General features: G+C 65.1%; 117 protein-coding genes and 6 pseudogenes (2 of these 123 only partly in view). 82 read left to right on the top strand and 41 right to left on the bottom strand.

From position 1 onward, the window contains the following. The 4 genes in view from INQ48_35915 to INQ48_35930 are tightly spaced (at most 32 nt apart) and all read right to left on the bottom strand, a layout consistent with a single transcriptional unit that may run on beyond the window. On the bottom strand, positions 1-1,795 hold the 5' portion of the coding sequence (locus INQ48_35915; GenBank protein QRF62872.1) for a VirB4 family type IV secretion/conjugal transfer ATPase. 713 nt of this gene lie to the left of the window's left edge; only the first 1,795 of its 2,508 coding nucleotides appear in the window; its start codon is at positions 1,793-1,795; the stop codon falls past the left edge of the window. After that, on the bottom strand, positions 1,786-2,175 hold the full coding sequence (locus INQ48_35920) for a type IV secretion system protein VirB3 (protein ID QRF62873.1): 390 nt from the start codon (positions 2,173-2,175) through the stop codon (positions 1,786-1,788). The genes INQ48_35915 and INQ48_35920 overlap by 10 nt, the downstream gene beginning before the upstream one ends. A 9-nt stretch (positions 2,176-2,184) precedes the next feature. Beyond that, the gene (locus tag INQ48_35925; GenBank protein ID QRF63111.1) at positions 2,185-2,484 is read right to left on the bottom strand and encodes a TrbC/VirB2 family protein; all 300 of its coding nucleotides are present in this window, start codon (positions 2,482-2,484) and stop codon (positions 2,185-2,187) included. 32 nt (positions 2,485-2,516) lie between these two features. Next, positions 2,517-2,948 (bottom strand): hypothetical protein, encoded by a 432-nt coding sequence (locus INQ48_35930; protein ID QRF62874.1) that lies wholly within the window; start codon positions 2,946-2,948, stop codon positions 2,517-2,519. 499 nt (positions 2,949-3,447) lie between these two features. On the opposite strand from INQ48_35930, the gene INQ48_35935 reads away from it, so the two are divergent. Together INQ48_35935 and INQ48_35940 are read left to right on the top strand one after the other, a co-directional pair. Next, a complete protein-coding gene (locus tag INQ48_35935; protein ID QRF63112.1) occupies positions 3,448-4,236 on the top strand; it encodes a ParA family protein in 789 nt (262 codons plus the stop codon). Then, positions 4,233-5,141, top strand: coding sequence for a ParB/RepB/Spo0J family partition protein (locus tag INQ48_35940; protein QRF62875.1), 909 nt, complete (start codon positions 4,233-4,235; stop codon positions 5,139-5,141). The genes INQ48_35935 and INQ48_35940 overlap by 4 nt, the downstream gene beginning before the upstream one ends. Before the next feature lie 314 nt (positions 5,142-5,455). Here the strand turns inward: INQ48_35940 and INQ48_35945 are convergent, their stop codons facing one another. The 3 genes from INQ48_35945 to INQ48_35955 all read right to left on the bottom strand — a co-directional run bounded on the left by INQ48_35945 (position 5,456) and on the right by INQ48_35955 (position 7,124). Next, positions 5,456-5,788 (bottom strand): hypothetical protein, encoded by a 333-nt coding sequence (locus INQ48_35945; protein ID QRF62876.1) that lies wholly within the window; start codon positions 5,786-5,788, stop codon positions 5,456-5,458. A 190-nt stretch (positions 5,789-5,978) separates the two neighbouring features. Further along, positions 5,979-6,371: a hypothetical protein gene (locus tag INQ48_35950; GenBank protein ID QRF62877.1), complete on the bottom strand. Its 393-nt coding sequence runs from the start codon at positions 6,369-6,371 to the stop codon at positions 5,979-5,981. 264 nt (positions 6,372-6,635) lie between these two features. Then, positions 6,636-7,124 (bottom strand): hemerythrin domain-containing protein, encoded by a 489-nt coding sequence (locus INQ48_35955; GenBank protein QRF62878.1) that lies wholly within the window; start codon positions 7,122-7,124, stop codon positions 6,636-6,638. Between the two features lie 339 nt (positions 7,125-7,463). Here INQ48_35955 and INQ48_35960 point away from each other — a divergent pair, with 339 nt between their 5' ends. Beyond that, positions 7,464-7,787, top strand: a complete 324-nt coding sequence (locus tag INQ48_35960) for a hypothetical protein (GenBank protein ID QRF62879.1) — start codon at positions 7,464-7,466, stop codon at positions 7,785-7,787. A gap of 479 nt (positions 7,788-8,266) precedes the next feature. Here INQ48_35960 and INQ48_35965 read toward each other — a convergent pair whose 3' ends face one another. The 3 genes from INQ48_35965 to INQ48_35975 all read right to left on the bottom strand — a co-directional run bounded on the left by INQ48_35965 (position 8,267) and on the right by INQ48_35975 (position 10,267). Continuing rightward, positions 8,267-9,133: an alpha/beta hydrolase gene (locus tag INQ48_35965; GenBank protein QRF62880.1), complete on the bottom strand. Its 867-nt coding sequence runs from the start codon at positions 9,131-9,133 to the stop codon at positions 8,267-8,269. A 95-nt stretch (positions 9,134-9,228) separates the two neighbouring features. Next, on the bottom strand, positions 9,229-9,477 hold the full coding sequence (locus INQ48_35970; GenBank protein QRF62881.1) for a GlsB/YeaQ/YmgE family stress response membrane protein: 249 nt from the start codon (positions 9,475-9,477) through the stop codon (positions 9,229-9,231). A gap of 337 nt (positions 9,478-9,814) precedes the next feature. After that, positions 9,815-10,267, bottom strand: a complete 453-nt coding sequence (locus INQ48_35975; protein ID QRF62882.1) for a YXWGXW repeat-containing protein — start codon at positions 10,265-10,267, stop codon at positions 9,815-9,817. 239 nt (positions 10,268-10,506) lie between these two features. Between INQ48_35975 and imuA the strand changes: the two are divergent. Continuing rightward, positions 10,507-11,370 (top strand): annotated as a pseudogene (imuA, locus tag INQ48_35980) (translesion DNA synthesis-associated protein ImuA). Positions 11,371-11,508: 138 nt separating this feature from the next. Continuing rightward, positions 11,509-11,916 (top strand): hypothetical protein, encoded by a 408-nt coding sequence (locus INQ48_35985; GenBank protein ID QRF62883.1) that lies wholly within the window; start codon positions 11,509-11,511, stop codon positions 11,914-11,916. Positions 11,917-12,894: 978 nt separating this feature from the next. Here INQ48_35985 and INQ48_35990 read toward each other — a convergent pair. Both INQ48_35990 and INQ48_35995 read right to left on the bottom strand, forming a co-directional pair. Further along, the gene (locus tag INQ48_35990; protein ID QRF62884.1) at positions 12,895-14,034 is read right to left on the bottom strand and encodes a sensor domain-containing diguanylate cyclase; all 1,140 of its coding nucleotides are present in this window, start codon (positions 14,032-14,034) and stop codon (positions 12,895-12,897) included. A gap of 804 nt (positions 14,035-14,838) precedes the next feature. Beyond that, positions 14,839-15,339 carry a response regulator transcription factor gene (locus INQ48_35995; GenBank protein QRF62885.1) on the bottom strand — a complete coding sequence of 167 codons (501 nt, stop codon included), beginning with the start codon at positions 15,337-15,339 and terminating at the stop codon, positions 14,839-14,841. 483 nt (positions 15,340-15,822) lie between these two features. Here INQ48_35995 and INQ48_36000 point away from each other — a divergent pair, with 483 nt between their 5' ends. From INQ48_36000 to INQ48_36015, 4 genes and pseudogenes are all read left to right on the top strand, one after another. After that, positions 15,823-16,515 carry a hypothetical protein gene (locus INQ48_36000; GenBank protein ID QRF62886.1) on the top strand — a complete coding sequence of 231 codons (693 nt, stop codon included), beginning with the start codon at positions 15,823-15,825 and terminating at the stop codon, positions 16,513-16,515. Positions 16,516-16,582: 67 nt separating this feature from the next. Then, positions 16,583-17,185, top strand: a pseudogene (locus INQ48_36005) (hypothetical protein). A 293-nt stretch (positions 17,186-17,478) separates the two neighbouring features. Continuing rightward, a complete protein-coding gene (locus tag INQ48_36010; GenBank protein ID QRF62887.1) occupies positions 17,479-17,823 on the top strand; it encodes a hypothetical protein in 345 nt (114 codons plus the stop codon). A gap of 206 nt (positions 17,824-18,029) precedes the next feature. After that, positions 18,030-18,719: a response regulator transcription factor gene (locus INQ48_36015; protein ID QRF63113.1), complete on the top strand. Its 690-nt coding sequence runs from the start codon at positions 18,030-18,032 to the stop codon at positions 18,717-18,719. A gap of 280 nt (positions 18,720-18,999) precedes the next feature. On the opposite strand, the gene INQ48_36020 is transcribed toward INQ48_36015, so the two are convergent. After that, the gene (locus tag INQ48_36020) at positions 19,000-19,443 is read right to left on the bottom strand and encodes a universal stress protein (GenBank protein ID QRF62888.1); all 444 of its coding nucleotides are present in this window, start codon (positions 19,441-19,443) and stop codon (positions 19,000-19,002) included. Between the two features lie 105 nt (positions 19,444-19,548). Between INQ48_36020 and INQ48_36025 the strand changes: the two genes are divergently transcribed. From INQ48_36025 to INQ48_36075, 11 genes are all read left to right on the top strand, one after another. Beyond that, positions 19,549-21,873, top strand: coding sequence for a cation-translocating P-type ATPase (locus INQ48_36025; protein ID QRF62889.1), 2,325 nt, complete (start codon positions 19,549-19,551; stop codon positions 21,871-21,873). After that, entirely contained in the window at positions 21,873-22,010 is a 138-nt protein-coding gene (ccoS, locus tag INQ48_36030; protein QRF62890.1) for a cbb3-type cytochrome oxidase assembly protein CcoS, read from the top strand. Before INQ48_36025 ends, ccoS begins: the two co-directional genes overlap by 1 nt. Positions 22,011-22,075: 65 nt before the next feature. Beyond that, positions 22,076-23,515, top strand: a complete 1,440-nt coding sequence (gene ccoN, locus INQ48_36035; GenBank protein ID QRF63114.1) for a cytochrome-c oxidase, cbb3-type subunit I — start codon at positions 22,076-22,078, stop codon at positions 23,513-23,515. 9 nt (positions 23,516-23,524) lie between these two features. After that, on the top strand, positions 23,525-24,166 hold the full coding sequence (ccoO, locus tag INQ48_36040) for a cytochrome-c oxidase, cbb3-type subunit II (protein ID QRF62891.1): 642 nt from the start codon (positions 23,525-23,527) through the stop codon (positions 24,164-24,166). A gap of 26 nt (positions 24,167-24,192) precedes the next feature. Beyond that, positions 24,193-24,330, top strand: a complete 138-nt coding sequence (locus INQ48_36045) for a CcoQ/FixQ family Cbb3-type cytochrome c oxidase assembly chaperone (GenBank protein QRF63115.1) — start codon at positions 24,193-24,195, stop codon at positions 24,328-24,330. 13 nt (positions 24,331-24,343) lie between these two features. Further along, positions 24,344-25,267 carry a cytochrome-c oxidase, cbb3-type subunit III gene (gene ccoP / locus INQ48_36050; GenBank protein ID QRF62892.1) on the top strand — a complete coding sequence of 308 codons (924 nt, stop codon included), beginning with the start codon at positions 24,344-24,346 and terminating at the stop codon, positions 25,265-25,267. Positions 25,268-25,284: 17 nt separating this feature from the next. Next, positions 25,285-26,697 (top strand): cytochrome c oxidase accessory protein CcoG, encoded by a 1,413-nt coding sequence (ccoG, locus tag INQ48_36055; protein ID QRF62893.1) that lies wholly within the window; start codon positions 25,285-25,287, stop codon positions 26,695-26,697. A 9-nt stretch (positions 26,698-26,706) separates the two neighbouring features. Beyond that, complete coding sequence (locus INQ48_36060) at positions 26,707-27,015, top strand: FixH family protein (protein QRF62894.1); 309 nt, start codon at positions 26,707-26,709, stop codon at positions 27,013-27,015. After that, positions 27,012-27,278: a hypothetical protein gene (locus tag INQ48_36065; protein QRF62895.1), complete on the top strand. Its 267-nt coding sequence runs from the start codon at positions 27,012-27,014 to the stop codon at positions 27,276-27,278. The genes INQ48_36060 and INQ48_36065 overlap by 4 nt, the downstream gene beginning before the upstream one ends. Further along, positions 27,275-28,681 carry an oxygen-independent coproporphyrinogen III oxidase gene (gene hemN / locus INQ48_36070; protein ID QRF62896.1) on the top strand — a complete coding sequence of 469 codons (1,407 nt, stop codon included), beginning with the start codon at positions 27,275-27,277 and terminating at the stop codon, positions 28,679-28,681. Before INQ48_36065 ends, hemN begins: the two co-directional genes overlap by 4 nt. A 2-nt stretch (positions 28,682-28,683) precedes the next feature. Beyond that, positions 28,684-29,388: a sulfite exporter TauE/SafE family protein gene (locus INQ48_36075; GenBank protein ID QRF62897.1), complete on the top strand. Its 705-nt coding sequence runs from the start codon at positions 28,684-28,686 to the stop codon at positions 29,386-29,388. Here the strand turns inward: INQ48_36075 and INQ48_36080 are convergent. The 3 genes from INQ48_36080 to INQ48_36090 form a co-directional block, all read right to left on the bottom strand. Further along, on the bottom strand, positions 29,357-29,623 hold the full coding sequence (locus INQ48_36080; protein QRF62898.1) for a hypothetical protein: 267 nt from the start codon (positions 29,621-29,623) through the stop codon (positions 29,357-29,359). The genes INQ48_36075 and INQ48_36080 overlap by 32 nt on opposite strands. A gap of 170 nt (positions 29,624-29,793) precedes the next feature. Beyond that, positions 29,794-29,988, bottom strand: a complete 195-nt coding sequence (locus tag INQ48_36085) for a DUF2892 domain-containing protein (GenBank protein ID QRF63116.1) — start codon at positions 29,986-29,988, stop codon at positions 29,794-29,796. A 95-nt stretch (positions 29,989-30,083) separates the two neighbouring features. Further along, on the bottom strand, positions 30,084-31,664 hold the full coding sequence (locus tag INQ48_36090) for an oleate hydratase (protein QRF62899.1): 1,581 nt from the start codon (positions 31,662-31,664) through the stop codon (positions 30,084-30,086). A 249-nt stretch (positions 31,665-31,913) separates the two neighbouring features. Between INQ48_36090 and INQ48_36095 the strand changes: the two genes are divergently transcribed. Together INQ48_36095 and INQ48_36100 are read left to right on the top strand one after the other, a co-directional pair. Then, positions 31,914-32,738, top strand: a complete 825-nt coding sequence (locus tag INQ48_36095; protein ID QRF62900.1) for a universal stress protein — start codon at positions 31,914-31,916, stop codon at positions 32,736-32,738. 8 nt (positions 32,739-32,746) lie between these two features. Continuing rightward, entirely contained in the window at positions 32,747-34,099 is a 1,353-nt protein-coding gene (locus tag INQ48_36100; GenBank protein QRF62901.1) for an MBL fold metallo-hydrolase, read from the top strand. Positions 34,100-34,121: 22 nt separating this feature from the next. On the opposite strand, the gene INQ48_36105 is transcribed toward INQ48_36100, so the two are convergent. The 4 genes from INQ48_36105 to INQ48_36120 form a co-directional block, all read right to left on the bottom strand. Further along, positions 34,122-35,111, bottom strand: a complete 990-nt coding sequence (locus INQ48_36105) for a zinc-dependent alcohol dehydrogenase family protein (GenBank protein QRF63117.1) — start codon at positions 35,109-35,111, stop codon at positions 34,122-34,124. Between the two features lie 106 nt (positions 35,112-35,217). Then, complete coding sequence (gene phbB / locus INQ48_36110) at positions 35,218-35,937, bottom strand: acetoacetyl-CoA reductase (protein ID QRF62902.1); 720 nt, start codon at positions 35,935-35,937, stop codon at positions 35,218-35,220. A gap of 2 nt (positions 35,938-35,939) precedes the next feature. Beyond that, complete coding sequence (locus INQ48_36115) at positions 35,940-36,593, bottom strand: BON domain-containing protein (GenBank protein ID QRF62903.1); 654 nt, start codon at positions 36,591-36,593, stop codon at positions 35,940-35,942. 139 nt (positions 36,594-36,732) lie between these two features. Continuing rightward, on the bottom strand, positions 36,733-37,239 hold the full coding sequence (locus INQ48_36120) for an ornithine carbamoyltransferase (protein QRF62904.1): 507 nt from the start codon (positions 37,237-37,239) through the stop codon (positions 36,733-36,735). Positions 37,240-37,475: 236 nt separating this feature from the next. On the opposite strand from INQ48_36120, the gene INQ48_36125 reads away from it, so the two are divergent. Then, positions 37,476-38,243, top strand: coding sequence for a Crp/Fnr family transcriptional regulator (locus tag INQ48_36125; GenBank protein QRF62905.1), 768 nt, complete (start codon positions 37,476-37,478; stop codon positions 38,241-38,243). Positions 38,244-38,264: 21 nt separating this feature from the next. Here INQ48_36125 and INQ48_36130 read toward each other — a convergent pair whose 3' ends face one another. From INQ48_36130 to INQ48_36140, 3 genes are all read right to left on the bottom strand, one after another. Then, the gene (locus tag INQ48_36130) at positions 38,265-40,382 is read right to left on the bottom strand and encodes a PAS domain S-box protein (protein QRF62906.1); all 2,118 of its coding nucleotides are present in this window, start codon (positions 40,380-40,382) and stop codon (positions 38,265-38,267) included. Beyond that, entirely contained in the window at positions 40,375-41,103 is a 729-nt protein-coding gene (locus INQ48_36135) for a response regulator transcription factor (GenBank protein ID QRF62907.1), read from the bottom strand. Before INQ48_36135 ends, INQ48_36130 begins: the two co-directional genes overlap by 8 nt. 105 nt (positions 41,104-41,208) lie before the next feature. Then, positions 41,209-43,578, bottom strand: a complete 2,370-nt coding sequence (locus INQ48_36140; GenBank protein QRF62908.1) for a phosphoketolase family protein — start codon at positions 43,576-43,578, stop codon at positions 41,209-41,211. Between the two features lie 195 nt (positions 43,579-43,773). On the opposite strand from INQ48_36140, the gene INQ48_36145 reads away from it, so the two are divergent. Both INQ48_36145 and INQ48_36150 read left to right on the top strand, forming a co-directional pair. Further along, positions 43,774-44,187 carry a hypothetical protein gene (locus INQ48_36145; protein QRF62909.1) on the top strand — a complete coding sequence of 138 codons (414 nt, stop codon included), beginning with the start codon at positions 43,774-43,776 and terminating at the stop codon, positions 44,185-44,187. Then, a pseudogene (locus INQ48_36150) lies at positions 44,184-44,883 on the top strand (universal stress protein). Before INQ48_36145 ends, INQ48_36150 begins: the two are co-directional and overlap by 4 nt. 9 nt (positions 44,884-44,892) lie before the next feature. Here the strand turns inward: INQ48_36150 and INQ48_36155 are convergent. The 5 genes and pseudogenes from INQ48_36155 to INQ48_36175 all read right to left on the bottom strand — a co-directional run bounded on the left by INQ48_36155 (position 44,893) and on the right by INQ48_36175 (position 47,222). After that, positions 44,893-45,198, bottom strand: a complete 306-nt coding sequence (locus INQ48_36155) for a response regulator transcription factor (protein ID QRF62910.1) — start codon at positions 45,196-45,198, stop codon at positions 44,893-44,895. Between the two features lie 64 nt (positions 45,199-45,262). Next, a pseudogene (locus tag INQ48_36160) lies at positions 45,263-45,757 on the bottom strand (response regulator). Positions 45,758-45,818: 61 nt separating this feature from the next. Continuing rightward, on the bottom strand, positions 45,819-46,064 hold the full coding sequence (locus tag INQ48_36165) for a BON domain-containing protein (protein QRF62911.1): 246 nt from the start codon (positions 46,062-46,064) through the stop codon (positions 45,819-45,821). Positions 46,065-46,095: 31 nt separating this feature from the next. Further along, positions 46,096-46,701: a hypothetical protein gene (locus INQ48_36170; protein QRF62912.1), complete on the bottom strand. Its 606-nt coding sequence runs from the start codon at positions 46,699-46,701 to the stop codon at positions 46,096-46,098. Between the two features lie 62 nt (positions 46,702-46,763). Next, entirely contained in the window at positions 46,764-47,222 is a 459-nt protein-coding gene (locus INQ48_36175; GenBank protein QRF62913.1) for a universal stress protein, read from the bottom strand. A 308-nt stretch (positions 47,223-47,530) separates the two neighbouring features. On the opposite strand from INQ48_36175, the pseudogene INQ48_36180 reads away from it, so the two are divergent. Continuing rightward, a pseudogene (locus tag INQ48_36180) lies at positions 47,531-47,737 on the top strand (ABC transporter ATP-binding protein). 299 nt (positions 47,738-48,036) lie between these two features. Continuing rightward, a complete protein-coding gene (locus INQ48_36185; protein QRF63118.1) occupies positions 48,037-48,495 on the top strand; it encodes a universal stress protein in 459 nt (152 codons plus the stop codon). 167 nt (positions 48,496-48,662) lie between these two features. On the opposite strand, the gene INQ48_36190 is transcribed toward INQ48_36185, so the two are convergent. Further along, positions 48,663-49,079: a YeeE/YedE family protein gene (locus INQ48_36190; protein QRF62914.1), complete on the bottom strand. Its 417-nt coding sequence runs from the start codon at positions 49,077-49,079 to the stop codon at positions 48,663-48,665. A 52-nt stretch (positions 49,080-49,131) separates the two neighbouring features. Between INQ48_36190 and INQ48_36195 the strand changes: the two genes are divergently transcribed. The 15 genes and pseudogenes from INQ48_36195 to INQ48_36265 all read left to right on the top strand — a co-directional run bounded on the left by INQ48_36195 (position 49,132) and on the right by INQ48_36265 (position 63,567). Further along, complete coding sequence (locus tag INQ48_36195; protein ID QRF62915.1) at positions 49,132-49,509, top strand: cytochrome c; 378 nt, start codon at positions 49,132-49,134, stop codon at positions 49,507-49,509. Between the two features lie 239 nt (positions 49,510-49,748). After that, positions 49,749-50,933, top strand: a complete 1,185-nt coding sequence (locus INQ48_36200; protein QRF62916.1) for a fatty acid desaturase — start codon at positions 49,749-49,751, stop codon at positions 50,931-50,933. Between the two features lie 25 nt (positions 50,934-50,958). Further along, positions 50,959-51,348, top strand: a pseudogene (locus INQ48_36205) (hypothetical protein). 117 nt (positions 51,349-51,465) lie between these two features. Further along, entirely contained in the window at positions 51,466-51,855 is a 390-nt protein-coding gene (locus INQ48_36210; GenBank protein ID QRF62917.1) for a hypothetical protein, read from the top strand. Between the two features lie 319 nt (positions 51,856-52,174). Then, positions 52,175-52,903 carry an NAD(P)H-dependent oxidoreductase gene (locus tag INQ48_36215; GenBank protein QRF63119.1) on the top strand — a complete coding sequence of 243 codons (729 nt, stop codon included), beginning with the start codon at positions 52,175-52,177 and terminating at the stop codon, positions 52,901-52,903. Continuing rightward, positions 52,842-53,879 (top strand): zinc-dependent alcohol dehydrogenase family protein, encoded by a 1,038-nt coding sequence (locus INQ48_36220; protein QRF62918.1) that lies wholly within the window; start codon positions 52,842-52,844, stop codon positions 53,877-53,879. Before INQ48_36215 ends, INQ48_36220 begins: the two co-directional genes overlap by 62 nt. 65 nt (positions 53,880-53,944) lie before the next feature. Beyond that, positions 53,945-54,325, top strand: a complete 381-nt coding sequence (locus INQ48_36225) for a hypothetical protein (protein ID QRF62919.1) — start codon at positions 53,945-53,947, stop codon at positions 54,323-54,325. An 8-nt stretch (positions 54,326-54,333) separates the two neighbouring features. Further along, positions 54,334-55,020, top strand: coding sequence for a PRC-barrel domain-containing protein (locus INQ48_36230; protein QRF62920.1), 687 nt, complete (start codon positions 54,334-54,336; stop codon positions 55,018-55,020). Positions 55,021-55,072: 52 nt separating this feature from the next. After that, positions 55,073-55,294 (top strand): hypothetical protein, encoded by a 222-nt coding sequence (locus INQ48_36235; GenBank protein QRF62921.1) that lies wholly within the window; start codon positions 55,073-55,075, stop codon positions 55,292-55,294. Between the two features lie 28 nt (positions 55,295-55,322). Continuing rightward, a complete protein-coding gene (locus INQ48_36240; protein ID QRF63120.1) occupies positions 55,323-56,546 on the top strand; it encodes a class I SAM-dependent methyltransferase in 1,224 nt (407 codons plus the stop codon). Continuing rightward, the gene (locus INQ48_36245) at positions 56,530-57,897 is read left to right on the top strand and encodes an FAD-binding oxidoreductase (GenBank protein QRF62922.1); all 1,368 of its coding nucleotides are present in this window, start codon (positions 56,530-56,532) and stop codon (positions 57,895-57,897) included. Before INQ48_36240 ends, INQ48_36245 begins: the two co-directional genes overlap by 17 nt. A gap of 133 nt (positions 57,898-58,030) precedes the next feature. Beyond that, on the top strand, positions 58,031-58,873 hold the full coding sequence (locus INQ48_36250; GenBank protein QRF62923.1) for a universal stress protein: 843 nt from the start codon (positions 58,031-58,033) through the stop codon (positions 58,871-58,873). A gap of 1 nt (position 58,874) precedes the next feature. After that, positions 58,875-59,459 carry an exopolysaccharide biosynthesis protein gene (locus tag INQ48_36255; protein ID QRF62924.1) on the top strand — a complete coding sequence of 195 codons (585 nt, stop codon included), beginning with the start codon at positions 58,875-58,877 and terminating at the stop codon, positions 59,457-59,459. A gap of 63 nt (positions 59,460-59,522) precedes the next feature. Further along, positions 59,523-62,015: a cation-translocating P-type ATPase gene (locus tag INQ48_36260; protein QRF62925.1), complete on the top strand. Its 2,493-nt coding sequence runs from the start codon at positions 59,523-59,525 to the stop codon at positions 62,013-62,015. Between the two features lie 22 nt (positions 62,016-62,037). Beyond that, on the top strand, positions 62,038-63,567 hold the full coding sequence (locus INQ48_36265; GenBank protein ID QRF63121.1) for an AAA family ATPase: 1,530 nt from the start codon (positions 62,038-62,040) through the stop codon (positions 63,565-63,567). Between the two features lie 5 nt (positions 63,568-63,572). On the opposite strand, the gene INQ48_36270 is transcribed toward INQ48_36265, so the two are convergent. Continuing rightward, positions 63,573-64,079 carry a universal stress protein gene (locus tag INQ48_36270; protein ID QRF62926.1) on the bottom strand — a complete coding sequence of 169 codons (507 nt, stop codon included), beginning with the start codon at positions 64,077-64,079 and terminating at the stop codon, positions 63,573-63,575. A gap of 166 nt (positions 64,080-64,245) precedes the next feature. On the opposite strand from INQ48_36270, the gene INQ48_36275 reads away from it, so the two are divergent. Beyond that, positions 64,246-64,830: a hemerythrin domain-containing protein gene (locus INQ48_36275; GenBank protein ID QRF62927.1), complete on the top strand. Its 585-nt coding sequence runs from the start codon at positions 64,246-64,248 to the stop codon at positions 64,828-64,830. 12 nt (positions 64,831-64,842) lie between these two features. Here the strand turns inward: INQ48_36275 and INQ48_36280 are convergent, their stop codons facing one another. Beyond that, a complete protein-coding gene (locus tag INQ48_36280) occupies positions 64,843-66,507 on the bottom strand; it encodes a polyhydroxyalkanoic acid synthase (protein ID QRF62928.1) in 1,665 nt (554 codons plus the stop codon). 158 nt (positions 66,508-66,665) lie between these two features. On the opposite strand from INQ48_36280, the gene INQ48_36285 reads away from it, so the two are divergent. Then, positions 66,666-67,133 carry a hypothetical protein gene (locus INQ48_36285; protein ID QRF62929.1) on the top strand — a complete coding sequence of 156 codons (468 nt, stop codon included), beginning with the start codon at positions 66,666-66,668 and terminating at the stop codon, positions 67,131-67,133. Positions 67,134-67,148: 15 nt separating this feature from the next. Here INQ48_36285 and INQ48_36290 read toward each other — a convergent pair whose 3' ends face one another. The 3 genes from INQ48_36290 to INQ48_36300 form a co-directional block, all read right to left on the bottom strand. Continuing rightward, positions 67,149-67,523, bottom strand: a complete 375-nt coding sequence (locus INQ48_36290; protein QRF62930.1) for a TraR/DksA C4-type zinc finger protein — start codon at positions 67,521-67,523, stop codon at positions 67,149-67,151. Positions 67,524-67,584: 61 nt separating this feature from the next. Further along, positions 67,585-69,045: a trypsin-like peptidase domain-containing protein gene (locus INQ48_36295; GenBank protein QRF62931.1), complete on the bottom strand. Its 1,461-nt coding sequence runs from the start codon at positions 69,043-69,045 to the stop codon at positions 67,585-67,587. A gap of 46 nt (positions 69,046-69,091) precedes the next feature. Continuing rightward, positions 69,092-69,631 carry a flavodoxin gene (locus tag INQ48_36300; protein ID QRF62932.1) on the bottom strand — a complete coding sequence of 180 codons (540 nt, stop codon included), beginning with the start codon at positions 69,629-69,631 and terminating at the stop codon, positions 69,092-69,094. A gap of 202 nt (positions 69,632-69,833) precedes the next feature. Between INQ48_36300 and INQ48_36305 the strand changes: the two genes are divergently transcribed. The 10 genes from INQ48_36305 to INQ48_36350 all read left to right on the top strand — a co-directional run bounded on the left by INQ48_36305 (position 69,834) and on the right by INQ48_36350 (position 77,274). After that, positions 69,834-70,256: a universal stress protein gene (locus INQ48_36305; protein QRF62933.1), complete on the top strand. Its 423-nt coding sequence runs from the start codon at positions 69,834-69,836 to the stop codon at positions 70,254-70,256. After that, entirely contained in the window at positions 70,257-71,687 is a 1,431-nt protein-coding gene (locus INQ48_36310) for a trypsin-like peptidase domain-containing protein (protein ID QRF62934.1), read from the top strand. After that, a complete protein-coding gene (locus INQ48_36315; protein QRF62935.1) occupies positions 71,684-72,175 on the top strand; it encodes an NUDIX hydrolase in 492 nt (163 codons plus the stop codon). The genes INQ48_36310 and INQ48_36315 overlap by 4 nt, the downstream gene beginning before the upstream one ends. Positions 72,176-72,274: 99 nt before the next feature. Further along, positions 72,275-72,430, top strand: a complete 156-nt coding sequence (locus INQ48_36320) for a hypothetical protein (protein QRF62936.1) — start codon at positions 72,275-72,277, stop codon at positions 72,428-72,430. Continuing rightward, positions 72,427-72,732 carry a high-potential iron-sulfur protein gene (locus tag INQ48_36325; protein QRF62937.1) on the top strand — a complete coding sequence of 102 codons (306 nt, stop codon included), beginning with the start codon at positions 72,427-72,429 and terminating at the stop codon, positions 72,730-72,732. Before INQ48_36320 ends, INQ48_36325 begins: the two co-directional genes overlap by 4 nt. Before the next feature lie 151 nt (positions 72,733-72,883). Continuing rightward, the gene (locus INQ48_36330; protein QRF62938.1) at positions 72,884-73,534 is read left to right on the top strand and encodes a thermostable hemolysin; all 651 of its coding nucleotides are present in this window, start codon (positions 72,884-72,886) and stop codon (positions 73,532-73,534) included. Next, positions 73,531-75,000: an AMP-binding protein gene (locus tag INQ48_36335; GenBank protein QRF62939.1), complete on the top strand. Its 1,470-nt coding sequence runs from the start codon at positions 73,531-73,533 to the stop codon at positions 74,998-75,000. The genes INQ48_36330 and INQ48_36335 overlap by 4 nt, the downstream gene beginning before the upstream one ends. After that, complete coding sequence (locus INQ48_36340; protein ID QRF62940.1) at positions 74,997-75,686, top strand: iron-containing redox enzyme family protein; 690 nt, start codon at positions 74,997-74,999, stop codon at positions 75,684-75,686. Before INQ48_36335 ends, INQ48_36340 begins: the two co-directional genes overlap by 4 nt. Beyond that, the gene (locus tag INQ48_36345; GenBank protein ID QRF62941.1) at positions 75,683-76,564 is read left to right on the top strand and encodes an SDR family oxidoreductase; all 882 of its coding nucleotides are present in this window, start codon (positions 75,683-75,685) and stop codon (positions 76,562-76,564) included. Before INQ48_36340 ends, INQ48_36345 begins: the two co-directional genes overlap by 4 nt. Positions 76,565-76,623: 59 nt before the next feature. Beyond that, positions 76,624-77,274: a hypothetical protein gene (locus tag INQ48_36350; GenBank protein ID QRF63122.1), complete on the top strand. Its 651-nt coding sequence runs from the start codon at positions 76,624-76,626 to the stop codon at positions 77,272-77,274. A gap of 22 nt (positions 77,275-77,296) precedes the next feature. On the opposite strand, the gene INQ48_36355 is transcribed toward INQ48_36350, so the two are convergent. The 6 genes from INQ48_36355 to INQ48_36380 all read right to left on the bottom strand — a co-directional run bounded on the left by INQ48_36355 (position 77,297) and on the right by INQ48_36380 (position 83,001). Then, the gene (locus tag INQ48_36355; GenBank protein QRF62942.1) at positions 77,297-78,652 is read right to left on the bottom strand and encodes a sensor histidine kinase N-terminal domain-containing protein; all 1,356 of its coding nucleotides are present in this window, start codon (positions 78,650-78,652) and stop codon (positions 77,297-77,299) included. Then, the gene (locus INQ48_36360; GenBank protein QRF62943.1) at positions 78,649-79,323 is read right to left on the bottom strand and encodes a response regulator; all 675 of its coding nucleotides are present in this window, start codon (positions 79,321-79,323) and stop codon (positions 78,649-78,651) included. Before INQ48_36360 ends, INQ48_36355 begins: the two co-directional genes overlap by 4 nt. Positions 79,324-79,388: 65 nt before the next feature. Beyond that, positions 79,389-80,093, bottom strand: coding sequence for a VIT family protein (locus tag INQ48_36365; GenBank protein QRF62944.1), 705 nt, complete (start codon positions 80,091-80,093; stop codon positions 79,389-79,391). Further along, positions 80,090-80,338, bottom strand: a complete 249-nt coding sequence (locus tag INQ48_36370) for a hypothetical protein (protein QRF62945.1) — start codon at positions 80,336-80,338, stop codon at positions 80,090-80,092. Before INQ48_36370 ends, INQ48_36365 begins: the two co-directional genes overlap by 4 nt. A gap of 934 nt (positions 80,339-81,272) precedes the next feature. Next, on the bottom strand, positions 81,273-81,707 hold the full coding sequence (locus INQ48_36375; GenBank protein ID QRF62946.1) for a helix-turn-helix transcriptional regulator: 435 nt from the start codon (positions 81,705-81,707) through the stop codon (positions 81,273-81,275). Then, a complete protein-coding gene (locus INQ48_36380; protein QRF62947.1) occupies positions 81,634-83,001 on the bottom strand; it encodes a HipA domain-containing protein in 1,368 nt (455 codons plus the stop codon). The genes INQ48_36375 and INQ48_36380 overlap by 74 nt, the downstream gene beginning before the upstream one ends. Before the next feature lie 464 nt (positions 83,002-83,465). Here INQ48_36380 and INQ48_36385 point away from each other — a divergent pair, with 464 nt between their 5' ends. The 3 genes from INQ48_36385 to INQ48_36395 all read left to right on the top strand — a co-directional run bounded on the left by INQ48_36385 (position 83,466) and on the right by INQ48_36395 (position 84,454). Then, on the top strand, positions 83,466-83,669 hold the full coding sequence (locus INQ48_36385; GenBank protein QRF63123.1) for a type II toxin-antitoxin system VapB family antitoxin: 204 nt from the start codon (positions 83,466-83,468) through the stop codon (positions 83,667-83,669). Further along, positions 83,666-84,046, top strand: a complete 381-nt coding sequence (locus INQ48_36390) for a VapC toxin family PIN domain ribonuclease (GenBank protein QRF62948.1) — start codon at positions 83,666-83,668, stop codon at positions 84,044-84,046. Before INQ48_36385 ends, INQ48_36390 begins: the two co-directional genes overlap by 4 nt. Before the next feature lie 72 nt (positions 84,047-84,118). Then, positions 84,119-84,454, top strand: coding sequence for a hypothetical protein (locus INQ48_36395; protein ID QRF62949.1), 336 nt, complete (start codon positions 84,119-84,121; stop codon positions 84,452-84,454). A 451-nt stretch (positions 84,455-84,905) separates the two neighbouring features. On the opposite strand, the gene INQ48_36400 is transcribed toward INQ48_36395, so the two are convergent. Beyond that, entirely contained in the window at positions 84,906-85,793 is an 888-nt protein-coding gene (locus INQ48_36400; protein QRF62950.1) for a LysR family transcriptional regulator, read from the bottom strand. A 201-nt stretch (positions 85,794-85,994) separates the two neighbouring features. On the opposite strand from INQ48_36400, the gene INQ48_36405 reads away from it, so the two are divergent. The 25 genes from INQ48_36405 to INQ48_36525 form a co-directional block, all read left to right on the top strand. Then, entirely contained in the window at positions 85,995-87,056 is a 1,062-nt protein-coding gene (locus tag INQ48_36405) for an aldo/keto reductase (protein QRF63124.1), read from the top strand. A 435-nt stretch (positions 87,057-87,491) separates the two neighbouring features. After that, on the top strand, positions 87,492-88,955 hold the full coding sequence (locus INQ48_36410) for an aldehyde dehydrogenase (GenBank protein ID QRF62951.1): 1,464 nt from the start codon (positions 87,492-87,494) through the stop codon (positions 88,953-88,955). Positions 88,956-88,962: 7 nt separating this feature from the next. Beyond that, a complete protein-coding gene (locus INQ48_36415; protein ID QRF62952.1) occupies positions 88,963-89,787 on the top strand; it encodes an ABC transporter ATP-binding protein in 825 nt (274 codons plus the stop codon). Continuing rightward, positions 89,784-90,575 (top strand): ABC transporter ATP-binding protein, encoded by a 792-nt coding sequence (locus INQ48_36420; protein QRF62953.1) that lies wholly within the window; start codon positions 89,784-89,786, stop codon positions 90,573-90,575. Before INQ48_36415 ends, INQ48_36420 begins: the two co-directional genes overlap by 4 nt. Before the next feature lie 18 nt (positions 90,576-90,593). Further along, on the top strand, positions 90,594-91,490 hold the full coding sequence (locus tag INQ48_36425; protein ID QRF62954.1) for a branched-chain amino acid ABC transporter permease: 897 nt from the start codon (positions 90,594-90,596) through the stop codon (positions 91,488-91,490). Between the two features lies 1 nt (position 91,491). Continuing rightward, a complete protein-coding gene (locus tag INQ48_36430; GenBank protein ID QRF62955.1) occupies positions 91,492-92,622 on the top strand; it encodes a branched-chain amino acid ABC transporter permease in 1,131 nt (376 codons plus the stop codon). A gap of 37 nt (positions 92,623-92,659) precedes the next feature. Continuing rightward, positions 92,660-93,904 (top strand): ABC transporter substrate-binding protein, encoded by a 1,245-nt coding sequence (locus INQ48_36435; protein ID QRF62956.1) that lies wholly within the window; start codon positions 92,660-92,662, stop codon positions 93,902-93,904. 7 nt (positions 93,905-93,911) lie between these two features. Beyond that, positions 93,912-94,541: an SRPBCC family protein gene (locus tag INQ48_36440; GenBank protein ID QRF62957.1), complete on the top strand. Its 630-nt coding sequence runs from the start codon at positions 93,912-93,914 to the stop codon at positions 94,539-94,541. Positions 94,542-94,577: 36 nt separating this feature from the next. Beyond that, the gene (locus tag INQ48_36445; GenBank protein ID QRF62958.1) at positions 94,578-94,985 is read left to right on the top strand and encodes an OB-fold domain-containing protein; all 408 of its coding nucleotides are present in this window, start codon (positions 94,578-94,580) and stop codon (positions 94,983-94,985) included. Beyond that, positions 94,982-96,136, top strand: coding sequence for a thiolase family protein (locus INQ48_36450; protein ID QRF62959.1), 1,155 nt, complete (start codon positions 94,982-94,984; stop codon positions 96,134-96,136). The genes INQ48_36445 and INQ48_36450 overlap by 4 nt, the downstream gene beginning before the upstream one ends. Before the next feature lie 41 nt (positions 96,137-96,177). Further along, positions 96,178-97,062 (top strand): xanthine dehydrogenase family protein subunit M, encoded by an 885-nt coding sequence (locus INQ48_36455; GenBank protein ID QRF62960.1) that lies wholly within the window; start codon positions 96,178-96,180, stop codon positions 97,060-97,062. Then, positions 97,059-97,565, top strand: a complete 507-nt coding sequence (locus INQ48_36460) for a (2Fe-2S)-binding protein (protein QRF62961.1) — start codon at positions 97,059-97,061, stop codon at positions 97,563-97,565. Before INQ48_36455 ends, INQ48_36460 begins: the two co-directional genes overlap by 4 nt. Positions 97,566-97,576: 11 nt before the next feature. Then, positions 97,577-99,955, top strand: a complete 2,379-nt coding sequence (locus INQ48_36465) for a xanthine dehydrogenase family protein (protein ID QRF62962.1) — start codon at positions 97,577-97,579, stop codon at positions 99,953-99,955. Further along, positions 99,952-100,812 (top strand): IclR family transcriptional regulator, encoded by an 861-nt coding sequence (locus INQ48_36470; GenBank protein QRF62963.1) that lies wholly within the window; start codon positions 99,952-99,954, stop codon positions 100,810-100,812. Before INQ48_36465 ends, INQ48_36470 begins: the two co-directional genes overlap by 4 nt. Beyond that, the gene (locus INQ48_36475) at positions 100,809-102,002 is read left to right on the top strand and encodes a CoA transferase (protein ID QRF62964.1); all 1,194 of its coding nucleotides are present in this window, start codon (positions 100,809-100,811) and stop codon (positions 102,000-102,002) included. Before INQ48_36470 ends, INQ48_36475 begins: the two co-directional genes overlap by 4 nt. Further along, on the top strand, positions 101,980-103,629 hold the full coding sequence (locus INQ48_36480; protein QRF62965.1) for a GMC family oxidoreductase N-terminal domain-containing protein: 1,650 nt from the start codon (positions 101,980-101,982) through the stop codon (positions 103,627-103,629). The genes INQ48_36475 and INQ48_36480 overlap by 23 nt, the downstream gene beginning before the upstream one ends. Beyond that, positions 103,630-104,379, top strand: coding sequence for an enoyl-CoA hydratase/isomerase family protein (locus INQ48_36485; protein QRF62966.1), 750 nt, complete (start codon positions 103,630-103,632; stop codon positions 104,377-104,379). A 15-nt stretch (positions 104,380-104,394) separates the two neighbouring features. After that, on the top strand, positions 104,395-105,192 hold the full coding sequence (locus INQ48_36490) for an alpha/beta fold hydrolase (protein ID QRF62967.1): 798 nt from the start codon (positions 104,395-104,397) through the stop codon (positions 105,190-105,192). Between the two features lie 605 nt (positions 105,193-105,797). Then, entirely contained in the window at positions 105,798-106,811 is a 1,014-nt protein-coding gene (locus INQ48_36495; protein ID QRF62968.1) for an NADP-dependent oxidoreductase, read from the top strand. Then, complete coding sequence (locus tag INQ48_36500) at positions 106,811-107,854, top strand: zinc-dependent alcohol dehydrogenase family protein (protein ID QRF62969.1); 1,044 nt, start codon at positions 106,811-106,813, stop codon at positions 107,852-107,854. The genes INQ48_36495 and INQ48_36500 overlap by 1 nt, the downstream gene beginning before the upstream one ends. Before the next feature lie 50 nt (positions 107,855-107,904). Beyond that, on the top strand, positions 107,905-108,843 hold the full coding sequence (locus tag INQ48_36505; GenBank protein ID QRF62970.1) for an ABC transporter substrate-binding protein: 939 nt from the start codon (positions 107,905-107,907) through the stop codon (positions 108,841-108,843). Next, the gene (locus tag INQ48_36510; GenBank protein ID QRF62971.1) at positions 108,833-109,618 is read left to right on the top strand and encodes an ABC transporter ATP-binding protein; all 786 of its coding nucleotides are present in this window, start codon (positions 108,833-108,835) and stop codon (positions 109,616-109,618) included. The genes INQ48_36505 and INQ48_36510 overlap by 11 nt, the downstream gene beginning before the upstream one ends. Next, the gene (locus tag INQ48_36515) at positions 109,615-110,385 is read left to right on the top strand and encodes an ABC transporter permease subunit (protein QRF62972.1); all 771 of its coding nucleotides are present in this window, start codon (positions 109,615-109,617) and stop codon (positions 110,383-110,385) included. Before INQ48_36510 ends, INQ48_36515 begins: the two co-directional genes overlap by 4 nt. Next, positions 110,382-111,131: an ABC transporter permease gene (locus INQ48_36520; GenBank protein QRF62973.1), complete on the top strand. Its 750-nt coding sequence runs from the start codon at positions 110,382-110,384 to the stop codon at positions 111,129-111,131. Before INQ48_36515 ends, INQ48_36520 begins: the two co-directional genes overlap by 4 nt. Positions 111,132-111,135: 4 nt before the next feature. Further along, positions 111,136-111,324, top strand: the 5' end (the start) of a protein-coding gene (locus tag INQ48_36525; protein ID QRF62974.1) for an NIPSNAP family protein. Its footprint extends 480 nt past the window's final position; 189 of the gene's 669 nt are visible here — the first part of the coding sequence; the start codon lies at positions 111,136-111,138; its stop codon lies off the right edge, out of view.

Raw genomic sequence — 111,324 nt, forward strand, 5'->3', positions numbered from 1 at the left:
GCAGCCGCGCGTGCACTCCCTCTGGGTCGGTGACGTCCAGGAAAGCCAGCAGACGCGACAAGCGCCTGTAGGGTGGAGCGAGTGCGAGGGTCCCGTGCAGGGCCTGATCCAGGTCGTCTTCCTGTCGCACGCTCAGGAGCTCGTGGGGCGAGCGCATCACGAGGCGGCGCAGCCATTGCCGCAGGAACTCAAGGTTTGTGGGTACCCCGGCGTCGAGCTGCAGCGGATTGCAGCCGGTGGGACTTCCGTTCTTCAACGGAAGGTACTGGCCTCCCAATGCCCGCACGAGGATGTGGAGGCCCTCGTCCTTGTCGAAGATGATCTGGGTGGCGTCCAGACGGTTGCAGATCGCGACGATGCAAAACCCGAGAAAGGTCGTCTTGCCCGTACCAACGGGCCCGACGCCGGTGACATGGCCCACATCGCGACGGCTGCCACCATCGGGGCTGCGCGGATCGCTCGCATGCAATGAGAAGTAGTAGGGCGAGCCTGCGCGTGTCGTGAGCATCGCCAGCGCATCGCCCCAAAAGTTTCCGCGCGCGCGACCCGTCGGGAAGTTATGAAAAGGCGACATGGCCGCGAAGTTGCGGCTGGTGATTGGCGCCTTGCGCGTGCGGTAGCCGAAGTTACCCGGCAACTGCGCCCAGAACGCCGCCTCGAGTGCCAGATCCTCGCGTGCGACAACCATCCCGGTGTCGCCGAGCAGGTAGCGGGCCCGCGCAATGTGGTCGTTGAGTTGCTTGAGCCGCGGCACGCCCTCGACAGCGCCCGCGCCTTCCTCGGCATGGGCGAGCACATGCAGGCTGAAGTGATGATCGCCGACGACGAAACGGTTGCTGACCAGGTCATCCAGCGCGTCTGCGAGTTCGTCGGCCTGCGAGACGGCCAGATCGCCTGCGGCCGCCATGCGGTTGTGCTGCCGACGCATCATGTCCACCGCGGTGCCTTTGGCCAGGAACGTGAAGCTCTGCGCGAGGATGAACGGAAAGTCGGCCGTGAGGAGGCCGCTGAACATGCCGGGCGCCGTGGGCGTCGGGTACTCCTTGATGCCGAGGAAGGCACCGATGCGACTTTGCGTCCCCGAGCGGTACTCCATGGCTTCGTTGCCGAAGAAGGGGCGGGATGTGGCAAGTACCTCGTTGAGCGGAGACCGTGGCAGCGGCATGCGCTGCCATTCCCCATTGATCAGCATTGCGAAAAACTCGAGCAGCGAGGAGAACGGTTTTTGTGTGCCTATCGGTCGGTAGATGCCCAGTGACTCGGGGTCGTAGCGCTCCAGTGAGGCCAGTAACTCCTGGCGAAGCTTGGTGCATGTGTCCAGGGAGTCCTTGAGCTCTGCCAAGGCGCCCTGTGCGTCGGTTCGCTTGAGGAAGGCCAGCGCCGCGTTGCCGACACGGGTGGACTGGGGACGGTAGACGACGGACAGATAGAGCTCGTTGACCATGAGCCGCTCCTCGGCCATCTTGCGGCGGTAGCGCTGCTCGAGCTCATCGGAAAAGCCGGGGACGGTGCGCCCGGCGGGGTAGCCTGTCTCTCGCCTGCGTACGACGTGGGTCCACAGCGCCAGATGTGGTGATGCGATGTTGCGCAGCAGCACGTTCAGGCGTTCATGCCAGTTGTTGAGGTCCTCGTCGTCCGCGCTCTCGAAGCTTGCGCCCCCCAGGCGCAGGGTCTGGACATAGTCTCCTGAGCGCAGGCGAACCACATGGGCATCGACGTGCGAGGAGAAGGGGATCATCGAGGCCGCGCTCGCTTCGCGGCGCAATGTCGATTCAGAACGGGTGGTCAATCGCACAGCGCACCCTCCACGGCGATCAGCACCTGCACGTGTCGGTCCCGGCGGCGGCCGCGGGCACCGGGCAGGCTCAGAGCGAGCGGGCTGTAGGAGTTGGCGCGCCAGAAGCGCAGGTTTCCGTTGAGCGCCGCTGGCAAGCGCGTGCGGCCCCACAACTGCAGCAGGTCGAAGAAACGTGGCTCGTAGAGGCATACGAGGTAGAGCACGCCATGGATCGGGACGAAGGCGAGCAGCCAGGCGAGGTTCTTCGTGACGATGAAGGATTCGATGGTCACGACGATGTTGAACATCATGGCGGAGTAGGTCACGCCCCAGACCATGGAGGGCCGGGTCATGCCGACAAAAAGAGGGTCCGCCGTGATGCCGTGGTTGCGATGCATGGCCGCCCCTCAGACGCCGAAGAGGCCACGGATCCACGAGACGATCTGCGGGCCGCCGAACACCAGCACCGTGCCGATCACCACCGCCACCAGCCACCACCAGCTCAGCCGCCCGAACCAGGCCATCGCACCCGAGACCATCACCGCGACGGCCGCAATGGGTGTCAGGATCGCAACGAGTTGCTGCTGCGCGGCGTTGGCGCCGGTTGCAAACGGGCTGCCCGCATGCGCCATGAGGGGCCACAGCACAAACAGAGCGGCGGCGAGCAGGACGCGCAGGGCAAGCGTTGGCGCTCTTGAATGGCGCATCGCCGGACGGTGGATATCACGAGTGTTGAAGTTCATGTGCCACTTTCTTTGTTTCTCACGCTGGGCGGAACAGGGGACAGAGATCCCGCGGGCGGTGGCGCCGATGCGTCCGCGCTGCCGATGCGTTGCTGATACACGTCCCACCAGCGCGCGGGTGCTGCCGCATCCGAGCGGCGCGTGGTGGGCTTGGTGTCGGTCGACGGTGCACCGTCCGCGTTGCGCCGCCGTGGCGCCGACGGGCCTTCTTGAGAGACTGCTGCGAGCTCTCGCTCAAGTGCGACGAGGTCTCCGAGCGCGCGTGCGCGCTCGAGTTCGACGTCCGCCGCGCCCTCGGCATCCGCGGCTTTGAGGCGTGCCGCGTGACGGCGAGCCAGAACCTCGATGGACGCTTTGGTGTTCTGGAGCTCCTGCCTGAGGATGGCGACGCGCTCGCTGTCGCGTGATGCCTGCACGACGGGCAGCACGACGGGCTCGGCGCTGGCGGATAGGCAAGCCAGTGCAGCGAGGATTGTTCCCAGGAGCGTCTTCAGGAGCGCTCCTGGAAACATCCGAAGGCGCTTTCCTTGGCGCGTTCCTTGGCGCGTTCCTTGGCGCTTTCCTTGGCACGTTCCCTGGGGCGTTTCTGGCCATGCCGTCAAGCGCGGTGCCGAAGATGCCTTCGCTACGCGCGTATTGCATCGCATGCAACGCTGGATGGGCCGTTGCACCCCAGAAGGAGGGTTCGAGAAGTTGGTGGAGATTTGCATCCGGTGCAATGTCTGTGCGCGAGGGCTACCACGCCACTATCAGTTCGGGTAGTCATCGGCCGGGCACCTCTGGTCTCCAATGCGCACCTTTGCCGGCAGGCGTTCTCGACGCCGTCGACCGGCGTCGACGCACGGGTCCTTTCAGGCCGGCGAACTGCTCCGCACGCTGCGGTGGCTGCACGCTTGCGTCGAACAAACCTTCGACCAAGGGGATGGCATGGGCAAGGTGGTGGTCTTCAGCAATCAGAAGGGCGGGGTAGGGAAGACCACGCTCGCGGTGCTTTACGCGTTCTGGCAACGCGAAAAGCACGGCAGATCCGTGTGCCTCATCGACCTTGACACGCAAGGCAACGCCTCCAAGACCCTGCGTGCACATGCCCAGGGTGTGGGCGCAGCCAGGCTTTTCGCGCAAGAGACCGAGGTGAAGGATCAGCTCGCAGGAGAAGGCCGGCTTGCATTGGCGCCGGCCTCGAAGAACCTTGCAGACGTCGAACTCGCCAAGGCGGAGGTTGCCATCCCGGTGTTTCGCCGGAACGTCGAGGCTCTGAGCTCGCTGTTTGACGTGGTGGTCATCGACACGCCACCCGCGCTCGGCTTGCGAATGAGCGCCTCACTGATCGCCGCCACCGATGTGGTCTGTCCGATCGAGTTGGAGGAGTACAGCATCGATGGCGTGACCGACATGCTCAAGACGGTCTTCGGTGTGCGGCAGCGCTACAACCCTCAGCTGCGCCTCGCCGGCATCGTGCTCAATCGCTTCAACCCTCACTCCGTGCGGCAAAAGGCAGCGATGCGGCAACTCGTCCAAAGCTTTGCCGAATACATCGTTCCCGCACACATCTCGACGCGCTCGGCCATTCCGGAAGCGTTGTCGCAGGGTGTGTCGGTCTGGGCGCTGGCCAAGGGCTCAGCACGTGACGCGTGCTTGGAGGTAAGGGAGGTCTTCGAGCTGCTAGAGCGTCGCATGGACGCGCAAGACATGGCATCTTCGGGCATGCCATCATGAAGGACATCAAGCCACTCGACCTCAGCGGGCTCCACAAGTTTCGGGCTTCCGAGCTTCTCGATTCAGCTGGCATTGCAAGTGCGCTGCAAGCGCCCCTGGAGATCGCGCTCGCGTTGATCGATCCCGATCCCGACCAGCCGCGTCGTCGCGTTGGCGAGCAGGCTCTGGTCGAGCTGAGCGAATCGATTCGTGTGCACGGGGTGCTCGAGCCGGTATCCGTGCGAGCGAACCGGGCTGCAGCTGGACGCTATCTGATCAACCGCGGCGAGCGGCGCGTGCGTGCCGCTCGACAGGCAGGCTTGATCACGGTGCCCGCCTTTCTGGACGATCGAGCGGACCCCTTCGCTCAGGCGGTGGAGAATCTGCATCGCGAGGACATGTCCCCACTGGACCTTGCGCTGTTTGTCCAACTGCGCGAGGCCGAGGGAATGTCGCGCGCGGACATCGCTCGCAGGCTGGCCAAGTCCCGATCTTTCGTCACGGAGGCGGCCGCGTTGAACGATATGCCGCCGCCGCTCAGGCAAGCGATCGACGAAGGGCGCATCGGCCTTGACCTTCGTGGCCTCTACCGACTTGTGACGGCCTGGCGCCGCGCGCCAGAAACGGTGGCGGCCGCCTTTGAGCGAGACGCTCCGACCACCCGCGCGGAGGTTGAAGCGATGCTGGCCACGCAGGAAGCGCCAGGGCCTGCTCCGACGGAGAAGGTCGAGCGCTCTGTTGCCCGGGCGACAGCGACGCGCAGCGCGGGCCGTACGGTGCTGGTGGTTGAACACGGCGGGCGCCGGGGGACATTGCGCATCAAGGCCCACGACGCCGACAAGGGCGAGGTGCGCTTTGCCGACGGTAGTCATGCGGCGCTGCCACTGAGTGAGCTGCGCTTGGTGTGCTGGGCGGCGCAGGAGTAGTGATCGCATCGCAGCGGCTGATTGGCATTCCATCCGGCGCCGGCCGAAGCAAGCAATTTTCCTGGGAGCGGGAGCGCTCGACCTCCGAGCAGTCGCGCCCCCCTCAGAACGTTTGCGTGCCTTGGACACCCAACGAGCAATGAGGCGTCCTCAGCGAAGGGGCACCGACTGCTTGAGTGCACAGGCAATCCACGCGTTGCCATCAGATGATCCGGCACTTGCAGGCGCCGAGCCGCCGTCCTCTCTTGCGAGCGGAGGCCCTTCGCGGCTATCGCCCGCCATCTTTAAGCTGCCGGCGCGGCGGTGCAGGCGGCTCAGCCTTGGGGCTCAGCCCTGGATTTCTTTCGTTCGATGGGCGTCGGATTTCGCCCCCTGTAGCGTTCCCACCAGTACAGGCCTGGAAGGGCGATGGCATGAGCGGCGGCGCAGGCGAAGCCGATGACCATGACGATGACGGCTAGAAATGGGAACACCGCGATTCCGATGAAGGTTCTGAGCACACTCATAGGTGGAGAAAGGCGCAAAGTTTCTCTTGAGCCGAGGCCGATTCCGTAGGACGCTTCCGCTGCACTTGCGGCAAGGACGTCGATGCTGGAACTTCTTGGCGCGGCGGGCCAGCAGTTGGCGACTCTGACATCGGGCTTCAAGAGCCAAGCGGTGCGGTTCGGCCGCTAGCCGCATGACTCATTTTGACGACGGGCAGACGCTTGCTTTTGCGGGGCTCGGTGGCTTGTCCGCACTGTCGTGCGGCGGGTGGCCCGGCGCAGGGGGGCGTGCGGCGGCACTCGCCGATTTGCTGGAACGGGTGGCCGGACGCCACCGACGGTCCAGCGGGCATCAGTGCCGCTGGTTGAAGCTTGCGGTGCTGTCTTTTGCCTTGGACCACGGCGCAGGTCGATGCGATCTCGGATGGACGCGAAGCCTAGATGCATAGTCGACCAGCGCTTTGTCGACCGCATCCTTGGGAAGCAACTGCACCTTTGCGCAGTTTCCACACTGGTAGGCCTCTAACCACGGGAACACTCGCATCCAGGGACGGCGCTCTACGCTCTTCAAATGGACGATGCTGCAGGAGCAGCTGTTGAGAACTGTCATGCTTAATCCGAGGGTATGGGTGGAGCCATCGATTGTCGCATTTGAACGGGGAATTGCATACCATCCGCCGATTTCTTGGGCGAAGGGTCGTGTTTGTGACTGCTCGGTTATATTTTGTACGTAGAGTATCGGCATGCGCCGAGTGCGTTGTTGCGTGAGACGGCGCTCCTGCGGCGGGGAGCTTTCAGGCGATCGAGTGAGGATGCTTCGACGCCTGGAGCGTGGAGCCTGGACGACTTGTGGCCTCGGTGGAGGGGCGCGCATTCAGGCGAGTGCGTCTCGCGGTGCGTCAACATGCTCAGCGACGCAGCCCCGCAGGCTTGCTGGATTGTTTAGTGGCCCATGCATGGCTCAAAAGAAAGCCCGCCGAAAGGCGGGCTCTTGGGGGCGCGACGAAGCTCATGCGCCGGCCATCACCTCGGCCATCAATTCTTCCTTGCGCGCCATCAACTGCTCGCGCATGGCCACGAGGTCCAGACCCTTGGCGGCACGGGCCTTCGGGAACATCTCGTTGCGCTCTTCCTTCACGTGGTGGTCGATGTACTCGCCGAGCACCTTCACCTTGGCATCGAACATCTCGTCGATGTCCTCGGCTTCCTGGATCTGAGCGATGAGATCCTTGGCGCTCGCGTGTTCGACCTCAGCCTCGTCCAGCAAGTCGGTCTCCTTGATGGCCTCCCGCACCGCGGGGTAGAAGATTTCTTCCTCGAGCTGGGTGTGTACTGTGAGTTCTGCGCAGATCTGCTGCACAAGCTCGCGCTTTTGTGCGGTTGCGCGGGCCGACTTCGAGCTGGCGAGTTCGTCGTAGGCGGTGAACATCTTCTTGACGTTCTTGTGGTCGGTGTCCAGCAGGCTGCAGGCATCGGGCTGGGAACGCTTCGTGGTCATGGCATAGCTCCTGTGATATGGGTCATGGGGAGCTCAAGATCGGATCCTCGTCTCGATAGGGCCGTAGGCGATAGGCGCATCGCTTCGCCAGAATTCTCGACAGCCCGCCAAACGCTATAGCAGTTAGAAAGGCCCGATTCGTTGGTGCGACAAGCACATCGGATCCCGAGAGCACTTGCGTTCGGCCAAGATGCGCTGCGCCAGGCGTGCGTGGGCACCGCTGCAACGGCGAATGAGGCTGAGCGGGGTGATTGCGGATCGGCTCTTGAAGTTTTTCGCGGCTGCCGCTAAGTTGAACCCGTCGAAGTTTGGGTCAACGAAAAGGAGGCTTGTTTCACCATGAACTTGCTTCAACAGATCGCGACTTCCCGTCTGCCGATGCCGATCTATCGAAACGAAGAGCTCGATCAACTCCGCATCTTGCGGGCTGCCGGCCTTGTCGTTGCGGTCCTTCCCGATCGTTCGGATTCGCCAGGCCGTTCCGGTGAGGGCGTCGCAGCGCAGGTGCTGGCCGTGACGCAGAAGGGTCGTGAGGAATTGGCTCGATTTGAGTATCCCGGCGCTCGGGCGCCGCTTTGGCGACAGCGCATGCCCCGCATCTTCACGCGGCACCGCACGACGCCGCCGTCCTCGAGCACCTCTTCGTCCGCACGCATGCAGTAGCGCAGCGCCCGACCTGCTGCCTTTCTCGGCCGCAAGGGGAACTGCCTAGGGCGGAGTCAGCGTGCTTTGGTCATGGGCGGTCCCCTTGGGGTGCGAACCCGTGTAGCGGGGGCGATCCGCGATCTGCCTGCGGCGCTCGAGGAAGATGGGTTTGAGAGCTTTCGGCCCGCTGGCGAGGAGGTTTGTCCGGCAGCGACTTGTTCGAACCGAACGCGCCCCGCAGACACGGAAGGCAGTGCGGTCAGCGCATGAGGAGGCCGCTCAGGCGAGGGTGATCAGGCATCGCCGTTTGAAGGCTCCGGAAACCGTCGAGCGCGACAGAAAGCAGGTTGATCAGCTGCGCGGGCGAAGGGCTTTCGTCCCTGCGGATGCTGCGCTGGCGGTCATTGAGACACGCGGTGAAGGGTGGGTCTGTGCAGCAACGCTGCCGAAGCGGGCAACGACGTGTATCCCGGGCGGGTGGCTGGCGTCGCGCGCTGTCAGCTCGCCGGAGAAAGAAATTCGATGAGCGCCGCATTCACTCGCGCGGGCTCCTCGTGATGGAGCCAGTGTGTGGCCTTCGCGAGCCGAACGATGTCCGCGTCTCGGCAAAACGGCAAAGCTGCGGCGGCAAGCCCCGCCTCAAGCGCGGCATCCGCTTCGCCCCAGATGATGCGCACCTTCGCGTCGATCAAGCCTTGCTGCGGCCGCGCGAGTGGCAACGCGCGATACCACCGCAGCATCGCGGCGACCGCTCCCGGCTGCGCCCAAGCCTCGCGATAAGCGCGCAGTTCGGCATCCTTGAAGGTGTGGGGTCGCGCACTGCGCGTGAGTGCCGCCTCCAGCAACGCGAAGTTCCTAGCGGCAAGCGCTGCCTCCGCAACAAAGGGCACTTGGAAAAAACCGATGTAGCTGCTGCGCAGTATCTGAAGGGGATGACTGAGCGTGTACAAGAACATGCTCGCCGGGTGAGGCGCGTTGAGGATGACGAGACGATCGACGGCCGTCTTATCGCGAGCGGCCAGATGCCAAGCCACCATACCGCCCCAATCGTGGCCCACCAGACTGAACCGGGGCGCCTGGAGGTGCTGGGCAAGTTCGCGAATGTCGTCGGCCAGGGTGTCGAGAACGTAGGCGGAGATCGAACCGGGTTTGTCCGAACTCCCGTACCCACGCTGATCAGGAATAGCGACGCGAAAGCCTGCGTCGACCAAGGGCTCGATCTGCTTGCGCCAAGCACCCCAATATTCCGGGAAACCATGCAGCAGGATGACCAGAGGGGCTTCCTCGCTTCCCGCGAGTGCCACGTGCAAGGCGATGCCGTTCACGTGGATGGTGCGATGCGTGGGAGTGGCTAGGCTCGACATGGTTCGTTTCGATCGGCAAGGCAGGGTGCGGGTGTTTCAAGCCGGCCTGCCCTGCCTGCCTTTATGTGTGCGCCTGCTGCGCGTATTGCTTCGGTTCAGGATCGCTTGCGAACGGCGCCGTAGATGGCCAGCACGATCACTGCACCGACGACGGAGGCCACGAAGCCTGCTCCAGCGCCCGCTTCATACCATCCCAGAGCGCGTCCGAGATATGTCGCGAGCAGGGCGCCGACGATGCCCAGAACGGTGGTCCAGATGAAACCAAGAGCTTGACGCCCAGGCATGACAGCACGCGCAACCAGGCCTGCGACGAAGCCGATCAAAATGGTCCAGAGGAGTGACATAAGCAGTTCGATTTTGTGGAGGAATAACAAGCGCGCGGTTCAATCGCGCCCATGTGATCGCTGCTATGCCCAGGGCCTACGCAGAGCCCGGAGCGATGCCCCGGGGACCCGGGGACTATTGCCGCGACGAGAGCAACGTTGGGGCCAGCCGGCGGACTTGCTTGTAGGCGCGATCCGAGAAGCGGGTCGGATGTCAAATCTCCTGCCCAAGCATCTGGCTGGCAGACCCTGAGACGGCTGCCAAGGGTTCGCGTTCTCTACGGTTTGTCGACGCCGCGACGCGGTGCTCGATTCGGCATCAGCAGGCATATTGCCGGCATGCGCCCACAGGCCCTGCTCAGCAACGGCCCTTCTTGGCTTGTCCCGGCGGGCAGTGGTGCGGCCCGTGTTCATGGTGGCGATGAGCGTCCGAATCGCGACGACGCTCGTGCCTCTCACGATGCTCATGACTCTCGCGCCAGCCTTCACGCCGTCGCCAATTCCCTTCGGTCCAGCGCCAGCCTCCCCGGTCCTCGATCCAGCGACCCGGTGCGTAGTCATAACCTGCGCGGGCCTTGGCCCACCGACCTGGACGCCAGACGTAGTCGTGACCATTCCAGGCCCACCGTCCCGGTACCCAGACAAAGCCGCCTCGTGGCGCAGGAGGCGCTTCATAGCGCGGCGCAGGCGGCGCCGTGATGACCAGACCAGGTACGTTGATGTTGACGGAGACCTGTGCGGTCGCAGCTGGACTGATGCCGAGGAGGGACAGGGCGCCTGCCAGGGCAAGTGCATCGAGATGGAGTTTCATGGGCTCAGCGGTCCTCGTTGGTGGGTCTTCGTTTTAACGCCAGCCCCGTGCACGTGGTTGTCGCCACGCGGGCAGGGCGGTGCGCAGCCTCCCAATGTAGCCCGATGATCCCTTGCGACACAGGACACCCTCGGGCACGTATGCCTTCGCCCGAAAATCCCGGGTAATTTGTAAACATTCTTGCTAAGCGGGCAGAGGCTCAAGGATTCTGTATTTTCATACAGTATATGGAGCCCAGCATGGCCGCCTCCCTGTCGTGGGTGGGTGGCGACGACCCACCGCCCGCCGCACTCCCCTTCCCCCTGCCCGCGTCGCCTTCGCCTGCTTCTCGCGACCCGCAAAAAGGCCCTTTGATGCTTCCCCATGCGGTGGAATCCGCGCTCTGGCGGGGAGACGCCCTGGGCAGCCCGGTGACGCGTGTTCTCAGCAGCGGCTTCAAGGCACTGGATGCGCAGCTGCCGGGCGGCGGGTGGCCCTGCGATTCGTTGACCGAGGTGCTCCAGGTGCAACCGACCGTCCTCGAGTGGCGTCTTCTGGCACCCGCGATGCGCTCCCTGGTTGCGCAAGACAAGCAGATCGTGGTGGTCGGGCCGCCCAAGGCCCCGCATATTCCAGGACTTGTCCATCTGGGGCTCGACGAACGGCATCTGGTGTGGATCCACGCGGACAAGCCGGTCGAGCGGTTGTGGGCCATCTAACAACTGCGCAAGGCCAACGCCGCAGGCATGGTCCTGGGCTGGGTGCCGCAGGCGCGTCAGGAACAGATCCGGCGGCCGCAGGTGTGCGCCCAGAGCTGCGACGCTCCGGTAATCCTTTTTCGCCCGGCTGCGGCCGAGCATGAGGCCTCGGCCGCGCCTCTGCGTCTGCAGGCGCGTTTCGGCATCGACTGGGAGCTGCGGTTGCACCTGATCAAGCGCAAGGGGCCGTCGCACGATACGGAACTGAGCCTGCCCTCGATCCCCGGTGACCTGGGGGGAATCCTCACGCCTCGCCTGAAACGCCCGAGCCGCCTGATCGCGGCGCGCCATTCCAGACGTTCCTCCCATGCTGTGGGCAGCGCTTCTCCCGGACAACCTGCCGGACGGTCCGAAGCCGCGCCCTGAGGCGCTCGACGGTCTGGCGGCCTGGTGCCTGCAGTTCACACCGCGCGTTGCCGTCCTCGACGCGCTTCTGACCTGTCCCGGCGGGGTCATGGAATTCGGGAAAAAAGCCTGCGCCTGTTCGGCGGAAAGCGCAGGCTCGTGGAGCGGGTGCGCGAGGAATGCGTGGATCTTGGCGTACGGCAGCTGGCTTGGGCCACCACCAGCCGGGCGGCGCTCGCGCTCGCGCGAGCAGGCCTGTCCAACGGCTTCGCGAAGCGCTTGGCGCAACTGTTGGACGCGTTGCCGCTGGAGACGCACACGCAGGTCGCCGCGCACCAAGCCACACTGGAACGCCTGGGTTGCCAGACCTTGGGACAGGTCAGAGCATTGCCGCGCGGCGGCCTGAGCAGGAGCTTCGACACCCAGTTGCTCAGCAACCTCGATCAGGCGTACGGCTTGCGTTCCGACGCGCATGCCTGGGCGCGGTGGGGCGAAACTTTCCATGCGAAGCTCGAGCTGATGGCGCGGCAGATGGCCGGGTGGCTTCTGGTACGGCGCTCGGCGTGACCGCTTTCACGCTGCGCTGGTGCCATGACGCCATGCGCTCCAAGGCGGCAGGCGATAGCGGCGAAATGACGGTGTGCACGGCCCCCGCCACGCGCGATGCCGAGCACCTGATGCGGCTTCTGGCCGAGCATCTGGCCAAAGGCCGAGCTGCTGGCACCGGTGAGGGACCTCGAGCTGGTCGCCGCCGCGGTGCATCCGCTGGAGGAACAGAGCCTCTCGATGCTGCCCGACAAAGCTGTCGAGCGAGCGCCTGGCGCCCGAGCTCGAGCGCATCGCCGCGCGCCTGGGTCCGGACCGCGCGTTGCGCCCGGTCCTCCTCGATGACCACCGGATGGAATGGATGTGTCGTTGGCGCCCGGCGCCCGAGCCCGCGCCACGCATCCGATGCAGGCCGCCCGACGTGCCGCAGCCGACCTTCGCGCTGTCCCAACCACTGCGTCTGGCGGTTCAGGACAACCGGCCGATCTACCAGAGGGTGCAGCACCTGCTGGCCGGGGCACACCGTGTGGAGGGCGGCTGGTGGGACCGCACCTCCTGCGTGGAGTCGAGTAACCACGACGGCGCCTCCGCGGCCGACGCTGGGCCAGAGACGAGTGCAGCCTGGCGGGCGTGGTTCGTGCCCATGTGGCTGCCAAGGAGCACGACCTGAAGCTGCTGATCGGCAGCCAGTTTTGGATCGACGTGTACGCACGGCGCTGACGGTGATGATCGCGCAGACGATCTCTCAATGCTGAGAACGATGTCTTTTGCAGTTTTTACCAAACGAGGGGGCTGGGCTCGGCATTGTTGATATCGAGGTACCCCCGGGATGGTCTGCGCGATTCATCGCCGGAATGACGCGTACTCCCGACGAATGTAGCGCGGCGCAGTCGTCGCAAACGAGCACTTGCCCTGGTTGGGTGCGGAGCGGCCGTTGTTTCGTCAATGGTCGATGGCTGAGCGGTCCGCCGCGGCGCACGCCGCTTGACGCCAAACCGATCAGGACCACCCGTCAAACTGCCGCACGCAGTTGCGGCCGTCACGCTTGGCGACATACAGCGCGCGATCGGCGCGCGTGAGCATCACGTTGGGAGAGCCTTCTGCGTCAGCCGTCGCGGTCGCCACGCCGACGCTGGCGGTCACATGAGCGGCGGGCCACGCCGCGTCCTCGATGGCGCGGCGCACCTGCTCGGCGCGTGCCCGCGCCGTCTCGGCGTCCACGCCCGGCATCACTGCGCAGAATTCCTCGCCCCCGAAACGCGCGACAAGACCATCATTGCCGATCTGGTCGCGGATGATCGCCGCGGCCTGCACCAGCACCCGATCTCCGACTGGATGGCCGTGTGCGTCGTTGATGCGCTTGAAGTGATCCAGGTCGATCATCAGCAGGCTCAGCGGCGAACGCTCGCGTGCATGCAGATCCCAGGCCGCATGCAGTCTCCGATCCAGGCTTCGCCGGTTCCAAAGCGACGTCAGCGGATCGGTCATGCTCTCGAGCTCCAGCCCGGCCATGGCCTGGCGCAGTTCGAGTTGTGCGACCACCTGCCGGGCCAGCGACTGCAGCGCCTTGCGTTCGGCGGCCGACAGGATACGCGGCTCGCGATCGATCACGCAGACGGTGCCGATCGGCAGGCCGTCGGCCGTTACCAGCGGTGCCCCGGCGTAGAAGCGGATACCCGGTTCGCCCGTCACGAGCGGATTGCCGGCGAAGCGCGGGTCAAGGTGGGCATCTTGCACTTCGAACACGAGATCCGGCTGCAGGATGGCGTGGGCGCAAAACGCGAGCTCGCGCGGCGTCTCGCTCGCGTCCAGTCCCACGCGCGACTTGAACCACTGGCGGTCCTGGTCGATGAGCGAGATGAGGGCGATCGGCGCCTTGCAGACGGCCGACGCCAGTGTCGTCACGTCGTCGTAGGCTTGCTCTGCGGTGGTATCGAGCACCTGGTAGCGGTGCAGCGCCGCGAGGCGTTGATCTTCGTTGAAGGGTTTGGCGGCGCCGGTCGTCGGCGGGGCGGTGACCGTGCTGGAGCCCGGGTAGTCCGGAGCAGCGGCTTCAGTGTGATTCAAGATCGATTCCTCATTGCTGGGCGCGCTGGAGCATACGTCCCCGGTTGATGACTCGCATCGTACAAGCGCCATCGAGCAACCTCAAAACGATACGGCTCCATCGCCGACTCGCTATCGCAGCCGCGTCAGGCCGAGCAACATGGCGCTCGGGGTCTGTGGTGCCGCCGGCCACGGTAGGAAGCGGATTGAGGCCCCAAACGAACTCAGGAGCAGTCGTCGCGGCAGGCAATGAACGACCTCGCGCGTCGGAAGTCTGCATTTGATCCTGCCCTTACGTTCGTCTGCATAGACGGCGTTTTGATTTGATCGATTGACTTGCAGGTGCAGTTTGCTGATGGGTCAAACGAAGTGCTGCCGCTTAGCGAGTTGCGGCTGGTGTGCTGGGCCGTGCAGGAGCAGTGAATCTCAAGCTGCGCGACAAGCGTTAGATCCCAGGCAACGAGAAAGCGAGACATGTAGAGCGGTGCGTTCTAGACGTTGAAGGACGCTGAGCGCAGTGTCGCCTGCCCCTGAGGTCAAGTGGCGCGTGCGCAGAACGCGCGCAGACAATTCTTCGCGTGAGCCTGCATCGTTGATCTCACTCAGTGCGCTCGATGGAATGGCGCTGCGTTGCCATTTGCGGCGAAGCGGTTGATGACGCGGGAACTCCTGCCACCTGCATTGCCAGTAGGTTGAATTTATGTTCCTCGCCCGTTCGCTCTGCCTTTTCGTGCGCGAACGGCGCGTGCGGTAGGTAGCGTCGATCGGGGGATGCGGTCAAAACGGGCGTAGGCGATCGTGCAGTTCGTCTCGGTGGCCGTAGCAAACGCTGTTAGACGGGAGCGCACCACTTAGGCTCGGATTCGGACTGCGCATTTTCGAAGCGCGCAACGAGCGTCAGGTTTTTCCGCCTAGTGCAACTCCCAGCAACTGCCGTGTCACTGAAGGCGAAATTGCTGCGCCTCCGTTTGCCACTTGCAGCACGGCGTCAGCAATATCTCTGAACCACGAGCTCTTTGTCAGGTAGCCAGTTGCGCCCAGGCGCATCGCTCGCAACGCGTCCTCCGGTTCCTCGCTAGAAGACATCGCGATGATTTCGGCGATTGGTCGCCGAGCGCGTGTGGCGGCAATGAGTTCCAGGCCTTGCTCTCCATCGAAATCAATATCTGCCACGAGGACGTCAAAGCTTGCAGTACCGATGAACCTACGAGCTTCGCGCGTGCTGCCAGTCTGGGCTGTGAGCAGAACGCGCGGGTCTGCAAGCAGCTCTTGCGCCAGTACTTGGCGCAAACCGGGTTCGTCAACGACCAACAAGACACGTACGGGTTCCGTAGCCTGAACGCGTCCGAATTCCGGCCAAAGCCGATGCTTGGCGTCGCGAGGCGTCTGCGGAGTCATGGCGTAGCGACTTGAGCCAAAGCCGCTGCGCAAGGTGCGTCGGCGCCTGGAGCGAGAGTCATGTTCACCTCATCGCGAGAAGTTCTAAAAACCCGATTGCTTGCCAGCAACTTAGAACAACGGCGACATACTTTGAATACAGAAGTACAAATATTTCAGTTGTTGCAAATTGGTACATGGCATCTCGAAACCTCGCACGCCGGAGGAGGCTTGGCCGTTTTTTCTTGTGTCCAGAGGGTTCGTCGCGTGTCATTTGGCGCTTGATGGGCTGGCTTTCGTAGTGCCCTGTTACGGCGATTTGCGGCAACGCCCAAGCTCCCGAAACTGGCCCCGACAGAACGATGAAGGCTCGGGTGCCGCAAAAAGGGACACGGTTTATCCAGCGTTCTGGCAAGGGACCGACGCGGTGGAATAGGCCATCGCGGCGCGCTCCCGATCCGTACTCGGCGGCTCCGAGCGTATTCCGGACTAAGGAGAATCCTCATGAAGAAGACTGTGATTGCAGCGGGCGTGATCTTTCTGGCGAGTGTTGCCTCTGCCACCGTGGGCAGCTCCGCCATTGCGGCGACCTCCACCAACACCAACGCCTCGAGCGCAACGACTGCCGGCGCAAGCAGCTCGGGCAACGGCGCGGCCCTGAGTTCGAATTCCGCGAGCTCCGGTGCGGGCGCTACCGCCACCGGTTCCAGCGCGAGCGGCGGCAACATGTTCGGCAGCGGTGGCATTGCCGTCGTGGGAGGGAAGGCCCAGACCACCGGGTCGGTTAGCAGCCTGGCCGCCACAACCGGCAACGGTGCGGCGCTCGGCACGGCGCAGGCGACCGCTGGCGCGGGCTCCGCCGCCAGCGCGGGCTTCAGCGTCAACAACTCGCATCCCGTGAGCGGCGGCGCAGCGGGCGGGGCCAGCTCCTCGACCAACAACCAAGCAGCCACCGCGGCTGGACCCGGCGGTGGTCTCGCCATCGTGACGAACACCTCGGGCACCACCTCGAACTACGGAGCGAGCGCAGTGGCCACGTCGGGCTTGACCAACAACACCAGCACCACGGCGAATGCGACTTCGATGGGCGGCTCCTCGGGCCTGGTGAACGTGCACTTCGGTAACGCCGGCACGTTCACCAACGGTGGCGGCACGTCCGGCAGCGCCGGCGCGTCCTCGGGCGCAGTCGCACCGTAAGGGCGCGCCAACCGTGGCAATTTGGGGAGGGTGCTCGCGCCTTCCCCACTCAAATCGGCGGTTCCCCATGAAAAAAGCATTTCTTCTGGCCTTGATTCCAGCGGCCATGGGTGCCACGGCACAGACGGCCAACAACAGCTCAACCAGTTCGGCGACCACCAACGCGCAGGGCAACACCCAGGCAGTGGTGTTCAACAGTTCGGCGCCTTCGGAGACGAACGCGCGGATGACGTCGACTTCGACGAATACACAGAACGTGGTCAGCAGCGGCACCACGCGGACGATCGTCGACAACCAGGGCAGTTACACGGTGCGAAACGTGCCCTCCGTCAACGGTCCCAACCTGACGACAAGCAATGACACCTGTATGGGAAGTACCAGTGCCAGCGCCAACGGGGCGGGCGTGGGGCTGAGCTTCGGGACCACCTGGACAGACGAGCACTGCAAGCGGTTGAAGATGAGCCGCGAACTCTGGAACAAGGGCATGAGGGCCGCCTCCCTCGCGATGGACTGCATGGATCCGTCGGCCATGGCGGCGCTCGAGATGACCGGAACCCGCTGCCCGCAATCGATGACGGCGGCCGAACGTGTCTCGGCGTTTGGACCGCAGGCCTCGCCGCTCGGTGCGGCGCCAGCGCTGCCTGTGGCTGCTGCGCCCGCGCAAGCGCCACTGACGACCTTTGCGGCGCAAGTGTCGTCAGGGTCGGAACAAACCACATCCTCGGTTCAGCCTGCGCATGCTGGGCAGGGCGGGCAGGGCGGGCAGGGCGGGCAGGGCGGGCAGGCGGCGACCATTCCAGCGTCGGGGTCGCAGGTACCCGGCGAAACGCCCGACCTCGTCCTCACGCTCGCAAAGGCGATGCCGGTGGCCCGCAACGATTTGACTGTCAATGCGCTCGACGAGCCCGCGCTTTTGGGTCTCACGCGGGCGACCGCCGATCGTACGGCCGTGGAGCTGCCGCGATGAATGCCGGTCCCCTCGCCATCGCCATCGTCCTCGCCGTAGCGATCGCAGCTGGTTACGCGAAAGCCGCGCCTCGTGAGCCACAGCCTGGCACCGATTTGGAGGTCGAACGCATGCTTCTGGGAAGCGGCCTGCAGAACGCGAGTGGCAGCGAGCCCGCTCAGCCGGTCGGCGACTACGGTGTCTGGCACGTGCCGCAATTCATGCCGGGCTATCCGACCTCAGCAACCCTGTGGCCGCGGGTCATCGAAGTGCGTTGCATCGAGCGTCAGTGTGAGGGCTATGCGCTCCCACCCGAGCTGGGTCGCACTGAGTATCTGTTTGTGCGTCCAACACCCAAATAGGGGGCCAGCACAAGAGGTGGTGTGCTTAGGCTTTTTGGCGTATTTGAGTGACAGACCAGTATCTAAGACCAAAAATGAATATATCTATAACGCACTTAGACGGGGAATTGCACGTGCCTGTCAACGACCGCCTTTCGCTCGAGTCCTATCCGGGCAGCCCGCGGGGCCAAAAAACTGAAGCTGTGCCTGTCTCTCCAGTGTTTTGGATGTGGCCAGACTTCCTGAGTGGGCAGCTCGAGCGACCGGTGCGGGTCCTATTGGTGGACGACAACCATGCTCGCCGCTTGGTGTCCAAGGACCTCGCGCTTGATCAGAGAATCCTCGTGGCCGGGGAGACCGGAAGCCTGTCTGAGGCACGGCGTTTGCTGTCGCAGCATGAATTTGACGTGTTGATTCTCGACATTCGGCTAGACGGTGGGAGTGGGTTCGAGCTCATCGAGCATGCCAAGCGGCGCTCACGAACCTTGGAGGTGATCGTCAACTCCTCGCTGGAGGACGAGCACCATATCCTTCACGCTTTCGAGCTTGGCGCATCCGGCTATCTTGTCAAGAACTCCTGGCAGCACCACTTCGCGCAAGCCGTGCTTCAGGTTGTCAATGGGGGTGCCGCGATCTCGCCCTGTCTGGCCAGGCGGCTATTGCTCAAGCTCGCGGACGAGCACCATCCGCCGTTGATGAAGCCGCGCGTTGCGCAGGCGATCGAAGAACCCTTGTCTGCGCGTGAATGTGAGGTGCTTCGTTTGGTGGCAGCAGGGAATGTGACCCACGAAATTGCTCAAGCTCTGTCAATCAGTGGCCAGACTGTCTGCGCACACATAAAGAGCATCTACCGGAAACTGCGGGTCCACACCCGTGCTCATGCTGTGGTCGAGGCATCGAGCCGAGGGTTACTTTAAAGAGCTTGCTGCGAGTTCGCAGGACAAGCCGCACGCGGTGTGCTCCGCGATGAAACCGGGGTGCAGGAAGCGCGGAATATCGTGAGGGGGAACAGGGTTCGCTGTTTCTGTAGTGACGTTCCGTTCACGCGCGACTTGGCGCGCGGTTGCGGCGCGCCCAAGCGGAGAAGTACGCGAAGGTACATACCTCCCAGCGTTTGAGCCGTTTTACCGCATGGAATTGCTCTGAAGCACTCCCTCCACGAGCCTCAGTCTGCAGACCGCCTTGGTGGATGCGCCGTCAGCGCAGTACGAGTACCGGCACGGTCGTCTGAGTCAAGACGTGTTGAGTCTCGCTTCCGAGCAGCAGGCGCTGCAAACCCCTGCGCCCGTGCGACGCCATGACAATCAAGTCGCTGCGGTGCTTGCGCGCGGTAGCGATGATGGATTCCGCGACCAGATCCGAGTTCATCGTGACTGTCTTGGCGACCACGCCTTTGTCGCATGCTTGACTGGCGATGGAATCCAGCATTCCCTGTGCTTTTTCCGCCCACTGCCTCTCGATCCTGCCAATTTCTTCCGCCGAAAAAGTGGCCGCGCCCTCAAGAAAGCTTTGCGGATAGCGGGGAATGACATGCAGTACGACGAGATCGGCATCGCATTGTGCCGCCATCTCAACGGCGCGTGACACGGCCTTCTTCGATAAGGGAGAGCCGTCGGTCGCGACAAGTATGCGTTGGAACACGATAGATGCAAAAGGGAGAGTTGCACTCGAGCCTAGGGGGCACTTCTCGCACACGGCTTGATCCAGATCAACTCGCACGCATTGCAGAGCCTCTAGTCTTGAATGATGCAAGCCAGCATCGCCTCTTTGCCCATCAACTCCGAGGTCTTGATCAAGACCTCTCAGGCATGGGAGGCGCTTGACGATCAGCAGGAATGGACCGAATTCAGCGACAGGGTTGCGATCGATCCGAAGGACGATCGCTGGACCTCACAAGTCATGGTCGGCGGCATGCGTTGCACCGCGTGTGGATTCAGCGTCGAAGCCGTGCTTCGTGCACTACCGGGCGTGCTCGAAGCCCAGGTCAATCCGGCCAGCCGGAGAGCGCGCATCGTATGGGTGTCTACCGTTACCAAACCTTCTGTTTGGTTCGAGGCTTGCGCCGCGGCCGGCTATCCATTGCTGCCAGCAAGCCCAACATCGGTACACGGTGAGAATGCGCGTGAACTGCGCAACGCCCTGTGGCGGTGGCTGGTATCGGGCTTGTGCATGATGCAAGTCATGATGTATGCCTACCCGGCATACATCGCGAGGCCCGGCGAGATGTCATCGGACGCGCTGGAACTGCTGCGCTGGGCATCCTGGGTTCTCACGCTACCCGTGATGCTTTTCTGCTGCGGTCCGTTTTTTCGCAGTGCCTGGCGCGACGTGCGAGCGGGGCGGATCAGCATGGAGCTCCCAGTCGCCTTTGGCGTGGCAATCACATTCGCCGTCAGCACGGCCGCGACTTTTGACCCGAATGGCTCCTGGGGCCAGGAAGTCTATTTCGATTCGCTGACGATGTTTGTCTTCTTCCTTCTCACAGGCCGTTGGCTCGAGGCGAAGCTAAAGACGCGGACTGCCGGCTCGCTCGACGCGCTGTTGCACCGATTGCCGGACAGCGTTGAACGCTTGAGCGGCGATGAGCGATGGCAGCGTGTGTCACCTCGACGACTTGTGGTAGGCGATATCGTGCGAGTGTGGCCCGGCGAAGCCTTTCCGGCCGATGGCCTGCTGGTCGACGGCGACACCAGCGCAGATGAGGCGTTGCTTTCCGGCGAGTCGCATCCGGTTCCACGCGGGCGCGGAGACCGCGTGCTTGCGGGCAGTCATAACATTTCTGCGCCAGTGAAAATGCGTGTGGAGCGTGTGGGAGCTGAAACGCGCTTTGCAAACATCGTGCGGCTTATGGAACGTGCGGCGCTTGAGAAGCCGCGGCTCGCTCGCTTGGCCGATCGATTCGCATATCCGTTTTTGTGGGGGGTACTGGTATCAGCCGTTGTCGCTGCCGCGTTGTGGTGGTCCGATGGTCCAGGCAAGGCATTGATGGTGGCTGTATCCGTGTTGGTCGTCACCTGTCCGTGCGCATTGTCCCTTGCCACGCCCGCGGCCATGTTGGCAAGCGCGGGTGCCTTGGCGCGTGCTGGAGTACTGACGGCCAACCTGCAATCCCTGGAGACGTTGGCGAGCGTAGACACTGTCGTTTTCGACAAGACCGGCACACTGACCACCGACACGCCTCGGTTGGAGCGTGTGTACTGTCGCCAAGGGCTTCTCCCTGGCGACGCGCTAGAGATTGGCGCGGCCCTGGGTAGCCTTTCTCTGCATCCCGCCGCTAGGGCCTTGGTAAATGCATGGTCAGCTCAGTTCCGAAATCCACCGCAGTGGGAGCTGTCCGGAACGCTCGAGATGGCGGGGCAGGGTGTGCAAGCCAGTCGTCGGCGCGCGAACTCAAATTTTTCTTCAAATCGTGAGATCAAGACACGGCTCGGATCGGCGACGTTTTGCACCGTGCAGCCGCTGCAGATCGATGGAATGCAGATCCATCTGACTGATGACCAAGGGTGGATGGCAAGCTTCGTTCTGTCCGAGAACCTGCGCGCTGATGCAGCGCAAGCCGTCGCTGCCTTGAAGCGCCAGGGCATTTCGGTACGCATGCTGTCGGGAGATCAGGACGCTTCCGCGCGAAGGGCGGCAGCGCGTGCGGGTATCGCAGCGGTGCAAGGTGAATGTACGCCGGAAGAAAAGCTCAATGTCCTCTGGCGTCTACAGGCCGAGGGCAGGCGCGTGGCCATGATCGGTGACGGCTTGAACGACGGACCGAGCCTCGCTCGAGCCGATGCGTCGTTCGCGTTTGGTGAGTCGGTTCCGATGTCGCGTGCAAAAGCCGACTTCGTCGTCCTGGGCGATGAGCTGATCAAGATCCCCGACGCGATCGCACAAGCGCGACGCACGCTGCAAGTGATCAGGCAGAACCTGGCCTGGGCGGCAGGGTACAACGCCATTTGCGTTCCCGTCGCGATCGGGGGTTGGCTCCCGGCGTGGCTTGCAGGACTTGGCATGGCAGCGAGCTCCCTTGCAGTGCTGCTGAACGCCTCAAGACTCGCACTAGCGCGTCAAGCGAAGGCCTGATGGAAATTCTTTTCCTCCTCATCCCGCTGTCAGTCGTGCTGGTGCTCGCGATTCTCGGTGGGCTATGGTGGGCTATCGAGCGTGGCCAGTTTGACGATGTCGACGCAGAGGGTGAACGCATCCTGCACGTCGATTGATTTGGATCAAGCCTCGAAGGCGGCCCCGCGCGGAAACTGCCCGCAACTCAATCAAGGGCACGATGATGCAAGCACCGATAACACCCGCCGTGGAATACGACGACACAGTCGTGCGGCAATTTGCGCTGATGTCCGTGGTGTGGGGCGTGGTCGGCATGCTGGTGGGCGTGGTCATTGCCTCACAGCTGACATGGCCCGAACTCAATCTTGGCGTTCCATGGCTCAGCTACGGGCGCTTGCGACCATTGCACACCAACGCAGTTATCTTCGCGTTCGGTGGCTGCGCGCTGATGGCCACAAGCTTCCACGTGGTCCAGCGCACCTGCCAGGTGCGGCTCTTCGCACCCAAGCTCGCGTCCTTCGTCTTCTGGGGCTGGCAGGCGGTGATCTTGGCTGCCGCCATCAGCCTGCCCATGGGCTACACCAGCGGCAAGGAATACGCCGAGCTGGAGTGGCCGATCGACCTGCTGATCGCGTTGGTCTGGATAGCCTACGCCGTCGTGTTCTTCGGCACCATCGGCATGCGCAAGGTGCGCCACATCTACGTGGCCAACTGGTTCTTCGGCTCTTTCATCATTGCGGTGGCGTTGCTGCACATTGTCAACAGCGCTGAGATTCCGGCGGGCTGGATGAAGAGCTACTCAGCCTACGCCGGAGTGCAAGACGCGATGGTGCAGTGGTGGTACGGCCATAACGCCGTCGGCTTCTTCCTCACGGCGGGCTTTCTCGGGATGATGTACTACTACATCCCAAAGCAGGCAGGCAGGCCGGTGTATTCGTACCGGCTGTCCATCGTGCACTTCTGGGCACTGATCTTCACCTACATGTGGGCGGGCCCGCACCACCTGCACTACACAGCACTGCCCGACTGGACCCAGTCGCTCGGCATGGTGTTCTCTTTGATCCTGCTGGCGCCGAGCTGGGGCGGCATGATCAACGGAGTGATGACGCTCTCGGGCGCCTGGCACAAGTTGCGCACCGACCCGATCCTGCGCTTCCTCATCGTGGCGCTGTCGTTCTACGGCATGTCGACTTTCGAGGGGCCGATGATGTCCATCAAGACCGTCAACGCCCTGAGCCACTACACCGACTGGACCGTCGGCCATGTGCACTCCGGCGCGCTCGGCTGGGTGGGCTTCATCACCATGGGCTCGCTCTACTACCTGATCCCACGCATGTACGGCCGTACCGCCATGTACAGCACGAAGGCCATCGAGGCGCATTTCTGGATCGCCACCGTCGGCATCGTGCTGTACATCGCGGCGATGTGGATCGCCGGCGTGATGCAGGGCCTGATGTGGCGCTCCATCAACCCCGACGGCACGCTCACCTACACCTTCGTGGAGAGCGTGAAGGCCACCTTCCCGTTCTACCTGGTGCGCGTGATCGGCGGCGTTCTCTACCTCAGCGGGATGCTGCTGATGGCCTGGAACGTCTGGATGACCGTCATCTCCGGCCTCGCGGTGCGCGCCGAGATCCCGCCCCCCGCCATGGCCCATGCCTGAGGACGCACGATGAACCAGAAAACCTCCGGCTCGAGCTCCAGCTCCAGCGGCTTCACGCACGAGAAGATCGAGACCAACAACCTGCTGATGATCGTGCTGATCCTCGTCGTGGTGGCCGTGGGCGGCCTCGTAGAGATCGTGCCGCTGTTCTTCCAGAAGTCGACCACCGAAGCGGTGCAGGGCATCAAGCCACTCACGCCGCTGCAGCTCGCCGGGCGCGACGTCTACCTGCGGGAGGGTTGCTACAACTGCCACTCGCAGATGATCCGCCCCTTCCGCTCGGAGACGCTGCGCTACGGCCACTACTCGGTGGCGGGTGAGTTCGTCTACGACCACCCGTTCCAGTGGGGCAGCAAGCGCACCGGGCCTGACCTGCACCGCGTGGGTGGCAAGTACAGCGACGAGTGGCACCGCATCCACCTGAACAACCCGCGCGACGTCGTGCCCGAGTCGAACATGCCGGCCTACAGCTGGCTGGAGAAGACCCCTGTCGACGCCGAGGCGCTGCCGGCCCACATGCGCGCGCTGCGGCGCGTCGGCGTGCCATACACCGATGAGCAGATCACCGGAGCTACGGCAGAAGTCCGAGGCAAGACGGAGATGGAAGCCACGGTGGCCTACCTGCAGTCGCTGGGCCTGGCCCTCAAGTAAGCAAGGCGGCAAAGGAACCAACCATGATCGACCTCACAACACTGCGGATCACCGCCACAGTCGTCTGCTTCGCGCTCTTCGTCGGCATCGTGATCTGGGCGTACTCGCGTCGCAACGCGTCGCGCTTCCAGGAAGCGGCCCGGCTGCCCTTCGAGCAGGACTGAAGGGAGAAGCACGATGAGCGATTTCATCAACCGTTTCTGGTCGGACTACGTGGCGGTGGTCTCGCTGCTGAGCATCCTCGGCTGCGTGATTCTGCTGTGGCTCACAGCCCGCAAGCGCATCGCGGCCAGTGCCGACAACACCACCGGCCACGTGTGGGACGAAGACCTGCGCGAGGCCAACAATCCGCTGCCCATGTGGTGGGTCGGCCTGTTCGTGCTGACCATCGTCTTCGGACTGGGCTACCTCGCGGTCTTTCCGGGCCTGGGGAGTTTTCGCGGCCAGTCTGATTGGAGTTCGCGCGGCGAGTACGAGGGGGAGTTGGCAAGGGCCATGCAGGAGCTCGCGCCTGTCTACGCAAGATACGCCACCATGCCCGTCGAAGAGGTCGCGAAGGACCCGCAGGCCAAGGCCATCGGCGAGCGGCTCTTCATGAACAACTGCGCCCAGTGCCACGGCTCCGACGCGCGTGGCAGCAAGGGCTTTCCCAACCTCACCGACAAGGACTGGCTGCACGGCGGCACGCCGGAGAAGATTGTCGAGAGCATCACCAAGGGCCGCGTCGGCATGATGCCGCCGATGGCCGCAGCCGTCGGCACCACCGACGACGTGAAGAACGTCGCCAACTACGTGCTGAGCCTGGCAGGCGAACCTCACGATTCGGTGCGCGCCGGCCTCGGAAAGTCGAAGTTCACGGCCTGTGCGGCCTGCCACGGCATCGGTGGCGTTGGCAATCAGGCTTTGGGCGCCCCCAATCTCAGCGACAAGGTGTGGCTTCACGGCTACGGCGAGTCCGCGATCATCCAGATGATCAACACGGGCAAGCAAAACGAGATGCCAGCGCAGGAAGGTCGCCTCACGGAAGCGCAGATCCGGATGCTCGCCTCGTACGTCTGGGGGTTCTCCAACAACATTAGCACGGCCGCAACCACGCCCTGAAACCTGAGATCGGCGCAATGACCCGGAAGATCGTTCCCATAGTCAGCGCAGGTAGCGAGGAGGTCGGCCTTTACGAGGCCACGAAAAAGATCTACCCCCGCAGCGTGCGCGGCCTGTTCGCGCGCTGGCGCTGGGCCATGGTCTTTCTCACCCAGCTGCTGTTCTACGGCCTGCCGTGGGTGGAGTGGGGTGGGCGGCAGATGGTGCTGTTCGACTTGGCCGCACGTCGCTTCTACATCTTCGGGCTGGTGCTGTACCCGCAGGATCTGATCTATCTCTCGGGCCTGCTGGTCATCAGCGCGCTGTCGCTCTTCCTGTTTACTGCGGTGGCCGGGCGGCTGTGGTGCGGCTACGTCTGCCCGCAGACGGTCTACACCGAGATCTTCATGTGGGTCGAGCACAAGATCGAGGGCAACCGCACCGCACGCATGCGGCTGGACGCCGAACCGATGTCGCTCGAGAAGCTGGTGAAGAAGTGGTTCAAGCACATCGTCTGGATCGGCATCGCGCTGTGGACTGGCTTTACCTTCGTGGGTTACTTCACGCCTATCCGCGAACTGGGCATGGCGTTCCTGCAGACGCAGATGGGCTCATGGGAGGTGTTCTGGGTCTTCTTCTACGGCTTCGCCACCTATGGCAATGCCGGCTTCATGCGCGAGCAGGTCTGCAAGTACATGTGCCCCTATGCGCGCTTCCAGAGCGCCATGTTCGATCGCGACACGCTCATCGTCACCTACGACGCCGGACGCGGCGAGCCGCGCGCGCCTCGCCGCAAGGGCCACGACCCGCGCATGCTGGCGCTGGGCGACTGCATCGACTGCGGCCTGTGCGTGCGGGTGTGCCCGACCGGCATCGACATCCGCCAGGGCCTGCAGTACGAATGCATCGGCTGCGGACTTTGCGTGGATGCCTGCGACACCGTCATGCAGAAGATGGCCTACCCGCCACGGCTGATCCGCTACGACACGCAGAACGGCATGGACGCCGGCTGGTCGCGCCGGCAATTGTTGTGGCGTGTGCTCCGGCCACGCGTGCTGGTCTACACGACGATCCTGGCGGCACTTGTGATCGGACTGCTGGCCAGCCTTGTCGTGCGTACGCCATTCAAGGTCGACGTGGTGCGCGACCGCGCCTCGCTGGCCCGCATTGCCGAGGGCGGGCGGCTCGAAAACGTCTACCGGCTCCAGATCATGAACGCCACCGAGAAGCCGCGGCACTACCGCATCGCCGCCGACGGGCTGGATGGCCTCGGCGTCTCGCCCGACGAGCCGGTGACGGTCGATGCGGCCGAGTCGCGCTGGGTTGCGGTGCGGTTGCAGGTCCCATACGGCACTGTGCCCGCCGGTTCGCAAACGGTGCATTTCCGCATCCGCGACGAGGACAGCGGAATGCAGGTTTCGGAAAAGGCGGCCTTCCTGGTGCCGCGCTGAAAGATTGAAATGAACACGGCAACGACAACGACGACAGCCACGGCGAACGAACAGGCAGCAGAGGCCTGGTGGCGCTATCCACTGCTCTGGATGGTGATCGGCGGTCCGGTGGCCGTGATGGTCGCGAGCTTTGCAACCTTCTGGCTGGCCTGGCGCAGCCCGGACGCACTGGTGTCCGAGGATTACTACCGCGAAGGCGTCGAGATCAACAAGACCCTGGCTGCGAAGAAGCTCCTGCCCGCGCTGGCTGGCCGCAACCATGCGATGACGCCGGCGGACGACCTGCCGGCCCCTTCGCCCCAGAAGGTCGCGCCATGAACGGGCTGCGCCAGCTCGCTGGCGTCCTGTGGCCATCCTTCCTGGTGGCCTGCTGCATGGAGGTGCTGGTGTTCGCGCTCGTCGATCCGGTCAACACGTTCTGCGGCGCCGACGCGCTGCGCATGTCGCGTCAGGGCATCTACACGGCGGCTTTCTTCGTTTTCTGGCTGATGGCCGCGGCCTCTAGCGCTTGCACGGCACTGCTCGCCAGGCCGTCCGTTGCGGACCTTTCCGACGCCCCCCTGCAGACACCCTCGCAATGACTCATGCCGCTCTCGCTCCTGTCCCCGGACAGACCCCGCTTCCCATCGATCTGCTGCGGCAGTTCGACGTTCCCGGGCCGCGCTACACCTCCTATCCCACCGCCGACCGCTTCGTCGAGGCATTCGGAGCCGACGATTACGCGCGGGCGCTGTGCCGCCGGCGCGAGGCGGGCGCGGGCGCGCCGCCGCTGTCGCTCTATGTCCACATCCCGTTCTGCGAGTCGCTGTGCTATTACTGCGCCTGCAACAAGATCGTCACCCGTCACCGCGAGCGCGGCCGGCAGTATCTTGCTTATCTGAGGCGCGAGGTGGAGCTCCAGGCAGCGCAGTTGGGGCGCGGCGCCACCGTTGGCCATCTGCATCTCGGCGGCGGCTCTCCCACCTTCCTGGATGACTCCGAACTCGGCGAGCTTATGGCGATGCTGCACCGCTCCTTCGCCTTCGTGCCGGGCGGCGAGCGCTCCATAGAGATCGATCCGCGCACGGTCGACGTGCAGCGCCTCGCGAACCTGGCCGCATTGGGCTTCAACCGCCTGAGTTTCGGCGTGCAGGACTTCGACCCCGCCGTGCAGCAGGCCGTGCATCGCATCCAGCCGGCGCAGCAGGTCTTTGCGCTGATGGATGCGGCGCGCGCGCTCGGCTTCGAATCGATCAACGTGGACCTGATCTATGGCCTGCCACGGCAGAACGACGCCTCCTTCGAGCGCACGCTGGCGCAGCTGCGGGAGCTGCGGCCTGACCGGGTCGCGCTCTACGCCTATGCGCACCTGCCCGAGCGCTTCAAGCCGCAGCGTCGCATCGCGGCCGAGGAACTTCCGGACGCCGCCGCGCGGGTGCGCATGCTCGCGAGCGCGATCGCGCGGCTCACCGAGGCCGGCTATGTCTACATCGGCATGGACCATTTCGCACTGCCTGACGACCCGCTCGCGATCGCCAAGAGGGAAGGGCGGCTGCAGCGTGACTTCCAGGGCTATGGAACCCGGCCCGAGGGCGACCTGATCGCACTCGGTGTATCGGGCATCGGCCGTGTCGGCTCGACGTACAGCCAGAACGCCAAGAGCCTCGACGAATACTGCGACCTGCTCGACCAGGGGCGCCTTCCCGTGATGCGGGGCCTTGCGCTGTCGCGCGACGACTTGCTCCGGCGCGAGGTCATCATGGCGCTGATGTGCCGCGGCAGGCTCGACTTTAACGCCATGGGCGATGCGTTCGCCATCGACTTCCGGCGCTACTTCGCTGTCGAGTTCGCGGCGCTCGGGCCGCTGGTCGCCAACGGCCTGGTGCGGTTGAGCGATCACGACCTCGTCGTCACCGAGCAGGGCTGGTTCCTGGTGCGCGCGGTCGCCATGGCGTTCGACCTGTACTGCCGCGCGAACCGCACGCGCTTTTCCCGCGTGGTCTGACCATGCTGCTCGCGCTCGCCGGTGCCGCGCTTCTCATGGGCCTTGCCGGCGGGCCGCATTGCGTTGCGATGTGCGGTGCCGCTTCATCGGCGGTGATCCGGATCTTGCCACTCGCGACGGTGGGGCAGCAGGGTGCGATGCCAGCGCTCACGGCACCCGGCGCCTTCCATCTGGGACGTATCTCGAGCTACGCGGCGGCGGGTGCCATCGCTGCCGCCAGCGTCGACAGCCTGGCGCTGGCCAGCACCCACGTTGCTGCGCTGCGGCCGCTGTGGGTGCTACTGCACGTGTTCGTGTTCACGTGGGGCGCGATGCTGGCCGTCACGGGGCGGCAGCCGCTGTGGGCACAGCGCATCGGCCGCTCGCTCGAATCGCGCCTTCGACCCCGTGCCGGCGGCACGTGGCTGGGCGTGCTCGCGACCGGGCTGCTGTGGGTTGCGCTGCCCTGCGGGCTGCTCTATTCGGCTCTGATGCTGGCGGGGCTGGCCAACGGGCCGTTGCAAGGTGCGACGCTGATGGCGCTGTTCGCGATAGGCAGCGGCGTTTCGCTGGTTGCCGGGCCATGGCTCTGGCAGCGTTTGCGTCTGGCCAGTCTCGGAGGGCGCCAGGCCTGGGGGGCGAGGGCGGCCGGCGTGCTGCTGACCGCCGCGGCGGCGCATGCCCTGTGGTCGGATCTCATTCGCCAGATCGACGCTTGGTGCCGATGAACTGCGATGGCTCCTCCGGGGGAGCATCGGCGGCAAGGGTCTTCCTTCCTGCAGGCGTGATGCCGACCACGGTGGCTGCATCCTGGCGCAGGCGGTCATCGAAGTCCGCGCGGGCGGGAGGGATCAGCGCCTCGACCTGGCCGGCGGCTTCGAGGATTCGCAGCCTGTCGATCATCGCGGGATCGGCCTCCGCGCAAGGCAGCTGCGCAGTGGCGAGTCTGCGGAGCAGGTTCATGCACATCGATCCATCTCCGAGAAGCTCAGTCCAGAGTGATCCACTTGATGAAAAGCTGGAACACGAGCCACAGAACGGCGATGCCGAGCACCGCGCACAGCACGATGAACAACAGCAGATAGACAGACATCCGATTCCTCATGACGCGGCGATGCAGGCGCATCCAACGCTCAGCGCTCGTTGTGGGAGAAGGTGCTGACGCCGAAGAGGGTGTAGGCCGGGCAATTGCCCACCACACCCGCCAGCAGCGGCACCACGCCGATGTAGCCCCAGAACCCGATGAGTCCCTTGGCTGCAAGCACGATCAGCAGCAAGCCCGCGCAGACGCGAAGCAGGCGGTCAAGGATTCCGACATTCTTCGACAGGAAAAGCATGTGACTTTCTCCTTTGAGCGGATGGAGAAGAATCTTGCTCGCCCGACCGAAGGCAGAGGTTGAGGTGGATCAAACCCCGGATCGAGTCAACCGATCAGTGTGCCCAGGCTCGCGAGCGCGACCTTCGGATCGGCGATGCCGTGGTAGATAGGCGGCACCTCGAGGTCTAGGCCCATGAGTCCGTAGACCCCATGCATTGCGCCGCGCACCGAGTATTCGACCGTGAAGACGACGTCCTCGGGGATCTCCACATACTGGCCCAGCAGGGCGAAGTTCTTCGCTCCGGCCGGGATGACAGGTGGTCGGTCCGATGCGCTGCGGCATGCGAACTCGCTGGTGATGTAGGGCATCATCACGGGCACCACGGTCGTGGTGCGTCGTACCTCCTCGAGGATGTCCTCGAAGCCAAGGTGATGCATCAGCTCCGTGAGAATTTCCTGGCCGCTGGCCTGGGCCATCGTCCTGTCGACGTGGTTGCCCTGGATGTCGACGAGCAGTCCATAGCCCCATAGCGTGTAGATGCCCTCGGGCTGGTCCTCGAAGTGCGGCGCGTGCGGCACCACGATCGACATCAGCCAGCTCGAATCCTTGAAGGTCATGAGTCCGCCGGTGCCGGGCGGATTGCCAGAGAACGCCTGGATGCGTCGGATCAGCAACGGGTTGCGCATCGTGAGCGTGAACGACTCCCACTTGCTCTCGTCCACGTTGCCGCAGAAGGTCTCCGGCCGGCCGAGGCCCGGCGCCTTGCGCGCCATGCTGCGCCACAGAGTCCAGGCCCCGTCTCTCCGGTCGCGCACGAGTTCAGGCGCCTGCTGGTCGGTGCCGTTGCGTGAATCGGCGGTCATGGAGCCGATGGTTACGAAGGCACATTCTTCCGCGCCGATGCGATACGTCAGTGGCTGGCCGTCCTTCACGCAGTGCAGGGTCTCGAGCCGCAGGCCGTCGGAGCTGCTGGCAAAGTCCGCATCTATCACGCGTATGCCGTACTCGATCCGCACCCCGCGATCCAGCAACCAGGTCACCATCGGACGCACGATGGAGTCGTACTGGTTGAACTCTGTGCGCCGCACGCCTCCCAGTGTGTGGATGCGCGGCAACTCCTGCAGGAAGCGCAGCATGTAGCGCTTCAGCTCGACCGCGCTGTGCCAGTTCTGAAACGCGAATGTCGTGCGCCACATGGCCCAGAAATGGGTGTCGAGGAAGTGCGCGGAAAAGCATTCCTCGATGCGCCTGGTGCCCAATGCGCGTTCCGGCATGGCGAGCAGGCGCATCAGTTCCACGCGGTCCTGGAAGTTGAAGCCCAGGTCGCTGGCGTCGAGGATGCGGCGATTCCGGTCGATCAGACGGGCGTGCGCGTCGGAGCGCCACATCGCATTGAAGGCCTGGATCTCGTCGCGCACCGTGCGGCCCGTTGAGCTGAGCGCAGGAATGCTCTGCAGTACGTTCCAGAGACAGGTATATGTCTCGTCGGTGAACATGCGTCCTCCGCGTGTCACATAGCCTTGAGCGGCATTGCCGGTGCCATCGAGCGCGCCGCCTGGTGTCTGCGCTTCTTCGAGAATTCGGATGCGCGATCCGGGCATTCCGGCGTCACGGATCAGCAGCACGGCAGCGGACAGGGCGCCGATGCCGCTGCCGACGATGCAGGCTTGTTGGAAAGATGTCATGGTGCAGTGCCCTTGGTAAGCGGGTGAATGAGGCCGAGCCACGCGGCGTCGGATGCGGATGTGCCATGACGGCATGAGCAGTGGTACGAGATCCGAGACTAGGCACGTACCACCGGCACGACCTTGCGCCGGATCAAGCCTCGGCACCACCGGAGTCAAGGCTCGCGGGTGGTTGATGCAGCGCAAGGCTGCACGCGACGAGGGGGCCTAAGGTCACCGCACCACATCCCGCCAACCCAAGGAGCCCTCATGCAGACCCCGAAATCCATCCTGCTTCACCTCGACGGTTCGGTCCGCACGGCGGAGCGCATCAAGCTGGCCCGCCAGCTCGCCGAGACTTTCGATGCCGAAGTGACCGCCCAGCCGTGCACCCTGTCCGCGCTCATGCGCTACCCCTATGCGATCGAGGCCGCGGCGGAAGCGGTCGCGATCATGCAGGAGATCGACAAGGACGCGCGCGACAAGATGCACGCCACCTTCATGACGCACAGCGAGGGCTCCCAGCGCCTGCATTGGGTCGAGCCGGAAAACGACGGCCCATGGGGATTCGGGCGGCGAGCCCTCTATGCCGATCTGTTGATCCTCGGCCAGCGCGACCGCAACGACCCGATGGACGGCGAACTGCCCGGCGATTTCCTGCCCAGCGTGCTGGTGCAGAGCGGCCGGCCAGCACTGGTGCTGCCATATGCAGGCTCCATCGGACCCATCGGCCGCAACGTGCTGGTGGCCTGGAAGGAAACCCGCGAATCCGCGCGTGCGGTGACCGCCGCGCTGCCGTGGCTGCGCCAGGCGGCGCATGTGCATGCCGTGGCCTACGGCGTGGGCGCGGAGACGGCACTGCAGAGCCTGCAGAACTACCTGCGGGCGCAGGGCGTCCAAAACATGGCCCTGCACCCCGCGGGGGACAACGACGACGATGTCGGCAACAAGCTGCTGTCCCTTGCCTCCGACCTGAGTTCCGACCTGCTGGTGATGGGCTGCTACGGCCACAGCAGGGCGCGCGAGTGGGTGATGGGTGGTGCCACGCTGTCCATGCTCCAGTGGATGACGCTGCCTGTGCTGATGTCGCACTGAGGCGCACCGTGCGCATCGACTTCCTCGGCGGCACCGGTACCGTCACCGGCTCGAAATACCTGCTGACGCACGAAGGCCGGCGGCTGCTGGTCGATTGCGGGCTCTTCCAGGGGTTGAAGCAACTGCGCCTGCGCAACTGGGACGTACTGCCGGTCGACCCCGCCGGCATCGATGCCGTGCTTCTGACGCATGCGCACATGGACCACAGCGGCTTCGTGCCGCGCCTGGTGCAGCTCGGCTTCAAGGGCAAGGTGTACTGCAGCGCGGCCACCCGCGAACTCTGCGAACTGCTGCTGCCCGACTCGGGCCGCCTCCAGGAAGAAGACGCCGACTTCGCCAACCGCCACGGGCATTCGAAGCACAAGCCGGCGTTGCCGCTGTGTACCGAGCAGGACGCGCGCGCGGCCCTCAGGCGCTTCGACGTTGTCCCGTTCGGCCAGGAATGCTCCCCGTGGCCGGGTTGGTCCTGGCAGCTCCGCAGGGCAGGGCACATCCTCGGTGCCGGCAGCCTGCGAGTGGGCTGGGAAACATCGAGCATCCAGTTCTCGGGCGACCTGGGGCGCAGCGATGACCTGCTGATGCGTCCGCCCGAGGCCGTCGAGCCGGCGGACTACGTGGTGATGGAATCGACCTACGGTGACCGCACGCACCCCGCCATGGACACGCTGGCCGAGCTGGCAGGAGTGATCAACCGCACGGCCGCGCGCGGCGGCATCGTGGTGATGCCGGCCTTCGCGGTGGGGCGCGCGCAGACGCTGCTGCATTGCATCCAACTGCTCAAGCAGGCGCGCCGCATTCCCGACATGCCTGTCTACCTGAACAGCCCAATGGCAGCGGACGCCACGCGCATCTACCGCAAGCACATGGACGAGCACCGGCTGAGCGCCGAACAGTGCGCCGCGATGCAGGGACAGACCATCATCGTCAACACGATCGAGGAATCGCGGCGGCTGAACACGCTGGACTTTCCTTCGATCATCGTGTCGGCCAGCGGCATGGCGACGGGCGGGCGGGTACTGCATCACCTGAAGGCCTACGCGCCCGATCCCAGGAACACGATCCTGTTCACCGGTTTCCAGGCTGCTGGTACGCGCGGGGCAGCCATGGTGGCCGGCGCCGACGCGGTCAAGATCCACGGCGCCTACGTGCCGGTGCGCGCCGAGGTCGCAAGCCTCGAGACCCTGTCTGCCCATGCCGACCGCGACGGCCTGATCGCCTGGCTCGATGCCCAGCGTGCACCACGCCGGGTGTTCGTGACCCATGGAGAGCCGGTGGCTGCCGATGCCCTGCGACTGGCCATCGAGGAGCGACATGGCTGGCCGTGCATCGTGCCCGAATACCGGGCGTCGCACGAACTCTGAAGCCCGCCGTGTGCTGGCTTCGTCAGGGCACGAGCACCGCGGCGCCCTCGATGCGACCAGCGCGCAGGTCGGCCAGTGCTTCGTTGGCCTGGGCGAGTGGATAGGTCTTCGCGTGCACCTGCAGCGGATGCTCCCGTACGAAATCGAGAAACTCCTTCGCATCGGCACGCGTGAGGTTCGCCACCGAAACCAGACCCCGCTCTTCCCAGAGCAGCCGGTAGGGAAATGCGGGGATGTTGCTCATCTGGATGCCGCCGCACACCACGCGGCCACCCTTGCGCACGACGCGCAGCGCGGCCGGTACCAGTTCGCCGGCGGGCGCGAAGATGATGGCTGCGTCCAGCGGCTGCGGCGGTCGCTCGTTCGAGCCGCCGGCCCACGCTGCGCCGAGGCTGCGTGCGAACGCCTGCGTCGCACGGTCCGCGGGCCGGGTGAATGCAAAAACCTTGCGGCCCTGGGCGATGGCGGCCTGTGTCACCAGATGCGCCGCGGCGCCGAAACCGAAGATGCCCAGCCGTTGCGCATCTTCACCGGCTGCCTTCAGGCTGCGCCAGCCGATTAATCCCGCGCAGAGCAGGGGCGCGATGCGGACCGCATCGGCCTCGGGCATGTCCAGCGGAAGGCAGAACGCGACCTCGGCGATCACGTGGCTCGCAAAACCGCCGTCGCGGTGGTAGCCGGTGAAGCGTGGCGCATCGCAAAGGTTCTCGTGGCCGCTCGTGCAGTAGGCGCAGCAGCCGCAACTGTGGCCCAGCCAGGGCACGCCCACGCGATCGCCCAGGCGATGGCCCGTCCCCCCCGAGCCGATCGCCTCCACGATGCCCACGATCTCGTGGCCGGGCACGATCGGCAGCACAGGCAGCTGCAATTCACCGTCGACGATGTGCAGATCGGTGCGGCAGACGGCACAGGCCAGCACGCGCAGACGCAATTCGCCGGGGCCGGGCTCCGGGATGTTGCGCCACTCCATCTCCAGCGGCAGCAGCGGGGCGCTCAGCATCATGACGCGCATGCTCGGCGCGACCACGGCGGAAGCCGCGAAGTCGGCGGGGGTCAGGGAGGTGGAGGTCGTGTGCATGGACGGTCTCGCTGGAACGACGGATTCGGGCGTTGCCGCTTCAGGCCATGTACTTGCCGCCGTTGATCGGCAGCGTGATGCCGTTGACGAAGCCCGATTCGTCGGCGACGAGAAACACTACCCCGCGCGCGATCTCCGCTGGCGTGGCCAGACGCCCGGCCGGGATGGTCGCCAGGATGCGCGCCATCACCTCCGGCGCGACCGCTCCCACCATGGCGGTGTCGGTGTATCCCGGGGCCACCACGTTGGCAGTGATGTTGTGCGAGGCGCCTTCGAGCGCGAGCGACTTGGTGAAGCCGACGAGGCCGGCCTTCGTTGCCGCGTAGTTGGCTTGGCCAGCCTGACCGGACTGGCCATTGACCGAACCCATGTTCACGATGCGGCCGAAGCGCCGCTCGCGCATGCCGCCGATCGCGGCACGGCACATGTTGAAGCAGCCGCCGAGGTTCACCTCCAGCACCTCGCGCCATTGCGCGATGCTCATCTTGTGGAGCATGGCATCGCGCGTGATGCCGGCGTTGTTGACCAGCACGTCGATGGGGCCGAGTTCGTCCTCCACGCGCGCGACGCCGGCCCGGCAGGCGTCGAAATCCGCGACGTTCCAGCCGAAGGTGGGGATGCCGGTGCGGGCGGCGAAGGCCTGCGCGGCCTCGGCGTGGCTGGCGAAGTTCGCCGCCACGCGGTAGCCCGCGGCCTGCAGCGCCTCGGCCGTGGCTGCGCCGATGCCGCAGGTGCCGCCCGTGACGAGCGCGACACGCATGCTCAGGCGTCCACGAACAGGTCGTTCACCACCACCGAGACGCCCGGCGTGGCCCATGCGGCACCTTGCACCGCGTCGCGCTCGGTCCAGGAGTGAACCGTGCCACGCAGCGTGACCTGCGAGCCGTCGACCGTGATGGAGAGTTTGTTGGCTTCGCGCTCGGCCTGGCGCGAGAGCGCCTCGTGGATCTTCTTCTCGACATCGGCAGGCGTCACCTTGGGCTTGACCTTCACGAGGTTCGACACGCCGGTCACGCCCATCAAGTTGCGCACGGCGATCTCGGCGGCGCTGCGCTGGTATTCCAACTCGACCTCGCCGGTGAGCGTCAGCCAGCCTTTTTCCGCCATGGGGCGGATCTTGCCGTCGGGCACGAGCACGTTCCACTCGAGCGCGCGCTCGGCCGCCAGGGCGATGTCGGCGTCGGTGCGCTGGTTGTCGAAGGGCAGCTTGACCGTCAGCTCCACCGCCAGTGCCTTGACGCCATGCACGCGTTGCACCGCGCGCTCGATGGCGTACTTCTCGGCGTAGTGTGCGAGATGGCCGGTGAGAGTGACCACGCCGTCCTTGACGATGACGCCGATGTCGGAGGACTTGACGTCAGGTGCCCATGCCAATTCGGCCTGGATGTCGTCGCGCAATTGGGTATCGGTCTTCATGGGAATTCCTTGCAAAGGATGGACGAAGGGGCGGTCGGCGCGCGGGATCGGCGACAACCGTGGGATCCACTGTAGGATGCGGGCACCAGGCCTGTATTGCGCTGGATCAAGGAGCGCGCGGCACGTGCGGTCGCCGGGCTCAGGCGATGGCGTCGAGCAGCAGGGCCTGGAGCACGAAGCGCCGGTTGTCGGCCAGAGGGGTCTGGTCGCCGAGCAGTTCGGCGAGCCGGTCGACAGGATGGGCTTTCATGGCGGCTCCGTTGAATACAGGTATGCCGGCGTGCTGGCCGATGCGCTGCACAAGCGCGGGGTCGAGGCCCTGGCATTCCACGGCGTCGTAGAGGCGGCCGAGCATGCGGGCGGTGTCCTGTACCTCTTGCGGCGCGCTCGCGAGCGAAAGACCTGGACGCATGACGGCCACGTGTGCCCCCAGTTCCTCTGCCGCGTTGCGGAACAGCGTCTGCGATTCGTCCGGCGCGGCATCACACAGCAGCCCCAGGTTCTTGCCACGCAGCAGCCGGGGAATACTCCCGTCTAGCGCCGAGCGCTGGAGCAACCGGGCGCGACACAGCAGGCTCGTCACCTCCAGGGGCGAGAGCGATGACGGCACGGGCTCGAGGGCGCAGGTCTGCTGGGAGAAGGGCATGGCGATGGTCATATGTGACCTTGCGAGGCTAAGTGCGCCGGAGGCCCCGGACTTGATGCAGGTCAAGGAGCAGGGGCATGCAAATGTGATCTGCTGCACGCCGCACGCCGCTGATACACGCCGGACACATTGCATTCACCGAGCGTTACTCACCGATTCTGGCCGTTGTCGTTGCGTTGCCGATGGCTTCCTAGCATCCATCTATCGACACGCGACAGACCACCTAGGAGTCCCAGATGCTCAACACCGTCACCCCCTCGATGCCCGCTGCAGTTTCGCCCACCCCAGTTCCGTTCGGCATCGACCGGGAGTGCATGGGACAAAGCACCGCCGACACGCTGAAGCTCCTCGGTGAGCAGCTCAAGCCGCAGCGTCGCGTCGTACACACGGGCGATACGATCTACCAGGCGGGCGAGCGCTTCGGCAACCTCTACATCCTGAACTCGGGCTTCTTCAAGATCATGAATCTTTCGGCCGACGGGCGCGAGCAGGTGGTGGGACTTAAGTTCCGTGGCGACTGGCTCGGTTTCGACGGCATTGCCAGCGGACGCTATTCGTGCGATGCCGTGGCCATGGACACCGGAGAAATCTGGGTCGTGTCATACGAGGCAGTGCTGGTCGCCTGCGCGGCGAATCCCGCCTTGCTGCAGGTGCTGCATGCTGCCATGAGCCGCGAGATCGCACACGATCGGGATTCGCTGATGTCAGTCTGCACGCTGCCGGCCGATGCGCGCGTGGCCGACTTCCTGCGCTACTGGGCCGAGACGCTGGCCGAGCGAGGCATGCGCACCGACGAGATCACCCTGCGCATGACGCGTGCGGAGATCGGCAACTACCTGGGAATGACGCTCGAGAGCGTGAGCCGTGCGCTTTCGCGGCTGGCACGCGACAACGTCATCGGCTTCACCACGAAAGGACGCCGCGACGTGCAGATTCCCGATGTGGGCGCGCTGTCGGCCTTTGTCCAACGCTGCCTGGCACCCGCGCCTGCGATGCTTCAGTAAGAGCGCACCACATCTGCGCGCTCAGGCGCGGCCGGCCAGCACCTTCGCCATGGCCCGCGCGAGTTCGGAGCGCGCATAGGGTTTGCGCAGCAATTCCCAGCTCTGGGGCACTTCGCGGTCGGCATCGAGAAGTTCCGACGAGAAGCCTGACATCAACAGCACTGCCATGTGCGGAAAGCGTTGTTGCACCTCGGAGGCAAGCCGCGTGCCACGCATGCCGGCGCCCAGGGCGATGTCGCTCAGCAGCAGATCTAAGGGCCCGACGCCCGCATCCAGCGCCGACAACGCCTGTTCGGCCGTGGCAGCAGCGAAGACCTCGCAGCCCAGGGTGGTCAGGAAGGTGCGCACGACTTTGCGGACCTCTGCGTCATCCTCCACCAGCATTACGCGCAAGCCGGGCGGAATTGTCTCGTCGGCGCGTTCATCCTCATCGGTGGACGTGGCCGGGGCTTCTTCCAGCTGCGGCAGGTAAAGCGTCACGATAGTGCCCTGTCCGACCTTGCTGTCGATCGAGACTGCGCCCTTGGACTGGTTGACGAAACCGTACACCGTGCTCAGGCCCAGGCCGGTGCCACGGCCGACCTCCTTGGTCGTGAAGAAGGGCTCGAAGGCACGTTCTTTCACTTCCTCGGACATGCCGGTGCCACTGTCGGTGATGGAGATCGCGACGAAGCACGCGGCAGCATCGTTGCCCGGGTCGTTGCGCTGGCTGCGCAGGGCCGGCGGCAACGCACTGCACAGTTCGGTGCGAAAGCGAAGCGTGCCACCATCGGGCATGGCGTCGCGCGCATTGATCGCGATGTTGAGCAGTGCCGATTCCAACTGGCCCGGGTCGGCCATCACGGGCGGACAGCCGGGCACGGTGTCGATTTCTATGCGAATGCGCTGGTCCAGCGTGCGACGCAGCATGTCCGCCAGTGAGTGCAGCAGCGTTTGCGTATCGACGGCGATCGGTTGTAGCACCTGTCGGCGGGAAAACGCAAGCAACTTGCCGGTAAGCTCCGCGCCGCGCCGCGAAGCGCGGGTGGCGGCGCTCAGCAGCTGTTGAACATGGCTGTTCTGCGACAGGGCGGGGGACTCCTCCAGGACCTGGAGGTTGCCCTGGATGACGGTCAGCAGATTGTTGAAGTCGTGCGCGATGCCGCCCGTGAGCTGGCCGACGCTTTCGAGCCGCTGCGAATGGTTGAGCGCCTCCTCGGTCTGCATGCGCTGCAGGCTGGTGGCAAGCAGGTTGGAGAGCGATTCGAGGAAGCGCACCTCCTCGTCCCCGAAGCGCTTTGACTCCTCCGAGCGGACCGACAGCATGCCGATCACGCGCCCCCGATCCGACAGCGGCACGGCAAGCGCGCTGACGAGGCCGGCGTCAAGGTAGGCCTGGGGCACGGAGAAACGGTCTTCCTTGCCGTAGTCCGGCACCACGACCGGCCGGCCCTGGGCGAACACGAAGCCCGGCGGGGTGTCAGGGCGGTTGGCGATGCGTGCGCCTATCTCCTCGCCGTCGATCAGGCCAACGCCGCTGGCCACGCGGAACTCCAGGCGGTTGCTATCGAGTAGCCACACCACTGCGACTTCGACCTGCAAGGCCGTGGTGATGATTCCCGGCACATGCTGGAGCACCACCTGCAGGTCGCGCGTATCCACCGCCAGGCGCCCGAGCTGGGCCAGGTGTTCGCTGTAGCGGGCGCGTTGCAGCGCCTGCTTCACCCGAGGGTAGGCGCCGATGTCCCTGATGGCCGCCACGACGAACGGCAATCCGTGGTTCTGCAGCGGGCTGAGCGCAATCTCGACCATGACCTCGCTGCCATCCTTGCGCTTGGCCACCAGCTCCATGTGCGTGCCCATCGGGCGGGGACGGGGAGCGCGGCCATAGGCCTCGCGGTAGGAGGCATGGCGCGGGCGGATGCTGTCGGGCACCAGCACGTCGACGTTCAGGCCTGCAAGCTCGTCTTCGGCATAGCCAAGCAGTGCTGCCGCCGAGGGGTTGGCGAGCATGATGGAGCCGAACTGGTCCACCACCAGGAGCGAATCCGGATAGGCGACGAAGAGCGAGCGGAACACGCTGCCTTCGTCGAAGTCCGAGAGCGAGCCGGGGACGACCGCATCGGGCAGAAAGGGCGGGTTGCCCGCAGCGTCAGCCATGGGAAACCGGTGGCACCAGGATGTAGCCCGCGCCTCGCACCGACTTGATGAGTTGCGGATCGTCCGCGTCCGCCTCGATCTTCTTGCGCAGCCGGCCGACCTGCACGTCGATCGTACGGTCGAATGGTGCAGCCTCGCGTCCGCGCGTCTGCTCGAGCAGGAAGTCGCGTGACAGCACGCGGCCGGGATGGCGGGCAAAGGCCTGCAACAGGTCGAATTCGCCGCCGGTCAGGGCCACTTCCTCGCCCTGCGGACTCCTGAGGTTGCGCGCGGCGGTGTCGAGCTGCCAGCCGGCGAAGCGCAGCTTGTCGGGAGACGCCGAAACGCCGGCGGCGAATGCGGGTGTTCCCGGGGTCAAACGCCGCAGTACGGCCTTCACCCGCGCGACCAGTTCGCGCAGGTCGAAGGGCTTGGTCACGTAGTCGTCGGCGCCCACCTCGAGGCCCACCACCTTGTCCACCGCATCGCCCCGGCCGGTGACGATGACGAGGCCGCAACGCCAGCTGTCCCGCAGGCGGCGCGCAATGGAAAAGCCGTCTTCACCAGGCAGGCCGAGATCGAGCAGCACGAGGTCTGCGGGGTCGGAATCCATCAGCGTGATGAGGCTGCGGCCGTTGTGGATCTGGGAGACGCGGAAGCCGTGGCTCTGCAGGTAGTTGGCCAGCAGCAGCGTGATGTCAGCCTCGTCGTCGAGGACTGCGATGTGTGGGGCAGGTTTCATGTGCTGGCAAGGAGATTGAGCACGAATTTCTTAAACATTCTTTCTCAAGATGAGCGTAGCACGCAAGCGACGCCGACAGCACCTTGGGTACCCTTCGGCCGGCAGCTATCGTGTCCAGCGCCAGTTCTCGATCTCCGGCATGTCCCGGCCGTGGCGGGTGATGTAGGCCCTGTGCTCCAGAAGCCGGTCGCGCAGGTGCTGCTGCACATGGCCCGTGCTGTCGCAAACCCCCGGCGTGCGAGAGATGGCGTCGGCCGCCAAGTGGAAGCGGTCGAGCCGGTTGAGCACCGTCATGTCGAAGGGCGTGGTGGTCGTGCCTTCCTCGCAGTAGCCGTGGACATGGAAGCCGGGGTGGTTGCGCCGCCTGTAGATCAGCCTGTGGATCAGCGCGGGGTAGCCGTGGAACGCGAAGATCACGGGCCGATCGGTGGTGAAGATGGCGTCGAAGTCCTCGTCCGCGATGCCGTGGGGGTGCGCGGAGGGAGACTGCAGCGCCATCAGGTCGATCACGTTCACCACCCGCACCTTCAGCTGCGGCACCCTCTCGCGCAGCAGGTCGACGGCCGCCATCGTCTCCAGCGTGGGCACGTCGCCAGCGCAGGCCATCACGACGTCGGGCGCACCGCCTTCGTCGTTGCTCGCCCAGTCCCAGATACCGAGGCCGGCAGTGCAGTGGCGCATCGCGGCGTCGATGTCCAGCCATTGGGGCGCGGGCTGCTTGCCGGCCACGATCACGTTCACGTAGTCGCGGCTGCGCAGGCAATGGTCGGTGACCGAGAGCAGGGTGTTGGCGTCCGGCGGCAGGTACACGCGCACGACCTCGGCCTTCTTGTTGACCACGTGATCGAGAAAACCCGGGTCCTGGTGGCTGAAGCCGTTGTGGTCCTGGCGCCAGACGTGGCTCGTGAGCAGGTAGTTCAGCGATGCGATCGGCCGTCGCCATCCGATATCGCGCGACACCTTGAGCCACTTGGCATGCTGGTTGAACATCGAGTCGACGATGTGGATGAAGGCCTCGTAGCACGAGAAGAAGCCGTGCCGCCCCGTCAGAAGGTAGCCTTCGAGCCAGCCCTGGCAGAGGTGTTCGCTGAGCACCTCCATCACGCGGCCGTCGGGCGAGAGGTGGTCGTCGTCCGGCCATACCTCGGCGGTCGTAGTTCGTCCGGTCACCTCGAACAGAGCGGTGAGCCGGTTCGATGCGGTTTCGTCCGGCCCCATCACCCGGAAGTTGCGCTCCTGCTCATTTACCCGCATGACTTCGCGAAGAAAGTTGCCCGCGACGCGCGTGGCTTCGGCATCGATGGCGCCCGGCGCTTCCACCGGGACGGCATGCACGCGAAAGGGCGGCATCGTCAGGTCCTTCAACAGCAGCCCGCCGTTGGCGTGCGGGTTGGCGCTCATGCGGCGCCGGCCCTTAGGCGCGAGCGCGGCAATCTCGGGGCGCAAGGCGCCGTTTGCATCAAACAGCTCCTCGGGCCGGTAACTGCGCAGCCATTGCTCGAGCAGTTCGACGTGGTCCGGCTTCGAGGCGAAGTCGGCCAGCGGCACTTGGTGCGCGCGGAAGGTGCCTTCGACCTGCAGGCTGTCGACCCGGCGCGGGCCGGTCCAGCCCTTGGGAGATCTCAGCACGATCATCGGCCAGCGGGGCCGTGTGCGAAAACCCCCGGTGCGCGCGTTTGCCTGGATGGCGCGAATGCTCTCCAATACGGTGTCGAGCACCGACGCCATCTGCCTGTGCATTTCGGCGGGCTGGTCGCCCACGACGAAGTAGGGCTCGTGGCCGTAGCCGCGCAACAACTGCGCCAGTTCTTCCTCGCCGATGCGCGCGAGCACTGTGGGACCCGCGATCTTGTAACCGTTGAGATGCAGGATCGGCAACACCGCGCCGTCGCGCCGCGGATTCAGGAACTTGTTGGAATGCCAGCTCGCAGCCAGCGCACCGGTCTCGGCCTCGCCGTCGCCGATCACGCAGCAGGCCAGCAGCGAGGGGTTGTCGAAGACCGCGCCGTAGGCGTGCAGCAGCGAGTAGCCCAGTTCGCCGCCCTCGTGGATGGAGCCGGGCGTCTCGGGGGCGACGTGGCTCGGAATGCCGCCGGGGAACGAGAACTGCGTGAACAGGCGTCGCATGCCATCAGCGTCCTGCCCGATCGCCGGATAAACCTCGCTGTAGGTGCCTTCGAGCCAGGTGTTGGCCACCACGCCCGGTCCGCCGTGCCCCGGGCCGGCGATGAAGATCGCATCGAGATCCCGCGTGTTGATGGCGTGGTTCATGTGCGCGTAGATGAAGTTCAGGCCCGGCGTCGTGCCCCAATGCCCCAGCAGGCGCGGCTTGATGTGCGAGAGCTCGAGCTTCTCTTGCAGCAGCGGGTTGTCCATCAGGTAAATCTGACCCACCGAAAGATAGTTGGCGGCACGCCACCAGGCATCGAGCAGCATGAAATCGTCCGGAGCAGCCGGCAAAGGAGTGAAGGCCATGTCGAGTCGCTTTCTCTTTCTGGGTGGACGGAAATTCCAGTATGGGCATGCCGGCGCGCGCGAGGTTGACCGCGATCAAACCGGTAACAACCGATACAGTGAGCGTGGTTTGCGTTGCCTTGATCCCGCGCAAGGCGGGAGGGGTATCGCGGCCTCAGCATCTGTCCAGGCGCCTACCGGGCGAGAGGACACACCATGAGCAACGACCTGACTTTTCCACTGGCCCTGTGCAAGGCGCAGTTCGGCATCTGGCTGCACTCGCTGGAGATGCTCGAGACGGTCGGATCGCGCATCCTGCAGGACGGCATCGCGCTGACCCGCGCCGGGGCGGACGCCGTCATGCGGGCCGAGGACTGGCCAGCGCTGGCCATGGCGCCGGTGAGGGCGCTGCGAGGCTCTGGCGCGGACGGCTCGCCTCGCGCGCCGGCAACCGCCGCCGCAGTGACGCCGACCATCGCTGCAGATCGTGCGAGCGTCGGGGCCCCATACTCCCGGCGGACCGTCGTGACCGACGCGCTGCATACCCTGCACGTGGCGCTTGCCACGGCACCGCGGGCGCGCCCGCAGCGCATCGGCCACAAGAGCGCTGCAAAGCGAGCCAAACGATGACGCTTCCGACCATCTCCGTGTACCTCGACCACATCGAGCGGTGCGAGGTCCGCACTCGTCTGGAGGCCCGTCTCGCCAGGAGGCATCGCAGCCACCTCATGGACATCGTGCCGACCGGCAATGCCGGAAGATCGTGCACAGGAGCCTTCACGCGCTGGCAGTGAAGGCGCGGCCGGCGTCCTCGTGATTGTCGGGCAGGCGGACGAGGCGGCGGCCGTGGGTGATGCGGAGCGCCGCTTGCCGGAGGATGTGATGCTCGAGGCGGGACGGCCCGTGCTCATCGTTCCGCGCACGGGCCATATCGCGGCGGGACTGGACCGCGTCCTCGTGGCCTGGGATGGGAGCCGCGAGGCGTCGTTGTCGCTGCACCGCGCCATGCCGCTGCCGCGCAAGGCTGCGCGTGTCACGCTGATTTCGCTCTCGCGCGAAGGCGAAGGCGAAGCCGATTCCGAGATTGCGCCGGACCCCGCGGGGATGAGCGGCTGGCTGACGCGGCACGGCGTGAGGGCCGATGTCGAGCGAACCGTGACGTCGCTGCGCATCGCCGACACCCTGCTGGATCGCACCGAGGCGCTGGGCAGCGAGTTGCTCGTGATGGGCGGCTACGGCCATGCCCGCATGCACGAGCAGCTGCCGGGCGGCGTGACGCGCGACGTGCTCGCGCAGTCGCGGGTTCCCGTGCTGATGACGCACTGAAACGCGCGGCTACAGCAGTCCCTCGTTGGTGGCCACGATGACCGCCTGCGCGCGCGTGCGGGCGCGCAGCTTCTGGCAGATGTTCTTCATGTGCGCGCATACCGTCTGGGTGCTGATCGACAACCGCCGGGCGAAGTCCTGCGTGACGTGACCCTGGGCCAGGAGCTGGAAAACTTCGCGTTCCCGGGCCGACAGCATCCTGCGGACGGCACCGTTGTCGCCTTCCCGAGCGGGGGCGGGCCGTCCCTGGCACACGAGCAGGTGCCGGCTCACGTTCGGCGAAACCGCCGCCCCGCTGTTGACGACCTGCAGCACCGCCTGCGTGAAGTTCAGGAACCACGAGTTTTTGACCAGAAAGCCCGAGGCACCAGCGGCGAAGGCCCCGGCGGACCTGGAGCTCGTCGTCCAGCGTCGAGTGCACGATGATTTCGGTCGAACTGCGGTTGAGCCTGGCGCTCTCGATCAGGTCGAATCCCTTGCCGCCGCCGAGCCGCAAGTCGAGGACGAGCACGTCGAACTCCTGCTGCGCCAGCAGCCGCCTGGCTTCGGGCAGGCGGCCCGCTTCGCCGACGACGCACACGCGGGGGGCGGCAACCAGTTCATGGGTGATCACGCGCCGCGCATGGTTGTCTTCGTCCATCAGCAGCACCCCGACCGGCTTCTCTGCCTGACCGGCCAGGAAGCTCGGCCACGGGGTCAAAGCAGTCGCGCCGGGCTCTTCGCGCGGGAGCTTTCGATGCCTTCGAGCCATTGCGGTGCACCGCGCGTCAGCGACATCGGTTCGGGCGTGGTCATGTCCAAAGTCGGTTTCTGTTGTTCTTGGTTGCTTCGGGTCCGATTCTTTTGGCGCACCCGGCGACAGGTCTTGATGCATATCAAGGTGTTCGCCAGGAGGGCGAATAGGTCTACCACGTCGGGTGGCAGACGGGGCCCGCTCAGGCCGGATGGATTCCGGCCCTCACGGCGACCGGGCGGACGATGAGTCTGTTCAGCAGCGTCGTCAGGCCCTCGGTGCGGCGAGCCGCGCGCTCGGCCGCTGTGCGCTGGGCCTCGTCGGCTACCTCGCCGCGAAGCGTGACCACCCCGTCCTTCACGCACACGTCGACATCGCAGGCGTTGACGGCGGGGTCCCAGTTGAGTTGCGCGAAGACGTCGTGCCGGAGTTGAATATCAGGATTCATGGCAGTGCTTTCCGACGATCGGGGAGGGATGTCATTTCTTCTCGGCGCCCGCCGGACGGGCAGCGCGCTTCGCGGCCTCGAGCGTGCGTGCTGATGCGTCGGCGACGGTCTTTGCCGCCGAGCGCATGGCTTCATCGGCCTTGTCGAGCGCCTCGCGCGTGGCCTGCGCCGCCTTTTCGGCTTCTTCCTTGCTGGCGGAACGGCTGACCGATTCCTCGGCGCGCGCAAGGGCCTCCCTGGAGGCCTGTGCAGCCTTGCTGCTTTCTTCCTGGGCCGACCGCGCAATGTCCTTGCTTTCGTCGAGTGCCTTGCCGGCCGACGCGGTGGCCTTTTCCTCCAGACGCGTCGCGGCCTGCGCGGCTTTCTGCGCAGCCTGGCGGATGCTTTCCGCCAAGGCCCTGGACACCTTGCCGGTGGTCAGCTTGCTCTTCTCGGCTGCGGCCTTGGCTGCATCTGCCGCCTTGCGCGCTGCCTTCTCCGCGTCGCGGGCGGCCCGGCCGGCAGCATCTCCCGCTTTCTGCATCGAGCTTTCCGGCGGGCTGAGCTGCCCGGGGGCCGTGTAGTCGGCGGCAAATGCGCAGGCGCTTGCGGCAAGGGCCGCCGATGCCAGCAGGGTACGGAGAGTGTTGTTCGTCATGTTCTTCCTGTCGGGTGAAGTTGATGGAATTCGCAATGGAGGCCGGATCGCAGTGGCCTGGTTCAGCTTGCCGACGCCCCGCGCACGAGCAGCACAGGCACCGGGCTGCTGCGCGCCACACGGTCGGCGTCGCTGCCGAGTGCGAGCCGACTCAGCCCGCGGCGACCGTGGGTGCCCATCACGATCAGGTCGCAGGAGGCCTTGGCGGCTTCGTCGGTTACTACGTCGGCGATGCGGCCCTGCGTGACTTCGCGCAGCACGGTCTCGGCGTCCACGTCGGCGGCGGTGGCCTGGGCCAGCGCCCTGGACAGCACCGACTCGCCGTATTCGCGCACCTTCTGGAGGCCTGCCTCGAAGCTGGAGATCGTCGATATCTCCGCCAGCATCGGAAAGTCGTCGATCACATGAAGCAGCCGCAGCTTGCTGTCGAGGTCGCCGGGGAGACGGATCGCTTCCTGCAGGCCGCGATCGGCCGTGGGACTGCCGTCCAGCGGAACCAGCAGGTGCTTGTAGATGGACATTGCTTTTTCCTCGGGACCGCCTGCGATGGGAACCCGCCGCCGGCCCCGGCGCGACGGGCAGGCGAATTCTTCCGCTGCGCGGTGATGCCGGTCTTGCGCCATATCAACATCGTTAGAACTCACCGGCGGCTTGAAGCGTGTCAAGCCGGCGCGCCGCGGCGTGTGGAGACTTCCGGTCATCGGCGCGCAATGCCGAACGACTGGATACTTGCCATGCACTCACGAATCCTTGTCTATCTGGACAGCCGCCCCGCATCGTTGCGGGGACTGGACGAAGCCGTCCGCCTGACCGTACTCGAGGGATCGGCCGGTCGCTCGCCATGGACCCGCCGCTGCTGCTCGCGGACGAACCCACGGGGAACCTCGACACCAAGGCGGCCGACGCGGTGTTCGAGCTCCTGCAAAAAGCCAATCGCGAGCGTGGCATGGCGATCCTGTTCGTCACCCACAACCCGGAACTCGCCCGGCGTTGCGACCGCATCATCCAGGTCGTGGACGGTCAGATCCAGGCCTGAGCCGGGCCGCCCCGGTCCTCACAGGCGGAAGGGCTGGATCGATTTCGTCTTCCTTGCACCGGATGTTCATGCGGCTCCGCGTCCATTGATGCATGTCAAGCCATCGCCGCGGGCCATGTACAGAATAAGACGACATTCAATGCAACCCGGAGAGAAGATGACGTCATGAACAGCATGATTGCCAGGACCGCCACTGCATCGTTCGAGAAATCGAGCAGGGCACGTCGCGGCCGCTTCGTGTGTGCGCTTCGATGAGCTTAGTGCTCACGGCAAGCCCGTTCCCGGCGAAGGAGTCTCTTGTGTATCGACGAATACTCGTTCCCATCGACGGCAGCCCGGCGGCGGTCCGGGCAGTCGAGGAAGCGACTCGCCTTGCCAGAGCGATGACTAGCCAGATCCGGCTTCTTCATGTGATCGACGAGTTGTCCATTGCGCAAGCCGGCTATGCGCGCAATGGGCCTGCGGACCTGCGCGCCGAGGCCACGCGCCTGCTCGACCGGAGCATCGATCGCGTGCGCCACGCGGATGTCGAGGTCGACTCTGTGCTCTACGACGAATGGGACGGCACCGTCTCCAGCCTGGTCGCCGACGAAGCAAGGCGGTGGCATGCCGATCTTGTCGTGGCCGGCACACACGGCCGGCGCGACCTGGGCGAGGTGCTGCTGGGAAGCAGCGCGGAGCGGATCTTGCGTGGCTCGTCGGTGCCCGTGATGCTCGTGCACGCGACGGCGAACGAGTCGGCAGCTCTTATTGCTTGAGTTCGATCGACGGCAGCCTCAACCCCAAAGCAAGGAACACCCATGAAGAAACTGTTCGCACTGTGCCTGGCGCCTTTCCGGCGACGCGCGCCTATGCGGCGGCAGGAGGACGAATCGGACTTCCTGAAGCGCGTGCGTGAAGCGGGCCTCTGACTGCACTGGCTCCTTCAACGATGGAGCCGTTCGAGGATTTCGAAGATTCCCATGCCCGTCAGCATCGCGGCCACGAAGATGCGGGCCTTGCCTTCGCCCATTCCGAGAGCGACCAGACCCAGACCAGGACAGAATCCGGCGAGACCCCAGCCGATGCCGAAGAGCAGGCTGCCTCCGATGAGGCGGCGGTCGAGGCGGCGCGCCAAGGGCAGACACATCTCGGCACCGAGGATCGATACCCTGCGACGTCCCGCCACCATGAACGCCGCCATGGCGACCGCGATGGCGCCAGCCATGACGAAGGCAAGGGACGGGTCCCAGGCGCCGGAAAGGTCGAGAAAGCCGAGCACCTTGGCCGGATTGGCCATGCCGGAAACGATGAGGCCGAGCCCGAAGACCAGGCCGGCGAGCAGTGAAGCAAAAACGAGCATGGCGTCTCCTCAGGCCCCGAGCAGATGACGTGTCACGAACACAGGTCGCGGCATGCCGGGCCTGGCCACGCCGGCAGCGGTCGCGCTGGCGGCCTTCGCGGCCCTTCACGGCAGTGCGGCCCAGGCACAGTTGCCATCTCGCGGCGAGCTGCTCTACAACGCGAACTGCGTTGCCTGTCACAACGAGAAGATGCACTGGCGCGGCAGGGAGCTGGTCTACGATTGGGACAGCCTCGAGGAACAGGTGCGGCGCTGGCAGCAGGCCTCCTCGCTCGGCTGGCGCGACGAAGACATCAGAGAGGTTGCCCGCTATCTCAACGATCGCTACTACGGATTCACACCGACGAGCACGACGGCTTTGCTGAAGTCTTCAGTTCCAGCACCGTCCGGCGCAGGCCCGACAAAGGTGGCTCTGCCGCATCGGCCTTGAAGCTCATCGCTGCGGACAGCTTCAGCATGCGGGTGTTTTGCGCGGCACCAGTCCGGGGCGCAAGGCGCGCAAGACTTCCGCTGCCGCTGCTGCTGCTGCGGCAGCGCCCGGCGAGGGCGAAGCAGCAACACCCGGCGAGTCGTCTCGCAGATTGATGCCGCACGCAACGCGCATTGACCTGCATCAATCCCCAGAGCGGGCGCGGTCCGCAGAATCGCTCGATTATCCAAGAGGTACGAATGCAATCCCTGCTTTATTCCGGCGTTCTCGATCTTCCCTGGTGGGGCGCTGTGCTCACGGCGCTGGCGCTCACCCACGTCACCATCGCGTCGGTCACCATCTTCCTGCACCGCCACCAGGCGCATCGCGCGCTCGAACTCCATCCGGCGGTGAGCCATTTCTTCCGCTTTTGGCTGTGGCTCACCACCGGCATGGTGACCAAGGAGTGGGCCGCGGTGCACCGCAAGCACCACGCCAGGTGCGAAACCCCCGAAGACCCGCACAGCCCGCAGATTCATGGGCTCAGCCGGGTGCTGTGGGGCGGCGTGTTCCTCTACGTGCGTGAGGCCCGGCATGCGGAAACCCTGGAACGCTACGGCCATGGCACGCCCGACGACTGGCTGGAGCGCAATCTCTATGCGAAGCACAAGATCCATGGCATCGTTCTGATGGGCATCGTCGACATGGCGCTTTTCGGAGTGGTGCCGGGCGGTCTGATCCTGCTCACGCAGATCGTGTGGATCCCGTTCTGGGCGGCGGGCGTCATCAATGGCATCGGCCACTACTGGGGTTACCGCAACTGGCCGGCGCGGGACGCCAGCACGAACATCTTTCCGATCGGCGTCCTGATCGGCGGGGAAGAGCTGCACAACAACCACCATGCTTTTCCAGCCTCGGCCAAGCTCTCAAACAGGTGGTTCGAATTCGACATCGGCTGGCTCTACATCCGCACCCTGCAGGCCTTCGGTCTGGCGAAGGTGAAGCACGTGGCACCGACGCCGCGCCTCGTTGCACCGAAGGCGAACGTCGACCTTGCAACCGTGCAAGCGATCATCCGCTGCCACTACGACGTGCTGTCGAACTACACGCGCTCGCTGAAAAAGGCCTGCGTCACGGAGTTCGGCCGCCTGCGCCGCATGTCGCCGGAGGCCGCGCGCGCCCTCAAGGCGGTGAAGCCATGGCTCGGCAAGGATCAGGCGCTGCTCGGCCCGTCGCGCTACCAGCAGCTGATGCAGGCATTGAATGCCTCGCAGGCGCTGGCTACGATGTATTCGATGCGCGGGGAACTGACGGCGCTGTGGAGCCGCTCCACCGCGACCGGTGAGCAGCTCGCGAAGCAGTTGCAGGACTGGTGCCAGCGCGCCGAGGCGAGCGGCATCGCACCGCTGGCAGACTTTTCGCGCCGCCTGCGTTCCTACGCTTGAGCTAGGCGGTGCCAAGGAGATGCAGATGAATAAGCTTGCGCCGGTTCTTTGCGTTTCGTGTACGGCGCTGATGCTGGCCGGTTGCAGCGGAATTTTCTCGCGGGAGCCAGCCGGCGGCGGTACGCTCACCTGATCTTTCGGCGCCGCACCGGGCAGCTTGGCAGCCAGGGCGATGGGCGACGACGACCGTCGCCGCGCGGCAAGCGCACTGGACACGCTGGCGAACGGCGAATCCTCGGCCTGGCGCAACCGCGAGACGGGCGACAGCTTCGTATTCACGCCCACGCGCAGCTTCGAGCGCGGCGGCATCCGGTGCCGCGACTTCAGGCTTGGAGTGGTGGCCGGTGGGCGGCCCGACAGGATTGGCGGCAGCGCCTGCCGGCAGGCCGATGGCAACTGGCGCCTCCCTGCCTGAGGCGCGCAGACACGGGGCCGCGTCATGATCCGGCGATTCGATGTCTGCAGCGGCGACACCGACGGTCTGTGCGTCGTCGTGTAAAGGCGGCTGCATGAGTCGGGGCTGGCCGAACTCGTGGCGGGGCCCAAACGCGACATCGCGCTGCTCAGCCGTGTCCGCGCGGGCGCGGGCGACGAAGTCAACGTGTTCGACATCTCGATGCAGCGCAACCGCTCCAGCCTAGTGCATCTGCTTCGCAGCGGCGTTCGCGTGCGCTACTTCGATCATCACGCTGCCGGCAAGGTACCGGAGCATCCGAACCTTGAGGCGCGCGTCGACGAGTCGAGCGAAGTCTGCACCAGTCTGCTCGTCGACCGCCACCTGGGCGGCGCGCATCGCGGCTGGGCACTGGTCGGCTTCTACGGCGACAACATGGGCGCAGTGGCGGACCGCCTGGCGCTCGACGGCGGCTTCGCGCCTGGCGACTGCGCAGGGCTGCGCCGGCTGGGCGTTCTGATCAACTAGAACGCCTACGGCGAGTAAGAGCACGACGTGTGCATCGCCCCCCGTGTGCTGTTCACAAGGATTGCAGGCTACGCGGATCCGCGCGACGTGCTTGCCCACGAGAACGTCGTCGATGAGACCGATGCCCAGCGCTACGGCGAGCGCGACGATTGCAGCCGATGGGCTGATAGTGTTCATGCCGTCAGTGTCACCCCGGGCGCGCGGCGTCAAGACTCAGCGCCCACCGGACCTTGCGCGAAATTGCGCGGGCTTGAACTTCCGCAAACCGGGAGCGTGGCGCGGTGCCGAGGATGGCTTCATCTCTGTACCGCTGAACACTATGCCCAGACGAATCCTCTTGCTTCAGGGCCATCCCGATACGTCGGCCACGCATTTCGGCCACTCACTCGCCGAGGCCTGCGCGCGGGGGGCGCGGGCAGCGGGTCATGAAATCCGGATCATCCACGTTGCCGAACTGGACTTCCCGCTGCTGCGCACCAAGACGGCATGGGACACCGAAGCCGTGCGGACGGTGCTGCAGCCGGCGCAGGACGCGATCCTGTGGGCCGAGCACATCGTGCTGTTCTTTCCCCTGTGGCTCGGCGGCATGCCCGCCGTCACCAGGGCCTTCCTCAAGCAAGTGCTTCGCCCAGGGTTTGCGCTCGGGCGGCCACCGGAAGGCGTCATCGGTGCGAAGTTGCTCAGGGGGCGTTCGGCACGCATCGTCGTGACCATGGGAATGCCGGCGCTGGTCTATCGCTGGTACTTCCGCGCCCACAGCCCGAAGGCGCTGGAGCGGAACACTCTCGGTTTCGTGGGCATTGCGCCGCTTCACAAAACCCTGGTCAGACAGGGCGAGAGCATGGGCGATGTCCAGCGCGAGCAGTGGCTGCGCCAGTTCGCAGTCCTGGGACGCGAGGGTCGGTGGAAGCCGCCTCGCGCGGCGATTTGGAGATTCCTTGCGCTATCTCAAAGGACGAACGCGCCCGGACGCATAACGTGGTGGCATGAAAGCACTCGTATACCAGGGCCCCGGTCTCAAGTCGCTCGAAGACCGTCCAAAGCCTGAAATCCAGAAGCCGGGCGACGCCATCGTGCGGATTCTCAAGACGACCATCTGCGGCACCGACCTGCACATCCTCAAGGGCGACGTGGCGAGCTGCACGCCTGGCCGCATCCTCGGACACGAGGGCGTGGGCGTCGTCGAGACTGTCGGCGCAGGCGTGACGGCCTTCCGCCCCGGCGATCATGTGCTGATCTCGTGCATCTCATCGTGCGGCAAGTGCGAGAACTGCCGCCGCGGCATGTATTCGCACTGCGCCACCGGTGGCTGGATCCTGGGCAACACTATCGACGGTACACAGGCCGAGTACGTGCGCATCCCGCATGCGGACACCAGCCTCTACCCCGTGCCGCCCGGTGCGGACGAGGAGGCGCTGGTGATGCTCAGCGACATCCTGCCGACCGGCTTCGAATGCGGTGTGCTCAACGGCAAGGTTTCGCCGGGCAGCACGGTGGCCATCGTGGGCGCGGGGCCGATCGGCCTGGCCACGCTGCTCACGGCCCAGTTCTACTCGCCGTCGCAGGTCATCCTGATCGATCTGGACGATAGCCGGCTCGAGGTGGCGCGCCGGTTCGGCGCGACGCACACCATCAACAGCGCTGATGGCAAGGCCGCGGAGGCGGTGCTCGCGCTGACCGGCGGCCGGGGCGTCGACGTGTCGATCGAGGCCGTGGGCATACCGGCGACCTTCGTGCTGTGCCAGGACATCGCAGCGCCCGGCGGCATCATCGCGAACATCGGTGTCCATGGACACCCGGCAGACCTTCACCTGGAGCGGCTGTGGTCGCAGAACATCGCGATCACCACGCGGCTGGTCGACACCGTTTCGACACCGATGCTGCTCAAGACGGTGCAGTCCCACAAGGTGGACCCGGCGCGGCTGATCACGCACCGGTTCAAGCTGGACCAGGTGATGGACGCCTACGACACCTTCGGGCGCGCCGCCGAGACGCATGCGCTGAAGGTGATCATCGAAGCCTAGTGCGCGGCTTCCGCAGGACCTTTGCGCTCCCTTTCATTCGTGTTCATTCTTTCAACGGGTTTCTCATGCCGCTCTATCACGCCGTCGCCTGGGTCGATCACCACGCCGCGCAAGTCCTCCAGTTCGATGCCTCGCAGGTTCTTGCGCAGCAAGTCAGGGAGCACGTCCACTGCACCCGCCAGCATGGCAGCAGTGTGCGCAGCGAGCACGAATTCTTCGGCGAGGTGTGCGACGTAATCAAGGACATCACCGAAGTGCTCGTCGCCGGCTCGCGCATGGCGCAGGCGGATTTCCGCCATTACGTGGAGAAGCACCGTCCCGAGATGGCGAGCCGCATCGTCGGCTGGGAGACCGTGGGGCACATGAGCACCAACGAGCTGGTGGCGATGGCTCGCCGCTATTTCTCGGTGCACGCCTTCATGGCTGCGCCCATGAAGGCCGGATGAGTCGGGAGATGCAAGTGCCGGGAGCCTGCCACATCGCCGCCCTGGGCATGGTGCTTGCGCTGTCGCTTGCCGGCAAGGCGGGCGCGCAGGTGGCCGGCGTCCGCCGCCTGGGCGCCACGATCGAGACCGAGCAGGTGATCGCAGGCTGGAGCGCGAAGCAGAGCATTCTTGGGCGCACCGTGTACAACGCCGCGGGCGACAGACTGGGCAAGGCGCTCGACCTGATCGTGGACACCGACAAGCGCTTGAGCTTCCTGATCATCGACACGAGCGGCCCTGTCGACCTCGTCGGGGCATCCCGGCATCTGGTCGCTGTTCCCGTGGCGCAACTGCAGGTGCACGGCGGCCGCCTCCTGCTGCCCGATGCGGACAGGCAGGCGCTGGCGTCGCAGCCGGCCTTCGTCCATGCACCCGTCACCCGCACTCAGAGCTCGATCGTAGAGCGGGCACAGCGGGACGTGGACAGGGCGCGCAAGACCATCGCCCAGCTCGAGCGGATGTCCGCGCACAGCAGCGGCGACGCCAGAGCGAACCTGGAGCGGCAGATCCTTTCGCTGCGGCAGGACCAGCAGGCGGTGGAGGACAAGATGGCCGAGATGGAAGCCGCCGACGCCACGCAATGGCAGGCCGTGGAGGCCGAAGTCGGTCGGGCCTCCGCGCGCCTGCGCAATGCGATCCGCAACGCGCCGACCTGAGGAACGCCCACCCGTTGCCCAACAAGACCTTTAGCTCGTGAAGACACTTCCCATGCCCGACGACACTCTTTCCACGACGCCGCTGGTCGTCGGCAACGGCTATCTTCAATCCATGATGAATTGGCAGATGGCAGTCGGCAAGAGCCTGATGCTGGCGCAATGCCAGCAGCTCGAAATGATGACCGCATGGCAGCGCTCGATCAGCGCCGTGCAGCACGAACTCATGGACCATTGGATCTGCCGCTTCGGCGGCGGCGTGCCGCTGGACGGCTAGGCGTGAGCGAGAGCGGATGCGCGCCATGATGCTGTCCCTTCCTCTTCGCACCATGCTTGACGGCATCGGCCAGCGCGCCGCGACGTGCTTTGCCGTCGTCCTGCCCGACGGCAGCCGTATTCCGGTCGGTGAAGGCTTGCCCGTCTTCACCATCATGTTCCATACCGACGCAGCGCTGATCTCCACCGCGACACGCGGCCACATCGGGTTGATGGAGGCCTACTTCAATCAGGAGGTCGATGTCCAGGGCGATTTCGGTGCGGCCCTGGCGGCCGGCATGGCCGCCGGATTCGACCAGCAGGCCGGTGCGCTCAACGGCATCGAGAACAGCCTGCACGAGCTGCGCTACTCCAACCGCGACACAGCCCATGCCAAGGCCAACGCACGCGCGCATTACGGGCTGGACAGCGGCTTCTACCGGCCGTGGCTGGACGATCCGCTGATGATGTACACGTGCGGCTATTGGCCCGAGGGAACCCGCAGCCTGGAAGAGGCGCAGCGCCACAAGATCGACCACGTGTGCCGCAAGATTCTGCTGAAACCCGAAGACCGGTTCATCGACATCGGCTGTGGCTTCGGCGGTTTCATGTTCCGTGCGCACCAGAAGATCGGCGCGACGGGCGTAGGCCTCAACACCACCACCGAGCAGGTCGAGTGGCTGCGCGAGGAGATCGAGCGGCGCGGGCTGGAAGCCTCGCTGCAGGTGCGCGAAGCCGACTTCCGCGACGTCGACCAGTGCTACGACAAGGTCGTCTCCATCGGCACGCTGGAGCATGCCGGCCGCGACCAGTTGCCCGAGGTGATCCGCGCGCACGCGCAGTTCCTCAGGCCCGGCGGGCTCGGCGTCCTGCACTTCATCGGCCATGTGGGTCGCTTCGAGACGGAGCTGTTCATCCGCAAGCACGTGTTTCCCGGCGGCTGGATTCCCAGCCTGGCCGATGTGATCGTGGAGATGGAGCGCAGCGGCCTGGAGGTGGTGGACATCGAGAACCTGCGTCGCCATTACGCGCCCACGCTCGACGCCTGGGCCGAGCGCTTCGAGAAGCACTGGCCCGCGATCCAGGCACGCGACCCGCAGCGTTTTGACGAGCGCTTCCGCCGCATCTGGCGCACCTACCTGATCGGCTGCGCCGAGATGTTCCGCTCGCCGGCGGGCTACACACACCTGTTCCAGATCGTCTTCAGCAAGGGCAATGTGACGCCGGACAGCTACCCGATGGGCCGGGGGCACCTGTATGCACCCGAGCCTTGAGGCGCAGGCCCATGCGGCGCGCAGGCGCCGCCTTATGGCAGCGCTGCAGGGGGACGGCGCGGCGCCGGCGGCGCCGATCGCGCTGGCCAAGCGGACGTCCAACCTGTTCCGCGACCGCGATGGCAAGGGCGGCCCAAGGCGCCACCTCGACCTCGGGGATTTCGACCACGTCATCGGCATCGACGCCTCGTGCAACACCGTCGAGGTCGAGGGCATGGCGACCTACGAGACCCTGGTGGCCGCCACGCTGCAGCTCGGCATGATGCCGGCGGTGGTGCCGCAGCTCAAGACCATCACGGCGGGGGGCGCGGTGGCGGGCGTGGGCATCGAGGCGACATCGATGCGCCAGGGCCTGGTCCACCATTCGATGTGGGAGCTCGATGTCCTGCTGCCGGACGGGCACATCGTGCATTGCACGCCCGGCAACGAACACCGCGACCTGTTCTTCGGCTTTCCCAACTCCTACGGCTCGCTCGGCTACGCGCTGCGGCTGGTGCTGCGCACGCTACCGGTGCTGCCCTGCGTGCGGGTGGAACACATCGGATTCGACAAGCCCGCGGACTTCTTCGCGGCGCTGGCCGAGGCCTGCGAGTGCGATGCCGATTTCGTCGATGGCGTGGTGTTCGGGCTCGGCTCGCTGGTGCTGAACATCGGGCGCTTCGCGCATGCCGCCCCTTGGCTGAGCAACTACGAGTTCGAGCGCATCTACTACCGCTCGCTGCTGGAGGTGCCGGTCGACTACCTGCGTACGCACGACTACCTGTGGCGCTGGGACACGGACTGGTTCTGGTGCTCGCGCAACTTCGGCGCGCAGAACCGGCTGGTGCGCCGGCTGTTGGGCCGCGGGCACCTGAACTCCCGCACCTACACGCGGCTCATGCGTCTGAACGCCCGCTGGGGCGTGACCAGGCGCCTGGCCGAATGCCGCGGGCTGCACACCGAGTCGGTGATCCAGGACGTGGACATCCCGCTGCGCGCGGCACCGGACTTTCTCGAATTCCTGCTGCGCGAGATCGGCATCCTGCCGGGCTGGATCTGTCCGCTTCGGGTGCCCGACCCGCACGCGCACTTCGCGCTGTACCCGCTCGACGCCGGCACGCTGTACGTGAACTTCGGCTTCTGGGATGTGGTCGAGCGCCGTGAGGCGCACGAGGCCGGGCATTTCAACCGGCTGGTCGAGCAGGAGGTGCTGCGCCTGGGCGGCATCAAGTCGCTCTATTCGGACAGCTTCTTCACGCGCGAGGAGTTCGACCGCGCCTACGGGGCGGACGTCTACGCCGGGCTCAAGCAGCGCTACGACCCCGAAGGCCGCGCGCCGCACCTGTACGACAAGTGCGTGCTCGGGCGCTGACCCGATGTGGCCCGACGCCGACCTGGTGCTGGTTTGATCGCCGTCAACACTCGCACGCGCCCGGTGGCCGACCATGCACCCGACATCGTTTTTTCTGCGCCGGGACGCGGCGCATCACCTCGCGAGGCCTTCTATGCATTTCAAAACCATCCTCGTTCACCTGGACCATTCGGACCGCAGCCCCGTGCGCGCCGCGATGGCGGCCCGGTGGTCGCGCGCGCACGAAAGCCACCTGGTCGGGCTGGTTCCTACGGGCCTGTACGACGGCGTGATTCCGGCAGACGCCATCGCCACCGGCATGACCGATTACATCGCGGAGTCGGCCGACTACCTGCACCGGCGCGCCGAGTGCATCTCGCGGGAGTTCAGGGAAGACATCGCCGCTTCGGGGCCCATGTCCTACGAGATGCGACTGGTCGATGGCGCTACGGTGGACGCCGTGGTGCGCTACGGCCATGCGAGCGACCTCGTGGTACTCGGGCAGGACGACGACGCCAACAAGCGGGACACCATCGTCCGCGCACTCGCCGAGCACGTGCTGATGGAAGTGGGCCGGCCGGTGCTGGTCGTGCCCTCGGCCGGCACTTTCGACAAGATGCCCAAAAACATCGTCGTGGCCTGGGACGGCTCGCGCGAAGCCGCCATGGCCATGCAGGCGGCACTGCCGGCGCTGCATCGCTCCGGGCATGTCACGCTCGTAACGATGCGCCACCCGCGCGATGAGGACAACGCGCAGCAGCTCCTGGTGCCGGACATGTGCCAGTACCTCCTACGGCATGGCGTGCAAGCGCGCGCTGAGACGCAGGTGACCGAGATCGGCTTTGCCGACGCGTTGCTGTCGCGGCTCTCGGACCTGGGCGCCGACCTGCTCGTGATGGGGGGCTACGGCCATTCGCGCCTGCGCGAACGCGTGCTGGGCGGTGTGACGCGGCAGGTCCTCGCGCAGATGACCGTGCCGGTCCTGATGGCGCACTGAGGTGGCGGCCCGCGCCGACGCCTGGGTAGAAAACCTGGGCCGTCTCGCGCGCGACGAGGGCCAGGCGCGCGTGCGTGTCGGCGACATCGTGGCCGCGGCAGGCGAGGGCGGCCTCGCCGCTGCAATCCTGTTCTTCGCGCTGCCCAATACGGTGCCCTCCCTGCCGGGCATGTCGAGCGTGCTTGGCGCGCCGCTGCTGCTGTTTACCGCGCAACAACTCCTGGGTCGCCCCGCTTGGGTGCCGCAATGGCTGGCAGGCTTGTCGATCTCGCGCATGCATCTGGAAGCCGCTATGGCCCGGCTGGAGGCGCTGGCTGCATGGCGGCACGGCGTCAGCCGCCCGAGACTGCATGCATTCGCCGGGCCGCTGGCCATGCGCTTGGCCGGCGGCCTGGGCTGCGTGCTGGCGTTGCTGCTGGTGCTCCCGCTGCCGCTGGTCAACATCCCGATCGGCATGACGCTGAGCCTGCTGTCGTTCGGCGGATTGCGGGGCGATGGGCTGGCGGTGGTGTTGGGTTTTGCCGCGGGCATCGCCTCGCTGGCATTGGCGGGCAGCGTGCTGTGGGGCCTTTGGACGCTGCTTTGACGGAAGTCAAGGCCGGCTCGGCCAGCGGTGGCACGCTCGGCCCACGCCAATGAGGAGCCCACCGTGCCCGACAACCCGCCCGCAGGCCTGACCGACGAAGAAGCAGCACAGCGCCTTCGCAGCGACGGTCCGAACGTGCTGCCTTCCGTGTCCCGCAAGGGAGTGGTGCGCATCGCCTGGAACGCGCTGACGCAGCCGATGTTCCTGCTGCTGCTGGCGACCGCCGCGCTGTATGCGCTGCTTGGCGACCTGGGCGATGCCGGCATGCTCGCGGCCTCGGTGCTGATGGTGGGCGGGCTGTCGATCTACCAGGAGCAACGCACCGAACGCGTGCTCGAAGCGCTGAAGGATCTCTCCAGTCCCCGCTGCACAGTCGTGCGCGGGGGCCGCGTGCTGCGCATCGCGAGCCGTGAACTGGTGCGCGGCGACCGCCTGCTGGTGAACGAGGGCGACCGGCTGTCCGCCGATGCGCGGCTTCTCGAAGCGGTCGGGCTGCAGGTCGACGAGTCGCTTCGCACCGGCGAGTCGGTGCCGCAGGGCAAGCAGGCAGGCGGTGCCGGCGATGACGACGAGGCCGACAGCCGTCGGCTCTACGCGGGTAGCCTGGTTGTGCGCGGCGACGGCGTGGCCGAGGTGACCGCCACCGGCGCGCACACCGCGCTGGGCACCATTCATCGCTCCATCGCGCAGCTCGCGCCCCGCGCGAGCCGGCTTCAGGACGAGCTGCGCCGGCTGGTCGGTCGTGTCGCATGGCTTGCCGCCTTCACCTGCGTCGTCGCGGCGACCGTGTTCGCGCTGCGCGAAGGCGCGTGGACGCAGGGCCTGCTGGTCGGGCTGACCCTGGCAATGTCGTTGATTCCCGAGGAGTTCGCCGTCGTCTGGAGCGTGATGCTCGCGCTGGGCAGCTGGCGGCTCGCGAAGTCGAATGTGCTGACCCGCCAGCCGCAGGCCATCGAGGCGCTGGGCACGACCACGGTCCTGTGCGTGGACAAGACCGGAACGCTCACGCACAACCGCATGGCGCTGGCGATGCTGCATGATGGCGAGACGGAATGCACGCCGGGCGCGCAGGCGTTGACGTCGCGCTTTCAAGGCCTGTTGCGGGGCGCGCTGCGCGCGAGCAGCACGGGCGGTGTCGAGCCGATGGACCATGCGGTGCGGGTCACCGCGCAAGTCGCCGGCCTGGACGGCGGAGATGCGGGATGGACACCCGGCCCGCGCCGGGGCATCCGCGACGGCTCGCCCTATGTCGTGCACTGGTGGCATGTGGCCGGCGAGTCCGGCCGGAGGGTGGCGGTCAAGGGCGCCGCGGAGGCCGTGCTGGCCCTGTGCGATGCCGACCCTGCGCGCATGCAACTGTTGCGAGAGACCGCCGACCGCTGGAGCGTGGCCGGCCTCCGTGTGCTCGCGGCGGCCGAGGGGCACGCCGGGCAGACGGGCGACGACGCCGCGTTGCCCGGCGGGCTGCGCTTGTCGCCCCTGGGCCTGCTCGGCTTCATGGACCCCTTGCGCGAGGAGGTGCCCCGTGTCATCGAGGAGTGCCGGCGCGCGGGCGTGCGCGTGGTGATGATCACCGGCGACGCGGCGCTGACGGCCCGGTCGATCGCGCGGCAGGCGGGACTCGTCGACGGCGGCGACGCCCAGGTCCTGAGCGGCAAGGCGCTGGCCGCGATGGACGACGAGGCGCTGCGCCGCTGCGTGCGCGAGGTGCAGGTGTTCGCGCGGGTCGACCCCGCTCAGAAACTGCGCATCGTGCGGGCGCTCCAGCAGCAGGGCGACATCGTGGCGATGACCGGCGACGGCGTGAACGACGCCCCCGCGCTCAAGGCGGCCGACATCGGCGTCGCGATGGGCCGGCGCGGCACCGACGTCGCGCGCGAAGCCGCCTCGCTGGTCCTGCTGGACGACAACTTCGCCTCGCTCGTGGAGGCGGTGCGCGCGGGACGGCGCATCTTCACTAACCTGCGCAAGGCGCTGGGGTATCTCTTCGCGGCGCATGTGCCGATCGTCGGCGTGGCGCTGATCCCGGTGGTGATGGGCGGGCCGGTGCTGCTGCTGCCGCTGCATGTGGTGCTGCTCGAGCTGCTGATCGATCCGGCCTGCTCCCTGGTGTTCGAGGCCGAGCGGGCGCCGGACGACAGCATGACAGTGCCGCCGCGGCCGCGCGACGAGGCGCTGTACTCGCCGGCCTCGGCAGCGCGCGCGTTCGCGATGGGCGCGCTGGTCTTCGCCGGCGTGGTGGCGGTGCAGTGGGCTTGCCGCGCGCTGGATGCCACGCAGGAGGAATTGCGCATGGCGAGCCTCGGCTCGATCGTGCTGGGCAACCTGCTACTGCTTCTGTGGTTCCGCGGCGCGGGCTTACGGCTTGCGCACACCAACACGGTGTTCCATGCACTGCTGATCGGGGTGTGCGTGGTCTGGGGCCTGCTCACGGCGGTGCCGGGCGTGGGTCGCATTTTCGGTCTGCCGAGCGCACCGTCGCCGTGGGCGCTGTGGGTGGTGCTGCCCGCGGGCTGGGCGCTGTGGCGCCTTTTCGCGGTTTCACGAAATCAGTGAGCCGGGAGGGCGACACATGGACATGGACACCACCCTGGTCGATGCATTGCGCGAAGCGCTCCGGCTGGAGACCGGGCAGCCGGTCGCGCTGGTCGAGACGCACATCTCCTGGGTCCTGCTCACGCAGACGCTCGCCTTCAAGCTCAAGAAGCCGGTGCGTCTGCCGTTCCTGGATTTCGGCAGCGTAGAGGCTCGCAAGCATTTCTGCGAGGAGGAGCTGCGCCTCAATCGGCGCTTTGCTCCCTCGCTCTACATCGACGTGGCACCGGTCTGCGGCACGCGCGAGGCACCGCGCATCGGCGGAGATGGCACTCCGATCGACCATGTGGTGCGGATGCGGCGGTTTCCGGCCTCGTCGCTGCTGCTCGACCTGCTTGAAACAGGCCGGCTCGAACCCGTGCAGCTCGACGGCTTCGCGCAACGGCTCGCGGTCTTGCACGGGAGCGCGGAGCGCGCGACGCCGCTGTCCGATTTCGGCAGCCCGGAGCGGGTCGTTCGCGCCGCGACTGACGTGCTCGCCGCATTGCGGGTGCAGGGCAGTGACATCCGTCTTGACTGGGTAGACGCATGGGTGCGGGAGCAGGGGCAGGTGCTGCGCGCGGCCTGGACCGTCCGCCAGCAGGACGGCGCCGTGCGCGAATGCCATGGCGACCTGCACATGGCCAACGTGGTCCTGGTGGACGGCGCGCTCACGCCCTTCGACTGCATCGAGTTCGACCCGGCGCTACGCTGGATCGACGTGATGAACGACGTCGCCTTTCTCACTATGGACCTGAAGGCCCATGGCCGCTCCGACCTAGCGTTCCGCTTCCTGGACGCATGGCTGCAGCACAGCGGTGACTGCGCGGGCCTGCGAGTGTGGCGCTTCTACGAGGTGTACCGGGCGCTTGTGCGCGTCATGGCCTCCGGCCTGGGACCGCGAGGCCCGCAGGCGGCCGTGCGGCCCGACTACCTGGCGTGCGCGGCGCAGCTCGCGCAGCAACCCCGGGGCGACGCGCGCCTGATGATCACGCACGGTTTCTCCGGCGCCGGAAAATCCAGCGTCGCCTCGCAACTGCTCTGCGCGGCGGGCGCTGTTCGCCTGCGCTCGGATGTAGAGCGCAAGCGGCTGCATGGCCTCGGTCCGCTGGCGCGCTCCGCCGGCCTCGGGCTCGACATCTATGACGCGCAAGCGACCCGCTGGACATTCGAGCGGCTGCAGGCCTGCGCACGCGACGCGCTGCTGGCGGGCTACCCGGTGATCGTGGATGCGGCGTTCCTGCGCATAGCCGAGCGGCAGCGCTTCCGTGCGCTGGCCGCCGAGTTGCGCATGCCCTTCACGATCCTAGATTGCCGCGCCGAGTTGGAAATGCTGCGCCGCCGCGTGGCCGCGCGGGATGCCGCGGGCACGGATGCCTCGGAAGCAGGGCTGGCGGTGCTCGAGCGCCAACTGGCAAGCCACGATCCGCTGGAGGCCGACGAGCGCGGCCTGGCCATCGAGGTCTCCACGCAAGGGCCGGTGAACATCGCCCGGATCGCGGCGCGCTGGCGCGCCGCGGCCCCAGGCCCGTGAACCCATCACTGGATGGCGACCTCTCCGCTGGGCAGCGTGAACCGCTCGTGCTCGGTTCGCGCCTCCTCGGGTGCTCGCACCAGTAACACCGGCACGGGCGCCATGCGCAGGATGTGCTCCGCACTGCTGCCCATCACCCAGCGGCCGATGCCACGACGGCCGTGGGTGCCGATCACGATCAGGTCGGCATTCGAGGCTTGCGCTTCGGCGATGACCTGGTCGTGCACCGCGCCCTTGAAGCGGTCGATCAATACCGTGTCGGCCTCGATGCCTTCCCCGGCCGTCTTGGCCCGCGCGGTCTCCAGCAGCTTCGTGGCATTGGCGCGAAGTTCTTCGAGCCAATTGCCGGCATAGCCCGAGTAGGCGTCCATGGCGAGCGCGAACGACAGCTCGTCGATTACGTGCACCAGGCGCAGGCGCCCGCCGGTGAGCTTCGCCAGCCGGATGGCTTCGGCCAGGCCGCGGCTGGATGTGGAACTGCCGTCGATGGGAACAAGGATTCGCTGGTACATGGCATGACTCCGGAGTGTGAAGGGATGGAGCAGTATCCGGACAGAGGCGCTGTGCGACTTGACATCGATCAAGCGGCGTGCCCGCCCGGTGGGTGTACGGCTTGATCTGGCGCAAGCCCGCACAAGGCGAAAGCGCGACCCTTCAGGCATGCCAAAGGAAGACCCCGTGACCCACGCCACCGTCCGCATCATTCGCCAGGAGCACGCCGCGCTCGCCGCCATGCTGCGCTCCATCGTCCTGCTGCTCGAGCAGCACCGAAAGAAGGGGACCTTGCCCGATTTCGCGACGCTGCGCGCCATGCTTTTCTATGTCGACGAGTTTCCCGAGAAGCGCCATCACCGCAAGGAGACCGAGCTGCTGTTTCCCAAGCTGCGCGCGAAGACGCCGATCTCGCGCGACCTGCTGGACAAGCTCGACAGCGATCACGCCCGCGGCGAGCGCAGGATCCGCGACGTCGAGCACGCGCTGCTTGCGTTCGAGATGCTCGGCGAATCGCGGCGCGAAGCCTTCAAGCGGACGGTCGGCGAGTACGTCGACTTCTACCTGAACCACATGGCGCTGGAGGAGCGCGAGATCCTGCCGCTGGCCGAACGCGTGCTGACCGGTGACGACTGGCGCGATCTGGACGAAGCCTTCGCGCAGAACCGCGACCCGATGACCGGGCACGTGGCGGACTTCGAATACAACGCGCTCTTCACGCGCATCGTCAACGTCGTGCCCGCTCCCATCGGTCTGGGGCCAGCCCGTTAGGCCAGCGCCTGTTCAGCGCGCCAGTACGTAGCTGCCGGGCGCACTGCACAAGGGAGGCAGGCCGCGATGCGGCGCGCCTATCGCCGGTGGACGGCGTCTCGGGCCCGATCGCGCGGCTAGCCATTGCTGCAGACACGGCCACCACGAACCTTCGATGTCGCGAGACACGCTGAGGAAACTGTCCGGTGGCACATAGGCGCCGTTTCCTGCGCGCCGAAGCACGCGGTAGCTGCGGTGCGCATGGCCGGGCTCGCTCACGATGCCTGCGTTGTGGCCTCCCGTGGCGAGCACGAAGGTCACCTCGGTATCGCTCAGCAGGTTGAACTTGTAGACCGAACGCCAGGGCGCCACGTGGTCGGTGCTGGTGCCGAGCAGGAAAACCGGCACGTCGATGTCTTTCAGCGAAACCGGCTTTCCGTCGACCAGGTAGTGGCCCTCTGCCAAAGCGTTGTCGAGGAAGAGGCTGCGCAGGTAGTCCGCGTGCATGCGATAGGGCATGCGCGTGCCGTCGGCATTCCACGCCATCAGGTCGGTCATGGGCGCACGCTCTCCGAGGAGCCACGTTCGAACCATCGGCCCCCAGATCAGGTCGCCCGGACGCAGCGCCTGGAAGGCGGCCGCCATCTGCTGCGCCCCCAGGAATCCTTCGTGCGCCATGAGGTCCTCCAGGAACGCCAATTGGCTCTCGTCGATGAACAGGCCGATCTCCCCGGGTTCGGTGAAGTCGGTCTGGGCGGCCAGCAGCGTGAGCGAAGCCAGGCGGTCGTCGTGATCGCGCGCCATGGCTGCCGCGGCAATCGCCATCAGGGTCCCGCCCAGACAATACCCGACGGCGTGCACGCGGCGCCCGTGCACCACGGCTTCAATGGCATCGAGGCTGGCGCGAATGCCCAGCCGCAGGTAGTCGTCCATGCCGAGCTGCGCGTCGGCGGTGCCGGGATTCTTCCAGGAGACCGCGAACACTGTGTGGCCCTGAGCGACCAGGTAGCGAATGAGCGAGTTGTGCGGCGAAAGATCGAGCACGTAGTACTTCATGATCCACGCGCTCACGATGAGCACCGGCTCGGCGTGCACCGTCGACGTGGTCGGTGCGTACTGGATGAGCTCGATGAGTTCGTTGCGCAGGACCACCTTGCCCGGCGTGATGGCGACCTCATGTCCGGGCCTGAACGCCTCGGTACCGGCAGGCGGCAGTCCTAGGGCCCCGCGAGCGAAGTCTTCCACCCCTAGGGCAGCGCCGGTGGCCAGGTTGACGCCGCAGGTGGCCGCGGTTCTTTGCAGCACCTGCGGATTGGTCGCGAAGATGTTGGCGGGCGAGACCATTTCCAGCCATTGCCGCACCATGAACGCCACCAATTGCTCGTGATGCCGATCGACGCCTGGAACGCCGCGCACCATCTCGAGCAGCCGGTGTCCGGTGGTTTCGAAGGCCTCGCGGTACATGCTGAAGGGCCATGCCGTCCATTCGTCCGCGCCGAGCCGGGAGTGGTGTGCCCGCAGCCGCGCGGGCGGCGGAGCCTGATGCAGTGCGATCTGCGCATTGCGCCCGGGCTGCGTGGCGAAATGGAGCACCCAGTCGGACCAGGCAAGCATCCATGCCGCCGGCGACATGCCACCGACGAGCCGGCCCCAGGCCGCGTGGAGGGATCGGTCGAGTTCGTTGTGCTCTGCGTTCACTTGGGTCCTTGCTGGAGAGTCGCGGCATCTGGTCTTCGGGTGCCGCGCATCCAAGTCTGCGGGCTCGCGCGTAGTCGGCCTTGCGCGGCATCAAGGTCCTGCCCCTCGATGTGCATACGCTGTGGGAACCGCCTCTTTGCAACCCACTGGAGTTCAACATGCCGACCCACATCGTCGATTTCTCCGCCCGGTCCAAGGTGATCCGGGCCGAACCCTTCAACGCGCATTTCTGGCAATGCACACCCGCCGAATTCAGGACCTACCTGGGAAGGCCGCGCGAATTCCTGCGTAAGCTGGGCATCGTGGTGCCGCGCGAATGCCGCATCGAGACGACCATCGAGAACCACGACTGGCTCGAAGACCAGGCGCCCGAATTCGAGAGCGAGAGCGGCAACGACACGGTGATCTGCAACATGGGCAGCGGCGCGGCCGCCCGCTCGGTGTACCGGGTCGTGAGCTGTGCGCGCGACGAGGCCGCGACCGGAAATGTCAAGAAGGCCTTGCTGCATACCGTGGACCACCAGCAGGTCGGCGATGAAAAAGGCAAGGCATCGCGCAAGGCAAAAAAGGACGGAAAGTCGAAGAAGAGGAAGGAGAACGCCGACCTCCGCGGCAAGGGCAATTGATGCAGCGTTGCCGGTTCAGTGCCGGCGGCGCGCTTCCGCCGCCGTCTGGCAGGCCGTGCAACGGATGGCGGTGGGCCGGGCCAGGAGCCGTGCGCGCGGGATCTCGTTGGCGCAGTCTTCGCAGATGCCGTAGCGTCCGCTCGCCAGACGCGCGATCGCCTGCTCGATCTCCTCGAGCCTGGCGCGATCGATCTCCACTTCGGCCATGTGCACGTCGCCGGCGCGCTCCGCTTCGGCTTCATCGGCATGGGTCTTCACTTCATGGTCGTTCTCGGCCAGCGCCGCTTCGGCCGAAGGCGCCGAGGCGCGCAGTTCGTCGAACACCTGGCGCCTCATCGTGTCCAGCTGAAGACGCAGTGCGCGGCGGTCGGTGGTATCCAGATGTCTCATGGCGATGTCCTTTGCGATGTATGGATGAATGAATGGGTATTCGGGGGTGACGGTCTTGCGTTCAGGAGCGTTTGCTGGGCGAGGCCGGCAGGCGCACCGCCACGTAGGCGAACCGGTGATCGCGCATCACCAGCAGCGCGACCGTCTTTCCAGGCGACACCCGCGCAAGGCTTTGCCTGAAATCGTCCATGCGATAGAGCTTCACCGTGTTCAGGGCCACCACGACGTCGCCCGCGCGGATGCCTTCGCTGCGCGCGGGGCCAGAGGCCTCGCGCACCAGCAGGCCGCTGTCGACGCGCAGTTGCAGGCGCTGCACGGGCGAAAGCTCGCCCAGGCTCAAGCCCAGTCCGTCGTTCCATTCGGGCGCGGCCGCCGTGAAGCTGCTCTGGGGCGGCGCGGACTGCGCCCTCAACGACACCTGGAGCATGCGGTGGGTACCGTGTCGCCAGACCTCCAGCTGCATGCGGCTGCCGGGCTGGCGTTGCGCGATCTGCTGGGGAAGATCGGCAAAGTGCGCAAGCGGCTTGCCGTCCAGCGACAGCACCGCATCGCCCTGCGCCAGGCCCGCGGCCTGTGCCGGACTGTCCGCCTCGACGCGCACGACCAGCGCGCCGGTGGCCGACGGCAATTCGAAGGATTGGGCCAGGGCCGGGGTCACCTCCTGGAACTCGGCGCCCAGGTAGGCCCGGCGCACGGCGCCGTGCTCGCGCAGTTGCCCGGCGATCTGCATCGCCAGGTTGATCGGCACCGCGAAGGACAACCCCATGTACCCGCCATTGCCGCTGTAGATCATGGAATTGATGCCCATCACCTCACCCCGGCTGTTGAAGAGCGGGCTGCCCGAGCTGCCGGGGTTGATCGCGACATCGGTCTGTATGAAGGGAATGTCGCCGGCGCCAGCCAAGACGCGACCGACCGCGCTGACAACACCGGCTGTCACGCTGCCATGAAAGCCGAAGGGCGAGCTGATCGCGGCCACCCAGTCGCCGGGCTCGAGTGTCGACGAGTCGCCGATGACAGCCACAGGCAACGCGGTGGCATCGATTTTCAGGAGGCCAACGTCGGTGCGCTTGTCGACACCCACCACGCGTGCCGTGAAGCGGCGCCCGTCGTCCAGTCGCACCTGGGCCTCGTCGATGTGGGTGACCACGTGGGCGTTCGTGAGGATCAGCCCGTTGCTGTCGATGATCACGCCCGAGGCGAGATCGCGGATCTGGCTGATCCGGGCGCTGGCCGGCAGCGGCCAGGCCAACCGGTCGGCGAAGTCGTGTTCGGGGGCGATTTCGATTTCGATGCTCTCCAGGCTTTCGTCGCGCCCGATGCGCAGCGTGCTGATGTCGACCACCGAGGTGCTGCGGCTGGCGACCAGCGACGAGAAACCGGGCGCGGCAGCCCCGGCGCGCTCGACCGCAACCGGCGCTGCCATTACCTGGTCTGCAGGTGTCGGCGCCGCCGCCGCACAGGCGCCCAGCAGCGAGACGCCGGCAACAAGCGTGCAGACGAGGCGGATGGCGCGGTTCATGGCGCACGTGGAAGAGAAGGCCGTCACGTCGCTTCGAATCCGGTCTTCAGATCGACTGCGCCGATAGCGTGACAGGCCGTACCACGGCGTGTGAATCCTCGGCGTTGGCGTTGACGTTGGCGATGGCGGTGCCGAAGGCCTGCAGCCGGGCCGCACAGCTGCCGTCATCGACTTCGCGCATGGTGACGGCGGAGCTCAGGACCGGGGAGCGGCCAAGAAGTTTGCCGATCTCGGCCACCGCATTCGGGGCGCCTTGGCCGCCCATGACCGAGAGGACCGCGACATCGGGCAGGCGGTCGCGTTGGCGCGCGACGAAGCTGCGCATGGGGCCGGCCAGTTGCAGCATCCAGATCGGCGACACCAACACCACCGCATCGAAGTCGCTGGGCGGTGAGCCGTCGTAGCCGATGGCGGGCTGCCGCCGGAAGAACGAGTCGAGCATGCATCGCCAACTGCCCAGGGCACCGCTGCGCGGCCGCGCATCGGTGATCTGGGCCATGGGCCAGCCCTGCTGGCTGCACAGGAGTTCGGCGACCCGGCGGGACGTGCCGGTGTAGGAATAGACGATGACCAGGACGTTGTTCATGGCTGCCTCTGTCTCTCGGTTTCATTCACGGGCAACCAATGTAGGCAGCCAAGGGCAGCGTGACCTTGCGCTGAATCAAGAACGCACGCCGTTGCGCAGGCGCGCTGCGCAACCCCGGTTTTCTTGATGTGGCGCAAGGCAGGCCCCGGGCCGCACAACGACCATTCGTGTATCGGGGAGCGTCCCCGGCAAAGGAGCCACCATGAAAATCCTGCTCGCCGTCGATGGCAGCAATTACACGAATCGCATGCTGTCCTACCTGCTCGCCCACAAGGAATGGGCGAGCACGGGCCATGCATTCACTGTCTTCTATGCGGTGCTGCCGGTGCCGCACCGTGCCGCGGCCTTTGCCGGGCCGGACCTTGTGCATGGTTACTACGAGGACGATGCGCGCGTGGTGGTCGAACCGGTCCGCGCCTTGCTGACCGAGCACGGCATCGAGGCGCGCTTCGAGCACCGCATCGGCCATCCCGCTGAAGAGATTGCATCGTTCGCCCAGAAGGAACAGTTCGATCTCCTGGTGATGGGATCGCGCGGCCACGGCGCACTGGCGAATTTGGTACTGGGGTCGGTCGCCACCAAGGTGCTGGCCGCGTGCACGGTGCCGGTGCTGCTGGTGCGCTGAATGAACGCCGGCACCCTGGCGCGAAGGACCATTGGCGCAGTCGCGGGCGCACTCGCGATGACGGCCGGTATGGGGGCCTGGTCGCAGACGCGCTCGTGCCTAGACCGTGCGCCGTCGGCCTCACAGGGCACTGACTTCGTGGCGGCAGCAGCACGGCAGTCTCCTGCGGTTGTGAGCATCACAGTCGCGGGCGCGGGCAACGAATGGGCAGCCGCCGGCGAAATGTCACCGCCGACGCGTTGGGGGCAAGGCGTGGGGCGTGGTTTCGCATCTGGGTTCGTCTTCGATCCCGATGGGTACATTTTGACCAGCGCGCATGCGGTGACGGGGGCGCAGGCGGTTTCCGTCGTCACGGCGGATCAGCGTCGCTTCGACGCGGAGGTGGTGGGCATCGACCGCCGCACCGACGTCGCGCTTTTGCGGATTGCGGCATCCAATCTGCCGGTGGTGGCCGTCGGACAGAGCGGCGAAGTCTGTCCAGGCGAATGGGTTGCGGCAATGGGCGCGCCGTTCGGCTTCGAACGCAGCGTGACCGCCGGCGTCGTGAGCGCCAATCCGCGCTACATGCCGGGCGGCAACGGCGTGCCGCTGATCCAGACCGATGTCGCGCTCAATCCCGGCAACTCGGGCGGCCCGCTGTTCGACGAGCGGGGGAACGTGGTGGGCATGAACTCGATGATCTATTCCGCCAGCGGCGGGTACTTCGGCGTGTCGTTCAGCCTGCCCATCGATACCGCGATGCGGGTGGCGGACGAACTTCGCGCAACGGGGCGGGTGACGCGCGGCCACATTGGCGCGCGTACCCAGCCGCTGACGGCCGACCTGGCGCCGGCTTTTGGCCTGGATGCCGGCCTGGGCGCGCTGGTGGTGCGCGTCGATGCGGACAGTCCGGCCGAGACCGCGGGCCTTCGCAGTGGCGATGTGGTGCTGGCTGTCGGCGCCGCCGCAGCGGCGATGCCCTATGCCGAGATCCAGGAGCGTGTGGCCAGCGCCACCCAGGGCAGCCGGCTGGCCCTGCGTATCTGGCGCCACAGGGCGCCGTTGACGGTGCAGGTGGGCGTGATTCAGAGCGTGCCGGACATGCCGCCCAAGCTCGTTGCGCGTGCGGACGCGCATGAAGTCCGCTTCGGACTCGAGCTTACGGAACGCAAGGGCGTGCTCGGCATCAGCCTGCAGGACCCCGGCCTCTATGTGCAGGGCGTGTCGGGGTCGGCCCAGCGGGCTGGGCTGCGCTATGGCGACGCGCTGATCGCGGTCAACGACGTGCGCGTGGCCGGCCTGGCGGATTTCGATGCGGCGATCCGAGCCATTCCGGAGAGCGACACCGTGGCGCTGCTGGTCATGCGCGGCGCGAACCGGAGCTACGTCGCGATTCCTCCCCGAGTGTCGAAGCGCGCGGCATTGACGCCCTCCGTGAGGCCATCGCCATGAAGTCGGTGAGTTGCGGCGTTCTGGTGTTCGATCTCGCGGGAAACCTGCTGCTCGGCCATGCAAATGAGAGCCACTACTGGGACATCCCGAAAGGCGAGGGTGCAGCGCAGGAGCAGAGCGCACAGACCGCCGTGCGCGAGGCCTTCGAAGAATTCGGGCTGCAGCTCTTGCCGGGGCAATTGAGGGAGATCGGAATTTTCGAGTGCCGCAGGGACAAAGACTTGCGGCTCTTCACCGTTCTGGTGAGTCCATTCGACACGAAACGCTGCGTATGCACCAGCTTCTACACAGACCGCCACAGGCGGCGGCGCCCCGAGATGAATGGATTCCGCTGGGCGCAGCCGGACGACCTGCCGCAACTGTGCGCGCCCAGCCTCGTTGCCGTGCTCACGCACGCGATGTCGCTGCCCGCGATCCACGGGCAGTTGCTGTACGAGGTCGGGCCGGTCGATGCGGCGCCGTCGCCGCGCAACGTTCGCGTGGCTTGATCCTGCGCAAAGTCGCATACGGCCTCGCGCTCAAGACTGACCGCAGTCCATCCCAACAATCCAGAACGATGGATTCACAACCCGTCACGAGGCCGCGCCATGAACATCACGTTGAAGGGAACGCTCCAGTTCCTGAGTTTCAGCATTGCCACCCTCCTGGCCACGAGCGTTCTCGTGCTCGCTGGACTGAACGAACGCGGCAACGCGCCGGACAGCCTGGCCTTGATCTCACACATAACGGAAGACCCACGATGAACACAAGCCGCCGCACTTTCATAATCACGCTCGTCGCGACAAGCTCGGCCCTGTCGGCCACGCGCTTGCTGGCCCAAGCCACACTCGACGAAAAAGACCCGCAGGCCATGGCGTTGAGCTACGTCGGCGATACGGCGAAGGTCGACGCGAAGAAGTTTCCGAAGCACGACAACACGCAGCGGTGCAATGGCTGCGCGCTGTGGCAGTCCAAGCCGACGGATGCGCAGGGCAATTGCGCCCTGTTTGCCGGCAAGCAGGTCAGTGCGAAGGGGTGGTGCAGCGCCTGGGCCAAGAAGGGGTAGCACCCGCGCCACGTGCCGGTGGAATCCCCCGACAGCCTGACTTGTTGGTCAGGAAGCCTGCCGGCTTCTTAATCTGGCGTTAATCCGCTTTGCCGACCATCCGCTTTCCTGAACCGGCCCGCCTTCCGCGCGGGCATCCCGAGGAAAGTGCATGTTCATCTCATCGCCATCACGCGACAGCGCGGTCTCATCGCCGGGCGGCCTTCCCGAGGTCCTTGCGCCCGAGCTCACGTTGCACTGCATCGGTGATCCACGCAGGGCCGACGTCGAAAATTTCATCAGCGAGGTTTACGCGCGCCGCTACTCAGCGAAGGTGCCGCATTTCGCGCCCGTGCTGGTCGGCCTGCGCGAGGGCGGCAAATTGCTTGCGGCCGCGGGTTACAGAAGCGCGGCGCAGGAGCCGCTTTTTCTCGAGCGTTACCTGCCGTCGCCGGTCGAAGCAATGCTGGCGGCGAACGCCGATGCGCGCCCCACGCGTGCGGAGATTGTTGAGGTCGGCCATCTCGCGGCGAGCCGCGGCGGCGAAGGCCGGCGCCTGATCCAGGTGCTGGCTCCGCATCTGGCTGCAGAGGGGTTCGAGTGGGTGGTCGGCACGGTCACGCAGGAATTGCGTCCGATGCTGGTCCGGCTCGGTGTGGCGCCGCTCACGCTTGGCGCTGCCGACCCCGCAGTATTGGGCGAGGAGGCCGCGCCCTGGGGAAGCTACTACGATCACCAGCCCGTGGTACTGGCCACGCACCTGAAGCGCGCGTTGCGCCGCTACATGGCACGCCGGCCCGGCACGCAGGGAGTCGTCCGATGAGTGGCCGCATCAATCCGTCCGCCGCGGCGCTCGACGATGGCAAGCGCCGCTGGACCTTCGCAGAACTGGACCACGAAGCAGCCCGGTTGGCGCAACGCCTGCGCGCCGTGGATTGCCGCGTCGTCGCCACGCTGATGGACAACTCGCCCGCCTGGGTGGTCGCCGATCGCGCGGCATTGCAGGCGGGGCTGGTGCACGTACCGCTGCCCGTGTTTTTCACGCCCGAGCAGATCGACCATGCACTGGGCGCGGCCGGCGTGGACACCGTGCTCACGCTGCCCGCGCTCGCTGCGCGCTGGCCGCAGGTGCCCGCCATCGAATGCGCGGTCGCCGGCCAGTCGCTGGCGATGCTGCGTCTTCCCGCCCGCCCGGTCCCGATGGCGGCGGGCACCGCCAAGATCACCTTCACCTCGGGCACCACCGGATCGCCCAAGGGGGTGTGCCTGAGCGAGGCCGCGATGCAGCGGGTGGCTTTGGCCTTGGTGCAGGCGATGGAACCGCTGGACATCCGGCGCCACCTGTGCGCCTTGCCCTTTGCGGTGCTGCTGGAGAACATTGCCGGTGTTATGGCGCCGCTGCTGAAGGGCGCGACCTGCGTCACCCTACCGCTGCAAAGCCTGGGGCTAAGCGGTTCGTCGAGCTTCGATGCGGAGCGCTTCCACGAGGTAGTGGTGGCACAACAGCCCAACAGCATCATCTTGCTGCCGCAGATGTTACGTGCCTGGGCCGGCCACCTGATGCAAAGCGGCCAGCGCGCGCCCGATTCGCTGCGGTTGGTCGCTGTCGGCGGTGCGGCGGTGGGCGTGAAGCTGATCCACGGTGCCCGCGCGCTCGGCATACCGGCGTACGAGGGCTACGGGCTCTCTGAAGGCGCTTCGGTGCAGACGCTGAATTTGCCGGGCAGCGACCGCCCTGGGGCGGCCGGCCGCGCCTTGCCGCATGCGCAAATCCGCATCGCCCACGACGGCGAAATCGAGGTGGCCGGCAGCCTTTTCGGCGGCTACCTCGGGAGCGACGCCGCGGCGCCGGCATGGTGGCCTTCGGGGGACCTCGGACGCATCGACGACGAGGGGTTCCTTCACATCGACGGGCGCAAGAAGCATCTGCTGATCACCGCCTTCGGACGCAACGTCTCGCCCGAATGGGTGGAGACCGCGCTGCGAAGCGAGAACGCGATTGCGCAGGCGGTGGTCTTCGGCGATGCCCAGCCTGCGCTGAGCGCGGTGCTTTGGCCACTGCGGCCCGATGCGAGTGACGCGGCCTTGCAAGCCGCGGTCGATGCGGCCAATGCGGCGCTTCCCGACTATGCCCGCGTACGGAACTGGGTGCGCGGACGCGCGGCTTTCTCGGTCGAAGCCGGCACCGCCACAGCCAACGGGCGGCCGCAGCGCGTGACCGTGCTGCAACTTCACGCCGATGCCCTGGGCATGACGGCGGCTTCATCCACCGATCCGGAGTTTTCATGAGCTTTCACGCACGACTTCTTTCGCAGACCGCCGATGCCCGCATGGGGCTGCTGGGCACGCCCATCATCCAGGGATGCCTGCGCGGTGAGGTTTCGCGGCCCAGCTACCTCGCATTCCTGCGCGAGGCCTATCACCACGTGCGCCACACGGTGCCGCTGCTGCGTGCCTGCAAGTCCGCATTACAGGAGCGCAATCTCTGGCTGCAGGGTCCACTGGACGAATACATTGAGGAAGAGCAGGGCCACGACGAGTGGATTCTCAACGACATCCGTGCCTGCGGCGGGGATGCCGATGCCGTGCGCAATGGCCCGCCCGGTCACGCCACCGAGGTGATGGTGGCCTATGCCTACGACACAATCGCTCGGCGCAACCCGCTGGGCTTCTTCGGCATGGTGCATGTGCTGGAAGGCACCAGCGTCTCGCTTGCGCTGCTGGCGGCTGATCAGATCCAGAAGCCGCTGCAATTGCCCGACGCGGCCTTCAGCTATCTGCGATCGCACGGCACGCTCGACCAAGAGCACACAGCGCATTTTGAGTTGCTGATGGACCGGATCGAGAACCCGCAGGACCAGGACGACATCGTGCATGCCGCGCGCGCCTTCTTCCGCCTCTACGGCGACGTGTTCCGCAGCCTGCCGCTGCCGAACACGGCTGGCCAGGCCGCTGCCGCAGGAGCCGCCGCATGAAAGTCGAGGCCAGCCGCGTGCTGTTCACGGGAGCGGGTGGCGGCATCGGCGATGCCGCCGTCCGTATGTTGGTGAAGGCCGGCGCGTCGGTGATGCTCGTCGGGCGATCGCCCGCACGGCTCTCGGCCCAGGCCCGTGCCCTTGTGCGCGACTGCGGGGTCCAGCGCCAGTGCGTGGAGTGGTATGCCGCCGATCTTGCCCGCATCCCCAGCCTCAGCGGCATCGCCGAAGTCGCAACGGGATGGGGCTGCAATGTGCTGGTGCATAACGCGGGCGTGCCGGGCTTCGGGCGCATCGAATCCCTGGACGCCAATGAAATGGCGCAGGTGCTGCACCTGAACCTCTTCGTGCCCATGCTGTTGACGCAGGCCCTGCTGCCGCATCTTCGCGGCCTGCCGCAAGCGCAGATCATCTTCGTGGGCTCCGTGCTCGGCCGGCTCGGCTTGCCAGGCTTCAGCGTCTACAGCGCAAGCAAGTTCGGCCTGCGGGGTTTCGCCGAATCGCTGCGCCGAGAACTCGGCGATACCGACGTCCGCGTGCAGTACCTTGGGCCGCGCAGCACACGCACCGGCTTCAACAGCGGGGCGGTCGAGGGCTACAACAAGGCGACAGGCACTGCGATGGATACGCCCGACGTGGCGGCGCGCGCGCTGCTGCGGATGCTCGAAAGCGGCAAGGCCGAATGCTTTCTCGGATTTCCCGAGAAGCTGGCCGTGCGCCTCAATGGCCTGGCCCCGACGTTGCTGGACGCAGCCTTCGTCAAGCACCGGCGCAGCCTGCCGCCGGTCGCACGGCCGGCGAAGCTCGCGCTGGACTGCGGCGACGAGCGCGAAGGGCCGGCCACCGACTCCCATTCCCTGATGAACCACACCCTGTGAAATACGAAGGAAGACCCATGAACCTCGCCCTCCCGAACGCCTTGCCCCTTCATGTCGGCATGCGCCGCAGGTGGCTGATCGGCATGTTTGTGGTTGCCACGATGGCCGTGGCATCGCCGCAGATCGTGCGTGCCGCCGCCGTGGACGACGCGGTCGCCGAACTGCAGCACGACTGGGAAGTGATCCGCTACCAGACACCCGTGGCCGAGCGCGAGAAGCGCTTCGAAGCGCTCGCGGCGAAGGCCCGCAAGATCAGCGAGAGCCAGCCGGGCCGCGCGGAGCCGTTGGTCTGGGAAGGGATCATCGTCAGCTCGTGGGCAGGCGAGAAGGGCGGGCTCGGGGCGCTCGGACTGGTCAAGCAGGCCAAGGCGCTCTACGAGTCGGCCATTGCGATCAACGGCGATGTGCTCGACGGCTCGGCGTACAACAGCCTGGGGGTTCTCTACTACAAGGTGCCCGGCTGGCCCGTGGGCTTCGGCGACAAGGCCAAGGCCAAGGAACTGTTGCAGAAGGCGCTCGTGCTCAATCCGAAGGGCATCGATCCCAACTTCTTCTATGGCGAGTACCTGATCGAGACCAAGCAGCCGGAGCAGGCGGTGACCTACCTCGAACGCGCTATGCAGGCGCCAGCGCGCGCGGGGCGGCAGATCTCGGACGCTGGCCGGCGCGAGGAAGCCCGCGTGCTGCTCGAGAAAGCCAAGGCGAAGTAGCCGAGCGCGGCGTGGCGCCCCGTCAGCGGTGCGCCGCGTCGAATTGCAGCACCACCTTCACCCCCCTGTCGCTGGCCCCTGTGCCGAACACCACTTCCAGACCGTGCAGCTGGGCGATGCGACGCACGATCGACACGCCGAGCCCGCTGCCGAGCTCGGCCTGGCCGTCGGGACGGTAGAAGCGCTCGCCCATGCGCGCGAGTTGCTCGGGCGGAAGGGGTGGGCCTTCGTTCTCGAGCTCCAGGTGCTCGCGCCCGACGCGCAGCGTCACGCCGGTGCCGGCGGGTGCGTAGCGCACCGCGTTGTCCAGCAGGTTGCGCAAGAGCACCGTGAGCAGATGCTCGTCGCCGAACAGCGGCATCGGATGTTGGTCGCGTGGCGGCCATTCGCAGGCAAGCTCGATGTGCCTGCGTTCCGCGAGTGCGAGGCAGTCGCTCATGGCGTGCTCGACGATCGCGGGCCAGTTGATCTCTGTCTTCATTGCGGGCGTCACGCCCGACTCGACGCGCGACAGCGAAAGCATCTGCGTCACAAGCCGCGCCATCCGGTCCAGGCCGGTGCTGAGTTTTTGCTCGGCCTGCTCGCGCTCAGCGCTGCTAGTGGCGCCGCGCACCACATCCCACTGGGCGCGCAGCACGGCAAGCGGGGTCCGCAGTTCGTGTGCTGCGTCAGCGGTGAAACGGCGCTCGCGCACCAGCAGTTCCTCGATGCGGGCGAATAAGCCATTCATGGCGCCGAGCAGGGGCTTGAGCTCGGCCGGGGCACGCTCGTCGGGCACGGGCTGAAGGTCGGAGGCATCGCGCGTACGCAACTCTGTGGTGAGCTGTCGCATGGGAGACAGCGCGCGCCGCACCGCCCAGGTCATCACCGCGAGCAAGATCGGTAGCACCAGCAACCAGGGCACGACCTGCGTGATGGTCAGTCCATATACCAACTCGTCACGCTCATAGGCCCCTTGGCCAGCGGCGACCAGCCAGTTTCCATCAGTAGATTGCAGGTAGTAGATTCGCCAGTTCCGGCCATCGACTGCCTGCTCGACGAATCCGCTCGCCTGCGGGAAGCGCTGCAGTTGTATGCCTTCGCGGTCCGAGAGCATCAGCCGGCCTTCCTTGTTCCAGACAGCTACCGCGAGATCGCGCACGTCGGCATCGCCTGCATCCTTGTCGCCTTCGCGGGGCTCGGGCGGCAGCACGGCGGTCGTGCCGGGATAGGCCGGACTCAGGGTGGACTGCACCTGGCGCGCCAGCCGGATCAACTCGGTGTCGAACATCTCGTTGACCTCGTGGCGTGCCCGGCTGATCGAGAAATAGAGCGCGACGCCCCACACCAGGGGCGCACAGACCAGCAGATACAGCAGAAGCCGCCGCTGTAGGCTCATGGGCCAGTCTCGCCCGAGCCCATGGCATACCCCACGCCGCGCACGGTGCGCACGATGCCCGGATCGATCTTGCGGCGCAAATGGTGGATATGCACCTCCAGCGAATTGCTCTCCGGCTCGGCACCGCTCCAGTCATAGAGCTTTTCCTGCAGGTACGCCTTGGAGAGAACGCGCTGCGATTGGCTCAGGAGGGCTTCGAGCACAGCGAGTTCGCGACCGGTGAGGTCGACCTGTTCTCCCTTCCAGCGCACGAGCTTGTGGGCCGGGTCGTATTCGAGTGCGCCGTGCTGCCAGATGGCCTGCGCCTGTCCGGCGGTGCGACGAATCAGCGCGCGCAGGCGCGCGGCGAGCTCGTCAATGGTGATGGGCTTGACCAGGTAGTCGTCAGCACCGGCGTCGAGGCCCTCAATACGCTGGTCGATGCCGTCGCGCGCGGTCAGCACGAGCAGTGGGCATTTCACGCCGCGTTCGCGCCAGCGTCGCAGCCAGACCATGCCGTCGCCGCCGGGCAGGCCGAGGTCCAGCACGACCGCATCGAATGGCGCGGTCTGCAGGGCTGCATCGGCCTTGGCACCGTCGCCGAACCAGTCGACCGCGTGGCCGAGCTGCCGCAGGCCCGCGGCCAAAGCATCGCCAAGCAGGGTGTCGTCTTCGACGATCAGGAGGCGCATGAAACGGTTAGTCCAGTTCGATGGCTGATCACGGCAGGCCGCTGCCATTATGCGGGCGACGCGCGTCAGACGGCTGCGCCGAACAGCGCTCCGGTCGCGGCGGTAATGCCCATGGCCAGCGCACCCCACAGAGTGACGCGCCAGGCGCCGTTTCTCACGCTCGCGCCCCCAGTCCGAGCGGCGACCGCGCCGAGCAGCGCCAGGAAGGCGATGGAAAGGCAGGCAACACTGGGCGCCAAATAGGGGCCGCTCGCAGCCACTGCGGTTGCAAGGGGCAGCGCCGCGCCTACGGCGAAACTTGACGCCGAGGCCATCGCGGCTTGTACCGGACGCGTGGACGTGGTTTCCGAAATGCCCAGCTCATCACGAGCGTGGGCACTGAGCGCGTCATGCGCCATCAACTGACGCGCGACTTCGCGCGCCAGGGTGAGCTCCAGGCCGCGGCTCACGTAGATCGCGCTAAGCTCCCGTTCTTCTGAAGCGGGGTCTTCTATGAGTTCTGCGCGCTCGCGCGACAGGTCCGCGCGCTCCGTGTCGGCTTGCGAATGGACCGATACATATTCGCCTGCCGCCATTGACATCGCGCCCGCCACCAGTCCGGCCAGACCGCTGAGCAGCACGCTGCCGTGGTCCGCATTGGCCGCTGCCACGCCCACGATCAGGCTGGCTGTGGAAACAATGCCATCGTTCGCGCCGAGGACTGCCGGGCGCAGCCAGCCAATGCGCGTCGTACGGTGGCGTTCGACGTGGTATTTCCAGGGCCTCTTCATCGGGCATCTTTCGCGCCGAGCATCGCCAGCAGCGATGGCAAGGCGGATCGGTCGAGGTCGAACAAGTTGTCGTCAAAGGCCTTGTAGAAAACACATTCGACTGCCGTAGTTCCTACCGCAACGGCCAGCATGACGGCAACGATGCAGGCATTGACGACGTCGAACGATCGCTCGTCACGTGGCTCCCCACGGAATGGTGGCCGCGTGGGAGGGATGCTCCCCGGATCGTCGTCGGACCTTGGCATAGGCTGTCTCCATGGTGAATCTGCAGGGCGGCAGTCGATCGCTGCACGGATTCGCATGATTCCCGTGACAGATTTGTTTTTGCTTAAGAGCGACCATTTTTCGTTGGCAATGTTTGGAAGGGCATGGCTCTTGAAATCCGGATGCTCTGCACGGCCAGGGTGGCGGACAGCACCACCAGCACAAAGGGGTCGTGTGCAAACTCGCAAACTTCGAGTGGCCCAAGCCCTTGCGCAGTGAAATGAAAATCGTCAAGGGTTCGGTCGAAAGTTGCTTCGCATCCAGGTTGTTCATAAGGCGCTCAGGCATGCGAATCGCCGCGTTCCTAGATTCAGGAATCGCGCACCGAACTGCATGTTCGTGTCGTCGGTCGATCTAATGGATAGCGCGGCCGTGGCGCACCCGGCAGGAGAGTGGGCAACCTGTGGCTCAAGAAGTAGAGTTGGCGGCGCGAGACCGAGGCGACCGCACTTAGGCGCAACATGCCCGCCAATCGCTCGGACGTCGAGCAGATGTTGGCTCAGCAGGGCAGCTCGCCAAGCACTCCGGTGCAGAAGAAGAGCGCGGCACCGGCCCGGTCATCCGCTGTTCCCATCCGCGGCCGAACGGTGTGGTGGTGGAGCACGAGGGCCGCCGGGGATCCTTGCGCATCAAGCCTCACGCTGGGGATAAAGCGCAGGTGCAGTTCGCTGATGGGTCATACGAAGTGCTGCCACTTGGCGAGTTGCGACTGGTGTGCTGGGCCGTGCAGGAGCAGTGGCTGTGAAGCTGCGTGGCAAGCGCTTGATCCGAGGCAACGAAAAGGCGAGACGGGTAAAACGGTGCGTTCTACAGGTTGAAGGTTTCTTAGGACAATTGCCGGCTGCCCTCAAGGTCAAGCGGCGCATGTGCAGAAAGCGCGCAGACGATTCTTCACGGGAATCTGCAGCGTTGAGCTCATTCGCGACGCTCGACCGAGGAGGGCTGCGGTACCGCTTCGGGCGACTCTGCCAGGCCGTGTTCGAGTTCCTGCCATGAAACGCAGGAGCCGGTCTTTGGCACGAAGCCGACCTGCAATCCAAAGATGCTCGCGATCTTTCCCAGCGTGTCGATGGTTGGATTGGTCTTGTCGCTCTCGATGAGCCGAAGACTCTGTACGCTGAGCCCTCGATGCTTGGCGAATTCTGGTTGGGTCAGGCGGCTGATCCGCCGCATGGCAGCCACGGCCTGTCCCACAGACATTCGCCCCGCCGCCATGGCGTCGTAGATCTCTTGACGCAGCTTGCGCTCGTGCGAGATATCCGGCGACTTGCGGCGCTTATCCACGAGGCTTGCTCCGTGCGGTTCTGGGCAGAAGATCGCGCAAGGCGTCCAACTGCAATGCCTGCGCATCGATACTGCCGCGGCATGCCTCGATGACCGCCTGCTCCACGCCGCATTCCCTGGCCGTATCAGCCAGCGCCGAGACAGTGGGCGCGAAGGCATGGAGCGCATGTGCGATGCGCTCCCTCTCCTGGTCGCTCACTTGAAGCGTTTCTATGACTTCGCTCCAGTTGCGCTGAAGTTTTCCAGCAGCGTCGCGCCAGTGACAGCCTCGCGCCACGACCTCCGGATCCAGGAACATGGGGGCGAAGTCGAAGAGGGGTGTCAGCCGAACGGTGCCGTCGACCAGGCGCTGCACGGCTGTGTTGCGTGCATGGTTGTCGGTGTTGCGCATGGCCAGATTCAACACGTCGCGTCGAATGAATTCCACAGTTTCCGTGAACGGGTCTGACACGACCGAGCGCAAGCCTGAGAGCAGGAAGTGCTGGCTCTTGGGCAAACCGAAACCCCTCAAGTCACAGATGCTTGCGAGGCTTTCCTGGTGCAGTCGTTGCACTTGACCGTCGACGACGACCCGATCGAAACGGCGTACGAACAGGACCTCGCCTTGAAGTTGCGGCGTGCTCGACATTCGCAGCCCACACGCAGCAGCGAGACGAAGGTAACCGGCCTCATTGCGAAGGACGGTGCGGTCTGCCTCGCTTCTTCCTCGGGGTAACTTGAGCAACCAGTGTGTGGTGGCGCGTTCGTCGGGCAGTGCCATGTCTGCGAACCAGCGCCCGGCTTCGTCGGTCGTCAGCAGGAACTTCGGGGCGACACCCTGCACGCCGGTGGTGCCTGCGGCAAGCATGGCATGCAGGGACAGATGCTCGAGAAATTCCTCGCTGTGGTTCAGAACCTCTTCCATGGAAAAACCACGTTGTGCGCCAGGATCAGCGCCGCGTGCGGCCTCCTCGCGGAAGAATTCCATTGCGCTTTCGAATCGCAGACAACCGATCGGATTGAAAGCACCGTTCATGACGAGCGGCAGCAACATGTTTTCGGCGTCTGCCAGACCCAGCCTGTCCAGCAGATACCTGCGGCCCCTGCCTTGTGGCACCAAGTCATAGACAAAGGCCGGCGGGCGGCGATCCGGCTCGCGGCCTGTTAGGCCCTCCACGAATCGGTCGGCTTCGATGCCCACAGGCTGACCCAACGCGACCGGCTGCGGATTCTCCTCGCTGAAAACGTATTCAGGCAGGTACTCGAAACGGCAGCGATCTGCTCCCAACGCCTGGATCGTGGCGGCGGCTTGCCATCGGCCGTTCGCATGCACTTCGATGGTCGTACCGCGGGCAGCAGATGAAAAGGAGAATTGCTGCATATTAACCATCATGATGGTTAAAGTCTCGGATTTGTCAAATCGATTTGACCACTATAGTGGCGAAAATATGCGTCTATGTCGCCAAGCGAGAGCTGCGAAGATTTTGGGAGATCGGCAGCGTTTCAATCCTTTTTGCAGGGAGGGCCTGACGCAGCTCCGCCGCTTGGGGCTTTTTGGAAGCCCCGCTGGGCTGTTTGGCATCCATGTGCACCCTTTTTCTCCGATTCTTCGTCTGCAGGGCACGGTCGACACGTCGGGGAAACATCGGCGCATTGAAGGTGCGACACCCATGTGCAGGTCGGCGACCACGCGTCGCTGGCGCGGCTCTCACTGGCTAAGCTTGGTGGCCCTGACCAACCGCGGGAATACAACCCCTGCTGCCGTGAGCTCAAGCACGTCCGCCCAGTTGCTTGCATCAAATGCGATGCTAAAATGCATCAAATTTGATGAAAAAGGGGTTCGCTATGAGAACAACGGTAACGATTGACGACGCGTTGTATGAAGAGGCGCTAAAAGTTGCGGACCCAAGCATGGACAAGGCGGATCTATTCAGGGAAGCGATCAAGACTTTTGTACGGGTCCAGTCGGCGAAGCGGCTCGCGGCGCTTGGAGGGCGGATGCCTGAGATGCCCGACATTCCTCGTCGCCGCGAAGGCACCGGCTCATGACGCTGGTGTTGGTTGATACCTCGGTTTGGGTTGATCATTTTCGCGCGCGGAACTCCACCTTGGAGCAGCTGCTCGGGCTTGACCAAGTATTGATTCATCCGATGGTGATAGGGGAGCTTGCATGCGGTACACCGCCAGCGCGTACCCAGACGCTCGGATATCTGCATCACCTGCAACATGTGCAGCAAGCCAGCCTGCGCGAAGTGCTCCTCTTCATCGAAAAAGAGCGTCTCTTTGGATTGGGGTGTGGCCTCGTGGACCTGACCCTTGTGGCATCGACGCTGATGACGCCTGGCGCCGAACTGTGGTCTCTAGACAAGCGCCTGAACGATATGACGCAAAGGTTTGCGGTCGGGTACCGACCCGCTGTCCATTGAACGTTGGATTTCCAACATCCCGTGGGGTGCGGATGCGATCGCTGATGAAGAGGCGTCGGATTCGACAGATCGTTGAGCGATGCCCGTTGGGCGGCCCTGCACGATAGGCAGTGTGCTCGTTGCCCCCTTGGTTCCGTCGTTGACTCGCCATGGCGCATCGGCTACCTGACGCAGCTCGCGGAACCCGAGCGACTGGAAGAGGAGGTCGGTGCCCTGGTGCGCGACTGCGCATCGATGGCGCCGATCGCGCTGACCGGCATGAAGCATCACCTCAACCGCATCGCGCGCGGCACGCTCGACCCGCAGGCGCTCGACGCGAGCATCCGCAGCGCCTACCTCTCGGAAGATCTGCGCGAGGGGCAATCGGCCTGGGCGCAGAAGAGAGCTGCGAAGTTCCAGGGGAAATAGAGAGCAGCGCTCTGGAAACCATGGCCTCGAGTGCGGCCGCTGCCGACTCAGTGTGATGTGCTTCTGCTTCATGATGGGGGCACTGCAGCATGGGCATACGCCGGTATATATCGTTCACTCCCGGCACGCGTTCGATCATCCCCAGGTGGACATGGCCATGACTCGATCTAAGTGCAAATTTATTGCGAAATCCCAGGCCGAGGTCACAAGGCCGCTTCGGTCGATCCGACTGCTGAGAGAAGTCGAGTTTCGCCTCAGGCGCCGCGATTGATCTCGCAGCATGCAATGGAAATGCTCCGTCGCAGCACCCTGAGGCCGGCGTCAAGAGCGGATGTCGGCTTGAGAGGATCGCGCGGATCTCCCTAAGCTCGCGCAGCCACCGCGACAGCGCATCGCGAGCTCGGTCGGAAGACGGCGTTACACGCAGCAAGCTCGTCCGGTAGGCGTTCATTCATTCATACGTCGAAAGGGTTGGGTCTCGATTGACAACCTCTTCGGCCAGAAAGTCGCTGACTGCGCGCACTTTCAGCGAATCGGCGAGATCGGCATGGATGACCAACCAAACATCGTTGCTGAACAGTTGCTCTGCGGGTATGACCTGAACAAAACCTTCCCGCGCGGCGAGAAAATCCGGAATGACGGCCAATCCTAATCCTGCGCGAACTGCCGCGATCTGCGACGGCAAGTTGTTCGTGACCAGCGCAATCTTGCAGCCTGGGTGCTCGCGTGCGAGCCAGACAGCGGCAGGCAAGTGCGCGTGGCCGGCATCCCAAGTCACAAATTGACGACCTGCTAGCGGCAGACCCTCAACAGGCGGGTTCTCTTCGAGGTAGCTGCGGGTCGCATAGACGGAATAGGTCATGTGGCCCACACGTCTGACCTTGAGATTTCCCCTGCTCGGCCTGGTTACACGCAATGCGATGTCTGCCTCTCGGCGACCGAGCGCAGTAGTCGCAGTCCCGGTGATGATCTCCAGGCAGATGCCCGGATACCGCTTGCGAAGCGCAGGCATGGCGGGGATGACAAGGTCAGTGGCAAAGTTTTCCGATGTCGCGATGCGAACCGTTCCTGTAGGAGATCCATCGAGGCCAGCTGCGTTGCGCTCCAACGCAAGAACCTCGTCTTCGACCTGCTTAGCGTGCTTCAGTATCTCAAGCCCTCCATCCGTGAGCAAATAGCCTGTCTGATGGCGCACGAAAACGCTGAAGCCGAGACTTGACTCCAACTCTCCGATGCGCCGACTCACAGTGGATTGACTCACCGCGAGCTCGAGCGCGGCCTGTGTGAGGCTGCCGGTGCGGGATACAGCCAGAAAGTACTTCAGGTCGTTCCAGTCCATGCGATTTCTTGTGATTTGTTAGAGCTCTTGAACAGCGTTAAGGGTGAACCAGGCCCCTACCCGCTATGCCCGATCGACGCTGCAAAAACAGAAAACGATATTGCATCTTTGGCTCTTCTCGTCTTGATCGAGCAGGTCGACACTGGCCCAGCGCTGGCATTTCCTTGCCTTCACACAACGCAAAACTTCTTCAAATTCATCATGAAGTATCGAACTCTTGGAAACACTGGGTTGCTCGTCTCGCAGCTTTGCCTTGGAACCATGACTTTCAGCGATGGGAGCGGCGTCTATAAGCACATCGGGAACGTGGGCCAAGAAGGTGCAGATGAGCTCGTCAAAGCGAGCTATGAATCGGGCATCAATTTCTTCGACACCGCCGATGTGTACTCTGCAGGTGAGAGCGAGCGCACGTTGGGACAAGCATTCAGGAATCTTGGCATCGCGCGCAAGGACTATGTGCTTGCGACCAAAGTGTACAGCCGCGTCGGCAAGGGCCGAAACGATGTTGGCGCTTCTCGCGGCCACATCATGGACGCTGTGGAAGGTAGCCTTAAACGGCTGCAAACGGACTACATCGATCTTTACCAGATTCACGCAAGCGACAGCCTCACACCCATCGAGGAGACGCTGCGCGCGTTGGACGATCTGGTGCGACAAGGCAAGGTTCGCTACCTGGGCGTCTCGAACTGGCAAGCCTGGCGCATCGCAACTGCGCTTGGATTCTCGGCCCGCCTTCATCTTTCGCGTTTCAATACGCTTCAGGCCTACTACTCACTGGCCGGCCGAGATCTAGAGCGCGAGCTCGCTCCGCTTCTCGCGGAGGAAAAAATGGGCCTGCTCGTCTGGAGTCCACTCGCAGGTGGCCTTCTGTCCGGGAAGTTCAGCCGCGACGAGCAGTCGCCAGAGGATTCCCGACGCGCCGAGTTCGACTTTCCCGTCGTGGACAAAGAGCGTGCATGGAGGGTGATTGACACGCTGCGCCCGATCGCGGCTGCGCACGGGTGCAGTGTGGCGAGAGTCGCCTTGGCTTGGCTCCTGTCCAAAGCGGTGGTGACCTCTGTTCTGGTTGGCGCCAAGCGGCTCAGCCAGCTCGAGGACAACATTGCAGCCACCACGCTAACGCTCAGCGAGGAGGAGATCCGCCAACTCGACGCGGTCAGCGAACTGCCGCTCGAATATCCGGGCTGGATGCTTGCTACACAAGGTGCTGATCGGCTCGGTCCTGTTGACCTTTGGGCCGGGAAGACTGCTTCAGTTTCCTGAAGCACGGATCGGGCGCGGCAACAAGCAGTTGCATGTGCCGCGCAATGCGGTTTGCCGCGCTCGCCTTGTGGTTGGCCGCCGGAGCGCACGGCCAACGTAGCGCGAGGCACTGACGAGCGCGCAAGCACCGGCCACGATTGCTCTCCCGAAGCTGGGGCCGCTCAATTGCTGCCGGCAGCCCGAGGCTGCCTGGCATGGAAGTTGTCTTCCCGAGCCATTGACTCATTGAATTTTTAGCAATGAGCAGGACGAATGAGGCGACGCGCGTCATGAATTCGTGATGCGAGTCTCTCCATGTCGCAGCATCGGCAACTTCCGTTTAACGGAATCGACTTCCGGGTTTCGCCTCTCATTTGCAGGCGTGGTCGCGACTTCTAATTCTGTTAATCAGTAGTCGCTTCCGTTGATCGGAATGCAAAAAACGAAAGAGACACCATGCTTGAGACCTTCGACATGTGGATCAACGGTCAGGCCACGCCGGGTACCGGCGGCTGGATCGAAAGCCTGAATCCATATACCCAGCAGCCCTGGGCCCGAGTGCCAGATGCTTCCCCGAAGGACGTCGCCGCTGCTGTGGGGGCCGCGGCTGATGCCTTTGCCCGCGGTGCTTGGCCTGCTACCACACCGCAGCAACGCGCGGGCTTGTTGCGCAAGCTGGGCGATCTGGTGGCACGCGATGCCGAGAAGATGGCGTTGCTGGAGAGCCGGGACAACGGCAAGCTCTACAAGGAAATGCTGGCGCAATGGCGCTACATCCCCGAGTGGTTCTATTTCCATGCGGGGCAGGCCGTACAGCCATGGGGCGATGTCCTGCCCAGCGACCGGCCGAACTTTATGGCATTCACGCGACGAGAGCCGGTGGGAGTGGTCGCTGCCATCACACCCTGGAATTCGCCGGGTCTGCTGATGGTGTGGAAATTGGCACCTGCCCTGGCGGCGGGTTGCACTTTTGTCGTGAAGCCATCGGAATACACACCGGTCTCCACATTGGTGTTCGCCAGGCTGGTGGAAGAGGCGGGCGTTCCACCCGGTGTGTTCAACGTGGTGACCGGCGGTGCCGAGGTCGGCCGCGCGCTGGTAACCGACCCTCGCGTGAACAAGGTGGCGTTTACCGGCTCCGATGGAGTGGGTGCTGCGATCGCCCAGTCGGTGGCGAGTGGCTTCAAACGAATCACGCTCGAGCTGGGAGGCAAATCGGCGCAGGTGGTCTTTGGCGATTGCGAGATACCTGCCACGGTCAACGGCATCATGAGCGGAGTCTTCGCGGCCACGGGCCAAAGCTGCATGGCTGGCTCGCGGCTCATCGTGCATCGCAGCGTGCAACAGGCGATCGTCGATGCGCTGGTGGCGCGCGCCGCCACCATCCGCTTGGGCGACCCGATGGATCCGGCAACCGAGATGGGGCCGGCGGCCACGGCCGCCCAGCACCAGAAGATTCTCTCGATGGTGGAGACGGCGAAATCGCAGGGCGCGAAAGTCGCTTGTGGCGGGGTCGCCGGCGAAGCAGGAGGCTTCTTCGTGCGGCCCACGGTGCTCACGGACGTCACACAGGACATGCGCATTGCGCAGGAGGAAGTTTTTGGTCCCGTGCTAGCCGTGATGCCTTTTGACACGGAGGACGAGGCGGTGGCGTTGGCCAACGGCACCGACTACGGGCTGGCAGCGGGCATATGGACCACCGATGTGCGCCTGGCCCACCGCATGGCCGCCAAGTTGCGCGCGGGAACCGTATGGATCAATGCCTACCGCGTGGCCGCGCCATTCGCCCCTTTCGGCGGATTTGGCCACAGCGGGCTAGGCCGAGAAAACGGGCGCGAAGGCATGCTCGATTTCCTCGAGACCAAAACGGTCTGGATCGAGTTGTCGGGCGCCACGCGCGATCCATTCACCATTGGTTGAGTCGGACATGCAAACCGGTAGCTCCAAGGCGCCGCCACTGTTGGAGGTGTGCGATCTCAGCGTGCGCTATGGCAGCGGCTCGCGAGCGCTGACGGACGTTTCGTACTCCCTCGCGGCCGGTGAGATCGTCGCCATTCTCGGACCCAATGGCGCGGGCAAGACCACGGTGCTGCGTGCCATCTCCGGGCTGCTTCCCGTGCACCATGGTCAGGTCGAATCCGGCAGCCTTCGCTTCGATGGCCACGCGATGGAACGACTGAATGCCGCCGGGCGCGTGCGACAAGGTCTGGCGCAAGTCATGGAAGGCCGCCGGATCTTCGGTGAGATGACCGTGGCCGAGAATCTCATGGCGGGTGCTCACACCCGTCCGCGCGTCGGCGCCAGGCGTGCCGAACTCAAAGACACGCTGGATCGCGTGCTCGACTACTTCCCAATTCTGAAGCAGCGCCTCGATGCCATCGCCGGTTATCTCTCCGGCGGCGAGCAGCAGATGCTGGCGATTGGTCGTGCGCTCATGGCCGCACCGCGCCTTCTCTTGCTCGACGAGCCATCGCTTGGCGTGGCACCGAAGATCGTGGCGCAGATCTCAGAGATCCTGCTGCGCATCAACCAGAGCGGCGTCAGTGTGCTTCTGGTTGAGCAGAATGCCAGTGTGGCACTTGATCTGTGCCACCACGCCTTGGTGCTTGAGAATGGTCGGGTGGCTGTGAGTGGAACGGCCAGCGTCTTGCAAAGCGACCCTCGCGTGCGTGAGATCTACCTTGGCATGTCGGGCCAGGGGCGCCGCAGCTTTCGGGTGGCCGATGCGGTCGCAGCTGGGGGCGTTGCATGAGCGGGCTCGAGGCTGCACAGCGCGTGCTCGATGTGCAAGGTCTGTCATTGGCGTTCGGTGGCGTGCAGGCGCTGGCCGACGTGAGCTTCGACGTGAAGGCTTCGGAGCTGCTGGCCATCATCGGACCCAATGGCGCCGGCAAGTCGTCTCTCTTCAACTGCCTCTCGTCCATCTATGCCCCGCAGAGGGGGAGCATCCGGTTGAACGGTCATGAATTGGTGGGTCGCCCCACGTCCTATGGCGTAAGCCTGGGCTTGGGGCGAACGTTCCAGAACCTGGGCCTGTTCGACAACGCGGATGTGGAAACCAACTTGATGCTGGGCCGGCATCCCTTGATGAAGACCGGCTTTCTCTCGGCGGCGCTATGGCGTGGGAAGGCCCGCGACGAGGAAATCGCTCACCGCGAACGCGTGGACGAATTGGTCGACCTGCTCAAGCTGCGTGAGGCTTGCGGGCGTCCCGTCGGTCTTCTGCCTTACGGCACGCGCAAGCTCGTGGAGCTCGGCCGCGCGCTCGCCATGGAGCCGAGCGTGTTGCTGATGGATGAGCCAGTGGCTGGCATGAACCGTGAAGAGCGCGACCACATGGCGCTGACGATCCATCAGGTGCGTCAGGTGCTGGGAACCACGATCGTGCTCGTCGAGCACGACGTCGGGTTCGTGATGGATCTGGCCGATCGCGTGATGGTGCTCGAGTTTGGTCGAGTGATTCAGTTCGGCGACCCGGACACCGTGCGCAACGACCCGCGCGTGATCGAGGCTTACCTCGGTGCGGCGGCGCATCAATGACCGATCGGGACGCACAGCATGATTGATTTTTTTCAAATTCTCTTCGCGGGCTTCGCGCAGGGGACGATGTACGCGCTCATCGCCATCGGCTTCGTCATCGTCTACAAGGCCACCGGCGTGCTGAACTTCACGACCGGCGGCCTGCTCATGTTTGGCGCCTACCTGGCACACCATGCGGTGGGTGGATGGGGCCTTCATTTCGGGCTGGCCTTGCTGTTAGGAGCGTTCGCCACCGGCGGGGTTGGGATACTGGTGCAGACCCTCGTGCTGTCGCGGATGGCTGGAAAGCCGCACTTCACCCTGATCATGCTGACGTGGGCGGTGCTCATCGTGCTCGAGCAGATTCCGCCGGCAATCTGGGGCTACGACGTGCTCACGATGGGCGATCCCTGGGGTATCTCGATGACCTCGATCGGCCCACTATCAGTGTTCACCATCGACCTCTGGGCGGTGCTGCTTGCAGTGGCGATCGTCGTCGCGCTGTATCTTTTCTTCCGCTTTTCCCGTCTTGGGATCGCCATGCGGGCCACGGCGATCGATCGCGAAGCGGCCATGGCCCAGGGCATTTCGCCCAACACGGTCTTCAACACGGCCTGGTGCCTTGCTGGCGCGGTCGCCGGCGTCGCCGGCATCTTCCTGGGGGGTGGGGCTCGCGTGGTGAGCCCCGAGCTGTCGCTGATCGCGCTGGCCGCCATTCCCGCTGTGATCGTCGGTGGCCTGGAGAGTCCGGCCGGTGCTGTGCTTGGAGGCGTTCTGATCGGCATCGCCGAGGTGCTCACCGCGTACTACGTCCCGGTGTACGCGCCATGGCTAGGCAAGAACTTTCACCTGGTCATGCCCTACATCGTGCTGATCGCCATTCTGTTGGTGCGGCCGTATGGGCTGCTTGGAACGCGCAGCGTGCGCAGAGGCTGACATGAGCACCACCCCTCCTTCTTCGCGCTCTTGGGTTGATTGGACCGACTCCACTCGTGCGATCCATCGGGCGGCCATCGTGCATCGACTCGATCTGCTGGGTCATCCGCTGCGCTGGCTCTTGATGATCGGGCTGCTGGTGGCTTGGTTCGCGCTACCTCTGGTGCTGACCGGCTTTCTTCTGAAGTTGTATGTGTACATCGGCATCGCCGCCATCGCCGCAATGGGCTTGAACCTTCTCTCCGGCAATGCGGGGCAGGTGTCGCTGGGCCATCCATTTTTCATCGGCATGGGTGCCTACTGCGCAGCCGTGGTCGGCGGGGATTGGGGCTTGCCGCTGCCGGTCTGGCTGGCCGCCTGCGCGCTCCTGGGCGGTGCCGTGGGCGCGGCCACGGGACCTTTCGCGCTGCGCCTTCGCGGCAACTATCTCGTGATGGTAACCATCGCGCTGGTCTTCATCGGTCTGCACATCTTCAACAATTGGTCATCGGTGACTGGCGGAGTGGGCGGTCGTGCGATCACGCCGACGCTGGCGATCCTGGGTTGGGACATGGGCGATCCGACGCTGAAGGACAGGCGCTTCGCGTGGGTTGTCTGGCCAATGGTGGCGGTGGTCGGGCTGGGTTTGGTGAACATCTTGCGGTCAAGGCCTGGACGCGCGCTGCAAGCCATCCGCGATCGCGACCTCACGGCCGAGGTGCTGGGTATCGACATCGCACGCTACAAGGTGGCCGCGTTTGCCATGTCGAGCATGCTGGCCGCGTTCAGCGGCGGGCTTTACAGCGCCTACGTAGGCTTCGCAAGTCCTGCGGAATGGACCTTGGTGCTCTCCATCCAATACCTCGCCATGATCATCGTCGGAGGTGTGGGCAGCGTGCTTGGCTCCATCGTTGGCGCGGCCGTGATCATCAGTCTGCCGCACGCCACGCAGGCCATCCTCGGGGTGATACCCAACACCGGGCGCATCGTGTCGCAAATGCCGGGTGACGGCGGGTTGATCTCAGTCTTCGCCCTGATCCAGGTTCTCTTCGGTGTGCTCATCGTCATATTCCTGACGGTCGCGCCCCGTGGCCTGTCCGCGCTGTTAGGCGGCCTCTGGCGCCGCCTCGAGCAACGCGTACGTGGCAGTTGACTTCGGCCTTCCTTCTATCAAATCACTGGAGACATTCATGACCAAAGCATTTGCCTGCCGCCTCGCCGCGACGGCCGTGCCGGTTTTCGCGCTGCTGTGCGGCCCCGCCCTCGCCGATCCCAAGCCCGCCCCGGGCTTCGACGGCCAGACCATCAGCGTTGGCTACATCGGCCCTCTCACCGGGCCCGTGGCGGTACTCGGGCAACCTGTGCTCACGGGGATGCAAGTGTGGTTCGATGGCGTGAATGCGAATGGTGGCATCGCGCGGAAGTACAAGGTGAAGGTTCTGACAGAGGATCATCAGAACACCGAGAGTCAGGCGGTGCAGCGTTACGCCAAGCAAAAAGGCGAGGTGGTGACCGCATCGGTGTTTGGCACGCACACCACCAAAGCCATCCTGCCCGAGCTTCGCCGCGACAAGTTCGTGGTGGCGCCGGGCGGGTTCGAGGGCTTCATGATCAGGGACCCAAATCTGCTGCCTATCGGATCCACGTATGAGTTGATGGCCATCAACTCGGTGGATTACCTGCTGCGAAAGGGCAACAAAAAGGACGCCAACTTTTGCGCCATGGTGCGCGATGACCCGTACGGCCTGGCGGGCCTCAAGGGCTGGAAGTTCGCGCTCGAGAAGAGCGGCAAGAAGGTTGTCGAGACCACGTATTTCGGGCCTCAGGATCGCGACTTCACCGGTCAGATCAATCAGATGAAGAACGCACGATGTGAAGTCGTTCTCGTCACCACGGTGCCGGCCCAGCTCGTCAACATCGTGGGAAGTTCAGCGCGCGCAAGCTACGCTCCGCAGTGGGTGGGCCAGTGGCCGTCGTGGCACGGTTCGCTGCTGGGCACTCCGGCGATCGACTACCTTGAGAAGAATGTGTTGATCGCGGGAGAAGGCGTGGAATGGGCCAGCACCGGCGTGCCGGGCGTGGCACCGATGCTCGATGACCTCAAGCGTTTCCGGCCCGATCAGAAGCCGGATCTCTGGGCCGTGGTGGGCTACAACCAGGCGCGCGCCATGACAGCATTGCTGGAAAAGGCGGTGGCCAACAACGACCTTTCCCGTGAAGGCGTGATGAGGGCACTCACGCAGCTCGGTATGGTGGACAACCTCGGTCTTTCAGGGAACTACACCTACGGACCCATTGCAGGCCGTGCACCGGCCATGGCCGGCTCGGTCTTCAGGATCAATCGCAACAAGCCCTTCGGTCTGGAAAGCCTGGAGAGCAACTACACCTCGCCGATGACGAAGGACTTCGTCTTCGAAGACGTGGCGAAGAAGTGAGCTGTACATGGCATTGACCATCCAGTCCTCCTTCGTGATCGCCGCACCGCCCGCCACTGCCTGGACGATCCTGACGGACATTGAGCGAGCTGCCCCCTGTTTCCCGGGTGCGCAGCTGCTTGGGCGCAACGACGACGGCAGTTGGCGCGCCAGCTTCGGCGTCAAGCTCGGACCTATGAACTTCAGCTTCGCGGGCAAGTTTCACCTCGATGATGTCGACGCGGCGTCCAGCCGCGTGGTCGTGAAAGCGCAGGGTTCAGATACCAAGGGACGTGGCGGCGCGAGAGCCGATGTGAACATGCGTCTCCAGCCGGAGGGTGCCGGCACTCGCGCCGAGATCATTTCCTCGGTTGATCTCTCGGGCGCGGTGGCCCAGTTCGGCCGCGGCGCCGGAATGATCGAGGCCTTGTCGCGCCAATTGATGGACCAGTTCGCCGCCAATCTGCAGCAAAGCATTGGCGAGATACCCAAGACCGAACCCGACTCACACGGTCCTGCGCAGGCCGGATCGTTGGCCCTGCCCTCAGCTGCATCGCCACCAGCCGTCGCAAGTCTGGATGCGGGGTCCCTGATGTGGCGGGCCCTGGCAGCGTCCGTCAAGGGCTGGTTCGCGCGCCTTATAGGCCGCCGCTCCTGACGCCGCTTTTTTCACTCCGATATCGACGGACAACCAATGAATCCCCCTTCCGAACCTCTGGCCCCCAACGAGGGGGCGCGTCTGGCCGCCACCGAAGTAATGACGCAGGAGCACGGTCTGGCGTTGCGCGCCAGCCAATGCATGGCCTGCGGCAAATGCACATTTCCGGCCTCCACCATCTGCCCGTTCTGTCTTCATGAGTCGCTGCGGGATCTGCCCCTGGTGGGCAAGGCATCGCTTTACAGCTTTACGCGTGTACACGCTGCCCCGGTCAACTGGCAGACGCCCTACGCGCTCGGTTATGCGGACTTTCCCAACGGGTTGCGTCTGCTCGCGAAGCTCGCCGATGCCACCACCGACTGGCGTGCGGACCAGCCTGTCGTGCTGAAGGTGGTCGCTGCGGGAGAGGGCTTTCGTTATTTCCTGGAAGGAGCCGCGGCATGAGCCACGCCAAACTTCGTGATGTGGCGGTGCTGGGCACCGGCATCATTCCATTCGGCAAGCATCGTGCGGTCTCGGTACCTCACCTAGCCCGTCCCGCCGTCATCGACGCGCTGAAAGAGTCGGGCTTGGTACGCAGCGACATCGAGGCCATGTACTGCGGCTCTGCCCTGTCCGGCATGATGGCAGGCCAGCGCGTGGCACGCGAAACAGGGCTCACGGGCATACCCATCGTCAACAACGAGAACGCATGCTCGTCTGGCGCAACGGCGTTCCGTGAGGCGTTCATCGCAGTCGGCAGCGGTCAGATCGACTATGCCATGGTGGTGGGCGTCGAGAAACTCACGCGCCTCGGTGGCGGCACGCTGCCACTGGACGAAGAAGACATCGAAGTGGCGAATGGCCAGGTGATGCCCGGGTTGTACGCAATGCGCGCGCAGCGCTACCTGCATGACCATGGCCACAGCGCCCGAGACTTGGCGATGGTGGCGGTGAAGTCCCGACGACACGGCGCGCTCACGCCTTATGCCCAGTTCCGTGCGCCCACGACAGTCGAGGAAGTGCTGGCCTCGCGCCCCATCGCCGACCCCCTGACCCTCATGCAGTGCTGTCCCACTGGCGATGGCGCGGCCGCGGTCGTCATCGGGCCGGCCGACGGCGCTCGCTCGGCCCTGCATCCGGCCGTGAAGGTGCGTGGCTCGCATCTGGCTTCGGGACGCTACCTCAGCGGATTTCGCGATATGACGATTCCAGAGATCACGCTGCGCTGCGCAGGCGAGCTTTACGAGGAGATTGCGCTGGATCCGCGGGACATCGACGTGCTCGAATGCCATGACGCCTTCACCATTGCCGAGCTGCTGTACTACGAAGCGTTGGGGCTCTGCCCGCAAGGCGAAGCGCCGCGCTTGCTGCACGGCGGTGTCACATCGCTGGGAGGGCGCAACGTTGTCAATCCCAGCGGTGGGATGTTGTCCAAAGGGCACCCAGTAGGTGCCAGCGGAACCGCACAGATCGTGGAGATCGTCCGGCAGCTGCAGGGCAGGTGCGACGCGCGGCAGGTGCGGGGTGCGCGACTGGGTCTCACGCACGTCACAGGTGGGGGCACGGCTGGCTTTGACCATGGCGCTTGTTGCATCCACGTCTTCGAGGCTTGAACCCTCGCTTGCACCACCCACCAAGCACTCAAGGATTCCGGATGAAACCCTCTGCATTCGCCTACCACGCGCCGACCACGATTGCCGAAGCCATGGACCTGGCCTCGACGCTGGACAACGCCAAACTCCTGGCTGGGGGGCAGACCCTGATGCCAATGATGAACTTTCGCTTCGTGCAGCCCGACCATGTCATCGATCTCAACACGGTCAGCGAGCTGCAAGGCATCGATCTGCAGAAAGGCAGATTGCAAATCGGCTCGATGACCCGTCAGCGCGACATCGAGCGATCAGAGCTGGTGCGCCGCGTTGCACCTCTGATTCCCGAAGCCTACGAGCTCGTCAGCCATCCGCAGATTCGCAACCGCGGCACGCTGGGTGGCAGCCTGTGCCATCTCGACCCAGCGTCAGAACAGCCCTGCTTCCTGGCCGCACAAGGAGCGGAACTCGTGCTGCGCAGCCCGCGCGGCGAGCGGCGCGTGTCCATGGCCGACTGGGCATTGGGTTATCTGACACCCAACCTTGAGGATGGCGAGGTGCTCGCGCGCATCGACATCGATCTTTGGCCACGTGGACATGGCTGGTCCTTTACCGAGTACGCGCGCCGTCAGGGCGACTACGCCATTGTCGGCGTGGCGGTGCTCGCCTCCTGCGATGCCCACCGACGTATCACCCGATTGGCGGTGGCTTTGTGCGGCATTGCCGCCGGACCCGTACGCCTCTCGGAAGTAGAGGCCGGTGCCCTGGGGCGCGAGGCCAACGAAGCGCTGATAGGGGAGGTAGCGGCGGCGGCACGCGCGCAGGACACCGTGGGCGACGCGCACGTGAGCGCCGAGTACCGACGCCACCTCGCGGGTGTCCTGAGCAGCAGAGCCCTGCGCACCGCCTTTGAGCGGATGCAACCGTCCGAAGATGAAGGAACATCATGAACGAAAAAAGCATTCGCTGCCAGATCAACGGCAAGACCATGGAGCGTAGCGTGGAAGTACGCCGAACGCTCGGTGATTTCCTACGCCATGACTGTGGAATGACCGGCACGCACTATGGTTGCGAGCATGGCGTCTGTGGCGCCTGCACCGTGCTGCTCGACGGGCGAACCGCGCGATCGTGCCTCACGCTCGCCGTGCAAGTCGATGGCCACGAAATCACCACCGTGGAGGGGCTTTCTGCTCCCGACGGAACGCTCTCGGTACTGCAACAGGCCTTTCATGAGTGCCATGCGCTGCAGTGCGGCTTCTGCACGCCCGGCATGCTGGCCACGTTGACCGAATTGCTCGCCGACCACGCGGATCCCAGCGAGGCACAGATCCGCGACGCGCTCACCGGCAACCTGTGCCGCTGCACGGGCTACCAACCGATCGTCGAGGCGGCTCAGTTGGCGGCGCGCCGCCTGCGCGCAGCGGCCACGCCGGCCCACCAAGAAGTGAATTGAAGGAGGCTGCGATGGACATCACCGACGCCAAACAGATCGGCACCGGCCACGACTACGTGGGCAAACGCGTGCAACGCACCGAAGATCGGAAGCTGCTGCAAGGCCAGGGCAGTTTTGTCGACGACCTCAAGATCCCCGGCACGCTGCACGCAGCAGTGTTGCGCAGCCCCTTCGCGCACGCCCGGGTGTTGCGCATCGACGTTTCTGCGGCCAGGACCATGGCCGGCGTGGTGGCGGTCTACACCTTTGCCGAGTTGCAGGAGTCCGCTCGTGTAGGCATCCCGATCCTCGTGCCCAACCCGGCCATTCGCCAGATGCACGCGCAGCGGTTGCTCGCGCATGAGGAAGTGTTCACCGTCGGTGATCCAGTGGCTTTTGTGGTGGCGGACAACCGCTACCTCGCCGAGGACGCGTGCGCGCTCATCGAGGTGGAATACGAAGAACTTCCAGTCTCGGCCAACGCCATCGACGCGCTCAAGCCCGGTGCGGCGCTGGCCCATGCCGGCGCGCCCGATAACATTGCAGCGCACGTGACCATGGCCTACGGCGATGCTGCCGCCGCTTTCGAAAATGCTCCGGTGGTGGTCACCGACACCTTTTGGCAAAACCGCGGCTCCGCTCATCCTATGGAAGCACGCGGCTACATGGCAGAGTCGCACGCCAGCACGGGTCAGCTCACGGTGTGGTCGTCGGGCCAGGCCCCCCACCTGGAAAAGCGAGTCCTCGTGGACCTGTTGGAATGGGATCCCGAAAAGCTGCGCGTCATCATGAACGATGTCGGCGGCGGGTTTGGGCCAAAGGGGATGTTCTATCCCGAAGAGGCCCTGGTGTGCATCGCCGCGCGGGACCTGCGCCGGCCGGTGAAGTGGATCGAAGACCGGCGCGAACACTTTCTCACCGCGATGCAGGAACGCGACCAGTGGTGGACGATCTCCCTCGCGCTCGACTTAGACGGCGGAATTCGCGGTGCCAAGCTCGAGATGGTGCATGACAACGGGGCCTACCTGCCGTGGGGCATCATCATGCCGTGGATCGGTGTGACCACGACTCCCGGTCCCTATGTCATTCCGTCGATGTCGGTGGATCTCAAGGTGGTGCTCACCAACAAAGGCGGGACGTCGCCTGTAAGGGGCGCGGCCCGTCCCCAGGCCGTGTTCGCCATGGAGCGAATCCTGGATCGCGCCGCCGCACGGCTCGGCATGGACCGCGCCCAAATCCGCGAACGCAACTTCATCCAGCCTGAGCAGATGCCCTATGACGTAGGGTTCATCTATCGCGACGGCAAACCCATGCGCTATGACAGTGGCGACTATCCAGCTACCCAAGCCGCCGCGCTGGCGCGGGCGAACTACGCGGGGTTTCCCGAGCGTCAGCGCCAGGCGCGCGCCGAGGGTCGCTACATCGGCATAGGAGTGGCGAACTACGTTGAAGGCACAGGTCTCGGGCCGTTCGAGGGCGCTACGGTGCGCGTTCAGCAGAACGGCCGGGTAAGCGTGCTGACCGGAGCCGCGCCGCAGGGACAGGGCCATCACACCACCTTCATGCAGATCTGCGCGCAAGAGCTCAACCTTCCAATGGACCGGGTGGACGTCATCACCGCCGACACGGGCGTCATTTCGATGGGTGTCGGCACGTTTGCAAGCCGCATCACCGTGACCGCTGGAAACTCTGTCTACTTGGCTGCTCGCAAGGTGCGGGAACGCTTGCTGAGCTTGGCAGCATTCATCATGCAGTGCGACGTGTCCTCGCTTGCTTTGGGTGAGGCTCGCGTGCATCTGGTTGCCGATCCTGCCAGGAGCATGGGCTTCGGCGAACTCGCGCGCATCGCGCAGGGCATGCCTGGATTCTCGTTCCCAGAAGGGCTTAAAGGCGGGCTGGAGGAGACTCAGTATTTCTCGCCCGCGCAAAGCACCTTCTGCAACGGTACGGCGGTGGTGGAACTCGAAGTCGACAAGCACACCGGCCAGACGCGGATCATCAACTACGTGATGGCGCACGACTGCGGCAACCTCATCAATCCCCTTATCGTTGATGGGCAGGTGCAGGGGGCGGTGGCCCATGGTATCGGCAACGCGACGCTGGAGTGGATGCAGTACGACGAGAACGCACAGCCAGTCACCACCAACTTCGGCGAGTACCTGATGCCCATGGCGACGGATGTGCCACGCGTGGACACCGTGCACCTTGAAACGCCTTCGCCCCTCAATCCACTGGGTGTCAAGGGCGCAGGCGAAGGTGGGACTATTCCGGCTGCGGCGGCGATCATCAGCGCCATCGAGAACGCCCTCGGTGAATTCCGTCTGGAGCTCAAAAACTCGCCGACAGTTCCTCAGGACCTCTTCGAGCAACTGCTGGCCGCCGGGGCTTACAGCGAAGGGAGCGCTGCATGACACCGCTTCCCCGCCCCGGCACGCTGTCGGCAGCGAAGCAGGGTAGCGGCGCGGAACGTGAGACCGGCACGATCGCGCGCACCGTGCTCGTCCTGCGTGCGGTGGCGCAAGCGCGCCAGGAGCCCACCATGAAAGAGCTGGCTGACACGGTCAATCTTCCAATCTCGACGATGCACCGCTTGCTCGAGTTGCTGATGCAAGAGGGCATGGTCGAGCGCGATGACGTCACCCGCACGTTCCGGCCCGGCTTCGAATTCTTCCGGCTCGGATCGTTGGTGACGCATCGCATGCCGCTCCAGGCCGTTGCGCGGCCGTTTCTCGATGGCGCCGCGCGGGAAGCGGGCGAGTCCAGCTATCTGGCCATGCTCGACCAGCGCGCCTTGAAGCTGGTTTTCATCTCCGGCGTGGAGTCTGGCCAGATGCTCGACTACCGCGTACCGCTCAATGTGCCCTACGCGCTTTCGACGGGTTCGTCTGGACTGGCCGCGCTGGCCTGGTTGGGTAGCGACAAGGTCGACCGCGTGCTGGCGAACGATGACCCATTGAACCGGCGCGATCACCCGGCGATCCGGCGCATGCTGATCGAGATACGCGACCAGGGTTACTCGCACACCCGAGGCCAGCGCATCTCCGGAGCGGTCGGCACGTTTTCTCCGGTCTTCGACGGCCGCGAACAGATTGTCGGAACCCTCGGCTACACCGTTCCCGAGACCCGCTTCCAGAAAAAGGACCGCGCGCGGCTTGCCGGCCTGGCAATGCACTACGCCGGCGAGCTGTCGCGCACGCTGGGCTACCCGGGCATCTGGCCCAGGCCGGCATCCACCTACCAAGATACGACCAGAGACGAAAAATCATGATCGATGCCAAGCCTGCGCAGCCCTTGAAAGGTGTGCGTGTCCTTGACCTGACGCAGTTCCTGTCAGGTCCGTACGGAACCATGATCCTCGCCGACCTCGGCGCGGACGTGATCAAGGTGGAGCCGCCGACAGGTGAACTTTCGCGGACCATCCCGCCGAACTTCGTAGATGGCGATAGCAGCTACTACTTGAGCGTCAACCGTAACAAGCGCAGCGTCGTCGCCGACATGAAGACGGCCGAAGGCGTCGCGCTTGTGCGCTCGCTCGCTATGCGTGCTGACGTGGTGGTGGAGAATTTCCGCCCGGGCGTGCTGCCGCGATTGGGTTTGGACTACGAAGGCCTCGTCCTCGAGAAGCCCGGGCTCATCTGGTGCTCGATCTCCGGCTTCGGCCAAGACGGACCCTGGCGCGACTGGCCCGCATATGACATGGTGGTCCAGGCGCTCTCGGGCGGAATGAGTATGACGGGACAGCCGGATGGCGAGCCTGTTCGCGCCGGGATTCCGCTTGGCGACCTGTCGGCGGGCCTTTACGCCGTGATCGGCTTGCTGGCGGCCTTGCATGAGCGCACCCTCACCGGCAAGGGCCGCTGGGTCGATGTGGCTATGCTTGACTGCCAGCTCGCGATGCTGAGCTATCAAGCGGCAGCCTTCCTGCACTCCGGGCAGATTCCTGGACGACAGGGTGCGGGCCATGACTCCATTCCCACGTACAGGAGCTTCATCGCAGGCGACGGCGCGAGCGTGGTCGTGACGGCCAACACCGAGAAGATGTGGCGATCTCTCGCCAAAGTATTGAACGTGGAAAGGCTCGTGCACGACCCGCGCTTCGTGACCAATGCCGCACGCTTTTCAAACAGGGATGCTCTCTGGCCGCTTCTGGAGAAGGCCTTTCTTGCGCGCACTGCGGCCGAATGGATGCCGCTGCTCATCGCAGACGGCATTCCGGCTGGCGTTGTGAATTCGCTGGATCGGGCGCTGCTCAGTGATCAGGCGCAGGCGCGTGGCATGGTGCTGAACCTTCAGACTCCCGATCACAGCCCGCGCGGCAAGCTTCAGGCAAGCGTGGCTGGGAATCCGCTGAAATTCGTGGGTGCCAGCGAAGCCACGCCCACGTTCCCCCCTGCACTCGGTGAGCACACCGAAACAGTGGTGAATGACTGGTTGCATGAATCCACTGCAGTCATCTGAGGGGCCGCCGATGACCGGGAGCGAACTGGAATTCGACTACATCGTTGCAGGGGCCGGGACGGCCGGTTGCGTGTTAGCCGACCGTCTGACCGAAGACGGCCGCCACAGCGTGCTCCTGCTTGAAGCGGGACCGAAAGACTCGATGGAGTTGCTACACGTTCCTGCGGGTTTTAACTATGTCGCCTTCGATCCTCGCGTGATCTGGGACTACCGCACGGACCCTGAGCCGGGCCTCGCGGGACGGCAGATCACCTATATGCGGGGGCGCGTGCTCGGCGGATCGAGCAGCATCAACGCCATGGTTCACGTGCGGGGACATTCCGCGGACTACGACGGCTGGGCCGAAGCCGGCTGCACGGGGTGGGACTGGCAGAGCGTGCTGCCTTATTTCAAACGCAGCGAGCGCCATGTGCGTGGGCCGAGCGAGTTGCATGGCGACGAGGGGCCAGTGCCCGTAACGCGCGCGCCAAGCCATCCCGCTTGCGATGTATTCATTCGGTCGATGGTGCAAGCGGGTATTCCGCCTAGCGACGACTTCGACGGACCAAGCCAGGAGGGGGCTGGCTACTACCACCAACCGGTGGAGGGCGGACGGCGTATGAGCGCGGCACGTACCTACCTCAAGCGCGCGCGCCAGCGATCCAAGCTCACCCTGCTTACCGGCGTGGTCGTTCAGCGTATTGCGTGGCATGGCAATGTGGCGAGCGGACTCACGTTCCGCGCAGCCGACGGCCGCGTGTGCACTGCCCGTGCGCGTCGCGAGGTCATTCTTTCGGCCGGAACGGTAGGCAGTACCCAGATCCTCGAACTGTCGGGAGTGGGGGATGGGGCGCGCTTACAGGCCTTGGGGATCGACGTCCATGTGCACCGTCCCTCTGTGGGCGAGAACGTGCAGGACCACTACCAGGCGCCCGTAGTGGTGGGCGTCAGGAACCTCGATACGCTGAATCGCTATGCATCGGGTTTGGGCCTTGCAAGCCAGGTGCTTCGCTACTACACACGCCGCAATGGTCTGTTGGCGAGCAACGCTGCGCCTGCCGGTGGATTTTTTCGATCATCGGACGCGGTGGACCGCCCTGACTTGCAGATGTTGTTTGCACCCGGCTCGCTCGATCCATCCAAGCACCCCAGGCGGCTTTCGAAAGTGCCAGGCGTCACCGCCATCATGTGCGCGCTGGCTCCGCGCTCGCGCGGCAGCATTCACATCAGGAGCGCAGACGCGGATCAGCATCCGGCGATCGTGGGTCACTACATGAACCACGAGTACGACCGCGCGTTGATGCTCAACGGCTTGCGCTGGGTGAGGAAGTTCTTCGAGCAACCAGTCTGGCAGGACTACGGAACATTCGAGCTGGCGCCTGGTGCGCAGTTGCAAAGCGACGAAGACCTGCTGGCATTCTGTCGCCTAAAGGGCGACTCCGTGCACCATCCCGTAGGCGCCTGCCGCATGGGCGCAGACGAGCGCAGCGTGGTCGACCTCGATCTGCGCGTGCGCGGTGCGTCTCGCCTGCGTGTGATCGACGCATCCATCATGCCGCGCATCATCGCTGGCAACACCAACGCCGCTACGCTCATGATCGCTGAGAAGGGCGCCGATCTCGTGCTTTCGGAAACCAGGAGACCCTGAATGACCCATTCCGCCATCCGCCTTGAGTACCACGGTGCCGAGGCCCGCCTTACGCTGTCGCGGGCCGCGACTGGCAATGCCTTGACCTTGCCGGACATACGGGAGGCGCGGGATGCCATCGCCCAGGCCGGATCAAGACCAGAGGTCCGCGTGCTGCGTATTTGTGCGGAGGGCGATCAGTTCTGCGTGGGCCGAGCGCCCGAGGGCGGCGCACCCGCTGCGGGACAGGCGACCTCCGAAGACTTGCGTGTGCGTCTGGTCGGACCGATCCTTGCTCTCTACCGTGCATTGCATACGCTGGACATCGTGTCTGTGGCACAGGTGCAGGGCGATGCGCACGGCTTAGGCTGCGCGCTGGTTGCTGCCTGCGACATCGCTGTGGCATCGCGCACCGCGCGTTTCAGTCTGCCCGAGATGAGCAAGGACTTGCCGCCGACACTGGCGCTGTCTGCGCTGGCGCGCAAGGTGCAGCCCAAGGTCGCCGCCAGCATGGTGCTGGGCTTGGCGACATTGAGCGCCGACGAAGCGGTACGCGGCGGCATCGTCGGCGAAGTCGTGGAGCATGCCGCTTTGCCAGGACGTGTTGATGAGATCGTCGCTCTGCTTGGTGCTCGCCACCCGGTGGCGTTGGCCACCGTCAAGCGCTACTTGCGTGCAGCGCAGGCCGCGGATTTCGACATGTGCGCTGAGATGGCGGCCAGCATGCTCGCCGGCGCCATGCCTGCGATTCGTGCCGGTGCCGCCCACTGATCTGGGCGTCCGATCATGACCCTGCACGACTTCGACCTCAACGGTGAGCGGCTGCATGTGCGCGTGGAAGGCACGCCTGAGCTGCCCAGCGTCGTCTTCTTCCACAGCCTGGGTCTTTCGTCCGCCATGTGGGCGTCACAGTTCGATGCCCTGCGAGACCGTTACCACCTGGTGGCCATGGATTGCAGAGGCCACGGGCGCTCCAGCAATCGGGGCGGCTTTTCGATCGGAAATTGCGTGGACGACGCTGCGGCGGTCATGAACGTATTGGGTGTTCGGCGGGCCCATCTGGTCGGCCTGTCGATGGGGGGACTGATGGCCGCTGAATTGGCCGCCCGCCTGGACGGCGCTTGCCGCAGCATGGTGCTGGCATGCAGCTACTGCACTTTGGCTGGCCCGGAGGCTCAAGCCCGCATCGAGTCCACACGTGAGTTCCTGCGCGACAGAGGTATAGCCGCATTCGCTCAGATGTACATGGACGGCACGGCCTGCGCGTCTATGGAGCCTGCGGTGAAATCAGAGATGGTTGCTCTCATCGCCACCATGAAGATGGATGACTATCTGCAAACGCTTCAGAGCATCCTGAACGACGACGCGAGGCCTGCCTTGTCGCGCGCGTCAGGCGTGCGAACGCTGGTGCTCAGCGGCAGGCTCGATCGGCGAGTCACGCCGGCCGCGCTGCAGATGCTCAAGAACGCAGTCCCTCATGCCAGCGTGGTGGAATTGGATAGGGCCGGCCACCTGGCCAATCTCGAGGATCCTGAACTGTTCAACCGCACGCTGGCGGACTTTTGGTCCACGGCGCCCGGGTGAGGCGCTCACCCCCATTGAAATCTCAATCTTTTGTCCTTCGGCACTTGATGGACTGGCGATGTCAAGGACGACTCGCCATGCAGGCGAGACAAGTTGCGAAGCCTATTCTCACGTGGTGACTGGCCTGTGGAGTCTTCCATCCCCCGACCAGGGCGCACGCGAAACGGGTGCGGGCAGGGACTGAGCGGGGAAGCCCGCACGTTCAACGGTACCGTTGGTGGTGCAGCACTTGAAAGTGGTCGAACTTACGTTCGGTTGAGCATCCAGTTTGCGCGAGAAGACTTGAGCTCACTGCACACCATCGGTGTCGGCACAAGCGATTTGATCTTTTTTTCCAATTTTTCTCATCGGTCTGAGCCTTTCCGAGAAATCTCTTCGCGGCTCGGCAGATGACTGCCATCGGTGGCTGCGAACGCCGCCACAGCGAACGCTCCCTCACTTTCCAGTAGAACAGTCAATCTTGCTGCAAGCTTGCCTGGACAGCCAAGGGTAATCCCTGCGCTAGTTTCGATACTAGCCGTATAGTATCGAAAGTGTCGGCTCCTGATCTTCTTCTCGGATAGCGGGTCAGCCGAACCTTTTTGTACGAACAGCCGCATCAACCCATGTCACATCCGCGAAACCGCCAGATCACCCTCAAGAGCCGCCCCACTGGCATGCCGGCACCGGAGAACTTTGAGCTCACGAGCACAGACGTGCCCATCGCGTCCGCCGGGCAAGTGCTGGTCCAGACGCTGGTTCTCTCACTGGATCCCTACATGCGCGGTCGTATCAGCGACGCCAAGAACTACGCGGCCCCTGTGGCCATCGGTGAGGTCGTGGTAGGCGGCACGGTGGGCCGGGTTGTCGAAAGCCATGCGCCGGGATTCGCGCCCGGCGACATCGTCGAGGGACCTGGTGGCTGGCAGGAGTTCGCAGCGATTGCCGCCTCTCAATTGCGCAAGATCGACCCCGAGCTGGCTCCGCCATCGACCGCGCTCGGTGTGCTTGGCATGCCGGGTCTGACCGCCTACTTCTCGCTGCTTCACGTCGCTCAACCTGTTCCTGGCGACGTGGTGGTGATCTCCGGTGCGGCGGGCGCGGTGGGCCAGATCGCTGGCCAGATCGCGAAGCTCGCCGGATGCACCGTCGTCGGCATTGCAGGCGACGACGACAAGCTCGCCTACTGCGTGAACGAACTGGGCTTCGATCACGCCATCAACTACAAGACCGTGGGCGATCTTCAAGCCGCGCTCACTGCCGTTTGCCCGAATGGCGTGAACGTCTATCTGGATGGCGTGGGCGGCGCGATCTCGCAAGCCGTCTTCAATCACCTGTCTTTCAAAGCGCGCGTGGTGGTGATCGGCCAGATCTCCCAATCGAACCTCACCGAGCCCGACATGGGGCCGCGCAGCATGCGCTACTTTCTCACCAGCCGCGCCCGCATGGAGGGTTTCATCGTGGGTGACTGGGCCCCTCGCAATGCCGAGGCGCTGGCGCGCCTCTCCGCCTGGCTCAAGGAAGGAAAGCTGCGCTACGCCGAGCATGCCGTAGACGGTCTGGAAAACGCACCGGCCGCTTTCATCGGGATGCTCAAGGGTGCCAACCTGGGCAAGACCATCGTGAACGTCGCCCGCTGATGCGCGCGGCGGCCCTAAGCCTGAACACGATGGAGCGGCGGATGAAAGCTGTACATATCCTGGGATTCGGCTCGGATCCCGACCTCGTGGCGCTGGTCGACGTGCCAGAACCAGATGAACCCGGTGCGAATGAGGTGGTTCTCGACATCCTGGCCGCCCCGATCAATCCTTCCGACCTTCTTAACTTCCAGGGCCGGTTCGGCGCGCGTCCGCCGCCGTTGCCTTGCCTGGCTGGCGGCGAGGCGGTGGGACAGGTCCGCAAGCTCGGCAAGGATGTCCGGCATCTTCGGATCGGTGACCGGGTGCTGGCGCTGTTCGCGGGCCGCGGCAACTGGTGCCAGCAGGTCACAGCGCCCGCGGCAGGGCTTCGGCCGCTGCCGAAGACCGCCGACATCCACCAACTCGCCATGATGGCGGTGAATCCGGCAACTGCATGGCACATGCTCAAGGGCTTCGTCGCACTCGAGCCGGGTGAATGGGTTCTGCAGAACGCCGGCAACTCGGCCGTGGCGCACAACGTCATCAAGCTGGCCAAGCACATGCGCGTGCGTACGGTGAGCATCGTGCGCAGCGAGAGCCAGATCGAAGCCGTGATGGCCAGCGGCGCCGATGCCGTGGTTGCGGATGGGCCCGATCTGACTGAACGCATTCAGGCTGCCGTGGGTGGTGCACCGATTCGACTGGCATTCGATGCAGTCGCGGGTGAGGGTACTGCCGCCCTGGGCCGCTGTCTGGTGGACGGCGGGACTGTCGTGACCTACGGCCTGCTGTCTTCCGCATCCTGCCGTGTCGACGCATCGGACCTCGTGTTCCGCAACATCGCGCTTCGCGGCTACTGGTTCACGCACTGGTTCGAGAACGCGTCTGTCGAAGAGCGCAACGCCGTGTACGACGTGATTGCGAAGCTGATCGAGCAGGGGGTGATCGACGTCCGGGTGGAGGCGATTTATCCCATGGACGACGTCAAGACCGCCGTCGCACACGCGGCGCGTACCGGCCGTGCAGGAAAGGTGATCCTGCTGCCCAACCCCGACCTTCTCTGACTGCCGCATCCGGTTTACACGCTCGCCCCCTCAAAAAACAGGAGACACCCATGACATTCAAGATCTTTGCAAAAGTGATCGCGCTGGCATTGACCGCCTCGCTGATGGCAGGTCCGGCACTGGCTCAGCCCAAACCGCTCGTGCTGGGCCATGTCGCAACGGCGGAGATCGCTGGGGCGTTCATGGCTTCCTCAGAGGGTTACTTCAAGGACGCTGGACTGCCCGTGGAGCTCAAGCTCATTCCGCTGAATCCCTCGATGCCGCCGGCGCTCCAGTCGGGTGCGGTACAGGTCGCAACGATCACGTCCACGACTTTCCTGCAGGCGGTGGATGGCGGCCTGGATCTTGTTGTCATTGCCGAAGGCAGCGTGGGCGCCAAGACCAGCAAGAACTTCGCGGCCTTCGCTCGCAACGGCTCCGGAATCCAGAAGCCGCAGGATTTCGTGGGCAAGAAGGTGGGCGTGCCTGGCGTTGGCGCCATCCTCCATGTGTGGTTTCGCAAGTGGCTCGCGCTCAATGGCGTCGACGCCAAGCGGGTGACCTTCGTGGAGAGCGGGTTTCCGCAGCACCCGGACCTGATCCGCGGAGGCAGCGTGGATGCGGTCATCACCGCCGAGCCCATGCTGGGACGCATGCTGGAGAGCAATACCGGCTACGTGGTCACTTCCATGGTGTCCAACTTCGAGCAGCCAATGCCGATCTTCTACTACGTCTCCACCCGAGACTATGCGAAAGCGAATCCCGATGTCATTGCGAGGTTCCGGGAGGCCTTGAAGAAGGGCATTGCCTTCGCCGAAGCGAATCCGGATCAGACCAAGGTTCAGATCGCCAGGTTCACGGGCCTGCCCCCGGACGTGGCCGCGAAGATTCCCATGCCCCAGCTGGTGACGGCGCGTGACCCCGCAACGCTGGCCGCCACGATCGCCATGATGCGCGAGCAAGGCATGTTGCGCACCAACCCGGAGGTGGGACGGCTGTATGCGCAGTGACTGCATCCCCCAACGATCTTCCGGACTGACCTTCCGGGACGTCTCGGTGTCCTATGCGGGACGCCCGGTCTTCAGCGGCGTGTCGTTCACGATTCCTGCCGGCGGGTTCGCCTGCATCATCGGTCCATCCGGCTGCGGCAAGACGACGGTCCTGCGAGTCGCCGCCGGGCTCGTCACGCCCTCGAGCGGAAGTGTTCATTTCGCGGATCAGGCGCTTGGCAGGCCACGGCGCGACATGGCGGTGGTGTTCCAGGACTACGGCCGCGCGCTGCTGCCATGGCGCAGCGTGGCCGGTAACGTTTCCCTGGCGTTGGAGGCCGCGGGCATTCCCCGCCCGGAGCGCGCCGATCGCATTCACGAGCTTCTGAAGACCGTAGGTCTTCGGGACCATGCCCGCAAGTACCCCGGCCAGATGTCGGGTGGCATGCAGCAGCGCCTGCAGATCGCGCGTTGCTTGGCGCAGGAGCCTCGTCTGCTGCTGATGGACGAGCCTTTCGGCGCACTGGATGCCATGACGCGTCAGTCCCTTCAGGACGAGATCCTGTCCATCGCCGCGAGCCGAGATATGACGGTGCTGTTCGTGACCCATGACCTGGAAGAGGCGATCTACCTGGGCGACCAAGTGATTGCGCTCGACGCGAACCCTGGACGCGTCGATCGCGTCATCGACGTCGCGTTGCCGGCGCCACGCGATCAGTTGACGACGCGTGAGGACGCCCAGTTTGTTCGTTTGCGGCGGGAACTCCACGGTCTCATGCACAAGGAGGCCGCATGAATGCCGGCAAGGGACTGATCGTGCCCGTCTGCCTGCTCGGCATCTGGGAGATCGCGGCCAACGTATCCGGCTCGCTGAGCGACAACGTGGTCCCGCCCAGCACGGTGCTGCGGGCGCTGTGGGGAATGTTCTCAAGCGGAATTCTGCTCGACAAGACGGCCCAGACCTTGGCCAGCGCGGGCATGGGCCTGGTCTACGGCGCGGTCCTCGGTCTTGCAGGAGGACTGGTGCTGGGGCTGTCGCCAAGGGTTGCGCGCTTGCTGGATGCGCCCATCGAGCTGCTGCGACCCATGCCGTCGGTGGCGCTCATTCCGCTGGCGATGATGGCCTTCGGTTTCGGCATCCACATGGAAAGCGCCGTCGTCGGATTTGCCACCTTCTGGCCGATCTTGATCCTTGTCCAGGGCGCCGTCGCAAGTGTCGATCGACGGCTGATCGAAGTCGCGGACGTGCTGCAGCTGGGCTACATGGCGCGCGTGCTCAAGATCGTTCTGCCCTCGGTGGCGCCGCGGCTGATCGTGGCGCTGCGGTTGGCGATCGGTATCGCACTGGTGGTCGCGGTGACGGTGGAGATCGTGGCCAATCCGTATGGGCTGGGCTATGGACTGGTCACCGCGCAGGTCGCGCTCAAGCCTGCGGAAATGTTCGGCTATCTGCTCTGGGTGGGTGTGCTTGGCTGGGCGCTGAACCTCATTCTCGTGAAGACGCAAGGGCGCCTGATGGCAGGCCTCGGCTTGAGCAGTCCACAAGAGGGGTTGCCGTCATGAGCGTTGCTTCCCGTTCGCTCCATGCGATCGCAGGGTTGTTCCTGCTTGGATTGCTGTGGCACGCGGTCACCGTGACCGGGCTGGTGGGCAAGATCTATCTGCCAACCCCAAGGGCCGCCGCCGAGGCGCTGGTCTGGGGGGTTCGTGAGGGGGAACTCGCGGACCAGACGATGCAGACGACCCTGCGCATGCTGTGGGGCTGGCTGCTGGCCAGCCTGATCGCGATCATTTTGGGCGCCACCTTGGGGGTCTGGTCGCAGGGCCGTGTGTACGTTGGACCGTTGCTCGAGTTCATCCGGCCACTGCCGGCTTCGGCGGTGGTGCCGGTTGCCATCGTTTTCTTCGGCCTGACGCCAGCCATGGTCATCGGTGTGGTGGCTTTCGGCTCGCTGTGGCCCACGCTGCTCGCGACGGTCCATGGCTTCGCGACCGTGGAGCCAAGGCTCAAGGAGGTCGCGCATGTCCTGGGCCTCGGAAAACTGTCCTTCGTCATGAAGGTGGGCCTGCCGAATGCGGTGCCCGACATCGTGTCGGGCATGAAGCTCTCGATGACGGTGGCCCTGATCCTTTCCATCGTGGGGGAAATGCTGACCGGCCAGCCCGGTCTGGGTACCGCCATCCTGCTGGCCGGCCGAGCCTTCCAGTCGGCCGACCTCTTCGCCGGGATCGTGGTGCTCGGGCTGATCGGTCTCGTCAGCAACAGCGTGCTCCAGCGTTGCGAGAACTACCTGCTGCGCTGGCGCTGACGCCGTGATCGCAGTTTCCAAGACTTCCAACCCTTCCAGACCCATGGCCCAGGATCGAACCGTTTTCAACCTCACCACGCTTCAATGCATTCCAGGCGGCGTCGCCGCCGTGCTCGAAGGGATCCATAAGTCGCTCGTCGGCCCGCGGGCGCCAGCGCTGCTGGGCTGCTGGATCTCGGAGATCGGTTCCCTC

The sequence above is a fragment of the Variovorax paradoxus genome, from assembly GCA_016806145.1.
GTDB lineage: Bacteria > Pseudomonadota > Gammaproteobacteria > Burkholderiales > Burkholderiaceae_C > Variovorax.

Bases quoted from the DNA above. Each gene is read 5' to 3' on its own strand.
- ccoG (QRF62893.1), top strand. From the start codon at position 25,285: ATGACCCGGAAGATCGTTCCCATAGTCAGCGCAGGTAGCGAGGAGGTC.
- INQ48_36105 (QRF63117.1), bottom strand. From the start codon at position 35,111: ATGCGCGTCATGATGCTGAGCGCCCCGCTGCTGCCGCTGGAGATGGAG.
- INQ48_36520 (QRF62973.1), top strand. From the start codon at position 110,382: ATGAGCGTTGCTTCCCGTTCGCTCCATGCGATCGCAGGGTTGTTCCTG.
- INQ48_36330 (QRF62938.1), top strand. From the start codon at position 72,884: ATGTTCATCTCATCGCCATCACGCGACAGCGCGGTCTCATCGCCGGGC.
- INQ48_36405 (QRF63124.1), top strand. From the start codon at position 85,995: ATGAAGTATCGAACTCTTGGAAACACTGGGTTGCTCGTCTCGCAGCTT.
- INQ48_36120 (QRF62904.1), bottom strand. From the start codon at position 37,239: ATGCCCTTCTCCCAGCAGACCTGCGCCCTCGAGCCCGTGCCGTCATCG.
- INQ48_36195 (QRF62915.1), top strand. From the start codon at position 49,132: ATGCCGGGCCTGGCCACGCCGGCAGCGGTCGCGCTGGCGGCCTTCGCG.
- INQ48_36400 (QRF62950.1), bottom strand. From the start codon at position 85,793: ATGGACTGGAACGACCTGAAGTACTTTCTGGCTGTATCCCGCACCGGC.
- INQ48_35950 (QRF62877.1), bottom strand. From the start codon at position 6,371: ATGCCGATACTCTACGTACAAAATATAACCGAGCAGTCACAAACACGA.
- INQ48_36265 (QRF63121.1), top strand. From the start codon at position 62,038: ATGGACACCACCCTGGTCGATGCATTGCGCGAAGCGCTCCGGCTGGAG.
- INQ48_36015 (QRF63113.1), top strand. From the start codon at position 18,030: ATGTGGCCAGACTTCCTGAGTGGGCAGCTCGAGCGACCGGTGCGGGTC.
- INQ48_36445 (QRF62958.1), top strand. From the start codon at position 94,578: ATGAATCCCCCTTCCGAACCTCTGGCCCCCAACGAGGGGGCGCGTCTG.
- INQ48_35995 (QRF62885.1), bottom strand. From the start codon at position 15,339: ATGACTCCGCAGACGCCTCGCGACGCCAAGCATCGGCTTTGGCCGGAA.
- INQ48_36240 (QRF63120.1), top strand. From the start codon at position 55,323: ATGCTGTCCCTTCCTCTTCGCACCATGCTTGACGGCATCGGCCAGCGC.
- hemN (QRF62896.1), top strand. From the start codon at position 27,275: ATGACTCATGCCGCTCTCGCTCCTGTCCCCGGACAGACCCCGCTTCCC.
- INQ48_36335 (QRF62939.1), top strand. From the start codon at position 73,531: ATGAGTGGCCGCATCAATCCGTCCGCCGCGGCGCTCGACGATGGCAAG.
- INQ48_36065 (QRF62895.1), top strand. From the start codon at position 27,012: ATGAACGGGCTGCGCCAGCTCGCTGGCGTCCTGTGGCCATCCTTCCTG.
- INQ48_36340 (QRF62940.1), top strand. From the start codon at position 74,997: ATGAGCTTTCACGCACGACTTCTTTCGCAGACCGCCGATGCCCGCATG.
- INQ48_36420 (QRF62953.1), top strand. From the start codon at position 89,784: ATGAGCGGGCTCGAGGCTGCACAGCGCGTGCTCGATGTGCAAGGTCTG.
- INQ48_36460 (QRF62961.1), top strand. From the start codon at position 97,059: ATGAACGAAAAAAGCATTCGCTGCCAGATCAACGGCAAGACCATGGAG.
- INQ48_36235 (QRF62921.1), top strand. From the start codon at position 55,073: ATGCCCGACGACACTCTTTCCACGACGCCGCTGGTCGTCGGCAACGGC.
- INQ48_36230 (QRF62920.1), top strand. From the start codon at position 54,334: ATGCAAGTGCCGGGAGCCTGCCACATCGCCGCCCTGGGCATGGTGCTT.
- INQ48_36220 (QRF62918.1), top strand. From the start codon at position 52,842: ATGAAAGCACTCGTATACCAGGGCCCCGGTCTCAAGTCGCTCGAAGAC.
- INQ48_35960 (QRF62879.1), top strand. From the start codon at position 7,464: ATGAACTTGCTTCAACAGATCGCGACTTCCCGTCTGCCGATGCCGATC.
- INQ48_36095 (QRF62900.1), top strand. From the start codon at position 31,914: ATGCAGACCCCGAAATCCATCCTGCTTCACCTCGACGGTTCGGTCCGC.
- INQ48_36305 (QRF62933.1), top strand. From the start codon at position 69,834: ATGAAAATCCTGCTCGCCGTCGATGGCAGCAATTACACGAATCGCATG.
- INQ48_36125 (QRF62905.1), top strand. From the start codon at position 37,476: ATGCTCAACACCGTCACCCCCTCGATGCCCGCTGCAGTTTCGCCCACC.
- INQ48_36200 (QRF62916.1), top strand. From the start codon at position 49,749: ATGCAATCCCTGCTTTATTCCGGCGTTCTCGATCTTCCCTGGTGGGGC.
- INQ48_35935 (QRF63112.1), top strand. From the start codon at position 3,448: ATGGGCAAGGTGGTGGTCTTCAGCAATCAGAAGGGCGGGGTAGGGAAG.
- ccoO (QRF62891.1), top strand. From the start codon at position 23,525: ATGAACCAGAAAACCTCCGGCTCGAGCTCCAGCTCCAGCGGCTTCACG.
- INQ48_36465 (QRF62962.1), top strand. From the start codon at position 97,577: ATGGACATCACCGACGCCAAACAGATCGGCACCGGCCACGACTACGTG.
- INQ48_36450 (QRF62959.1), top strand. From the start codon at position 94,982: ATGAGCCACGCCAAACTTCGTGATGTGGCGGTGCTGGGCACCGGCATC.
- INQ48_36285 (QRF62929.1), top strand. From the start codon at position 66,666: ATGCCGACCCACATCGTCGATTTCTCCGCCCGGTCCAAGGTGATCCGG.
- INQ48_36130 (QRF62906.1), bottom strand. From the start codon at position 40,382: ATGGCTGACGCTGCGGGCAACCCGCCCTTTCTGCCCGATGCGGTCGTC.
- INQ48_35920 (QRF62873.1), bottom strand. From the start codon at position 2,175: ATGCATCGCAACCACGGCATCACGGCGGACCCTCTTTTTGTCGGCATG.
- INQ48_36495 (QRF62968.1), top strand. From the start codon at position 105,798: ATGTCACATCCGCGAAACCGCCAGATCACCCTCAAGAGCCGCCCCACT.
- INQ48_36345 (QRF62941.1), top strand. From the start codon at position 75,683: ATGAAAGTCGAGGCCAGCCGCGTGCTGTTCACGGGAGCGGGTGGCGGC.
- INQ48_36090 (QRF62899.1), bottom strand. From the start codon at position 31,664: ATGACATCTTTCCAACAAGCCTGCATCGTCGGCAGCGGCATCGGCGCC.
- INQ48_35970 (QRF62881.1), bottom strand. From the start codon at position 9,477: ATGTCACTCCTCTGGACCATTTTGATCGGCTTCGTCGCAGGCCTGGTT.
- INQ48_36190 (QRF62914.1), bottom strand. From the start codon at position 49,079: ATGCTCGTTTTTGCTTCACTGCTCGCCGGCCTGGTCTTCGGGCTCGGC.
- INQ48_36135 (QRF62907.1), bottom strand. From the start codon at position 41,103: ATGAAACCTGCCCCACACATCGCAGTCCTCGACGACGAGGCTGACATC.
- INQ48_35990 (QRF62884.1), bottom strand. From the start codon at position 14,034: ATGGCGCTTGTACGATGCGAGTCATCAACCGGGGACGTATGCTCCAGC.
- INQ48_35965 (QRF62880.1), bottom strand. From the start codon at position 9,133: ATGTCGAGCCTAGCCACTCCCACGCATCGCACCATCCACGTGAACGGC.
- INQ48_36455 (QRF62960.1), top strand. From the start codon at position 96,178: ATGAAACCCTCTGCATTCGCCTACCACGCGCCGACCACGATTGCCGAA.
- INQ48_36435 (QRF62956.1), top strand. From the start codon at position 92,660: ATGACCAAAGCATTTGCCTGCCGCCTCGCCGCGACGGCCGTGCCGGTT.
- INQ48_36365 (QRF62944.1), bottom strand. From the start codon at position 80,093: ATGAAGAGGCCCTGGAAATACCACGTCGAACGCCACCGTACGACGCGC.
- INQ48_36060 (QRF62894.1), top strand. From the start codon at position 26,707: ATGAACACGGCAACGACAACGACGACAGCCACGGCGAACGAACAGGCA.
- INQ48_36300 (QRF62932.1), bottom strand. From the start codon at position 69,631: ATGAACAACGTCCTGGTCATCGTCTATTCCTACACCGGCACGTCCCGC.
- INQ48_36355 (QRF62942.1), bottom strand. From the start codon at position 78,652: ATGAGCCTACAGCGGCGGCTTCTGCTGTATCTGCTGGTCTGTGCGCCC.
- INQ48_36000 (QRF62886.1), top strand. From the start codon at position 15,823: ATGAAGAAGACTGTGATTGCAGCGGGCGTGATCTTTCTGGCGAGTGTT.
- ccoS (QRF62890.1), top strand. From the start codon at position 21,873: ATGGAAATTCTTTTCCTCCTCATCCCGCTGTCAGTCGTGCTGGTGCTC.
- ccoP (QRF62892.1), top strand. From the start codon at position 24,344: ATGAGCGATTTCATCAACCGTTTCTGGTCGGACTACGTGGCGGTGGTC.
- INQ48_36270 (QRF62926.1), bottom strand. From the start codon at position 64,079: ATGTACCAGCGAATCCTTGTTCCCATCGACGGCAGTTCCACATCCAGC.
- INQ48_36510 (QRF62971.1), top strand. From the start codon at position 108,833: ATGCGCAGTGACTGCATCCCCCAACGATCTTCCGGACTGACCTTCCGG.
- INQ48_35975 (QRF62882.1), bottom strand. From the start codon at position 10,267: ATGAAACTCCATCTCGATGCACTTGCCCTGGCAGGCGCCCTGTCCCTC.
- INQ48_36215 (QRF63119.1), top strand. From the start codon at position 52,175: ATGCCCAGACGAATCCTCTTGCTTCAGGGCCATCCCGATACGTCGGCC.
- INQ48_35940 (QRF62875.1), top strand. From the start codon at position 4,233: ATGAAGGACATCAAGCCACTCGACCTCAGCGGGCTCCACAAGTTTCGG.
- INQ48_35955 (QRF62878.1), bottom strand. From the start codon at position 7,124: ATGACCACGAAGCGTTCCCAGCCCGATGCCTGCAGCCTGCTGGACACC.
- INQ48_36360 (QRF62943.1), bottom strand. From the start codon at position 79,323: ATGCGCCTCCTGATCGTCGAAGACGACACCCTGCTTGGCGATGCTTTG.
- INQ48_36010 (QRF62887.1), top strand. From the start codon at position 17,479: ATGAATGCCGGTCCCCTCGCCATCGCCATCGTCCTCGCCGTAGCGATC.
- INQ48_36165 (QRF62911.1), bottom strand. From the start codon at position 46,064: ATGAATCCTGATATTCAACTCCGGCACGACGTCTTCGCGCAACTCAAC.
- INQ48_35925 (QRF63111.1), bottom strand. From the start codon at position 2,484: ATGCGCCATTCAAGAGCGCCAACGCTTGCCCTGCGCGTCCTGCTCGCC.
- INQ48_36325 (QRF62937.1), top strand. From the start codon at position 72,427: ATGAACACAAGCCGCCGCACTTTCATAATCACGCTCGTCGCGACAAGC.
- INQ48_36170 (QRF62912.1), bottom strand. From the start codon at position 46,701: ATGACGAACAACACTCTCCGTACCCTGCTGGCATCGGCGGCCCTTGCC.
- INQ48_36375 (QRF62946.1), bottom strand. From the start codon at position 81,707: ATGCGCAGGCATTGCAGTTGGACGCCTTGCGCGATCTTCTGCCCAGAA.
- INQ48_36490 (QRF62967.1), top strand. From the start codon at position 104,395: ATGACCCTGCACGACTTCGACCTCAACGGTGAGCGGCTGCATGTGCGC.
- INQ48_36475 (QRF62964.1), top strand. From the start codon at position 100,809: ATGATCGATGCCAAGCCTGCGCAGCCCTTGAAAGGTGTGCGTGTCCTT.
- INQ48_36390 (QRF62948.1), top strand. From the start codon at position 83,666: ATGACGCTGGTGTTGGTTGATACCTCGGTTTGGGTTGATCATTTTCGC.
- INQ48_36290 (QRF62930.1), bottom strand. From the start codon at position 67,523: ATGAGACATCTGGATACCACCGACCGCCGCGCACTGCGTCTTCAGCTG.
- INQ48_36225 (QRF62919.1), top strand. From the start codon at position 53,945: ATGCCGCTCTATCACGCCGTCGCCTGGGTCGATCACCACGCCGCGCAA.
- INQ48_36470 (QRF62963.1), top strand. From the start codon at position 99,952: ATGACACCGCTTCCCCGCCCCGGCACGCTGTCGGCAGCGAAGCAGGGT.
- INQ48_36115 (QRF62903.1), bottom strand. From the start codon at position 36,593: ATGAAGACCGATACCCAATTGCGCGACGACATCCAGGCCGAATTGGCA.
- INQ48_36410 (QRF62951.1), top strand. From the start codon at position 87,492: ATGCTTGAGACCTTCGACATGTGGATCAACGGTCAGGCCACGCCGGGT.
- INQ48_36080 (QRF62898.1), bottom strand. From the start codon at position 29,623: ATGAACCTGCTCCGCAGACTCGCCACTGCGCAGCTGCCTTGCGCGGAG.
- INQ48_36505 (QRF62970.1), top strand. From the start codon at position 107,905: ATGACATTCAAGATCTTTGCAAAAGTGATCGCGCTGGCATTGACCGCC.
- INQ48_36480 (QRF62965.1), top strand. From the start codon at position 101,980: ATGAATCCACTGCAGTCATCTGAGGGGCCGCCGATGACCGGGAGCGAA.
- INQ48_36145 (QRF62909.1), top strand. From the start codon at position 43,774: ATGAGCAACGACCTGACTTTTCCACTGGCCCTGTGCAAGGCGCAGTTC.
- INQ48_36425 (QRF62954.1), top strand. From the start codon at position 90,594: ATGATTGATTTTTTTCAAATTCTCTTCGCGGGCTTCGCGCAGGGGACG.
- INQ48_36415 (QRF62952.1), top strand. From the start codon at position 88,963: ATGCAAACCGGTAGCTCCAAGGCGCCGCCACTGTTGGAGGTGTGCGAT.
- INQ48_36485 (QRF62966.1), top strand. From the start codon at position 103,630: ATGACCCATTCCGCCATCCGCCTTGAGTACCACGGTGCCGAGGCCCGC.
- INQ48_36385 (QRF63123.1), top strand. From the start codon at position 83,466: ATGAGAACAACGGTAACGATTGACGACGCGTTGTATGAAGAGGCGCTA.
- ccoN (QRF63114.1), top strand. From the start codon at position 22,076: ATGCAAGCACCGATAACACCCGCCGTGGAATACGACGACACAGTCGTG.
- INQ48_36380 (QRF62947.1), bottom strand. From the start codon at position 83,001: ATGCAGCAATTCTCCTTTTCATCTGCTGCCCGCGGTACGACCATCGAA.
- INQ48_36250 (QRF62923.1), top strand. From the start codon at position 58,031: ATGCATTTCAAAACCATCCTCGTTCACCTGGACCATTCGGACCGCAGC.
- INQ48_36370 (QRF62945.1), bottom strand. From the start codon at position 80,338: ATGCCAAGGTCCGACGACGATCCGGGGAGCATCCCTCCCACGCGGCCA.
- INQ48_36500 (QRF62969.1), top strand. From the start codon at position 106,811: ATGCGCGCGGCGGCCCTAAGCCTGAACACGATGGAGCGGCGGATGAAA.
- INQ48_36350 (QRF63122.1), top strand. From the start codon at position 76,624: ATGCGCCGCAGGTGGCTGATCGGCATGTTTGTGGTTGCCACGATGGCC.
- INQ48_36245 (QRF62922.1), top strand. From the start codon at position 56,530: ATGCACCCGAGCCTTGAGGCGCAGGCCCATGCGGCGCGCAGGCGCCGC.
- INQ48_36310 (QRF62934.1), top strand. From the start codon at position 70,257: ATGAACGCCGGCACCCTGGCGCGAAGGACCATTGGCGCAGTCGCGGGC.
- INQ48_36295 (QRF62931.1), bottom strand. From the start codon at position 69,045: ATGAACCGCGCCATCCGCCTCGTCTGCACGCTTGTTGCCGGCGTCTCG.
- INQ48_36140 (QRF62908.1), bottom strand. From the start codon at position 43,578: ATGGCCTTCACTCCTTTGCCGGCTGCTCCGGACGATTTCATGCTGCTC.
- INQ48_36430 (QRF62955.1), top strand. From the start codon at position 91,492: ATGAGCACCACCCCTCCTTCTTCGCGCTCTTGGGTTGATTGGACCGAC.
- INQ48_36025 (QRF62889.1), top strand. From the start codon at position 19,549: ATGCAAGCCAGCATCGCCTCTTTGCCCATCAACTCCGAGGTCTTGATC.
- INQ48_36315 (QRF62935.1), top strand. From the start codon at position 71,684: ATGAAGTCGGTGAGTTGCGGCGTTCTGGTGTTCGATCTCGCGGGAAAC.
- INQ48_36515 (QRF62972.1), top strand. From the start codon at position 109,615: ATGAATGCCGGCAAGGGACTGATCGTGCCCGTCTGCCTGCTCGGCATC.
- phbB (QRF62902.1), bottom strand. From the start codon at position 35,937: ATGCGTGTCGCGCTCGTCACGGGCGGCACCTGCGGCATCGGCGCAGCC.
- INQ48_36440 (QRF62957.1), top strand. From the start codon at position 93,912: ATGGCATTGACCATCCAGTCCTCCTTCGTGATCGCCGCACCGCCCGCC.
- INQ48_36320 (QRF62936.1), top strand. From the start codon at position 72,275: ATGAACATCACGTTGAAGGGAACGCTCCAGTTCCTGAGTTTCAGCATT.
- INQ48_36175 (QRF62913.1), bottom strand. From the start codon at position 47,222: ATGTCCATCTACAAGCACCTGCTGGTTCCGCTGGACGGCAGTCCCACG.
- INQ48_36075 (QRF62897.1), top strand. From the start codon at position 28,684: ATGCTGCTCGCGCTCGCCGGTGCCGCGCTTCTCATGGGCCTTGCCGGC.